The sequence below is a fragment of the Urbifossiella limnaea genome (assembly GCF_007747215.1).
Classification (GTDB): domain Bacteria; phylum Planctomycetota; class Planctomycetia; order Gemmatales; family Gemmataceae; genus Urbifossiella; species Urbifossiella limnaea.
The window spans coordinates 4290786-4402665 of sequence record NZ_CP036273.1 but is presented as its reverse complement, the minus strand read 5'-3'; the positions used below and the strand labels follow the sequence as shown (position 1 = coordinate 4402665).

The window sequence follows — 111880 nt, the reverse complement described above, 5'->3', positions numbered from 1 at the left end:
TGGTGGTGGATTCGCCATCTTGCCATCCTCGACTCCGCCACCGAAGGCGGTTGACGATGCCAGCCGTCCGTTCGGGTGTTGTCTGCGGAGTGCAAGTATCCTACGAGTAGCGGCGGCGTGATCCGACGACCGGCACCGCCTGCGAGGGAGCGATGTTGTACCGCGGCGGCAGGGCTGTGACGGCACCGAGCGGTTCGGGCAGGCCGAACTCGTTGGCGACCTCGCCCCACCCGGCTGTCAGTGTGTACCGCCCGCACATGCCCCACCCCCTCACCCCATCGTGCGGGGGTGCGCCGCCGGCCACAAGCGACCGGCGGGTGCGGCGTCATGCACAGGCCGTGAGCTGTCGGCACAACCCGCGGAACCAGATGCCGGCGGCGTGAGCTCACCACCGCGAGCGGTGTCTGGGTGTGGACCGCCGGCGATCGACCTGGGCCGGTTCGCGGAGGATGTGGCGGGGCCGGACGCCGCCGAGGTACAGCAGACGGTGGCGTGGCCGCAGGTCGATTTGGTTGCTCCGCGGTCTCGGGTTTGAGCCACCGACTTCACACTGACCCACACCCCAGGCCGGAAACATGAGCGTTACCGATCACGTCCGTGCCTACCACGACCGCCTCGCCGGCGACGAGCACCACCGGCTGCGCTCGTGGGAGCACTGCTTCCGGTACTTCCGGCGGGTCGGGCCGACCGGCCTCGCGGACGACCGCGACACCGCGGCGTTGCAGCTCGGCTTCTACCTGGCGAGCTGGGGCATGTACCGGGGATCGACCTTCCTGTTGCAGCGAGCGTACACAGTTCACCGGCCCGTCATCGACTGCCTCGCGGAGCCGCGGTTCCAGCACCTGTGGCAGCGTGAGTTCGGGGCGGGCCAACACGACGACGAACTTCGACAGCTGGTGTTCGACGCCGTGGCGGCCGTCCGCCGTGCGTACGCCCCGTTCGGGGAGGCGACCGACACCCTGGTCACCAAAGTCCTGCTCGGGACAATCGGGTGCCTGCCGGCCACCGACCGTTACTTCTTGATCGGCTTCAAGGGCGACGGGAACAGCTACTCCGTACTGAACGCGGCGTTCGTCGATCGGCTACTGCTGTTCTCCCGTGACAACGCGGCCGACCTTCAATGCGAACAGGATCGAATCGAAATGCAAGGCGGGCTCCGGTATCCGGTCATGAAGCTGGTCGACATGTACTTCTGGCAGCGCGGGCGCGAACTCGACTCAAGCCCGGAGCCGGGATCGGAGTGAGCGAGTCCGTCGTACCGGACCGGCGTAGTCGTGGTGGCGGGATGACGTCGACCGACGCGGCCATCCGGGGACCGTCGGTGTGGTCCGAGAGAGGCACAACCCAAAAAGTGGATTTGAGAATCGGACGGCGGTCCGTCGTCGAGACGCGCATTGCGCGCGGTCGGTCACCGGGGTCGGCGTCCGGTTCGATCCCGTCGGCATCGAGTATGACACTGTCGGGCAGCAGGTGTAGGTCCAGTACTCGGTAGCGCCCCGTCGTGGAAGTTCGAGCGCGCGCAACCGAGTCGTGGTAGTCGGACGACGCTGCGCTCATCCCGTCGTGGTCGAACAGGCCGGGACCAACCGCCCCGCCACTTCTACTTCCTCTCTGCGGCGTCGCCCCCCGCGACCGAGCCCCGCCGAGGGAGCGGGGGAGGAGCGGAGCGACGCCGCCGCAGAGAGGAGTCGTAGGCTCGCTTACGCTCGCTACTCCTCCCTACTCTGTTGCGACAGGTCTGTCGTCCTCGACAGACCCCTGTGTCGCCCCCGACAGACCCGTCTGTCGACCTCAGCAGACGTCGTCTGCTGACCCGGACAGACGGGTCTGTTGAAGTCGGCAAACGTACGGTTGTACACCAGGCGTCCGACTTCCACCTCGACACCGACCAGTTTCGGTTGCTCCGACGCGTAGGATGACGCACGCCGGCCGATCCACTTTCCAAATCCACTTTTTGGGTCACCCCGACATCACCTCCTTCACGAGCGGGTCGAGTGCCCCGGTGTTCACCCGCAGGAAGACGGTGTTCGGGCCATAGTTCACGCCCCCGGCCTCGGTCCCGACGTTCGCCCCCTTCGCCGCCAGCGTCTCGACCAGCCTGTGTTCCTTGAGCACCTTGACCGCCTGCCGGGCCTGGCTCCTGCTGACCGGGGTCTGCTTCTCCATCTGCCCGTACCCGAGCACGACCCACCACTTGCCGTTGATGACCCTCGCCCGCCTCGCCCGGGGCCGCCCGGTCCCGTCCGTCGGCTCCGTCCAGTACGCGAGCTGTGCGAGTACGAACGCCATGGCCGGGATGTAGCGGGCCTGCTTCCGGGCGACGACCATCCGCAGCACACGGCCGACCCATTCCGGGTACGCCCGGACCTTTCCCCGGTACTCGTCCTGGTAAATCAGCGGGACCGGGACTGCCTCGGTTGTCGGTGCCGCGGAGCCGGACCTGCCCGCCCCGGTCCGGTACGTCCGGTCCAGCTCGGCGAGCCGGGCCTTCGCGGCGGCCCGGTCCTCTTTCGACCCGGCCAGCCCGTCGAGCAGCCCGTCGTCGGCCAGCTCCGGGCGGTGCGCGGTCGTCCACGCGTCGTACGCGGCGATCTTCTGCCGCCCCCGGGTCACCACCGCCCAGGCGTCCTTGAGCCGGGCCTGGCGAACCTCGCGCGGCTCGTCGAGCGGAGAGTGGTAGAGTTCGGCGTGTGCGTCCGCCTTCGCCTCGACGGCGCACCGCAGCCCCGCCCCGTAGCACACGACGGTGGTGGCAGTCTCGCCCGCCAGGGCGGCCGGGTCGGCGATCCCGCGCAACCGCTCCCGGTCGGCTGCCCGCATCCGTTTCACGATCCGTCCGTCCCGCTTGATCCGACTGCGCATTTCCTCGGAAGTGATGGGCACGGTGATCGCTTCGTCGGAAGTGTGGGCGGACGAACCGTTCCCGTCCGCGGTCCCGGTGATTGCATCAGCGGGAACCGAGGTGCCCTCGCGTTCGGCCCGGGTAGAGGTCTTCACGGGACTCACCGGATTCGCCTTCGCGGCGATCGCGGTCGGCCTCACCGTCGGCTCGTCGTCCTCGTCCTCGGCGAGGAACTCGCTCAGTACCGTTCGGGGGGTGCCGGCGTGTTCCCACTCGGCGGGGTCGAAGTCGGGGCCGGTCCGGTCGTACTCGTCGACCGGAAGGACGACGGGCTCGCGGGGCTGGAGGTTGCGACTGCCGACGGGCGTGCTCGCGCCCCGCCGCGGGCCGGCGTTGCCGGGTAGCATTCGTGCTCCGGTTGGTCGGCCGGTCGGGGGCTTTTTGGCGGGAGGCCCCGACCGGCCATTCACGTATTCCGGGCGTGATCAGCGGCTCATGACTGTACCCCAACTCGTCCCGAATGGGCCAGAGCACCACACGCCGACACGCACCCCGGCGGCATTCCCCAACCGCTACGGTTCAGGACGTCGAACAGACCCGAGGTCTTGCGGAACACCACCCCGGGCCGCGGCCCGAACGTGTCGTTGCCCGTGGCCGGGTCCGCCTCCGACGGGGTGTCGTACCAAGCGGGGCGGGGTCGTCCAGGTCGTGTGTCGGCTTCACCAGCCTTGGCGGGTCGTCGGCCAGGACGCGGGCGGCGTTCACCACCTATCAGCCGGGCGAGCAGGACAGCAGGTCGGGCGGCGGGGTGGGGAACGGGATCACGTCCGGGGCGGGCACGAGGGTCTCCGGCTGATCGTCACGCGGCCGGGGCGACGCACGCGGGGGTGTCGTTGGTCACCTTGTTCACCGCCGGGCCGACCCGAACGACCTCCAGTTGCTCGGCAGGCAGAGGGGCGAGCGCCCCCAGGAGGTCACGCGCCGGGGTGTCGAACCCCATCCACAGGTCGAACTTCTCCGGCGTGATGACTGCCGGCATCCGGTCGTGGAAGGGCTTGACCAGCTCGTTCGCGGCCACGGTGATGATGGCGCACGTCGCCAACGTGGGTCGTCCCTCGGCCTTCCACACGTCCCAGACGCCGGCGAACGCCATCACGCCGCCGGCTTTCAACCGGAGGTGGTGCCCGACCTTCTTCGTGCCGACCTTGGCCCACTCGAAGAACCCGTCGGCCGGGATGAGACATCGGCGTTCGCGGAAGGCGTGGTCGAAGGGCGGCTTGTACGCGACCGTCTCGGCCCTGGCGTTGATGGGCCTCGGCCCGGAGTTCGGGTCGTTCGCCCAGTACGGCACGAACCCCCACCTGAGTTGCGCCAGGCCGCGTGTCTTGCCGTCCCCCTTGAGGGCGACGACGGCGACCAGTTGGGCGGGGGCGACGTTGTACCGGGGCAGGAGGTCAGGTTGCTGGTACAGGTCAAACGTCCGGGCGATGTCCTCGGGCCTGGACGACAACGTGTACCGGCCGCACATGACGGGGTCCGCCGTCGAGGAGGTGGCCCAATCGCCAGACTAATCTCCTCTCCTGCTAACCAGCGGTGAAGACGCGCGCCCACGGCAGAACGTGCTGCGTCCCGTGCATGACAGTCGGTAAGACCGGCACGACCGACCGCCGATACTCGTCGATGCTGGGGATGGTTGCTGCTGGGGTCGGGGAGGTGGGCGTCCTCAACCCGACTCCGGCAGGGCTCCGAGGGCGACACGGAACCGGTGACTTGAGCCCCGGCTGTTGGGCGTACAGCCGGGGCGGGGTCGCTGGGCGAAGCCGCGGGCGATGCTGGGCGATGGGCGAGCGGTTGGCGACGTGAAAGGATTAAGTAGGAGAAGTGCCACTTGGGAAGCCGACTTCCCAGTTTGTCGCAACCTGATGAGGCGACACGGTCTCCGGCTGGTTTATTGTTTGGCGGCAATCACCGACATGGTCTGTCGCTGTCGGGAAGCCCGACACCGCGGCCCTGGAAACTCGACATCCTCGGTTTGATTTCCGCGGTGGGCAGGTTGTATAGTTCCGTCAGACCGGCCGCGACTTCTCGACTGAATGGGCGACAGTCGAGTAGCGCGGCCGGTCCTTTTTTGCGCGAAGCGCCGCTACACCATTCGCGTACCGCCGGCTCACGAGTCCGGCGCTCGACCGCCGAGTAGCTCGGCCGCGGTCGGCGTGACCAGGTTCAGCGGCAGGGCGTAGTATCGAGTCCGACCGAGCCGCGCGAACCCCATCCGGCGAAAGTAGCGGCGCAAGGACACCACCGCCTCCCGGCGTTCATCCGAGGTATCGTTTCGTGGGAGCCACGACCCCGGCACCCCGACGTGATGGGCTGCGCGGTGTCTGACCGGGGCGATGCGGCTGACCGCCAGCCCGCACCCGGCCCCGACCATGTCCACCATCCGTCGGGCCGCGAGCAGGCCGAGCCGGAGCTGACGCCACCGGGGGTGGATGACGACGTAGTCGAGCACCAGAAGGTCCGATTGGGTGGCCTCGAACCGGGCCATCAGCCGCCGCCGGAAGTGGTATTGGCCGGGGACGTAAAGAAGGGTGTGCAAGGCGGCCAACTCCGAGCTGTGGGCGTCGCACACGTCGGAGAGGTCGAAGCCGGCGTTCAGGGCGAGTCCGGCGTTGACCCGCAGGGCCGACACCTTCCCCACTCGTGTGACCTCACGAGTCTCCTCGTCGGTGGACGTGATGGTGCCGGTGTAGGCCGAGACGAACTCGTCCGGCTCCGAGGCCGGGAGAAGGCTTTCGGTGGTCCGAACGGTGACATTGAAGACGGCCAAGGGGGGCTCCGGTCGCGGGTCGGTAGTGGATGGATTTCAACAGGTCCAGGGGCGAGATTCCACCTCGGTTGACCTCCCTGCTCATCCCACGTCGGGTCAGAACAGCGGCGGGGTGACTGACCGAGGAAACAGGCGCACGTGCGGCACCACAGCCGCGCCTACGCTCACGCCTTTTCCCTGGGGAAGGAATCGAGCGTCGTATCCGCCCGCTGCCAACCCCGTGATTTCGCTCGCACGCTTCGGTCATCCCGAATAGGCTTCACTCAAACGCGATCTGTACGTGTGGTGAGGGATGCCTGTGTTTACGTTCTTCAGCTGCGTGGCTGAAGCAGTCGTTGAGAACGGGGTGAAAGGGCTGGCCACGATGGTCCCTGGCGGCTCGTTCGCCTTAGCCGTCGCGGGCGGCGCACTCGCCAAGTATCGAGAGCGGATTCGTGACGCCGCACTCCGCGATGAGATCGCGCGGATGGCGGCTGTTACCGCTACGGAGGCCCGGAAGGCAGCTGCCGAAGCCGTCCAAGCAGCCGCTGGCGGGGCGAGTGTCGAAGAAAGGCTGGTGCTTGAATCGTACCTCGCGCAAATCCCCGCGGCTGTGACCCAGTCCCTCAAGCGGCCCAGCGATCCCACCGGCAAGACGGTCCCGGCCGCGTTTACTCTGACCACACCGGACGACGTGTTGCGGTTACTCCCTCCCCGCCCGCCGCGGTTTCATCCGGGAGACGCCCTGGTTGGACGCCCGGAGTGGCACCTCGACCGCGTCCTCGGGGTCGGGGGGTTCGGTGAGGTGTGGCTGGCCCGGCACACCGACATGGGCGTGGAGGCGGCGGTCAAGTTCTGCCACGGCCCCCAGGCGGCGGATCTGCGGCACGAGAGCCGGGTCATCGCGCAGGTGATGCGGGCGGGCGACCACCCGTCGGTCGTCCCCCTCCGCGACGCGGTGCTGACCGGCGACACCCCCTGGCTGCGGTTCGACTACGTGGACGGCGGCGACGTGGGCGACTGGATTCGCCACCTGCACCGGCGGCCCGCGGGGGAGCGGCTGAAGTACGTCGTTCAAGCTCTGCGGCAGATCGCCACGGCGGTCGGGGCGTTTCACCGCCTCACCCCGGCCGTCGTCCACAGGGACTTGAAGCCGAGCAACATCCTCTACGACCGGGCCGGGAAGCGGCTGCGAGTGACGGACTTCGGCATCGGGGCGGTGACGGCGAAAGCGACTCTTGCAGAGGACGGAAGCGGAGGGGCAACTCAGGGCGGGCGGATGCTCTCGTCGCACCGCGGGTCACACACCCCGCTATACGCCAGCCCCCAGCAACGCGCCGGGGCCGACCCCGACCCGCGCGACGACGTTCACGCCCTGGGGGTGATCGCATACCAGATGCTGACCGGCCACCTCTCCCAGGGGCCGGGGCCGGACTACGCGCACGACCTCGCCGATGTCGGGACGCCGCCCCCGCTGGTCGACCTCATCGGCCGGTGCGTCGCGCAGAACCCCGCCCGCCGCCCCGCGACCGCGGCGGACCTGGCTGCCGAATTGGCGCCTCTCGCGTCCGGCGCTGTGACGGTTCCGCCAACGGCCCCGCCTGTTGCCACACCTGTCGCTCCCTTCCCACTGCCACCGATCTCGGCGATTGACGCGAAGCCCACTCCGAAAGTGGAACCCACCGTCAATCGCGAGAACGAGAGCGAGCCCGTCTCAACAGATACCCCAGCCGTAGCACATCAATCTTCAATGCTCCCGGTGGACGACGAGGAGTTCGGAACCACCGACGACTACCTGCGGGCGTTTGAAGCAGTACTTGCCGAGGGCATCCCCGATATACATCTCGACCTGCTTCGGAAGCACTACGCGGCCCCGGACCACACGGCGACGTGGGCGCGACTCGCGGCGGAAGTCGGGTACGCTAACGGTAGCGCTGTCAACCTCCAGTACGGCAAACTGGCAGCACGGATTGCGGCACGACTTGGGGTCAAGCAGCCTCCGCGCGGTTTTTGGTTGTATGTCCTCGCCGGGTGGGCAGCCGAGCGCGATCCAGATAGCGGCCACACTGCGTTCACCCTGCGGCGTCCGGTAAATGAGGCACTCCGACGGCTCGGACTTCTCACAGGGACGGCGGTCAAGCTTCTCCCAGACGAACTCTCTGCGGTCGTCGAGCGGGAGTTGCACGTAGCCGTTTCAGGGAACTGGCGGATGAACCGGGAGGTAAAGCCATTCGCCCGATGGAAGCTCGTCACCAAATTGCCTGCAAAGGTCAAGGTGCGAGCCGGCGAGGTGTACAAACTCGACATCATGCGAAGTGCGAAAGACGCAAACGTTCAGGGCCTGGCAACCTTGGTTGATGTCGAAGCACTGAACGAACTCGACCTGACCGGATGCAAGCGGCTAACAAACGATGGGTTCGCGCTCGCGGCAAAGTTAACGCAGGTACGGACGCTGCTGCTCCCGCAATCTTCCGCGACGGACGCCACCCTGAAGCTGTTCACCATGCTGCCGCAGCTCGAAACACTAGACATCGAAGAGACCACGGTTACCGATGCCGGCCTCGCGCATGTGCGGGCAATGCGAACTCTGGTTGACCTCCGGCTGGGAGGCAGTGACATCGGCGATGCCGGACTCGTTTGGCTCTCACCGTTGCCTCACTTGCAAACGCTCGGACTCGACCAACTGCCGATCACCGATGCCGGCCTGTCTACCCTCACCGGGCTGTCACGACTGGAGGCGCTCGGGCTCCCCGGCACGAACATCAGCGACGACGGGATGATTCACCTCCTGAAGTTATCCGAGCTCTGGTTTCTCGACCTCGGGGGCACACAGATCACGGAGACTGGCCTGGCGCAGTTGGCCAAGATGCAGAAGTTACGGGATCTCCGGCTAACGGGCTGTAAGCATGTCTCGGACAGTGGGTTATCCTGGATGGCAAGGATGACGAGTTTGGAATTGCTGGACCTGTCGGACACGATGGTGACGGACCTCGGAATAGTTGCACTTAAATCCGCGCCAGTGTTGGAATCTCTCAATTTGGAGAACTGCCTCGGAGTGACCGACGCGAGCGTCGATCACTTGATAGCGATGAAGCCCCTGGAACTCCTGAATTTGACTGGAACCAGCGTTACTCCAGCCGGTGCTTCCCGCCTCAGCGACGCACGGCCGGACTGTACTATCTATCACCCATCGTTCGGTGAACAATCGGCGCCAGTTGCCGATGCGACATCCTCCTCGGAAGTACAGCGCATATCGAAATCCAGCTCGCGTGTTGCTGCTCAAGGCACGGGGACACCTAACCCCAACCCGACAAGGACGGTTTACTTCTTCCTCTGGAATCCCAAGCTCGACCCAAATTCATTCGCGGACTACGATGAAGTGCAGCGAAATGCTCTATTGGGACAGCCATATTCCAGTCAGTGGATTTGCCCATCGACAAGGCCGCGGCCCGGCGACGTCGCCATTATGCAGCGCACCGGTAACGCGCATAATGGCGTCTTTGCTAAAGGCATCGTGACGAGTGAGCCCTTCGACGACGACGGCACCCGTGTTGTCGAGCTGAGTCTGGACTCTTTCCTACCAATCGGGAAGGAGATCCCGCGGGAAGAAATCGTAAGAGAGGCGAAGTTCACCAAGAACTGGGCACCGATGTCATCAGGGAACGTAGTCCCCGAACCTATCACACAAGCGATCCTATCTCTCTGGGGTAACCGCGTCCAGGAAGAGGCAACGCCTCCGTAGACACCCCTCTCCACCAACCGGCGGTCTTGTTGATTTCTGATGGTAGTCGCGTTGTAGAGTCCGACAGGCGGCCGCGACTTCCCGACTGAATGGGCGACAGTCGCACAACCCGCGGAACCGGGTGCCGACGGCGTGAGCTCACCACCGCGAGCGGTGTCTGGGTGTGGACCGCCGGCGATCGGGCGGCGAACATCGAACCAGCCCTCGGAGCCGCCGCCGTGACCGCCGACCCGGTTGTCATCTTCTGCTACGTCCCCGACGAACACGAGCCGCTGGACTGCTCGCCGGACGAGTGGGTGAGAGACGACGAGCGGCTCCCGGCCCTCAGCGGGATGGTGCAGGCGTTACTGGTCAAGGCGGTGGTGCCGCACGCCGACGCGGAGGTGATCGCCTGGTGCAGGCACTGCCCGCCGACCACACCGGAATTCCGGGCGTGGCTCGCGGGCCGGCTCGTCGCATTCCTGGGCTGACGCCACCATCTCACGTTGAGGACCGAAGTGCGTGCAGGGGGAAGAAGCCCAGAGCTCGATTCCCCGCCGCGGTGACTGACCAACCGGATCTGCTGCTGCCGCGGAGCCGTGCCAAGATCAAGCAGCCTTCTGGTCGACGCGGGTGAGCCACCGCCGCACCCTCTCCAGCTCTCCCGCCCAGTCGGCCGACAACCGGACGGCCAGGAACCGGCCGTATAGCAGGTCGAGCGTCTCCACCAGTTCCCGCAGCTGACTCGCCCGCTCGTCCAGCTTCCCACGGGCGTCGGTCACGTCTTCGGGGAGGTCCGGCATCTTGCAGGAGCCCACGCCCAGCGTCTCGGCGTGGAGGGTCAGCTCGTACTGCTGGTCGTGCCGCACCAGGGTCAGCCCCATCTTCCGCGGCAGCTTCCCGGCCTGGGCCGCCCGCCGGGCTTCCGGCAGTCGCGTCGGGCCGTCGCTCGCCAGCGTCCCCGTCCCCGTCACCCCCCGCGGGCACTGGAGGGTGAGCGTCCGGGCGGGCATCAGCGTCACTTCACTGCCGTCGGCCAGCTGGACCGAGTCGGCGTCGCGGTCGGTGAGGAACCACAGCCACAGCAGGAACTCGTTGCCGAGGAAGTCGGGCGGCCCGCCCCCGGGCACCCAGGCGACCTCGTCCCCGGCCCCGGCCACGAACCCGGACGGCGCGTCGGCCGCCCCCGTGAGTCCGAGCTGGGCGGCGAGCAGCTCGGCCCGGCGGCCGGCGGTGACGAGTTCCAGCCCAGCCCCGAACGTCGCACCAAATAAGTGGCCCAGGCGGTCCGCCAGGGACGAGGAGGTCGCGCCGAACAGCACTTCGTTCGAGTGCCGGTCCCACAGGACCGGGGTGCACTTCCGACGCTTGAACCGGCCGTCCTTCGCCTCGTGCTCCAGCCGCTCGCGGGCGCTCTCCTTCGCCTCCTTCTTCTGCTTGGCCGACGCGAACCCGCTCGGGATCTCGCGGGCGAGGGCGGCGAGGTCGGCCTCGTAGTACGCCTTGAGCAGGTCGCCCGGGAGCTTCTCCGTGTCGACCCGCAGGTCGAACGTCAGGCAGTCGTTGACGACGTTCTTGGTGAGGTCGAAGGCGACGTCGAGGACCGACTTGCCGGCCGCCCACCCGGCCTCCACCCCGTCGGCCGCGGCCACCGCCTGCTTGCCGGCGGCGTGCTCGCGGAGCTTCTCCACGTGCTCGTCGTCGAACAGCCGGGGAGCGTCCCCCTGGACGGCGAACCGGAGGAAGGAGACCCGGCCGGTGAAGAACCCCATGCCCTCTGCCCTCGTGGTGAAGCGGTGCCCGCGTGCGGCCGTCGTCCATCGGCCGCCGGTGGTGTACGACCGTACTCCGGGTGGCCCAAGCCGGCACGCCCGCCCGTCTGCGACGCCTTCCCGACCGGCACAACCCGCGGGGCCGGTGCGAACGTCCCGAATGACGCGCAACAGTCTGCCTCGATCAACGAGATGGAATGCCGGCTGACGTCACTGGTGTTTCCCCGAGCGGGCCGCGGGCCAAAAGCGAAATCCGTTGCGTCTGTCCGCGCCGGCTCACGGTCCGGCGTGTCCGCAAATGTGGAAATGTCGTCGCGGTCGTCCGCCAGGTCATCGTGTCCAGGGCTCGGCCGGCGGGCCACCCACACCCAACGCGAACACCCCGGGGTTTCGCCCGGGGCGTCGGTGTCAACAGGCGGGTCAGTTCCCACCCGTCCGGCGGAGTGCCGGGCGGGCGGCTCAGCGGAACAGGTTGAACCCGAACGACAGGCCGGGGCGGGCGACGCCGAGGGAGAACCCCGGCTGGTAGCCGTACCCGTATCCCCCGCCGTAGCGGTACGGGCTCCCGTAGCCGTACCCCGGGGAGCCGTATGCCCGGTACGGGGCGGCGTAGGGGTACGCGGCCCGGTAGCCGCCGCCGTACCCCTGGCCGTACCCGAACCCGCCGCGGTTGTACCCGCCGTGGTTGTGCCCGCCGCGGTAGCTGCGGCCGGGGTCGGCCGAGGCGGTGGCCGAGGTGGCGAACAGGGCGGCGGCGACGCCGAGGGCCAGTATGGTGCGCTTCATGGTGGTGCTCGCTGGTGGTGCGGGCGACTGCTCGGGCGACGCGGGACGGGCCATCCCCCTCGGTGTTTGGACGCCCGTACCCGTCCGAGTTGCGCGGCCCGCGCTCGCTCTCATCCGCCGCTCACGGGGCGGGATCGCGGCGACCGGCTTCGGGCGGGCCGGGGACGGGGTTTGTCTAAACGAGCACGGCCGGATGCGAGCCGGCCGACGGCGGACGTCCACGGGGGGAAGCGGGCACCGGCAGCCGGTGGGTCACCAACGCCGTCGAACCGATCCCGAACGCCGACGCGATCGGGCGGGTCCGCATCCCCGGCTGGTGGGTGGTCGCCGAGAGGGGCGGGCACACGCCGGGCGACGAGGCCGCGGACCGCGAGACCGATGCCCTCCTATCCTGACTCCGGCGTTCCTCCCGCGCCACGATCGCCCACTCCCGTGAGCCGCCCCCCAGGAGCCCACCCGATGGCCGATCACGCCGCCGCCCGCCCGCCCACGGCTGTCCGTCCGGGTCCGACCACGACCGGGAGGTGCCCGAGGTCGATCTGCTCAGCCCGCTCACGATCCGCGGCGTCCGGTTCCGCAACCGCATCGTGATGTCCCCGATGTGCCAGTACGTCGCCAAAGAGGGCCTGGCCGACGACTGGCACCTGGTCCACCTCGGGAGTCGCGCCGCCGGCGGGGTGGCGCTCGTGGTCGTCGAGGCCACCGCCGTCACACGGGACGGCCGGATCACGAACAGCGACCTGGGCATCTGGACCGACGACCACGTCGGGCCGCTGGCTCGGATCGCCCGGTTCGTCGAGTCGCAGGGCGCGGTCGCCGGGATTCAACTCGCCCACGCCGGCCGGAAGGCGAGCTGCGACCTGCCGTGGAAGGGCGGGGCCGGGCTGACGACCCCCGCGGCCGGCGGGTGGCCGGTGGTCGGCCCCAGCGCGATCGCCTTCGACGACGGCCACCCGGTCCCCGCCGCCCTGGACGCGGCCGGGATCGACGGGGTCGTGGCCGCGTTCGAGGTCGCCACGCGGCGGGCGTTGGCGGCCGGGTTCCGGGTGATCGAGGTCCACGCCGCGCACGGCTACCTGCTCCACGAGTTCCTCTCCCCGCTCAGCAACACGCGGACGGACGACTACGGCGGCAGCCTGGAGAACCGGATGCGGCTCCTCCTCCGCGTGGCGGGGTCGGTGCGCGGGCTGGTTCCGGCCAAACTCCCCGTCTTCGTCCGCATCTCCGCGACCGACTGGGCGGACGGCGGGTGGGACGCGGACCAGTCGGTGGTGCTGGCGCGCCGCCTGAAGGAGGTGGGGATCGACCTGGTCGACGTGTCGTCCGGCGGGCTGGTGCCGAAGGCCCGCATCCCGGTCGGCAGGGGGTATCAGGTGCCGTTCGCCCGCAGGCTCCGGGACGAGGCCGGGGTGATGACCGGGGCGGTCGGCCTGATCACCGACGCCCGGCAGGCCGACGGGATCGTGACTGGGGGCGACGCCGACCTGGTGTTCGTCGCCCGGGAGTTGCTCCGGGAGCCGTACTGGGCACTGAAGGCCCAGCAGGAACTCGGGGAGGAGCCGACGTGGCCGATCTCCTACGGGTACGCGGTCAAGCGGCGGGCGAAGTAGCAGGGGCTCAGGACGGCAGGGCGGCGAGGGCGTCCATCAGGTCGTCCAGCCCGACGGCCGCGTCGATCCCGCCGATGGTCAGCCAGACCTCGTTCCGGCGGACCTCGATCGCCAACACGCGAACGGCACCGGCGGTATCGCCCGTGATAGCCGTCGGTCCCTCCGGCTGATCGGAGAGGACGGTAATCAAGTCGTCCGCAGGGGCGGTAACATACGTCAGGACGGTCCCCTTCCGGCCGTCCCGGATCGTGACCCGCACGCCTTCCGGGGCGGCCGTCACCTCGACCTTCCGCTCGACCCCGGTGGACTGCGACACCGCCTCGATCATCGTCATGGCCGCTCCTGGCTGGAAGGCCGGTGACGATAGCCGTCGCAGCCCGCCCGGTACATCCCGGATTTACGCGGGTCACTCCGCCTCTTCCTCTTCCTCCTCATCGTCGAGGTCGTCGTCGTCGTCGTCGTCGAGGTCGTCGAGGTCGTCGTCGAGGTCGTCGTCGTCGTCGTCGTCGAGGTCGTCATCCTCGTCCTCGGCCTCCTCGTCTTCTGCCTCCTCATCGGCCGCGGCGACCACGGCCGGCGGCTCTTCCTCGTACAGCTTGAGCAGCGGGTTCTCGGGCATCTCGGCCTCCAGGAAGGGAACGGGGGGCAGCCCGGGAGCAATTCGGGGGCCGGGTTACCAGGCGGCGGTCAGGGGTTGCGGCTCGTCGGCTGTCGGTGCCTCCGGCGGAGTTGCCGCGCCACCGGCCGTCGCCTGCTCGAACCGCGCCCGGTAGTCCGGGTGGTTGGTCCCCATGAGCCGGTCCCAGACGTTGAAGTACAGCCCGTAGTTGGCCCGGAACGCCTCGTGGTGCTGGGCGTGGTGGGTCACCGAGTTGAGCACCCACCCGAGCGGGGTCCGCAGGAACCACCGGGGGAAGATCTCGTACCCGCAGTGGCCGAGCACGTTGAACCCGATCTGCCAGGCCATGAACGCGGCGAACGCGGCTCCGTGCGTCGGGATGGTGAACACGACGAGCGGGCCGATCCCGGCCTGGACGACCGCCTCGACCGGGCCGAACGCGTAGGCGGCCCACGGGGTCGGGCTGGTCGACCGGTGGTGGGCGCGGTGGACGAGGCGGAACACCCGGGGGTGGTGCATCAACCGGTGGGTCCAGTAGAAGTATGCGTCGTGGACGACGACCATCACCGCGATGCTGGCGAAGAACCACGGCCACCCGTACTGCTCGACCCGGCCGTAGAGGCGGGTCCACCCGGCCCGGGCGGCGAGCAGCACGAAGAGGGTGACGACCCCGAAGACGAGGATGCTGCGGAGGGAGTGGGCGACCTCCCGGCGGATCTGGCCCGCGTGCGGGTCGCGGGGCGACGCCCGGCGGTGGCGGAGGCGGGTGCGGAAGGCGACGTAGAAGAACAGGTAGGCGGCGGACGCCGCGAGCGTGTACCAGACCAACTCGGAGAGCGTGGACCCGACGGCCCCCTGAGCGGCACGGGTCAGGCTGTCGATCCCCACGCGCGTCTCTCCTGGTCGGGCGACGGTGCGACCCGCCCGGAGTCGGTGGGTTCGTCTTACCGGCGGGGCGGCGGCCCGTCCGCAGGGGGGGCGGCGGGGAACGAGAAGAGCCCGGCAACCGGGGGAGGTTGCCGGGCTTCTGGATCTGGGAACCCGTCGGGGAAGACGGGACAGGGGGGAGCAGGCCCGGGGGAAGGCCCTGTCGATTCCAGGGGGATGGCTCGACGGGAGGGTGTAAAGCAGCGGCCGTGCCGTTCGCGGGATTTGCCCGGCCGGTCGGCGCAACCACTTACCGGATAAAGCCCCGGCCGTCGGGGTGAAAAGGAGGCCACCCGCAGCACGTGTAAGACTTACCGGTCGACGCTGCCAGACGGTAAAAGGGCCAGCCGAATCAGCCGGTCGGCGTCGAGGGTGGCGGCAGGAGCCGGGGGCCGCCGGGCCGCCGGCGAGTACGGTCACGATGGACGCGGACACGGCCTGGCGGCTGGTGACGAAACGCCGCACGCCCGACGAGGCCCGGCGGCTGTTCCCCGACATCCGGGTCGAGGGGGACGAGCGGCTCGGGACGCCCGTCCTCGGCACGGTGTCGGTGATGGCCTGACACCTCGACCGCGGGAAGGGCGGGAACCGTCCGCGATCACCCCCGGTACGCGCGGATCACCGGATTTCAGTTCACCCGCTCAACCACCTTGTGCGCGGTGTCCTGTAAGAAGCGGGCGAACTCCTCGCCCACGCCCGACGGGCGGAACGTGTTGCCGACCGCACTCCGGCCGTACAGGAACTCGTAGAAGACCAACCCCCCGAGGTACTCGCCGGCGGGGCTGGCGTGGTGGCCGTCCATCTTCAGGGCCGACTTGTCGTTCTCCCACCGCCAGCCGATGTGGAGCGAGTGCTTTTGCTCGGGCAAGGTCGGGTGCGTCGCCGTCTTCACGTCGAACATCGCGTCCGGCTTGTACCCCCAGTTCGGGTCGGTGTCCGCGGCGTAGAACGCATCCCCGACCGGGATGTAGTGGACGCCGAGTTCCTTGGCGATCGTGCGGTAGGCGTCCGACAGCCCGTCGTACATCGCCTTCTGGGTCTTCGGCTCGGCCCTCCCGCTGAACCGCGGGTCGTCCACGCGGTACGCCCACGTCTGGTGGATCACCACCTCGCTGGCCGGGGCGTGCTTCTTGATAAAGGCGTACAGCTCCCGCATGCCCGGCCGGTACGTCGAGGCGTCGTGGCTGCGGATGCTCGCCTGCTGGACGGTGATCACGTCCCACTTCTCGGCGGCGAGTTCCTGCTTGAGGCTCTTCCCGGTGCCGTACAGCCCGGCCTTGTCCGTCGGGTTCTTCTCGTGCGCGGCGACCTTCGCCAGGTGCTGGTCCGGCCCGCTGCCGCCGATCACGCAGCGGTGGTGAATCAGCTTGTTCCCGTCGGCCCCGACGATCTTGTCGAGGTACTTGGTCGCGTTCTCGGAGAAGCTGTTGCCGACGGTAAGGAGCCGGACGGTCTTCGGCTGCCCCTGCGCGGTCACGACCGGCGGCAGCAGCGCGAGTCCGAGCAGCAGCAGCGCGGCGAAGCGGCGGGTGAGCATCGGTGGAACTCCGGCGGCGTGGAGATGTCGAGGATTACCCTATCGCGGACGGGCGGGTCGTACCAACCGTCCGCCGTTGCTCCCGGTTCCCGCGGTCGCTACAAAGCGCGCGGCTCCGGCCGGGGCGGCACACCACGGGGACGAGACTGATGCGCCGACTTGCCCTACTCGTGGTGGTCCTCGCGCCGTCGACGGCTCCCGCGGCGACTCACTCGCCCGCCCAGCCGAAGCCCGGCGAGCCCGTCCTGGTCACCGCGCGCCTGGCGCCGGGCACGGCCAAGGCGGTCCTGCGGCTCCAGGCCGTCGCCCCCGGGAAGTACGTCCGCAAGACGGACCCCGCGTACGAGAAGGACTGGGTCGATCTGCCGATGCGCGACGACGGCACGGACGGGGACGCCAAGGCCGGCGACGGCGAGTTCAGCGTCCGCGTCCCGGCGTCGTTCCAGCAGCACCGCTGGCTCGTCCGCTACCGCGTCGTGGCGACCGACCGGGCCGGCGCGAAGACGCAGCTGCCCGCGACCGACGACGCCTGCCCGAACTTCGCCTGGTGGTGCGACGCCGGCCCGGCCGCGTGGACCGGCACCCGCGACCCGGGCAAGACCCCGCCGCTGACGTTCCCCGCCGACTTCCTCGGCACCCTGCAACCCCTCCACCTGCTGGCCCGCGCCGAGGACGTGGCCCGGAGCCAGTGGGACGGCAGCGCCCACCAACAACCGCAGCTGGGCACGATCGTCTACCGCGGCGTCGTCTACGACCACGTCCAGTACCGCAGCCGCGGGCAGGGGAGTGCCCACATCGCCGGCAAGAACAAGTGGGGGCTGAAGTTCAACCCGGGCCGCCTCCTGCCGTTCGCCGACCACGCCGGGGTGCCGTTCCCGGCCCCGGTGGGGAGCCTGGACCTCAATCCCGGCGGGTCGACGCCGTACCTGCCGGTCCTCCGCGGCATCGCCGGGCTGGACGAGGTGCTGTCGATGCGGGCGTACCGCCTCGCGGGGGTGCCCAGCCCCCCGGCGACGTGGGTCCAGTGGCGCGTGGTCGATCGGGCCGAAGAAGTGAAAGCCGGGGACCAGTACACCGGCGACCTGTGGGGCGTGTACGTGGCCCTCGGCAACATGAACCCGGCCCTGCTCGCCGACCGCCGGCTCCCGGACGGGCTGACCGTCAGCACCCAGAGCGGGATCAAGCACACGCCGAAGGGGATGGCCGACGCCGACAAGACGTGGGAGGCGTTCCGGGCCGGGATGCGGGCGAACCCGGCGGAAGCCTGGTGGCGGGCGAACCTCGACCTGCCGGCGTACTACAGCTTCCACGCGCTGAACCGGCTGCTCGGGAACGTGGACCTGCGGCCGGACGGCAACCACGGGTACTACCGCCGCCCCGACGGCCGGTGGGCACCGATCCCGTGGGACAACGACATGATGTTCGTCCCGCGGCACCACCAGCCCGGGCACGTCGACGCGGTCGGCTGCCTCCGCCACCCGCGGATCGCCGTCGAGTACCGCAACCGGGGCCGCGAAATCCTCGACCTGTTTGCGGCGGACGCCGGCGACCGGGGTGGGCAGGTCGGGCAACTCGCGGCCGACCTCGCGGCAGCGTTGACGCCCGCCGGGCACGCGGTCGACTGGCCCCGGCTCGACGAGGCGGTGTGGAACCGGCACCCGCGGATGAACCAGAAGGGGTCGTACTACGTCAACCCGGCGGCGGCCGAGCACTTCGGCGGGCGGTGGACGCGGACCCTGGCGACGAACGACTTCGCGGGGTTCCGGCGGTACGTGGTCGAGTTCTGCACGGACAGCCGGCCGGCGAAGACCTACGCCCCGAACGACGGCGACCAGCGGGGGTACGGGTGGGGGTATCTGGCCCACGAGGCGAAGGACGACCGCATCCCCGGGACGCCGGCGGTGGCCCGGGTGGAGGGCGGGCCGCAGCGGTTCCGGGCGTCGGCCTTCGCGTCGCCCGCCGGGGCCGGGGCGGCGGCCCTGGAGTGGCGGGTCGGCCGAGTCGGGAAGCGGGGCTGGTACGAACTCGCCGAGCACTGGCGGGCGGACGCCGCGACGGGGGCGGACATCGACATCCCCGCCGACGTGTTCAAGGAACCGGGCGAGTACCGCGTCCGCGCCCGTTGGCGGGACCAGACGGGCCGCTGCGGGCACTGGAGCCCGCCGGCCGCCGTGGTCGTCCGGTGACGGCGGCTCCGTCATCCCGTCCGAGTGCCGGATCGGGCGAACAGGTTGTGCAGACGCAGTCGCGGCGTGAACCTGTGCGGGGGCGACTTCGAGGTGAACGCCGAGGGCCTGCCGGGGTGCCGGCTACCAAGGCCTTTCTGGACCTGTGGGTTTCGGCAAGATCATTGGCCGAACTGAGAAGGACAAGGAGCCAAGTTAGTCGTCGCAGTTCGGGAACTGCCTCACGAGGTACTTCAGCGTTTTCGGCCAGAGGACCTTGTCCGGGTGGGTGACGATGTTCCGGTTAGAGTACAGACCCTTCCTCCGGTACGCCGTCGAGATCGGCCGCGTGTCGAGCCACCGCACCGCAACGAAGTGTTCTGCCTCATTCGGGTCATCATTCTTGTCGTTCGCGTAGGGGCCGAGCACGTTGTCGAGCGATTCGGTCTTTCCTCCCGGCAGACTGACTTGAAAGTCCTTCGCCAGTTTCGGACTGCCCGCAACCCGCCCCACGCCGACGTACCCGTACCTCGGGGCGTACACCCAAATCCGGTCTCCGAGGTTCAACCCGAAGAGCGGGGCCGAGAACACGTTGCCCCCGCCGGCGCAGACGAAGCCGTACTGCCGCGCGTCCTCCCACTCCCGCCAGCCGGGTTCGTGGCCGAAGTTGACGTAGAGGTCGCCGCCCGAAGGCGGGATGGACTTCGCGCGCCTCGTCAGCGGGGCAGGAGGGTTGTGGAGGGGTGGCGAAATCGCGGGCGGTGGCGTTTCCACGACTACGGGTTGGGTCGGAAGCGAGTTGGCGAAACGGACGATCCGGCGCATCTGCTCCTTGTCGAGGGGAGGAGCCTGCTTCCAGGTGGCGTCGAACCATTCGATCAGTTCCTCCACTTCGGGTTCGCTGGTGAACAGGATGGACACCTCGACCCGCTGCCTGATCCCGGCGTCGGTCAGGTTCGCCGAACCGAGCATGGCTGAGGACGAGCCGATCACGACCTTCGCGTGCAACCGGGGGTAGTGCCGGACGCGGGGGCGATTCGCCCGCAAGAAGGCGACGATGCGTTCCCGCTGCAAACTGCTTTGGGTCCGTAGCCACTCCTCGACATCGGTAAGCAACTGCCAGTCCGGCGTCCGCAGCATCCCCTGCAAGTATCCGAGAGAAAGGTACGGGCAGGTGATCCGCAGCGGCGTCTGCGCAGAGATCGACTCGACGGCCTTGTCGAAGGGGGAGACCGCCCCGTCTAGTTTGTGGTACAGCAGCTTGACGGGCATGGTTGCGCCGCCGGTGGGGTTGCAAGAGATTATCCGCTGATCGCGCGGTCGGACGAACTGACTTAGCGTGGCTTCGAGGTAAGGGTGTCGCCCGGGTCTCGCTTGATGTCGAACGCCTTGACCACGACGGAGCCTCCGCCGGACAGAGCGATGACAACCGGATCGGTCAGAGCGAGCCGGTTCCAGATGGCACATCCCGCCAGGCCGTCGGCCCACTCGGTCGGCACGTCGCTCCGGCTCGCTCCACCACGACCAGCAGGGCCGCGGACCGCTTCCACCCCAGCCGCTTCAGCTTGTCCGCGTTCGCCTCGATCTTCCACAGCCGCTTCCCGCCGGCGCGGTTGCCGTCGTGCAGCAGCGCGAACTCGGCGAACACCCAGCAGTGATCGGCCCCATCCTCGGGGCCGCCGACCCGCAGGTCGCCGAAGATCTGGTCGGCGTCGCCGCCGTCGTCCGCCACGTTCTCGCTGGCGTACGTAGGCTTGGCCGCGACCTCGCAGAACGGGTAGTCCGCCTGCCGGAGCTTGCAGGCCAGGAACGCCTCCCAGGTGAGCCACTCCTCGAACGACGAGCCGGTCTCGACCATCAACCGCAGGTCGGCAGCCTTCGCCGAGAGCCGGTCACAAACGGTTCGGAACACGTCGACCGCGAAGGTGTACGAGTCGACCACTGCCGTGTTCCCTTGTCTGTGTGCCGGGGCCGTCATTCTAGTCCTTAAACAAGCGAGACCTGGGCCGTCTGTTGCGGAGTCGATCGCGCTTCGATGAAGCGACACCCTCACCGTGCGGAGCCCTCTTGGTTCCGCCTCGCCACGCGATTCTCACGTCATCCGCCCGCTTCTCCTTCCTGCGTGTCGCTCTCGGCGTGCGCACGGATCGGGACATCCGGATCCCGACTTCGATGACGAACCTTCACTGACGCAGCCGTGTCACCAGGCGGAAGAACGTCATCAGGTACGGGTTCCAGCCCAGCAGTCGCAACACCACGCGACGGCTGGTCTGGAGCACCTGACACGGGATCGTCACGAAGGCGTTCACGAACGTCCTGAACTCCATCCGCAGCACGCGCATCTTCTCCGCCCGGTGGTGCTCCTGCCACCGGCCCGGCGACTCCGGCAGCAGCAACGCCCACCACGCCTTCAACGTCCACGCCAGGGCCGTCATCACCATCCACGCCCCGTTGCTGACCAGGGCGTCCACCGGCGCGGCGAGGGCGTGCGTGCCGCCGTGCAACTGGGCCAGCAGGTTCTCCTGGTCGCACCGGGCGTTGGCCTCGAACACCACCTCCGCGGCGGTGAGGTCCCGGTCGTTGGTGAGGTAGAAGAAGTACCGCACCTCGGGGAACAGCACCTGCTCCCCCTTCTCACGCGAGATGTGCTTGCGGACCACGACCATGCGGAAGGTGTTGGCACACGCGGTCGGCTGGTAGTCGAACTCGGCGACCTCCTCGGACTTGAGCCGTAAGACCTCGAAGCCACGCTCGCGGACGATGCGATCCTTCACGGCCTCGGGCCGTGTGCGGGGCCGCGTCTTCACGTCGTAGCACGGCGGGCGACGCAACGGTTTCCACTGGGAAGCCGGCACGTCCTCGGCTTCCGCACGGAGGTTGGGCCGGGCGTCGTAGCCGAAGACGAAGCGGACCCACGGGAGGGCGTGCCAGCGGTCGAGGTGCTCGGTCTGCGAGAAGTCGGTGTCGCCGCGGAGGACGATGCGGCGGAAGCCGGCCCGCAGGCAGAGCAGAATGGCTCGATCGACCTGGCCGGCGGCCCCCTCGTGCGAGGGCCGGTTGCCGGGCCGGTTCACCAGCCGCAGCACCTCGCCGGTCTCGGCCAGGGTCACGACGAGGGGGTGGTAGCCCCACGTGCCGTCGTAGGCGATGTCCATGCCGGCCTTGCAGGCCCCGGTGGTCGCGACGAGCGTGCCGTCCATGTCGAGCGTGGCCCGGTCGAAGAACGACGCGGGCTGCTCGGCCCAGACGTTCCGTCGGGCTACGTCGATGGCGTCCTGGAGCGTGTCGAGGTCCGCGGCCGTGAAGCGTCGGCAGAAGTCGCCGGCGGTGGTCGGGTCCGGGATGCGTCGCGCCCCGAGGGCGTCGAGGAAGGCGTCGTCGTTGCGCCGCAGGTCGATGTCCTGGAGGCAGGTCCCGTGGCACAGCGCGTTGTAGGCGATGTTGAGGACGTGGTCGGACTCGTGGTAGGGGAGGTGCACCTTGAGCAGGTGCAGGCGGTCGTCGATGGCCCGGGGTAGCCCGACCTCCCGGGCGAGGGTGTGGATGAGCCCGATGCCGCCGTGGGCGATGGCCCGGTCGCGGCGCGACACGTCGTAGTCGAGGGGGCGAGCCGAGAGCACGGGGCGGTGGGTGGCGGTGTCGCGTGTCGTGTCGAGTCGGCGCTCGATCCGGGACTTGCGGGAGCGGAACCACGAGCGGAAGATGGGCTTCACTTGAACTCCTCGGTGGATTCCGGGCGAAGGGGAAGCAGCTACTCCCACAAACCCTGGAAACGGCCGAGGATTTCAAGCATTTTGAGAAGCAGACCAATCAACGCGGCTGAGATCACGCTTCGTTAAGGTCTAGTCCGTGAGATCCCGTACACCGGCGACCGCCACCCCCGGATCGCGGATCGACCGGGGGCTGCTCCGCCGTCGACGCGGGGATGGTCCGGCCCGTACCACGCCCCGGGGTCAAGGGCCGGGGCCGGAAAGGTGGGGGGCACCCCGGGACGGACGGGTGCGAACGGCGGCCGGATCGGGTATCTTGCCGGCCGTCACCCGCGGACGTTTCGGCCTCTCGGAGTAACTGATCATGCGAACGACGATGTGGGCGGTCGTGTGCGGCGTCACCCTGCTCGGCGACGCCCCGGCCCGTGCGGACCATTACGAGGTGTTCCTCGTCGCCGGGCAGTCGAACTGTGACGGTCGCGGCAAGGCGTCCGAGTTGGCCGGGCCGCTGGCTAGGTGGGCGAATCCCCAGAACGACGTGCTGACCGCCTACTCGTGCTCGACGCTCCGCGGGCCGGTGCTGACGAGCGACGGGTTCAAGCCGCTGCGACCCGGCTGGAGCGTCGCCCCCGGTAAGGCCCGGCCGACGAAGCTGCCGAGCGGCACGTTCGGGCCGGAGGTGTCCTTCGGCCGCGGCATGGCCGACCACCTCAAGGGTAAGAAGGTCGCGCTCATCAAGTTCGCCGAGGGCGGCACGAGTCTGGCGAAGGACTGGAGCCCGGAGGTGAAGGGCCGGCTGTACCCGGCGTTCCTCGACTTCACGAAGAAGTCACTTCAGGAACTCAAGGAGAAGGGCCACACGTACACCCTGCGAGGCATGATCTGGCACCAGGGCGAGAGCGACGCGGGCCTGCCCGCCGCGGAGTACGAAAAGCTGCTCACCGCGTTCGTCGCCCGGGTGCGGACCGACTTCGGGGCGGCGGACCTGCCGTTCGGCGTCGGCGAGGTGTTCGACAACGGCAAGCGGGACGCCGTGCGGGCGGCGCAGAAGTCTACCGCGGAGAAGGTCAAGGGCGTGTTCTTCGTGCCAGCCGACATGCTGAGGACGTTCGACGGCGGGACGCACTTCGACGCCGCCAGCCAGATCGAGCTGGGCGAGCGGTTCGCCGCCGGCATGGCGAAGGCGATCGGCCCCGCTGGTGTCCCACCCGCCGCGGGCGTCTCGCCCCGAGGTTATTCCGTACCGCTCCTCGACCTGAGCGGTCAGACCGGCCGGCAGGTGGTGGTGGACCGGGAGCCCGGCCAGTACCTCGGACACCCGACGACGGTGCTGCTGGAGGACGGCAAGACGATCCTCTGCGTCTACCCGAAGGGGCACGGCAGGGGGGCGATCGTCTACAAGAAGAGCACCGACGGCGGGAAGACGTGGTCCGACCGGCTGCCGGTCCCGGCGTCGTGGGTCACCAGCAAAGAGGTGCCGACCATCCACCGGGTCGTGGACGCGGCGGGGACGAAGCGGTTGATCGTGTGGTCCGGGCTGCACCCGGCCCGGCTGGCAGTGAGCGAGGACGACGGCCGGACGTGGGGCGACCTCAAGCCAGCGGGGGAGTGGGGCGGGATCGTGGTCATGGGGTTCGTCGAGGGGCTGAAGACGCCCGGCCACTACCTGGCCATGTTCCACGACGACGGCCGGTTCTTCGCCGCCGAGCCGGCCCCGAAGAAGCCGGCCGAGTTCACCCTGTACAAGACGTTCTCCACCGACGGCGGGCTGACGTGGTCGACGCCGGAGCCGGTGTTCCGGTCGTCGGCGGTCCACCTGTGCGAGCCCGGATGCGTCCGCTCGCCCGGCGGCAAGCAACTGGCGGTGCTGCTGCGGGAGAACAGCCGGCGGAAGAACTCGCACGTGATCTTTTCGGACGACGAGGGGAAGACGTGGACGGAGCCGCGGGAGTTACCGGGGTCGCTGACCGGGGACCGGCACACCGCGAAGTACGCCCCGGACGGCCGGCTGTTCGTGTCGTTCCGGGACACTACCCTGGACAGCCCGACGAAGGGCGACTGGGTGGCGTGGGTCGGCACGTACGACGACATTGCCAAGGGCCGGGAGGGGCAGTACCGGGTGCGGCTGATGGACAACCACAAGGGGGCGGACTGCGCGTACCCGGGGGTCGAGGTGCTGCCGGACGGGACGATCGTGACCACCACCTACGGGCACTGGGCGAAGGACGAGCCGCCGTACGTCGTCAGCGTCCGGCTGAAGCTCGACGAACTCGACCGGATGGCCCGAGACCGGAAGTAGCGGCGGGTGGTGCGTCTGTCGGGGTCGTGGTACTCTGGCCCCCGTCCCACCGCGGCACCGGAGCGATCATGCCCCCACGCCCCCGCCACTCACTCGCGGCCGTCTGCCTCCTCGTCCTCGTCTCGGTCGGCCGTGCGGCCGAGGACCGCCCGGCCGTGGTCGCTGCGTCGCCGAAGGCCGGCGGACACGTCCACCCGTCCGTCTGCCGCACCCCGGACGGCACCCTGGTCGTCGTGTACAAGGGACAGAATGTGCTCATGCGGACCCGCTCGACCGACGGCGGCACGACCTGGGAGACGCCCGAGCCGATCCCGACCACGGCAAAGCGGCCGGACTCGATCCGCGAGGTGAAGAAGTTCGAGGTGTACCCGGGGACGGCCGACACGCTCCCGGACGGGCGGGTGCTGGTCACCTGGAACTACATCGCCGCCGACCAGGCGAAGGACGGGTACTACGAGCGGGCCTTGCTCTACACCCTGAGCGACGACGGCGGGAAGACCTGGTCCGACCAGCGGGTGATCGGGCCGGCGGACGGCAAGCACCTGGGGGCGGTGCGGCACAACGTCCTGCCGCTGGACGGTCGGTGGCTGCTGCCCCTGCGGACCGGCCCGCCACGGGCGTACGACCCGAAGGCGGGCAAACTCGACGCCTTCCCGGTGGTCGGCCCGGACGGGAAGGCTCACGCGTTCCAGCAGATCGCCCGGACGGTGAAGGGGACGCTGCTGGCGATGGGGCCGGTGTTCCTGCGTTCGTCGGACGGCGGGAAGACGTGGGAGGAGGTGAAGGGCTTCCCGGTCCCGCCGGACGGGGACAACGCCGAGGGCCGCTACCTGACGCCGCTGCCCGACGGGCGGGTGCTGGTCACCTGGGGGGTCGGCACGGCGAACAAGGGGCTGCGGTACACCGCCTCGGCCGACGACGGCAGGACGTGGGCCGCGGAGCCCGTGACGCTGCTGCCGGACACGCCGGTGGCGGCCCGGTACTACTCGGCTCGCACCGTCCCGCTCGACGACCGGCACGTCGGGACGGTCTACCTGAGCGGCTCGACCGTCCACTTCCTGAAGGTCGAACGGGACCGCGTGGCGAAGTAGGGATGGCCCCGGCCCACCTCGGGCTGTTCGTTGCTCGCCGCGGGCGAGCCGCCGCCGGACTCGGGCCGGCTCCTCCGCCCGATCGGCCGACCGCCGAGGGCGAGGAACCGGGCGTACAGAACGTCTGCAAATTCCCGCAGCCGGTTGCCCGCTCGTCCACCTACCCGCGGGCGTCAGTCACCTCCTTCCGGCCCGTCCGGCAACTCGCCCACACGCCCACGTCGGCCGCAGCTGGGAGGTTCCGGCGGCTACCGACATGGCGGCCGTTCGCATGACCGGGTAACACCCACCACTTCCGACCAAGGGGAGCCCATGCCCATCGCCGTCGAGAGCCGAAGGGTCAGTCCGGCGACAATTGAGAAGCGGTGGCCGGGTGCCGTGGTCGTCGACGTGACCTCGAAGGGGCCGGAGCCGTGGGTCCGGTTCAGCCCGTTCTACCCGCACGGCGGCATCCCCATCCCGAACACCCAGGACCAGACGGCCGCGTCGGTCGAGGGGCTGTGGCAGGGGCTCAAGGTGTTCGAGCGGGAGGACATCGACCTGTCGAAGTGGCGGATCACCACCATGCGGGGGATCAAGCGGTCGGGCCGGAGCCGCGGAGCGGTTCGGGGCCACCGGCACGGGGTCGGGAGCGACGTGCTGCTCGGCTACCGGGACGCCCGGTACGCGATCTACCTGCCGGCGTATCGGTGGGTGCTGGAGAACCGACTGGTGGCCGAGGTCGGGCAGCTTCGGGAGTCCGCGAGGGACCGGACGGTCGTGCTGCTGGACTACGAGACGAACGGGGACGTGGACGACCTGTCGTCGCCGCTGTCGCACGCCGCCCTTGTGAAGTGCTTCGCGGAGGGGAGTTGGCCGACCGTCGGCGAGCCGTAATGGGCTGGGCTCCGGCGAGACCGTCGACTCCCCACCATTCGCAACACCCCGACGGCCGATAATCCAAAAACCACTTTTTGTGATGGACCCTGGCCGAGCCCCCGGAGTTGTCCACCACCGCGTCGGGATCGAGCGGCTCGCGGGTCGCGCCGGTCAGTCCGGCTGATGGTCGTTCCGTTCCCGGCCCATCCGCTCGACGAACTCGCCCGGCGTGAGGACTACGAGCCCGCTGTGCGGTCGGCTGTCCAGGAGGTGGCGGTCGCTGGTGATCAGAACCGCCCCGGAGGCCGCGGCCAGGGCGGCGAACTTGCGGTCGGCCGGGTCGGGGATGTGTCCGAACTGGTGGGGGTCGGTCGGCCCGTCGTGCCGAGCGTCGGGGTAGAAGAACGCAGACAGGTCGGTGCCTCGGAGCGGCGGGATCTTGCCGACGATGTACTCCGTCTCCCGCCGGGTGGCCTCGTCCCACACCAGCCGCACGGTGCCTGCCCGGATTGCGTTCAGGATGCGGGCCGAGTGGCTATTCGGGTTGAATCCGGCGGCGACGAACAGGTTCGTGTCCACCACGACCAACAGCACGGGGGCCTCCGACATCTTCGATGCGGATCGAGTCGACGGGAGGTGACCGTGGGCCGGGCGAAACTCTCGCCCGGCCCACGACCAGACGATTTCACACCGGGCCGAGGCGTTCCAGAGCGTAGGCCAGCGACCCCGACCACCGCCGGAGTGCCCGTTCGACCTGCTCCTTGCGGGTCTCCGGCCGGGTGTGGGTGTAATTCGCGGTCATGCCCAGGCCGCCGTTGAGCGTCGGCTTGTGGCCCATCACCTGCTGGCGGATCAGCGGGTCCACGTTCCCGTCCTGGAGCAGGGTAGCGAACGTGTGACGCCACGACTTCGGACAGGTCGAGTCCGGGTGCCCGATCGCGGCCGTGACCCGGCCGAACACCTGCCGGATCTTGTCCGCCTTCACCGCCCCGGCGTCCCACCACAGCTTCTTCGCCAGCCCGGCCTCCTCGGTCCTGGTGAGCGGCCGGGCCTCGCCCGCCCGCCGGTTGCGGAGCACCTTCTCCAGTTCGCGCCGGTCGCCGACAACAACCGGCTTCCGGTCGCGCAGCCGCTCGCGCAAGAACACCGGGCCGCAGGTTCGCTTGCCGATCACCGCCCGGATCACCGCCACCATCTCGGCCAAGAGCGGGACTGTGCGCTCCTGGCCGGTCTTCACCCGCCACCCCAGCTCGACCTTGTTGTGGACGTGCAACCATCCGCCGGCCAAGTCCACATCCTCGATCAGCAGGTGGACCAGTTCGCCGACCCGCAGCCCCGTCTTGGCGAGCGTGAAGTTGATCGGGAACGCCCACGCCGAACACGCCGCCAAGAACTTCATCTCGGTGTCGGCGGTGAAGACGAAGATCGGCTTGGCGTCCTCGATCCGCATTTTGTCGAGGGGCAGCTCGGAGAACGGATTTCCGGCGTAGGGCGGTAGGTGGCGGCGTTTCACCGCGTACGTGAACATCGTCCGGCACGTCTCCAGGACGTATTGCACGCCCTTCGTGAGCAGCTTTCGCTTCGCAGTGTTCTGGTGGCCGTTCGGGGCGACCTCGACCCGCCGCAGGTAGGCGGCGAACGCCTCCACCTTGAGGTCGTGGGCGTGCGGCGGCTTAGGCAGGGTGCGGACGAAGTCGTCGAGATGCTGGGTGGCGGAACGGTAACGCTTGAGCGTGCCGACCGAGGAGTGCAGGACGTGTTCGTGGTAGTCGAGGAACTGCTTGCGCAGCTCGGCCACAGCGATCGGCGTGAACGTCAGCAGGGTCGGTTCGTTGCTGGCGAGCTGCGAGTTGACCCGGGCGGCCACCTGTTCGGCCTGGTCGCGGGTGGCGGCGACCTTCTTGCGGTGCGGCCCGGTGTCGTCGCGGTAGTACACCCACCACGCCCCGTGGTGCTCGTACACACTGACCTTGCCGACGCGGAACCGCGGAGAGGGTTGGGACTTTTTCGGCGGCACGGAACTCCCCCCGGTGCACGCTTTGTGCACCAAACGTGCACCAGGCGGGGGAGATCGTCGGGGGAGCCGTGACGCAGGATGTTGCTTATAAAGCCTTTGCGTCACGAGCCCGTCAGCACACGGACATGAAAGCGGAGAGGGAGGGATTCGAACCCTCGTTACCCTTGCGGGTAAATCAGTTTTCGAGACTGACGCATTCAACCACTCTGCCACCTCTCCGTGGCACCACTAGTTTAGCACCCGCAGCGCGGGCCGTACAGTCGCCACGGGCGGGTTCCTGCCGATGACCCTAGCCGACCTCCTCGTCGGCCTTGCCGACCCGGCAGCCTACCCCGAGCCGCCCGACTGCGTCGAGGTGCGGCAGACGCACATTTCCGCCGTATTCCTTGCGGGTGAATTCGTCTATAAGGTGAAGAAGCCGGTGAACTTCGGCTTCCTCGACTTTTCCACCCCGGACCGGCGGCGGCACTTCTGCGAGGAGGAGGTCCGCCTCAACCGCCGGCTCGCGCCGCACGTCTACCTCGGTGTGGTGCCTGTGACCGCGGCCGGCGGCCGGCTCCGCGTCGAAGGCGACGGCGAACCCGTCGAGTGGGCGGTGAAGATGGTCCGGCTGCCGGAGGGAACATCGCTCCTCGACCGACTGCGCCGCGACGAAGTCGGGCCGGCGGACGTGGAACGCCTGGCCGCGTTCCTGGCCGACTTCCACCGCACCGCCGCGGGCGGGCCGGAGGTCGCGGTCGGCGGCCGGTTCGAGGTCGTCGCCGCGAACGCCCGCGACAACTTCGCCCAAACTGTGGCCCACGTCGGAGGCACGGTCAGCCCGGCAGTCTTTACCCGCCTCCGCGAGCAGACCGACGGGTGGCTCGACCGGCTGCGTCCGCTGATCGACGCGCGGGCTGCCCGCGGTATACCGCGGGACACGCACGGCGACCTGCACCTCGATCACGTCTACTCCCACCCCGACGGCCGGCCGTTCGCCATCGACTGTATCGAGTTCAGTTCCCGCTTCCGCCACGCCGACCCGGCCGCCGACCTGGCGTTTCTTCTCATGGACTTCCGCTTCCACCACCGGCCCGACCTGGCGGCCGACCTGGAGCGCGCCTACGTCCGCGCGTCGGGCGACCGCGAGCTTGCGGCCGTGCTGCCGTTCTACGTCGCGTACCGGGCGGTCGTACGGGCGAAAGTGGAGGGCATGGAGTGGGCCGAGCCGGAGGTTCCGGCCGCCGACCGGGTCGCGGCGGCGGCGCGGGCGCGCGGCCACTGGCTCCTCGCGCTCGGCGTGCTGGACGAACCCGCCAGCCGCCCGGCCCTGCTCTTCGTCGGCGGGCTGTCGGGAACGGGCAAGAGCCACCTCGCAAGGCGGGTCGCGGCGGCAGCCGGGTTCGAGGTGATTCGCGCGGACGTGGTCCGGAAGGAACTCTCGGGCCTGCGCGAGACCGAACGCGGCGGCGCAGGACTGTACGACCCCGCGCACACGGAGCGGACTTATGCCGAGTGTCTGAAGCGGGCCGACGCGCTGCTCTTCGAGGGGAAGCGGGTACTGCTGGACGCCACGTTCCGCGCCGCGGCCCGCCGGCGGGCGGTGGTCGAACTCGCGCGCACGTGGCGGGTGCCGGTACTGGGCGTTGTGTGTGAGGCGCGGCCGGAGACGGTGCGGGAACGACTCGCGGCCCGGACGGGAGACGCATCTGACGCGACGTGGCAGACGTACTTGAAGCAACTCGGTGAGTGGGAAATCGGGGGGGCGGACACCCTGGCCGTGACGACCGACGGCGACGCGGACGCCGTCGGTGCGGTAACGGCGGCGTTACGCGCGAGCGGACTCCTGTCGTGATCCCGGACGCGTCACCCCACCCGGCTCACCTTACGGTACAGCGCCTCGTACTCGGCCGCACTGCGGTCCCAGCCCCAGTCCTGAGCCATCGCCGTCCGCACCACCTGCGCGAAGTCCGCCGGCCGCGTCCGGTACAGCGACAGCGCCCACTTCACCGTTTCGTACAGTGCCCGTGCGGAGAACTCGCCGAACGAGAAGCCCGTCGCCGTGCCGGCTTTCAGGTGCTCCTCCGTGGCGTTGACGACGGTGTCGGCCAGGCCCCCGGTCGCGCGGACCACCGGCGCCGTGCCGTAGCGGAGGCTGTACAGCTGGTTCAGCCCGCACGGCTCGTAGCGGCTCGGCATGAGGAACAAGTCGGAGCCCGCCTCCACCGCGTGCGCCAGCCCCTCGTTGAAGCCGAGGAAGACGCCGACCTTGTCCGGGTGGCGTGCCTTGAAGTCGTTCAACTCGTCGTGGTACTCCGGGTCGCCGTCGCCGAGGAATACGAGCTGGCAGCCCAGGTCGAGGAACCCGGGCGCGGCACTCAGCACCAAATCGACGCCCTTCTGACTCACGAGTCGGGCGACCATGCCGAGTACCGGCACGTCGGGTTTCTGCGGCAAGTTGAACCGCTTCTGCAGGTCCGCCTTGCAGGCCGCCTTCCCGGCGGTCACCGTGTCGGCGGTGTACTTCGCCGCGATGTGCCGGTCGTTGGCCGGGTCCCAGTCGGCGTAGTCGCAGCCGTTAACGATGCCGCTCAACTTGCCACTCACGCCGCGGAGAAGCCCGTCGAGCCCGCAGCCGAAGTCGGGCGTGGTGATCTCGCGGGCGTAGGTCGGGCTCACGGTGTTCACCGCGTCGGCGAACACAATGCCGGCCTTGAGGAAGTTCAGGTAGCCGTGGAACTCCAACTGTCCGGGGTTGAGCAGCCACCCGGGCAGGCCCGTGAGCTTCATCACCTCGGGCCCGAACGTGCCCTGATAGGCGATGTTGTGGATCGTGAACAGCGAGCGGACGTGCTTGTAGGCGGGCTTCGTGCGGTAGGCCTCGTTGAGGAACACGGGCACGAGGCCGGTCTGCCAGTCGTTGGCGTGGATGACGTCGGGTGTGAACCCGAGGAACGGCACGGCTTCGAGGACGGCCCGGCTGAAGAACGTGAACCGCTCGGCGTTGTCCGGGTAGTCGGCCTTGTAGCCGCCGGGCATCCCTTGCTGGTACAGGCCGCGGCCGGGCCCGTCGTCGCGCTCGAAGAACGGGGGGTGCTCGACCAGGTAGACGGGTACGTCCGAGTTCGGCAGCCGGGTGCGCAGCAGCCGGCAGGCCAGGGTGCGACCGCCGAGGGGGACGGGGAGGGCGATGCCGGTCTTTTCGACCGGCGTGCCGGTGCGGCGGACGGCCGCGTAGTACGGCATGACGACGGCGACCTGATGCCCGCGGCCCGCCAGTGCCCGTGGAAGGGACGCAGCCACGTCGGCGAGGCCGCCCGTTTTGGCGAGCCCGGCCACCTCGGACGACGCGACGAGAATCCGCAACCCACCCACGGCTGTCTCCCCGCTGGAGCGAACCACCCGAACTATACGTAGGATGGAGCAAAACGGTAGCCCAACCGCGGCGTCGGAGTGTGACTTGGAGCGTGTGATTGTGGTCGGCGGCGGGCTGGCGGGGCTGGCGGCGGCGGTCGGGCTTGCGCCCCGCGGCTTCCGCGTCACGGTCCTCGAAGCGCGACCGCGGCTCGGCGGCCGCGCCGGGTCGTTCACCGACCCCGCCACGGGCCAACTCGTCGACGCCTGCCAGCACGTCAGCATGGGCTGCTGCACCAACTTCACGCACTTCTGCCGCACGATCGGCGTCGAACACCTCCTCGCCCCGCAGCCGCGGCTCACGTTCGTCACGCCGGACAGGCGGCGGAGCGTGTTCAAGGCCGACCCGTGGCCGGCGCCGTTCCACCTCGGGCGGGCTCTGCTCGGGGCGCACTACCTCACGCCGGTCGAGAAGCTGCGCGTGGCGTGGGGGCTGCTGGCGCTGCTGAGCGAACGGCCGGACGCCGACCCGCCACTGCGCGAGTGGCTCCTGGCGCACCGGCAGACGGATCGCACCATCGACCGCTTCTGGGGCGTGGTGCTGGTCAGCGCCCTGAACGAGACTGTGGACCGCGTCGGCCTGCGGTACGCCCGCAAGGTGTTCCGCGACGGGTTCGTCCGCCACCGCGACGGCTTCACCGTCCACGTCCCGGCGGTGCCGCTCGGCCGGTTCTACGACGCGGAACTGCGGGCGTGGCTCGACCGATACGGCGTCGAGGTGGTGGAGAACTGTGGCGTGAAGCGGCTGACAGGGGCCGTGTCGGGCGTCGAGCTGCGCGACGGCTCGCGCCGCGAAGCCGACTGGTTCGTGCTCGCCGCCCCGTTCGACCGCGTGCCCGACCTGCTGCCGCCGGAACTGGCCGCCGACCCGTTCTTCGCCGGGGCGAAGGAACTGGCCCCGTCGCCGATCACGAGCGTGCACCTGTGGTACGACCGGCCGCCGCTCGACTTACCGCACGCGGTGCTGGTCGATTGCCTCGGCCAGTGGGTGTTTTCCCGCGGCGAAGTGGCTCCCGGCGAGTTCTACCTGCAAGTCGTGGTGAGCGCCGCCCGGCCTCTCAAGGGGCTCGGCCGCGACGAGATTCAGACGCGAATCGGCGAGGAACTCGCCCGCGTGTTCCCCTCGGTGGCCCGGGCGACGCTGCTGCGCTCGAAGGTGGTGACGGAGCACACCGCGACGTTCAGCGCCGTGCCCGGCGTGGATCGGTTGCGCCCGCCGCAGGCGACACCGGTGCCGAACCTCGCCCTGGCCGGCGACTGGACCGACACCGGCTGGCCGGCCACGATGGAGGGTGCCGTCCGCAGCGGGTATCTCGCCGCGGAGGCGATTCTGGCGCGGGCCGGGCGCCCCGAGCGGCTGCTACGGCCCGATCTCGGCGGCTGACGCAAGTTTTTCCCACGCCCGCGCCGATGACGACGACAGGACACTGGAACTCCGCGGGCCGGCGCGTCACAATAGGTACGACCGGTACGCCTCCCCCGGGGCTCCACTCATGCTCGGGCTCGTCCTCACCGCAGCCATCGCACCCGCCGCCCCGCCGGTCGATCCGGACCCCAAGCACCTCGCGGTGCCGCCGGCCGAGCAGGCCCGGGCCGCGGCTCTCGTCGAAAAGCTCGGCAGCCCGCGGTTCGACGACCGCGAGAAGGCACAAGAAGAACTGTCGGCGATGGGCCGCCGGGCCGTGCCGGCGCTGGCCGAGGGGATCACAAAGCACGCCAGCGCCGAGGTCCGCGCCCGCTGCCAGGCGCTCTACCCGCGCGCCCGCGCCGACGACGTTCAGGCCCGGCTCGCGGTGTTCGTCGCCGACGAGGCCGGAAAGTTTGAGCACGACTTGCCGGGCTGGGGCGAGTTCCTGCAGGTCACCGCCGGGTGCGGCCCCGCGGCGCGGACGGTGTTCGCCGAGATCGTCAGCAATCCCGTGGGCCGCGAGTTGGTGATGACCGACCTGGCGCCGCAAGACCTCGGCGCCCGCATCGCCGCCCGGAAGCAGGAGATTTACCAGCGGCGACTCACCGGCACGCGCACCGGCCAGGTGCAGGAGCCGCCCGTGGTCGAACTGCTGGCGCTGATGCTGGCCGAGTCGCGGATCCCCTCGAAGCACATCCCGCGGACCACGAGCAGCGTGATCGTGTTCACCATGCCCGGGTTCGCCACGGCGGTGAACGGCGGCGGCCGCGAGGCCCGGGTGTACCGCACCATCGCCGGCAAGTGGGTCGCCAGCCGCGACGACGCAACGGTCATGATGCAGGCGCTGTCGGTGGGTACGGCGCTGGAACTGCCAGAGGTCGCCGACCTGGGCGCCCGGATGCTGCAGACGGCAGGCGTCACCGCGCTCAACAAGGCGCAGGCGGCCATGCACGTCGCCAAGTCCGGCAACCCGAAGTTCCTGCCGGCGCTGGAAGCGACGTTCAAGGACGAGTCGGTCGTGCGCTCGGTCGGGGTCGTGGTAGCGGCGCCGCTCGCCGCCCCGGTCCCACCCCAGGCAGCCACGAAGGTGGTTCAACTGCGCGACATCGCCCTCGCCTCAGCCATCCTGCTGACGGAGCAAGACCCGACCGAGTACGGGTACGAGCTGTCGAACAACCCGCAGCGGACGGCCCGCTACAATTACACGCTGTGGACGCTCCCCGCGGACCGGCGGGCGGCGGCGTTCGCGAAGTGGACGACGTGGCGGGCGGCGAACCCCGACTTCGGTCAGCTTCGGTAGCACTCCCGGAGTTTCCCATGCCTCGGCTGTGGGCGGTGCTGGTGGTGGCGGGCGCGGCGGTCGTGGGGACCGGCCGCGCCGACGAGCCCGCGCCCGCGGTCGACATTCCGGCCGAGCAACTGGCGAAGGCCCGGCTGCTGGTCCGGCAACTCGGCAGCCCGTCGTACCAGGCCCGCGAGGAGGCTTCGGCCGAACTCGCCAAGCTCGGACGCGCCGCCCGCCCGGCGCTACTAGAAGCCGTGGCCGGGTCGCCGGACTACGAAGTCCGCGCCCGCGCCGCGCGCCTCTTGCCGCGGGCCGAAGCCGCCGACCTGCAGCTCCGCATCGACGCCTTCGTCGCCGACGCCGACGGCAAGAAAACTCACGACCTGCCGGGCTGGGACCAGTTCCGCGAGCAGGTCGGTAATGACCGCCCGAGCCGGGCGCTCTTCGCCGAGCTGATGAAGGCGCCCGAAAACCGCGAAGTGCTGACGGCCGTCGCCGGGTCGAAGCGGGAGGGCGGCATCGCCGTCGGCAACCGGCGGCTGGCGGTGTACCTGGCGGAGCAGCCGAACGCCTTCGGCCGCGTTGGGTTCGGCCCCATCCCGCAGCCGAAGCAGCCGACGCTCGCCGACATCGCCACCGTGCTGTTCGGCGAGACGGTGATCCCCTCGGCGGACATCCCGCGGGCGGGGCCGTTCACGTTCATCAACGGAGCCATGCTGGCGCAGAAGCCTCAGTCGTTGCAGGTCGCTACGAACCCGACCGGCCACGCGCACGGCGAGGCCTACAAGAAGCTGTTGCTGCGGTGGGTCGACACCCGCAGCAGCCCGGAGGATTTGAGTCAGTTGGTGAACACGTACCCGAACCTCAGTCAGGTGAGGGACATGACCCCGATCCTGCGGCGGGCGGCGACGGCCGACGGCGTGCAGGGCATGTCCCGCGGGCAGTCGTTGACGTTCCTGGTGCAGCGGAACAAGAAGGCCGAGCACCCGTTCCTGAAGGCCCAGTTGAAGAACGAGACGCTGGTCGGGGCGGTGTATCTGGGGCAGAACCCCAACGGCCAACCGATCCAGGCGAACTGCCAGCTGCGCGACGTGGCACTGGCGCTGCTGATCGCCGAGACGGGTCAGAACCTGCACGAGTACGGGTTCCAGACGGCCCCCGGGGCGAACCTGAACCCGGTCCAGAACCCGTACCCGACGTACGCATTCATGGCCGATGAGGACCGCGACCGGGCGCAGCGGAAGTGGGCCGAGTGGGAGGCGAAGCACCCGATCCCGGCGTACGACCCTGGGCCTCCGGCGAAGAAGTGACTGAACGCCGCTCGCGACACCGCGGGCGGCGAAACCGGCTCAGCCCATCAGCGTGCGGAACTCCTCGAAGAGGTAACTGCTGTCGTGCGGGCCGGCCGCGGCTTCAGGGTGGTACTGTACGCTGAATGCCCGTAGCCCCGTGTGCCGAAGCCCCTCGAGCGTCTGGTCATTCAGGTTCACGTGCGTCGGCTCGGCACCCGCCGGCAGCGTCGAAGGGTCCACCGAGAAGCCGTGGTTCTGCGTCGTGATCTCCACCTTGCCCGTCCGCCGGTCCAGCACCGGCTGGTTCGCCCCGCGGTGGCCGAACTTCAACTTGAACGTCTTCGCCCCCAGCGCCAGTCCGAGCAGTTGATGACCCAGGCAGATGCCGAACACCGGCTTCTTGCCGAGTACGCCCTTCACCGCGTCGATGGCGTAGCCGACCGCGGCCGGGTCGCCGGGGCCGTTCGACAGAAAGATGCCGTCCGGGTCGTAACTCAGGATTTCGTCGGCCGTCGCGGTGCCGGGCACGACGGTCACCTTGCACCCGACCTGCGTCAGGCAGCGGAGGATGTTCCACTTCATGCCGTAATCAACGGCGACGACGTGCCGGTCGGCGGGCCGCGCCGGCAGCACGTGCTCGGCGAACCGGCCGAATCCCTCGGTCCAGGTGAACGGCTTTGGCGGCACCACCTCGCGAACCAGGTCGCGGCCGGCCATCCCGGGAAAGGCCTTCGCCTTCGCCACCAGCTTGGCGTCGTCCGACTCCGTCGCCGACAGCACGCCGTTCATCGCCCCACGGACGCGGAGCCGGCGGACGAGTGCCCGCGTGTCGATCCCCTCGATGCCGGTGACGCCGGCCGCGCGAAGGTAGCCGTCGAGGTCGCGGGTGCTGCGGAAGTTGCTCGGCACCTGCGTGAGCTCGCGGACGACGAACCCGGCCACCCTCACTCGGTCGGACTCGGCGTCGAGGGCGGTGGTGCCGTAGTTGCCCATCAGCGGGTACGTCATGGTGACGATTTGGCCCGTGTAGCTGGGGTCGGTGAGGATTTCCTGGTAGCCGGTCATGCTGGTGTTAAACACGACTTCGCCGGCCGATTCGGCGGCGGCGCCGAACGCCCGGCCGGTGTACACGGTGCCGTCTTCCAGGGCCAGTTTCGCTTGCATTTCCGGGTGGGGTTCGGGGTGCGGGGCGCAAACCAGACCAATCTTAGTGGTTTGGCGCACGGCGGCGAGCCGTCGGTTCGAGTAAGATGGGAACTACTCCGGGGCGTGCGTTGTCAGAACCGGTAGGCCAACAGGTTGCGCCGCCCGGCGTGAAGCTGCGAGCGGCAACCGAACTCGAGTACCTGACCGCATGGCACCCCCGCTCGACCGTCGCAAGTTCCTCGGCACTGCCGCCACCCTGTCGCTCCCCGCGAGCAGCTACGCCGCCGTCGCCGGTAGCAACGACCGGCTGCGCGTCGGCTTCGTCGGGTGCGGCGGCCGCGCCCAGGCCCACATCGACCTCGTGGCCCGCTTCGCGCGCGAAGGGAAGGGCGTCGTCCCCGTCGCCGTGTGCGACGTGTGGGACGGCCTCGACGACGAGTACGACGTGGTCTTCGGCGGCAAGACGACGCGCCGCAAGTACTCGCAAGGGCTTTACCCCTCAGCCCGCAAGTTCGGCCTCGACCCCGCCGACGCCGGCCGCGTCACCAAGGATTACCGCCGCGTCCTGGACCGCGCCGATGTCGATGTGGTGGTGATCGCCACGCCCGACCACTGGCACGGCAAGATGACCGTCGACGCCGTCCGCGCCGGCAAGGACGTGCTGGTCGAAGCGCCGTTCGTGCGCCGCGCCGAGGAAGCCGTGGCAGTCGTGGACGCCTGGCGGCACACCGGCCGCGTCGTCACCGTCGGCGTTCAGGGGATGGCCGACGCGGTGTGGGTCCGGGCCTTCGACGCGATCCGTACCGGCACCCTCGGCCACGTCGGCCACGCCCAGACCGGTGCCTTCCGCAACGACGCCCGCGGCCAGTGGCGCTACTACCGCCTGGCGCGCGAGATGACGCCGCGGACGGTCGACTGGGACCGGTTTCTCGGGCACCGCGTGGAGTTCGCCGGGAAGCCGCTCGGCCCGTCGCCGAAGGAACTGCCGTTCGACCGCGCCGCGTTCGCGCAGTGGCGCTGCGTTCGCGAGCTGAGCGGCGGCCCGCTCTCCGACTTACTGTGCCATCCCGTTACGCACATGGTCGCGGCGCTCGGCGTGCGCGAGCCGGCACGCGTGACCGCCGGCGGCGGCATCGTGCTCGAAGCCGACGGCCGCAGCGTCCCGGACGTGGCGACGGTCGTCGCCGACTACGACGAGGGCCTGCAACTCGTGGCGACGGCCGCGACCGTGAGCGGTTTCCCGACGGACGAGCTCGTTCGCGGCCGGCTCGGGGCGCTGCGGTTCGTCCGCGGCGGTTTCCAGTTGTTCCGTGACGACCCGCACCGCGGCGCCAGCTACCCGGCCCGCTCTCCGCGGTCGCCGGAGCCGACGAGTGTGGTGACGGTCGAGCCGCCGCGGAACGAGACGGAAGCGCTGTGGGAGAATTTCCTGGAGTGCGTGGGTGCGCGACGGCAATCGACGTTCTGCCCGCCGGACCTGGCCGCGGTCGGGGCGACGGTGTGCGCGATGGCCGAGGCAAGCGTCTGGGCCGGTAACGCGCCCGTGTACTGGGACCGTGAGCGCCGGGAGGTGGCGGCAGCGAGCGGCGACTGGGCCGAGCGCTGGGTCAAGCGCAGCGCGGGTCGGACGCCGCCGGGGACGATCGCCGGATGGTCCGGTTCAGACTCCGGCCGCACACTGTTCCCGCCTGCCGATCAGAAGCTGGCCGGGTCGTGGAAGAACGGCCGCGATCCTGCGGGATGATGCGGGCTGCCGCAAGGCTTATTCCCGTCGAGAGTTGCTACGAGTCGGGCGGTTGCTCTCGCGGATGCACTTGTTTCCGCGACCCGGCCCACGCTCCGCGGAAACAAAAATCCGGATGAGAATCATCGCGGTTGCAGGTCTGCGGTCCGCCACAGCAGCACCGCCGGCCCGTGCTCCATTGCCGCCGCCAGGAACGCCCCGTCGGCGGAGACGGCGAGCGATCGGATGCTGAGCGTCTGAATCCAGCCGCGCTCGCGGCGCGTCTCCGTGTCGTAAAGTCGCAGGCCGTCCGCGGCGCCGACGGCGAGCGTCTTTCCGTCGGCGAAGAAGACCAAGGCGGTCGCCGGCGCCGGCCGCGGCCGCCACAGCAAGTGATGCATCCCTCCAGTCACATCACTGAGCGTCAGCGACTTGCTATCGGACATGGCCTGTAGACGGCCGTCCACAGTCTCGGCCGTCACCCACGGCTCGGCCGAGCCGATCTCCTGCACCATCGCCCGGTCGCCCGTCAGGTCGCGGAAATACCTCTTGCCCTCGCGATCCTCGCTGAGCGTCCGGTCGCTCATGAACCGTAGGCCTGTCACCTTTCCGCCCGGCTCGGTAAGCGTGGCGAGCAGCTTCCCCGTGTCGGCCTCCCAAAGCGTCACCGCCGCCGCCTGCACGTTAGCCGCGGCGACAGTCTTGCCGTCCGGCGACACTGCCGCCTTGAACCCCCAGCGCTTGCGGCCGTCGGTCGGCGCCGGCGGCTCGATTGCGGTACGGACCGTACCCTTGTCCACGTCCCACACGCGGATCACGCCGTCGCCGTGGGCCGTCACCAGGACGCGGCCGGCCCGCGACCAGACGGCCGAGAGCGAGTCGCGCGGCGCGTCCGAGGGATTCTTGATGTCCCACATCAACTCCATGGGCGTGGCGTCGAGCGGCTGTGGCTGGAAACGGTGTTGCGCGACCGGCCGGCCGCCGATCAGAAGCGGGCCGTCGAGGTTCCAGCGCACGGTCTGGCCGTCCGTGGGCGACGGGAAGGCGGTGCCGTTCACGAACGGTATTCGGTGGCGTAACTCGAACCGGTCGCTGCCGCGACGCACGGTAAGCCCGTCCGCCCCGTGCGACGCCTGGAACGGCTCGCTCCCAGGCCGGTGCTCGATCTCGACTGGCACCTCGTCGAGTCGTTCTTTCCAGACAGCCACCTCCGGGGCGGCCGGTCCGGTGACGGGTACCTGGAAGAGCTGCCACAGGGTCGCCGCGACGATGCCGCAGACGAGCATCGCGGGGACGAGCATCAGGCTAACGCGACGCACGGCGGTCCTCCCGTTCACCGGCTAGGATATGCGTGGAGGGCACCATGTTCCCGGTGACGCTTGACCTGGCTGGCCGGACGGTGGTCGTCGTCGGATACGGGGCCGTTGGCCGGCGTAAGGCGGCGACCGCGGCGGCGGCGGGGGCGCACGTCGTCGTCGTGGATCCCGCCGTCAGCTCGGTCACGGGAGTACCCGGCCTCGCAATACGGTGTGAGAATTATGCTCCGCACCAGCTCAGCGGTGCGGCGCTGGTGTTCGCCTGCGCAACTCCCGAGGTCAACGCCCGGGTCGTCGCCGACGGTCGAACCCGCGGCATCTGGGTGAACTCCGCCACAAACCCGACCGACGGCGACTTCACGCTCCCCGCCGTCCACGCGGCCGGTCGGCTGACGCTCGCCGTCGCCACCGGCGGCGCCTCACCCGCACTCGCCCGGCGCGTCCGCGACCAACTCGCCGATCAGTTCGACGCCACTTTTGAGGCGTGGGTTGAACTCCTCAACGAGGTCCGTGGCCAGGTGTTTGTGACGGTCAGCGACCCGGCCCGGCGTCGCGTTCTGCTCGACGGCTTCGCCGACTGGCCGTGGCTCGATCGACTTCGCTCCGAGGGCGCCGAGGCGGTCCGGGCCGCGATGATAGAGGTAGTGCGGGGCGGATGAGCGGGTTACGCCGGTCGTAACGGCAGTCGGCGCACCGCTCCGCGTGTTCGTAAGTGGTACCGCTTCTCTCAGCCGCTACAATGTCCCCAGTCTCCCCAGCCCTCAATCCTTCTCTACCCCTACGAGGCGGTATGACTGCGCGGCTCCTGTTCGCGGCGGTCGTGGCGGCGATGACGGCATTGCTCCCGGCGGCTTACTCGCAAGAGAAAAAGGGTGGCCCCCCCACCGACGGGCCGCCGAAGGGCAAGACGCCGTTCACCCCGCCCAAGTCCGGCGACCTCAAGAAGTACGACGAGGTCGTCACCAAGGAAACGAAGACGCAGGCGGGCGTTTTCGCCGTCCACCAGATCGGCGAGAAGGTGATGTTTGAGATCCCACAGGACGCCTTCGGCAAGCTGATGCTCTGGCAGGCCGAGGTGGCCAAAGGTCCGGGCGGCAGCAGCTGGGGCGGCGCCGGCCTCGGCGACGAGGTGCTGAAGTGGGAGCGCCGCGGCAACAAGGTCTACCTCTGGAAGGTCGGCTTTAAAAAGCGGGCCACCGGCAAGGCCGTCCAGGCCGCCGTCGAGGCCAGCAGCACCGACAGCATCATCGCCATGTTCAACGTCGAGGCCGAGGGGAAGGACCGGTCGGCCGTCATCACGGTCACGAACCTCTTCCTCAGCGGCCTGGCTGACCTTTCGCTGTCGCGTGCCGGCGGCGGCGGCAGCGGGATCGACGAACTCCGGTCGTACATCAGTGACGTGAAGGCGTTCCCGATGAATATCGAGGCCCGGTCGCTGCTGACGTTCCGCGGCGGCGGTGGCGGTGGGCTCGGCAGCCCGCTGGGCGGTGGCGGTGGCGGCAAGAGCACCACGGCGCTCGTCCACCAGAGCCTCGTGATGCTGCCGGAGACGCCGATGATGGGGCGCTACTTCGACCCGCGCGTCGGCTACTTCACCGAGTCGTTCACCGACTACTCGCACCCGCGCGGGTGGGCCGAAGGCCGCGAGTTCATCACCCGCTACCGGCTGGAGAAGAAGGACCCCGCGGCCGAGGTCAGCGAGCCGGTCAAGCCGATCACGTTTTACCTCAGCCGAGAAGTGCCGGAGCAGTGGCGGCCGTACCTGAAGAAGGGCGTCGAGGACTGGAAGCCGGTGTTCGAGAAGGCCGGGTTCAAGAATGCCATCGTCTGCAAGGACGCCCCGACCCCGGCCGAGGACCCGAACTGGGACCCCGAGGACGCCCGGCACTCCGTCATCCGGTGGGTGGCTGAGCCGGTCGCCAACGCGATGGGGCCGCACGTCCACGACCCGCGGAGCGGCGAGATCATCTCGTCGCACATCGTCTTCTGGCACGACATCGCCAAGCTCACGCAGATGTGGTACTTCGTGCAGTGCAGCGGGGTGGACGCGAAGGCCCGCCAGCTGCCGCTGCCGCAAGACCTGACCGGCGAGCTGATCCGGTACGTCGCCGCGCACGAGGTCGGGCACACGCTCGGGCTGCGGCACAACCACCGGGCGAGCCAGGCGTACAGCATCGCGCAGCTGCGCGACCCGGCGTTCACCGCGAAGAACGGCAGCGTGGCGTCGATCATGTCCTACGGCCGCTACAACTACGTGGCCCAGCCCGAGGACGGCGTCAAGTCGCTGATCCCGGTGATGGCGCCGTACGACTTCTTCGCCATCAACTGGGGCTACCGGCCGATCCCCGAGGCGTCGTCGCCCGAGGCCGAGCGGGCCAAGCTCGACGAGTGGGCCGCGAAGCAGATCGAAGACCCGTTCCTCCGCTTTGGCGGCGAAGACGGCCCGAGCCAGGTGGACCCCACGGTGCTGACCGAGAACATCGGCAGCGACCCGATCGGGGCCACGGCGATGGGGCTGAAGAACCTCGACCGGGTGATGGACCACCTCGTGAAGGCGACCACCACGAAGGGCGAGGACTACAAGCTACTGGAGGATACGTACAAGGAAGTGCTCGGGCACCGCAGCCGGTGGCTGAGCGCCGTCGCCAAGCAGGTCGGCGGCGTGGTCGAGAACCGCACGCTGGCCGGCCGCGGCGACATCACGTTCGTCCGCGTCCCGGCCGACAAGCAGGCCGCGGCGGTGAAATTCCTGCTCGACAACGCCTTCACCACGCCGACGAAGATCATCGACCCGAAGGTGGTGAACCAGTTCCGCTACACGGGCGTGGCCTCGGACGTGGCCTCCCAGCAGCGGGCGCTGCTGGGATCGCTGCTGGCCTCGACCCGCTTGGCCCGGCTGTTCGACGCCGAACTCCAGGACGGGGACAAGGCGTACACCGCGAGCCGGCTGGTGAACGAGTTGCAGGACGGCATCTTCAGCGAGCTGAAGGCGGCCGACCCGAAGATCGACCCGCTCCGACGGCAGCTGCAGCGGGGGTACATCGAAGTGCTGAAGAAGGAGTTCGTGGACGCCCCGGCTGCCGGCCCAGCGACGACGGGACCGGCCCCGAAGTTGCCGCTGATCGGCGACACTGCGCCCCGGGCGAGCGAGTTGCGGGCTGTGGGTCGGGTCGCTCTCCGGCGGCTGGAGACGCAGCTGGCCGCGGCCGCGCCAAAAGCGAAGGACGCCTCGACGGCCGCCCACCTTGAGGACGCGCTGGCCGAGGTCCGCGACATCCTGAAGGGCAAACAGTAAGCGCGTGACCACGGGCGAAGCCCGGGGACAGCCGTCCCCGGGCTTTCGTCATTTGGTGCCCCACACCACAACATTACCGGCGAGCCCTTGTGTGCCGGGTAGCGTGAGCAGAGCGTTGTCCATACGGGCTAATCCGCGCAGCAGCGGTAGGCCCGCACCCATGCGGTCGGCTCGCGCCAGGATGCGGAAGTAACGCCGCTTCAGATCCGGAAAGCGCTGCCGGATCACATCGAACTCCGCGTCGCGGAGTGGCTGCTCGTCGTCGGTCGCGTCCACCGCCACGGGCACCAGCCCGCGCAGTGCTTTCAGCCAGCCGGCGTATGCGACGGGTTCGCGGGCGATGAAGACGCCGCCGGGCCTGAGCCAGCGCCACACGCCGTCCATGACCGCGCCGAGTGAATCGGTTAAGTGGTGGAGGATAAGGTCGCACCACACCACGTCATAGGTGCCGGGATCGGCCAAGTCCTCGCGCGTGACGTCGGCTACGCGGAAGGTCACGTCCTGAGCGTTTGTGTCGGCCCGGCGGCGGGCCACGTCGATTGACACGGGCGAGATGTCGACGGCGTCCACGGCGGCCCCGCAGTACGCGAGCTGCACGGACGCCACGCCCTCGCCGCAGCCGACTTCGAGGACGCGCTTGCCGCGGAGGTCGCCGGCCAGGCGGAACATCAGTTCCTTGGCGAACAGGTGCGGGTGCCGCGGGGCCGCGTACCTCTCCAGGACGTCGCGGCTCATCGGCGTCACGGTGGTGGCCGACGCCACCCGGTCGAAGAAAGCCCGCTCCTGAGCGTAGTCCGTCGCCATCGTGCTCCCCCTCCGGTGACCACGGAGCGTACCCGCTTGACGACTACCCCGGCAACCCGAAGTGCGAATCGCGTCGCACCCCACGCCGCGGTAAACTGGCGGCGAGACGCCACACCCGGAGCCCGCCATGCGCAGCCTGTTCGCGCTCGTCCTCGCCCTCGCCCCGGTCCGCGCCGCGGCGGCCGAGCCGGTGCTCGAGGCCAAGGACGTCGACGCCGTCGTCGAGTCGGCACTCAAGGAGTTCCAGGCACCCGGTGCCGCGGTCGTGGTGGTGAAGGACGACAAGGTGATCCACCTGAAGGGCTACGGCGTCCGCCGGCTCGGCGGGGACGCGGCCGTCACGCCCGACACCGTCTTCCCGATCGCGTCGTGCTCGAAGCCGTTCACCGCGGCGCTGCTGGCGCAGCTCGTGGACGCCGGCAAGCTGAAGTGGGACGACCGCGTCTCCGACCACCTCGACCTGTTCCGCCTCTCCGACCCGCTGGCCGACCGTGAGGTCACGTTTCGCGACCTCCTCTCGCACCGCACCGGGATGCCGCGGCACGACATGCTGTGGGTCGCGTATACCGCCGACACGTCGGACCTGATCCGCCGCTGGGGCCGGGCCAAGTCGTCGACGTCGTTCCGCTCGACGTGGGAGTACGCGAACGTACCATTCACCACGGCCGGGGTCGTGGCCGGGAAGCTGAACGGCTCCGACTGGGCGGCCGCCGCGAAAGCCCGACTGTTCGACCCGCTCGGCATGGCGTCCACGAGCGGGACGGCGAAGGCCGGGCAGGCCGCGGCCGATCACGCCACGCCGCACTACCGCGGGTTCGACAGGTCGATCACGCCGATCATCTGGGACGACATCGACCACGCCGGCGGGGCCGGCTGCATCAACTCGACCGCCCGCGACATGGGCAACTGGCTACGGGCACAGCTCGCCGGCGGGAAGCTCGGCGACAAGGACGTCATCCCTGCCCGGCAGTTGAAGGAGATGCACAGCCCGCAGATGGTGGTGAAGACGGACGGGGCGTTCGCGCCGTTCTTCCCGGCCAAGAGCACGGCGTACGCCAGCTACGGCCTCGGCTGGTTCGTTCACGACTACCGCGGGCACAAGTGCGTGTCGCACGGCGGCACGCTGACCGGCTTCCGGGCGCAGTGCATGATGATCCCGGAAAAGAAGCTCGGCGTGTTCGTGGCGTGTAACCTCCGCCCATCGGCCCTGCCCGAGGTCGTAACGAAGTCCGTGCTCGACCGGGCGCTGGGCCTGCCCTTGGAGGACTGGGTGAAGTTCCACAAGGAGGGCTTCGCCCTCGCGGAACTGAACGTCATTAACGCCCGGGTGAAGCGCGACAAAGAACAGAAGAAGGACACAAAGCCGTCGCTTGCCCCGGAGAAATACGCGGGCCGGTACGAAGACCGCGCCTACGGCACTGCGGTGGTGGCGGAGGCCGACGGCAAACTGATGCTCCGCTGGGGCCGACTGGCGTTGCGGCTCGACCACTACCACTTCGACACGTTCACCGCGGTGCCAGTGGAGCCGCGCGATGAAGTGGTGTCGTTCGACCGGACGACACTGGACGTGCGGTTTCGCCTGGGCACGAACGGCGACGTGGAGGGGCTGACCTTTCTGGAGCAGGACTTCCGCCGCGAGGCGGGTAAGAAGTGACCCGCCTACGGTCGGTGACTCGCGGATCTCAGGATGGTCGCACCTGCCATCGTTTTTGGGCCGCCATTACGCTCGTTCCGAACGCGGTAGAATGGCGGTTCCCGCCGAGGACCATGCATGGCCTTGTCTGCCCGCCCAATCGGGTATTGTACCAACGTTCACCCCGGTCGCTCCGTAGCCGACGTGCTCGCCGGACTCGATCAGTACACGCTTCCGGTGCGCGAGGCGCTCGGCCGGCCGGTCGCCGCGGGGTTGTGGCTTGCCCGGCCGGTCGTCGATGAACTGCTCGCGTCGCCTGATCGGTTGCTGGAATTCGCCGCGCAACTCGCCGCCCGCCGACTGCCGTGTTACACCCTCAACGCGTTCCCCTACGGCGACTTCCACGCCGCCCGCGTCAAAGAACAGGTCTACCGCCCCGACTGGGGAGCGCCCGAGCGCGCCGACTACACGCGGAAGTGTGCCGCGGTGCTGGCCGTGCTCCTGCCGCCGGGTGAGGACGGCAGTATTTCGACGCTGCCGCTCGGCTTCAAAGGCTTCGACCACACCGCGGATTTTCGTTCCGCTTGCGCTCGCAACCTCGTCGGCGTTGCGCGTCACCTTCGCGAGTTGCGCGAGCGCACCGGGCGCACAATCCGCGTGGCGATCGAACCCGAGCCGTTTTGCCTGCTAGAAACTACGGCCGAAACGATCGAGTTCTTTGAGACGCTGTGGGCCGCGGCCGACTCGGACGAGAAACTCGTGCGCGAGCACGTCGGCGTCTGTTACGACGTGTGTCATCAGGCCGTCGAGTTCGAGGACGCGGGGGAGGCGGTCCGTACGCTCGCGCGGGCCGGCGTGCGTGTGAACAAGGTCCAGGTCAGCTGCGCGATCGAGCTGAAGAACCCCGGAACGAACGTCGCCGGCCGCGAGGTGCTTCGCACCTACGCCGAGCCTCGCTACCTGCACCAGGTGTTCGCCGGCGGCCCCGGCGGTGTCGTAGCGGCGGCCGCCGACCTGACCGACGCCCTCTGCACCGACCCGCCGCCGGCCTTCCGTGACGCAGCCGCATGGCGAGTCCACTTCCACGTCCCCGTCGACGCCGACCAACTCGGCCCACTCTGCACTACCAAGCCCGCCGTCCGCGAGTGCCTCGCCGCCGTGGCCGAACTACCGGAGGCGCCGCACGTCGAGGTCGAGACGTACACGTGGGAGGTGCTGCCGGGCGGGGCGATCGATTTGGTGGCCGGACTCGTCCGCGAGTTGACGGCGGTCGAGGATTGGAGCCGGGCGGACTAAGCAGGTCCGCAGAAGTTCTTTCGCAAGCGGCCCTATCGTGGTAGCCTCCCGGGTAGGGGAGGATGGCCGTGGACGCCTTGACGCTGACGTACTGGCAACGACGGCACCTGGGACAGCAACTCCGCTCCACCCGCGATGCCCGCGTGTACCGCCGCACCCTCGCGGTCCTGGGGGTCGCCGATGGGGAACCGGTCGCCTCCGTCGCCGGCCGGCTCCGGGTCACACTCCGGGCGGTCTACCACTGGGTCGCGACCTACGGCCGTGACCACGCCCCGGCGGCCCTCGCCGACCGCGACCGGTCCGGGCGGCCCCGCCTGCTGACCCCGTCGGACCGGGAGTTGCTCCGCGAACTCCTGGGCCGCTCTCCCCAGGAGGTGGGCTACTTCGCCGCCCAGTGGACCGTCCCGTTGCTCCGCGAGCACCTGACCCGCCGCACCGGCCGGCCGTTCTCCGACGACGCCCTCCGGCGGGAGTTGCAGCGGATGAGGTACAGCTGGAAGCGGTCCCGCTACACCCTCGACCCGGACCCCGAGTTCGGGGGGAAAAATAGAGGCGCATCCTGCGGCACATCCGGCGACTGCCGGCACGTAGCGTCGTCCTGGCGGAGGACGAGACCGACCTGCTGCTGTTCCCGCCGCTGCGGTCCGCCTGGTCGCCCCGGGGCCGGCCACGGTCAGCGCGTATCAGACTGCTGGTAATGTCAGGACTTCGTCGAGGAACTGTGTATTCATCAGGCAGCGAATCATCTTCCCCCGGATGCTGTCCTTGATGGGATGCCGCTTCAGTAGCGTGACGGCGAACCGCCGGAGCCAACTCAAGTTGTTCGCCAGCACCCGCTCGCGCGTCCGGCTCTCGTCCTCGCGGAACGTCACGTCCAAGACCCAGTGCATCGACTCGATGCCCCAGTGCGCCCGAACCGCCTCCCCGAAGCGTTTGCCGCTCAGGAACCGGCTCAGCATGTCGTACCGCACCTCGTCGCTCTGGGTCCCGTCGGCGTGCGTGGTGACCCGCACCGCCGTGCCGACGGCCTTGACCCACGGCCACTCCGCTCGGGCCGCAAAATCCGGCGGCACCTGGGCCACGAAGTAGAACCGCTCGTCACGCCGGCCGTGCCCGCGCTCGTCGGTCTCGTGGCGCCGGCGCTTGCGTGCCTCCAGTTCGCCGTCCAGGTGCTTCTCGACGACCGACCCGATGGCCTCGGCGAGCTTCGGCTGGTTGTCCTTCACGGCGATCACGAAGTCCCCGCCGCCGGCCACGACGTCCCGCGCGACGTCCTTCTGGCACCCCATCGCGTCGATCGTGACCACGGCCCTGGCGAGCTCGATCTGCTTCAGCAGGACGGGGATGGCAGTGATCTCGTTCGACTTCTCCTCGGTCGCGACCTGGCCCAACGCGACCCCGTGCTCGCTCGCCCAGGCGCTGACGACGTGCAGCGGACCCAGCCCGTTGGCCGCATCGTGGGACCGCCGGAGCGTCTTGCCGTCGATGGCGACCAGGCGGCCGGGGCCGCCCCCGGCGGGTGCCAGGGCGTCGGCGATCCACTCCTGGAAGCAGCGCTGGAAAGCCTCGGGCTGGAGGGCGATCAGCACCCGGCGGATGCAATCCCGTGAGGGGACGCCGTTGGGCAGCGTGAGGAACTCGTCGGGCCAATCCCGGCGGTTGGCGGCCCACCGGTGGATGGCGGTCGGGCCGTCGCACCCGCACACCAGGCCGCACACGGCGATCACCACGACGTCAACCAGGAGGTGCTTCCGGTTGCGGACGTGCCGGGGGTCGGACAACGACTCGAAGTAGGAGCCGATGGCTTCGACGTTGACCCTCGTGGTCGCCATGCCGGTGGCCCCTCGGTGAGCGGGGCGGTGCCGGGATGCCCCCGACGGTCGTGTGGCCCGACGGCCCCGGCCCCAGGCCCTGGTGTACGCCGATGCGGCCCCTCGCGCAATGCCCCCCAGATTGCCCAGTTATGCGCGCTGGCCGTGGGGGCCAGCCCAAGGAGGTTCTCCTCTGCGGGCGGAACGGCCGGCGGGTGGTCTTCGGGGCGATGAACCTGCGGACCGGCCACCGCCTGTTGGTGCCCCGGGAGCACCAGCGGGCGGCCGACTTCCAGGCGTTCCTGCGGGTGGTGCGCAGCTCCTACCGGGGCTGGCACGTGGCGATGCTGCTGGACGAGGACCCGAGCCATACGGCCAAGGGGTCGGTCCGGCTGGCCGACGAGTTCGGGTTCGAGTTGCTGTGGCTGCCCAAGCGGGCACTCCAGCTCAACCCGATGGACACGTTGTGGGGCCAGGCCAAGGACGTGGTGAGTGCCGACAAGCAGTACGCCACCCTGGAGGAGCAGGTCGAGCGATTCATCGGCTACCTGGAGACCCAGTCACCCGCGTGGGCCTTGAAGACCGCCGGCGTCTTCTCTGACGACTTCTGGTTGGGGAACGTCTTGTGAAAGAACTTCTGCGGACCTGCTTAGTCGTCGCTCCAGCGTGCCCGCTGCTCGAATGCGAACAAGGCGTCGATCAGTTGCTGCGGGGCGACCGGTTTCACGAAGTGCAGATCGAATCCGGCGACCTCAGTTCGGGCCACGGCTTCCTCGTCGCCCAGCGCCGTCACCGCGACGAGGTAGAGCCCGGCGTCGCGCGCCCGCATCAGTGCGGCCAACTCACAACCGTCCATCCCCGGCATGGTGATGTCCAGTACGCAGGCCTCGGGCGAGAACGCCGCAGCGACCGTGAGCGCCGTTGCGGCATCGTGGCACACGCGCGCGTCGAATCCGACCAGCCGCAGCAACGCTCCGAGTGAGTCTGCGGCGTCCTGGTTGTCGTCTACGCACAACACGCGGAGTGGCACGTGGGATGTGGGGGGCGCGAGAACCAACCCGCCGGTGTCGGCCAGCGCGGCAGGTGTAGGTGAAGTCGTCGTCACAAAGTCATCCGCGTTCTTCAGGTCGGGCCCGGAGAATGATACTCGGGCGCGATTGGTGGGGGTATCCCGGCTCCAGCTGGGGGGCAAGCCGCGTACCACCCGTGCGCTCAGTGGGGATGAATTCTCGTCTTGGCGCGCGGGTTGCATGTGATGTGAGCGGCAACTGGGACTTTAAGAAATCTGCCGATTCTGTCGGAATTTCGACCCGGTTGTGGCGTAATATCAGTCAGACGGAGCGCCGAAGGACTGGCGGCCCGCGGTTCGCGGTCAGCCCACCCCGCCGCACCGGCTACATCAGGGAGGATCACATGCTCGTTCTCACACGTCGCGCCGGCGAACAGATCGTAATCGCCGGGAACATCCGCCTCACCGTCGTCAACATCGGCCCCGGCCGCGTTAAGATCGGCATCGAGGCACCGGACAACGTCCGCGTCGACCGCCAGGAAATCTTCGAGAAAATCCAACAGGAGCAAGCCACCGACGTGCTCCACGCTGTGGCGCAGGGGGTCACGACCGACGGGGTCAGTCCGACGATCGTTGCGGCGGGCGAGACTTCGTCGAAGCTGCACAACCGCATCGCCGAGCACGTCCCCGCCCCGACCGCAGCCGAGGCGGTGCCGATCGGCCAACCGCGCGTCCGCAAGCCCCGCTAACGGAGAACGCGGTTGTACACGCCTCTTCGGCCCGTTTGGGCACTGTAAACCCACCCGCACGGTGGGTTTACGGCTTTGTGCCGGGCACCGGTTCGATCTTCACGTTGAAATCACACCCGTCGTGCGTCGTTCTGGCTGAGACTGAAACGGACTCACCGTGGCCCGTCGGACTGGGTTAAGTCATGCGCATCTGGTCTGTCCTAATAACTGCCATTCTGGCGATTTCTGCACAGCCACCGGCGCCGATGTTGAGCGCACGTGAGGGTTTACAGCCGTTGAACGTCCTGGTCGGAACCTGGAAGGGGACCGGCTATCCGGAGGGTGTGTCGAAAGAGGAGCGCGCTGCTGGCATATGGACAGAAGGCGTCACCTGGGGGTGGTCCTTCTCGAGGCAAGATGCTTGGCTGGGTATCACTTTCAGCAAGAGCAAGTACTTCGAGAGCGGGGAAGTGCGATTCTCAAACGAAACCCCGTGGCCGTACCGCCTCACCCTCACAACGACCGACAAGGCCACGATCCGATTCGGCGGCAAGCTCACCGACAAGACACTGACCTTTCACCGGCTCGACGGTGACGCGAAAGAGGAGCAGCAACTGGTGTTCAGCCTGCTGCACCACAACCGCCACCTGTATCGATTCGAGACACGGCCCGTCGGTTCGACGCTGGCCTACGGGAAGAAGTACCAGGTCGGGGCCACCAAGGAGGGAGTTCCGTTCGCAGCCGTGCCGACAGGGCCGGAATGTGTCGTCAGCGGCGGACTTGGCACGTCGAGGGTGACGTTCATGGGCAAGGACTACTTCGTCTGCTGCTCCGGCTGCCGGGACGAGTTCAAGGCTAACCCGGAGAAGTACGTCAAGGAGGCGGAGCAGAAGGCGAAGGCCGGGAAATAGCCGTCGCACCTTGAACCGATCTGCGGTTGCGGGGTATGCGGCACTCGCGGTTCCCACCCCGGTGAGGCACCATGCCCGCCCCGCTGCCGGCTGAACTGGCGAAGGTCGATCCCGCCGACGCCTCGCAGCCGTGGGCGCCGTAGGCCGCCGAGGCGAGGTACCTCAAGGCCGTCGCCCACCTCGCCGCCGCGCCGCGTTCGGCCCCGCCCCCACCAACACCGCCCGCGCCCTCGCCGACGGTTTCTCGCGCACCCTCGACCGCCTGTTAGTCGGCGAGCCGGACGCCGCCGAGCGGCTGGCCATGTGTGAGGACGCCGGCCGCTACCGCCTCGACGGCACCCGCATCCGCCTCGGCTCCGACTTCAACAACACCCCCGTCGATCCGGCGGTCCCGGTCCGCGCCTGGTGCCTATGTACACCATCCTCGAAGGCGGCCACCCGCTGCGCGAGAGGTTGACGCTGTTCTGGCACAACCACTTCGCCACGAGCTACGCCAAGGTCGGCTCCATCCGCCTGATGTTCGACCAGAACCCCACCCTGCGGCGGTTCGCGCTCGGCCGGTTCCGGCCGTTCCTGCTGGAGATGAGCCGCGACCCGGCGATGCTCATCTGGCTCGACTCGAACCAGAATGTGAAAGGCGCCCCGAACGAGAACTACGCCCGAGAGGTGATGGAACTCTTCAGCCTCGGCGTCGGCAACTACACCGAGAAGGACGTGCAGGAGGCCGCCCGCGCGTTCACCGGCTGGCACCACACCACGGACCAGACGGCGTTCGAGTTCAACCGCGACCTTCACGACGACGGCTCGAGGACGAACTTCGGCTGCGCCGGCAACTGAGGTGGCGACGACGTGCTCCGGCTGCTTGGCGACCACCCGGCGTGCGCCCGCTTCCTGGTCGGCAACCTGTACGCCTTCCTCGTCAGCGAGACGCCGGCGCCGCGGGCGCTGCTCGCGCCGCTTGAGGACCGCTTCCGCCGCGGCGACTACGACGTCGCGGAGTTGGTGCGGACGATGCTCGGATCGCGGCTGTTCTTCTCGGCGCACGCCTACCGCCGGCGGGTGATTTGGCCGGTGGAGTACGCGGTGGGGGCGGTGCGGGCGGTGACGCCGGACCGGGTGCCACTCGGTGAGTTGATCGACCCCCTGGCAAAGATGGGGCAGGTGCTGTTCGCCCCGCCGAGCGTGAAGGGCTGGCGGACCGGCACCGACTGGCCGACCAGCGCCATGTTGCTCGCGCGGAACAACTTCGCCGAGACGGTAGCGCTTGGTGCGTGGCCCCGCCGCTCGGTCCGGCAGCAGGTCGAACCAGAGGGGTTGCCGCTTACGCCGAAAGACGCGGCGGTCGCCGAAGCAGTGGCGGTCGAGGTTATCGCCCAACCGGCGGCAGCGGCGCTCGGTGCGGCAGCGGTGTACGGTTCGAAGATCGCCACCGACCCGGGTGGGGTCGATCACCTCACGATCTTCGGCGCCGTCGTGCCGCCGGGCGGCGCCGTCGGCTTGCTGATCCCCGGCGCGTCGGGTCGTGCCGATGGACCCGCGGCTCGACCCGACGCTGACGCTGTTCGAGCCGAAGCCGACGAGCGTCGCCGAGGTAGTGACGCGGATGGGTGACGCCCTGTTCGGCAAGCCGCCGCCAGCCACGGCGCGGCGGAAGGTCGAGACGTTCCTTAGCGGCACCGCGATCGAGGACGCGCCGGCGTTCCGATCGCGTGTTCGCGAGGCGCTGCACGCGGTGATGTGCCTGCCCGAATTCCAACTGAACTACCTCTTCCGCCGCTCGCGGCGTCACTCGGAGCCCCCGCCATGCATCACCGCCGCGACTTCCTTGGCCGCACCCTCGGCGGCTCCGCGCTCCTGGCCGCCGGCCCCGTCGTCCCCGAATTCCTGGCGCGGGCCGCCGCGCAACCCCGGCCGCGGACAAGGACACCATCCTCGTCGTGGTCGAGCTGGCCGGCGGGAACGACGGGCTGAACACGATCGCCCCCTACGGCGACGACCTGTACCACCGCGCCTGCACGATGCTCGGCCTGACCCGCCGAGAGGTGCTGCGGATCGACGACTACCACGGCTTCCACCCACGGCTCACCGAACTGAAGAACTTCTACGACCAGAAGCAACTCGCGGTCGTGCAGGGCGTCGGCTACCCGAACCCGGACCGGTCGCACTTCGAGAGCATGGACATCTGGCAGCTCGCCGACCCCGGCCGCGTCCCGAACACCGGCTGGTTCGGCCGCAGGATCCCGGCCATGCGCGCCCGCGAGGCCGGCGTCCCCGGCATGTTCGTCGGCCAGGACCGGCTGCCGGTCGCGCTCAGCGGCGCCGACGGCGGCGTCATCAGCCTGGCCGACCGGGCGAGCTTCCGGCTGCAACTCACCGGCAACGCGGCCCCGCGCCGCCGACTCATCGAAGACCTGAACGGCGGCAACGACGGCGGCGACCTGACCGCGTTCGTCCGCCGCCGGCAGCTGCAAACCTACACGAGCATTCAGAAGATCGAAGAGGCACTGCGCGACATCCAGCCGAACACCAACACCCAGCCGCGCCGCTTTGACCAGCCGACCCCGAACGAACTCACCACACTGAGCGGCAAATTGAACCTGATCGCCCGGCTGATCCAGAAGGGGCTCGGCACCCGCATCTACTACGCCTCGATCGCTGGGTTGGACACGCACTCGTCGCAGGCCGACATGCACACCGAGCTGTTGCAGGAGGTGTCGGGCGCGGTCGACCAGTTCTTCGGCCTGCTCGGCACCGAGGCCGGGCGGGTGGTGCTGATGACGTACTCCGAGTTCGGCCGGCGGGTGAAGCAGAACGGCAGCCGCGGCACCGACCACGGCAGCGGCCCGAACCTATTCGTGGCCGGGCCGAAGGTGGCCGCCGGGCTCGTCGGCCGTCACCCGAAGCTCGACGACCTGGTGGACGGCAACGTCCGCTTCCACACAGACTTCCGACGGGGTGTACGCCACGCTGTTGGACCAGTGGCTTGGCGTCGAGAGCCGGCTGGTGTTGGGCCAAGTGTTCGAGCCGCTGCCGCTAATCGACAAGGCGAAGCCGGCCGCCCCGGCTGGCGCGGCGCCACCCCCGCGGCCGGGCACCGCGGCGCGGACCCGGACGGCCGAGGTGTTCGACGCGCCGGCGGTCCCCGACGCACCCACCGCCGCCCGCGCCAAAGAAGTAGCGCTCCACCAGGCCCGGGGGGCCACCGTCCCCGGGCAATCGCCTCCCCACATCTGGAGCCCGCACCATGCCCCGCCTGGCCCCCGCGGTCGCCCTACTCCTGTTTGCCTACGCTGGTGCGGCCCGCGCCCAGGAGCCTGGAAAGCTCCGCTCGCCGATCACGCAGTTGTTCGTCCGCTGGGACGGCGTCACCGCCCACAAGGCCGCTTACGACGGCTCCGCCCTCGGCTCCGCGCTCCGCGGCCCGACCGGCGACTCGGCCCGCGCCCTGCTCGCACACCTCCCCATGATGCTCGGCAACGACCTGCTCGCGGGGCCGCTACTGGAAGGGAAATCGCCCGACGAGTTGAAGGCCGTCCACGCCGACCTGAAGGCCGCGGAACAGATTCTCGCCCTGCTCCTCGACAAGGGCGTGATCGTCGCCGCGCCCGTGACGCTTGCCCACCTTCCGCCGCTGCCGACGGACGTGAGCCGCTTCCGCCTCCTGCGGCTCGACTCCGCCGCCACCTACGACTCGGCCCTCACCTCGTTCGACGTGATCGACGCCCCCGACGACCGTAGCGACGAAACTAAAGTCCTCGCTGCCGCGCGACAGCGTCGTCGTCAGGAACTGGATCGCGAACTGACGAACACGCTCGGCCTAAACCTCGGCACCGACCTGATGCCGTACCTCGGTGACAGGCTGTGCCTGTACCAGTCGCCGACGGAGGGGCTGAGCGTGTTCGGGCAGGTGGTATGCGTGTCGGTCAAGGACGCGGCGAAGGTGCGGGCCGCGGCCGACCAACTGACCCGCGGCGTCGAGAATTTGGCCGGCGGCCGAACCAAGATTCGCAAGCGGGTCGTGGCCGAAGTCGACACCCGCGAGATTTACAACCGCGAGTTCGGCGTGGTGACGCCGACCTGCGCCGTGAGCGGCGACTTGTTCGTCATCGGTGGTACGCCGCAGTGCGTGCAGGGCTTCGCCCTCCGCCACGCCGGTCGCCTACCGATGTGGTCACCCGACTCCGAGACGGGCGCGCGGCTGACCACGATGCCGTCGGACGCGGTGGGGTTGCAGTTCTGCCGGCCGGAGTCGGTGGTGAAGAACATCTGCACGGTCGCGCCGCTGTTCCTCAGCCAGACCGGGCAGTTCAGCGAGCGCAACAGCTCAGAGTTCAACCCGACCGAGGTGGGACTCGTGCCGAACGCCCACGAACTGTGTAGCCACTTCTTCCCGAACCTGACCTACACTCGCGACGCCGGCCGGACGGTCCGCATCGACGTGCATGACTCGTTCAGCCTTCCGTTGGAGTTCATCCGGTTCGAGCCGTTCCTGTTCGCGGCGCTGACGGGCCTGCGCTAGCGAAGCTCCGCCACGCGCAGCCGGCGGAACAGCAGGTCCGTCGTCGGGTCGTGCCCTTGGATCGACAGGTGACCCGCGGCGGTCCGCAGCCCCTGCCGCGGGTTGTCGTTCGACTTGCGGTCGTCGGTCCAGTCCACCGTCTGGTAGCCGTTCACCCACGTCGCGATGTGCGCCCCGTCAGCGAGCACGGTGAGAGTGAACCACTGGTGGTCGTTGCTCACCACCTTCCGCGCCGCGACCCGCCGATAGATCGCCCCGGTGCCGAAGTCGAGCGGCTTGGTGCGGTCGTCGCCGAGGTAGGCGTTCTGAATCTGGGCCTCGTAGCCGTTCTGGTACTGGTCCGGGACGCAGCGGAAGAACACCCCGCTGTTGAGCCACTTGCCGTTACTCTTGCACTCCATCTGGAACAAGAAGTCGCCGAACACCCGGTCCGTCTTCAGGTCGCCCGGCCCGTTCTTGACCCCCAACTCCCCGTCCTTCGGCACCTCGAACTTCGACGCGGCCCGCTTGGGGTCGGCGGTATTTACTGTCCACCCGGCGAGGTCCTTGCCGTTGAAGAGAGATGTCGTCCCGCCCGGCTTTAGCTTCGCGGCGCGGACCCGAACGGGCGTTGTCCCGTCAGTCTCGATCACGAACGGGGCGGCAGCGAGTTCAGGGCGGTCCGTTTTCTGGCTCATGCCGCGCACCGAACCCGGGCCGCTGGAGCCCATGCCGACGCCGGTGTCCGTGCGGCGATACGTCACCGTGCGCCACCCCGTGACCGGGTCGGACTCGAACTCGACCCGCTCTTTCGGGCTACTCACTGAACCGGTGCCGGCCGCTTGTATCTCGTACTCGAACGCGTTCCCGAATCGGCTGGTCGGGTACGCGACCGTCTTCTTCCCCTTCCCGAGAATCAGGGTGCCATCCTGAACCTCGGCGGCGCCGTCGATCTTCCAACCGAACGTCGATTCGCCGTCGAACAGCATCAGCCAGCCGTCGGCGATCTCCTGCGGGGTGAGGCTCGCGGCCTTCGGCTGGGCTGCAACCGGGCCGGCGAACGCGAGCAACAGGGCGACGGAGAGCGTGGTACGCATGGCGGCTCCGGTTACGGGCGGGACTCGCGGACGGCGGCGGGGAGGCCTTCGCGAAAGCTCGGGAAGCGTGGCGCCCAGCCGATCTCAGCTCGCGCCCGCTTGTTAAGGATGCGGCGGTTCGGCACGTCGGGTTCGGGCCGCTCGTCGAACGCGGCCGGCGGGGCGTTTAGCAACTCGGCAAGGAGCGTGTAGAACGTCCGCCGCCGGGTCGGTCCGTCGTCGGCGATCGTGTACGTCGCCCCCAGATCGGCTCGGTCCACGGCCGCGACCACGGCGTCGGCGGCGTCCTCGACGTGGACGAGATTCAGCCACCGGTCCGCGTCGCCGACCAGCGGTTCGCCCCTGAGGATGGGCTGCTTCCGCAACAGCCGGTCGGGGCCGTACAGCCCCGCGAGCCGAAGCACGATCGCGTCGCGTTGGCGCGCGTGCAGCAGTCGCTCGGCGTCGAGGACGACGCGGCCGGCTTCCTCGGTCGGCTCCGTCGGGCTAGCTTCGTCCACGAATCCGCCGTCGGTTTGGCCGTAGACGCTGGTGCTGGACACGTACACGAACCGGCTGGCGGCCGGCAGCGCCGCCAGGACGTTCCGCAGGCCGCCGACGTACACGTCGCGCATGGTGTGGCCGGCGGCGCGGTCCATTCCGACGGCGTAGAGCACGACCGCGGCGCGGGGCACGGCGGTGAGGCTGGCCGGGTCGGTCACGTCGGCGATCACGGGCTCGACGCCCAACGCACGCAGCTCGGCGGTGTTGCGTCGGGTGACGGCGGCGACGCGCCGACCGGCCGCGACCCACCGGGCGGCAACGCGGCGGCCCAGATAGCCGCAGCCAACGACGAGGGCGTCGGCGGCGGGGGGTGCCGGGGCGGGTAGGGTCACGTATCTCTTTCGGTGAGTCCGGGCGGGGCGGGTCGTCGTACCCCCGTGCCCGCTGCCAACAGGGTATCCCGACCGATGGGCGAGTCCACCCCGGCCGACCCTCCCGCCCCGGCCGAACGGATACCGCTCCCGTCCCGCCGCGTCCGCGTCGGCTGGTACGTTCTGGCCGCCGTCGCCTCCACCGTCCTCATCGCCGCCGGCTACCGAGTCGACCGGCTCAATCTGCGCGAGCCGCTCGACTACGACCTAGACGTGCTCCTCATCCTGCCGATGGTGAAGGCCACGGTCGAGAACGGGCACCACTGGGAAATCAGCCGGATGGGCTTCCCCGGCCGGTACGAGCTGTACGACTTTCCCGTCGTCGACCACCTCCACTTCGCGGTCGTGTGGCTCATCGGCCGGTTCACGTCCGACGCGGTGCTGGTGTTCAACCTCTACCACCTGCTGACGTGGCCGCTGACGGCAGTGACGGCCATGTGGGCGTTCCGGCGGCTGGGCCTGACGCACCCCTTCGCGTGCGCGGGCGGCATCCTCTACGCCTTCCAGCCGTACCACTACCTCCGCGGCGAGTTCCACTACTTCCTCGCGGCGTACTGGGTCATCCCGCTGACGTGGCTGCCGGCGCTGGCCCTGTGCAAGGGCGAGTTGCCGTTCTTCACCCGCCGGCCGGACGGTTCCTACGCGCTGGCGCTGAAGACCCGCGCGACCGGGTGGCAGGTACTGCTGGCCGCGGCCACGGCGTCGGCCGGGGCGTACTACGCCTTCTTCGCCTGTGCCCTCTACTGCGCCGCAGGTTGCTACGGGTGGATCGTCCACCGCACGTGGCGTACTGCGGCGTCCGCCGCGCTACTGACCGGGCTCGTCGTCGTGTTCGGCGTGTTGAACCATGCCCCGGCCATCGCCCACGTCCTTCGCCACGACCGGACCGCGGTGACCGAGCGGTTCCCGCAGGACAGTGAACTCTACGGGATGAAGATCGCGCACCTGATCCTGCCGATCGACGCCCACCACGTCTTCGCGTTCCGCCGGGCGAAGGCGGCGTACACCGGCACCTTCGAGCTGAACAATGAGAACGCCTGCGCCTCGCTCGGTGCGGTCGCCTCCGTCGGCTTCCTCGGGTTGCTTGGCGTGCTGGTGGTCCCGAACCGGCTCGGCTGGCCGTACCGCCCGCTCGCGGTCCTCACGCTGTTCATGCTCCTCTACGCCACGATCGGCGGGTTCTCGGCGGTGTTCAACCTCCTCGTCTTCGACCAAATTCGCTGCCCGAATCGGTTCAGCATCTACATGGCGTTCCTGTGCCTGCTGGCGCCGCTGTGGTGGCTCGACGGCCGGCTCCTCGACCGGCCCGGCGCCCGCCGCTACCGCGTGGCCGCGGCCGTGGGGCTGGTCGCGCTCGGCGTCGCCGACCAGACGCCGGCGCCGTGGTTCTCGCAGTACGTGGTCGAGCAGGTCGAGAAGCAGGCTGGTCGGTTCCGCAACGACCGCGAGTTCTTCGCCCGGGTCGAGGAGGCGGCGCCTGGGGCGCGGGTGTTCTGTCTCCCGTACATGCCGTTCCCCGAGGTGCCGCGACTGCACGAACTGCGGGCTTACGAGCACGCCCGCTTCTACGTCCACACCGCGACGCTCGTGTCGAGCTACGGGGCGATCAAGTTCCGCGAGACGGACGAGTGGCTGCGGAGCGTCGCGGCCGACGATCCGCAGCGGCGGGTGGTTCGGGTGGTGGCCGGCGGCTTCGACGGCCTGTTCGTGGACGGCCGCGGGTACGGGTCGCAGGCCGAGGCGAACGGCGTGGTGCAGGAGGTCCGCAAGGCGGTCCCGCAGGGGGTGCAACTGCCCCAAATCGTTCACAAGGACGGCCGGCAGGTGTTCCTCGACCTGCGGCCGTTCCGCGATTGGCTGCGGGCGAAAGACCCGGCGTACCTCGACCGCGAGGCGGAGCGGGAGCGCGACTACGTGGCGCTGTGCTTCATCCGCGGCTTCCCGTCGAGCCTGCCGTGGGGGCAGGAGAACTTGCACCGCCAGGGCTACCGCTCGGCGGCGTTCCAGATCGTGAACCCGTCCGACCGCACCCGGACGTTCGAGCTGACCGCCACGTTTTCGTCCATCCACCCCGGCCCCTTCCGGGTCACACTGGCGGGCGCCCCGGCGCTAACGTGGCAGAACCGGCCCGACGGCCCCGGCCCACTGGACGACGTGTTCACCTTCCACGGCGAACAGAAGGACCGGCCTTCGGAGCAACTCCGCCGCACGTTCCGCCTGGAAATCCCGCCCGGCCGGCACACCGTGCGCGTTCGGTCGGAGGGGCCGCCCGACCTGATCACGGGCACCACGCAGCCGATCCACTACGACCTGACGGATGTCACCTTCACCGAGGTTCCGGGTCGCTGACCGGCGGCGAGCCACCGGCCCGCCGCCGGGCGTAGGCCTCGACGGCCCGCTCCTGGTCGGCCGTTTCCACCGAACCAGGCCGGAGTTCCCGCACCCGTGCCAGTGCCGACCGCGGCTCCTCGCCGCCGGCGACGAGGTACGCCGCGAGTACGGTGCCGGTGCGGCCGAGGCCAGCGGCGCAGTGGACGGCCACGCCCATCCCGGTGCGGTGGGCTTTTAGAATGGCGTCGAGGATGTGGTCGAGCTGACGGTCGGTTGGGGCCTCGAAGTCGGGGACGGGTACGCTGACGGCGAGTAGCCCGGCTTCGTTCACCCAGCGCCGCGGCAGGGGCTCCTCGGTGAGCGAGATGAGCACTTCGACGCCGTTGCGGCGGAGCCAGCGGAGGTCCTCGGCCGTGTCCGGCCGGGCGAGAGCGGCGAGGCGGGGCCGGTCGACCCACGAAAACCCGGGTGGGGGCATCAGCACGTCGTGGACGGTGGACGGAGGACAGTCCGGCAGAGGGCATGATACCCACCCGCGACTCCCGCGTACGCTGTTCCGACTTACTGTCCTCTGTCAACTGCCCCCTGTCCACTACTTCAGCGGTTTCCGCCCCGCCGCCGCCCGGAGTTGGTTCGCCACCTGCCACACCTTCGGATCGGTCTGCAAGAAGTCAATCAGGTTTCCGGTCGAGACGCCGAGCAGCGATGCCGTCTCGGCGACGCGCGCCCCCGTCGCCGCGAGTAGGTCGAGAACGACACCGACCGCCGGCCAGAACCGCGGGTCTTTGCGGCCCAGTGACAGGCGGCCGGTGCGGTCGCGGGCGGCAGCGTAGTCGCGCAGTTCGGCCACGGTCTCGGGCGTAAGGTCGGGCGGCATCCCATCGCGGAGGTGGAGGTAAAGGGCCTGGCCGAGGCGGTCGAGGGCGCGGGCCTTGTTTTCGTGCTGCGACCTCGATTCTTCGGCGATAACGAGCAGCCCGGTCGGCGGGTGACGAAGGCGGACGGCGGAGCTAGTCTTGTTCCGTTTCTGCCCCCCGGGCCCGCTGGCGCGGTACGTGTCGACCTCGCACTGCGCGAGGAGTTGATCGGGCGTCAGGGCGGCCCAGGTGGAGCGGGGGGGGCGTGGCATGGCGAGCCGGGGGCGTCGCCCCCGGATTCAGATCGTACGCGCCGCATGAAGCCGGGGGTGTCTGACACCCCCAGCTCGCCCGGCGGATTACTTTCCTGCGGCGTAGGCCTGCTGGAAGGCGGCGACGCCGGAGCCGATCTGCAGATTGAACCCGCCTTCGGCCAGAACCAGTTCAAGTGCGCTGATCGCGCCGAGCACTTCGAAGGCGTCGGTGTAGCCCATGTGACTCAGCCGCCAAATCTTCCCCTTCATCGCGTCCTGGCCGTCCGCCAGCTTGTAGCCGTACTGCTTCTCCAGCTTCTTCAGGGTCCCGCTGCCGTCGACACCGGCCGGGACGGAAATCACCGTCAGGGCGCTGTTCGGCCGCTCGGCGAAGTTTTGCAGCCCCATCGCCCTCACCGCCGCGCGGGCGGCCTTGGCGATCCGCTCGTGCCGCGCCCACAGGTTTTCGATCCCCTCGGTGCGGATCCGCTTCAGGCTCGCCCGCTGGGCGCGGATCAACGTGTTGGCCGGTGTGAACGGCGTGTCGCTCTCCAGCTGGCTCTTGCGGTAGCGGCGCAGGTCGAAGTAGAAGTTCCGCACCGGCGTGGCGTCCATCTTCTTCCACGCCTTGTCGCTGACGCTGACGAACGCCAGCCCCGGCGGCAGCATCAGCGCCTTCTGCGAGCCGGTCACGCACACGTCGATGTTCCACTCGTCCACCCGGCACTCCATCGCACCGAGACCGCTGATGCCGTCCACGATCAGCAGCGCCTCGGTCGGGGCGACGATCTTTCCGAACGCCGCGACGTCGTGGCCGACGCCGGTGCTCGTTTCGCTGAGCGTGGCGAAGACGGCCTTTGCGTCCGGGTTGGCCTTCACCGCCGCCTCGGCCATTTCAGGCGTCACGGCCTTGCCGTAGGGCACCTCGACGGCGACGATGTTCGCCCCGTGCGCCTTCAGGACGCCGCGCCACCGCTCGCCCCACCGGCCGGCCGTGAGGAGGATGACCTTCTCGCCCGCAGCGAGGCAACTCGAGACGGCCGCCTCCATCCCGCCGGTGCCGGAACTGGTGAGGGTGAACACCGGGTTGGCCGTGCGGAAGACGTACTTCAGGTCTTCGGTGACCTCGGCGAGGATGGCCTTGGCCTCGGCGGATCGGTGGTAGGTGACCGGTCGTGCCAGTTCTAACAGCGTCTCCTCGGGAACCGGGGTCGGGCCGGGGGTGAACAGGCGGGGCTTCATCAGCGATTGCGTCCTAATGTGGGGAGGCGAACGGACTCATTCTAAGGACGCGCGCATCGACCGGCCGGGTTCGCACCCTTCCCAGGACTGGGAAACTGGAGTGACCGGGCGGGCGGTGCCGATAACGCCCGATGACCCGTCCCCGCGAGGCCGCATGACCGACTCCGCCCGCATCGCCGTGCTTTTCGGGCTGTCGCTGCCGGCGGTCGGGTGCGCACTCTTCGCCGTCCAGCCGCCGACGCCCGCGTCTCACATCAGCCCGGCCGAACTCGCCGCTCTCGAGCCACAGCCCGGGGTGCGGCACTACCTCATCGTTTTCGGCTCCGACAAGCCGAGCCGCAACCCGGCGTACACCCACACCTGGGCGACGCTGGTCACCACGACCGACGTTCCCGGCGGCCCGCCGCGCGTCGGCGAGGAGACCATCAGTTGGCTCCCCGTCGAGATGCCGATTCAGGCGCTGAGCCGGAAGACCGTGCCGGGGCGCAACTACGGCCTGCACGAGACGATGCGGGCCATGCTCGACACGAAACAAGACGTGGCCCTCTGGGGCCCGTACGAGGTGTGGCACCGGTTCGCTTACCGGTTTCGGGTGCAGAAGTCGTTCATGGAGTCCGGCGCGGTCGGGTACCAGTGCATCGACTCGTGGGGCGAAGCCGGGCGGACCGGAGCCGGCTGCGACTGCATCCACTCCATCACGGACATGGACCCCGAGATCTCGCGCGTGGGGTACCCGCTGTTCCTCTACGGGCAGCCGGCGTCCGCCCGGCTCGTGCGCCGCGTCATGAACTCGCCCGCGCCCATCGACCCGCTGACGACGCACGACTGGCTGCTCCCGCAACTGGCGCTCAAACAGTACCCCATCGACGTTTGCACATACCGCGGCCCGGTTGCCGGCCACTGCCGCCGCTAGTTCGACCGCCTCACCACGATTCTTCGGCAACCGGCGCGAACCCGCGCTGCGGGAGGTTCGTCGTTCTCTGATCTCATACCCGGAAGGAGGTGACCCGTGCGACCGAGTGCAACGGAACCCGTGTCGCGGCGTCAATTCACACACCTTGTTCCAGGAAGCAAGACCGATGAGTCGCGGATTCGGTCCGCCCGTAGAGTGGGCGGACGTGACGGATGAGCTTGGCCCCGAGGACGGGACCGACCCGAAGGACTGGCACCGAAAGCCGTGGAACGCCCCGAGAGGGGCCGGCCGCAAGGCCCACCAGTTGTGTAGGCAGGTGGCGGAGGTATTGCACGCAGCGGTCGGCGGGTGCGCCGACCCGGTCGTGCAGCCACTGACCGTGGCGTACGTGACCCCGGCCCCTCACACGGGTCGACTGCGGGTTACGACGATGCTGCCAGCTGACGGCAGCATCAGTCGAACGGCGGCGGAAGCCGGGTTGGCCCGCGCCGCGGGCCGGCTACGGGGTGAAGTCGCGGCGGTGGTGAACCGCCGGCACGCCCCAGAACTGGTGTTCGAAGTCGTGTGACCTCAGCCGGCCGCCGGGGCACTCCCGGCGGCCGGCTTGTTCCGGCGGCCCGGGCTCGCGTCCAGCGATTAGAGCGGCAGCCTCACCAGGGTGAGGTTGGCTCGCGGGGAGGACCGGCTGGCGGATTGGCTCGGCCTGGAGGCGCCCGGCCTGCGGGTCCGGGGGTTCTCGTAACCCGTCTGAGTTCCGTTGCCGCGTGCGGCGTTGCACTGCGGCGCATCGCCGCACGCGGTGAAACGATCACCGCCCCTGATTCCAGTAAATCCGCACGTTCTTGGTGGCCCGGCCACAGGCGACGATGTCCACCTTCCCGTCGCCGTCCAGGTCGGCCGTCGTCAGGTCTTCGACCGCCACGCCGCCCTCGTCCACGAGTTGCCGCGACCACCCGCCCGCGCCGTGCGTGTAGACCCGAACGCCCGCCTTCTCGGTGAACGCCTCGCCGGCCTTGGGGTTGTCACGGACGCCGATGACGAGTTCGTCGCCGGGCACGCCGTCCAGGTCGGCGAAGGCGACCCCATGGCCCCACTTCAGCTTCTCGTCCACGACGTGCCGGTCCCACAGTTCGCCACGACCCTTCGTGTACGTCACGACCTGGTTCCCGTGCCACGGCTCGATCGTACCGATGACGGGGCCACTGCCGAGCTTGCCGAGCTTGATCTCGCTCGCCCCGCGGTTACCCGCAGGCGTCGCCTGGTTCCCCGCGCCCACCTTCGCGGCGAGCCACTTCGGCTGGCCGCGCGTCAGGCGGTACACGCCCTCGTAGCTGGTCACCAGGATGTCGTTGCCGCCGCGGGCCGGCACCGGGGCGAAGTTGTGCATCACGTGTAACTCGTCGAACAGTACCTCGGCCTTCCACCGCTCAGCCTTCTCCGGCTCGGCCGGCACCTTGTACGCCATCACCCGCACCGGCCGGCCGTCGAGCCAGTTCCCCTTCTGCGTCGCGTCTCGGCCCATCAGTGGCACGTGAACGATTTCGGGTTTTCCGTCGCCATCGATGTCGAAGGCGCGCACGCGGTGCACGGTCGGCTCGTCGCACGGGATGGGGAACATCGTCCACTCGTCGTCGAGGCTCTTGCCGCGCTTCAGCCACTGTAGCGTGCCGGGGTTCGCGGTGTCGAACGGCCGCCACGCTGCCCCAAGCACCACGTCAAGGTGCCCGTCGCCGTCGATGTCGAGCACCGCGGCCGAGACGTTGTCCGGGCGGCTCTTGCCGTCGAGGATCACGCGCTTCTTCCACGTCGGGTTCTCATACCAGACCACCTTCTCCTTGTCGACGACGAGGATGTCGGGCTTCGCGTCACCGTTCAGGTCGGCGGTGAGGACGCAGTAGCCGATGGCGAGTTTGGCGTCGATCTCCTGCGTGCGGAAGCGGAGCGGGGCGGGGGCGGCCGCGCCGGCGTTACAGATTGCCGCGGCGACCAGCCCGGGGAGGAGAATACCAGCGGCCCGCATGCGAACACCCTGGGGTGTGAACTAGGGTTGACAGGATTCAGGCGTGCCCCCCAGTTTACCCATGAGGCACTCGCCGTCACCCCGGGCGGCGTCCGAGACGGCTCGGGGCGGTCGCCCGGGTTGACCGGGCCGCACGGATCGGGACAATGGTGGGGTTGGCACCGGCCCCGCCGCGGAAGGACGACGCATGACCATTCCGGCCTCGCACCGCCCGGCCCGCGAGTGGCTGCTGCTGGTGCTGGCGCTGGCCGTCGTCGGCGGCGCGGTGGTGCCGCTGTGGCACCTCGCCGGCGGCGAGACCCGCGAGGACTTCGCCGCGAAGTGGACGCCGGAGCGGCTGCGGGCGCTGTTCCTCGGCCCCGAGCAGGTGCTCTGTTACGTGGCGTTCGTGTGGGCGGCGCTGATCCTCCAGAGCCGCTACCGCGAGGTGTGGCGGCAGCGGTCGGCGTTCGGCTTCGGCCTCCTCCCCGACGAGGAAGGCGCCCGCATCCTGCCGGAGGACGCCCGCCCTCTGGCCCGCAAGGTCGAGCACGTGACCGGCCGCCGGCCGTTCATCCTGGCGAACATGATCCGCCTCGGGCTCGGTAAGTACGCCATCTCGAAGTCGGCACCGGACGTGGCGGAGGTAGTCCGCAGTCAGGCCGACGTTGAGACGAGCCGGCTCGTCAGCACGATGGGGACCGTCCACTACCTGGCGTGGGCGATCCCGGCGATCGGCTTCGTGGGTACGGTCCGCGGGCTGGCAGGGGCGTTCGGCATGGCCGGCGTCACCGACGTGGGCATGGCCGACTTCACCCGCCAGGCGACCGACCAGCTGAAGATCGCGTTCGACTGCACACTTGTGGCGCTGCTGCTGAGCCTGGTGCTGATGTACATCGTCCACACCGTCCAGCGGGCGGAGGAAACGCTCGTCGTGGACGCTCAAGAGTACTGCCAGGAACACCTGTTACTCCGGCTCTACGACCCGGGTTGAGCCCCGGAGGGGCGACGGCGTGTAGCCCGGGGTGGAACCCCGCGCGGCGTAGGCGGCCTGCGTTGGACGTTGACCCACGGGCGACCCCCGATGCTCTGGTCCCGAAAGCCGGCTCCTGTTCACGACAAGTCCCGCGTCGTCGGGATCGACCTGACGGCGTCGCGCGCCCGCGCCGTGTCCGTCGGCGGCGGCAAGGTCCGCGTCCTGGTCCTCGACGACCCCGGCGAAGAACTCGTGCTCGCCGTCGCCGGCGACCGCCGCACGCCCGAAGTCGGCCACGCCGGTGCGGCGCTGCGGCGCGCGGCCGCGCACGCGGTCGCCACCGGGTTCCTCCCCGCCATCGGGCAGCCGCGCGAGTTCCCCGCCGGGCGGCACTCCCTCACCGCCGACACGCTCGTCGAACTCGCCCTGGCCAAGGTCGGCGCGACGGTCGCCGCCGAGACCGAGGCCGCCGGGCTCGTCCTGCCGTCGTACCTGACGGCGCCGCAGGCGGTGAAGTTGGCCGCGCTTGCAGCCAAGGCCAAATTGCCGCTGAAGGGGACCGCCGCCGCCGCGCTCGCGGTCGCCGTTCATCGGGCCGGTTCCGTCCTGAGCGGCCGCCCCGGCACCACCGCCGACGGCAACGTCATCCCGCTCCGCCCCGGCGCCACCGGCCCGGGGGCCGCGGTCGTCATCGACGCCGACGAGTTCGCCCTCACGGCGACGGTGGTGCAGGTGGACCGGGCTGCGGCGAAGGTGGCGGCCGCGGCGCACTGGCCGCAGGCCGGACTCAAGCCGTGGATGGACCGACTCATCGACGGCGTCTCTGACCGCTGCGTCCGCCTGTGCCGCCGCGACCCGCGCGACTCCGCCGAGGCCGAGCAGGCGCTGTACGAACAACTCGACGTCACGCTGGACAGCTACCGCACCGCCGGCACGGCGACGCTGTCGGCCCGCATCGGCCACTGGTACCAGGACCTGGCCGAGCCGGCCGAGGACTTCGAGCAGCACACCGCGGCGCTGGCACGTTCCGCCGCCGAGACGGTCCGCGAGTTCGTCACGGCGTCTGGGGTGCCGTCGCCGCCGCGGGTCGTGTGGCTGACGCACGCCGCCGGCCGGTTGCCGGGCTTCGGCCGTGCTCTCCACCTGCACACGCCCGAGGGGACGGCCGTGGAAGTGCTGCCGCCGGGGGCGGTGGCGCACGCGGCGGCCGCGCTCGTGCCGCGCTGGGCGGCCGGCGAGCTGCCGCGCTCCCACCTCGACGGCTCGCTCCCACTTCCCGCCGATGTCGCGGCCGCCGCCCCGCGGTCGTCCACGAACCGCTAGCCGCCCCGCGGAGCCACCCCGATGCGCGTCCGGCACAAGCAGCCCACCCTCGTCAGCATGTGGATGCTCGACGTGTTCTGCTGCGCCCTCGGCTGCGTCACCCTGCTGTGGCTCCTCAACACGCGCCAGGCGACGGAGCAGACCACCGCCGCGCAGGCCGCCTTCGCCGACCTTTCGCGCGTCCGCGACGACCTGAAGCTGGCGCTCACCAACCTCGACTCCACGAAGCTTCGGCTGAACTCCGAGGTGAAGACGCTTACCAAGGAACTCGGGGCTGTCCGCGTCGAGAAGGCGGACCTTGCCCGCAACCTCGGCATCGCGCGCGACGAGGCGAAGTCCGCGCAAGAGTTGCTCGACGCCACGAAGCTGGCGCTGAACGCCACCGAGAAGAAGCTCGACGCCACCGCCAACGACCTGATCCTTGCCCGCAAGGAGGCCGACGACGCCGACCTGCAGCTGCGCCGCAAGCAGAAAGAGGCCGAGGGGCTCGCCCGCAAGGCCGCCGCGTCTGCCGCCGTCGCCGAAGATTTGGCCCGCCTCGTCCGCACCACGGAGGAGGAGCGCGTCGCCCTCGAACGTCGCGCGGCCGAGTTGAAGGTGACGCTCGCCGACCTGGACGCGCGGCTGGCGTCGTCCGCGGCGGACGCGAAGGCGATGGCGTCGAAGTCGGCCGCGGACCTGAGTTCGACCCGCACTGCGGCCGAGAAAGCCGCCACCGACGCGGCCGCGGCGAAGGCGGCGGCCAGCAAGGCGGACACCGACCTGCTCGCCGCCCGCGGGCAGATCCGCGACATGCGGAAGCAACTCGACGAGGCGAACGCCACCATCATCGACCTGCAAGGGGAGAAGGCCAAGCTCGCGGACAAGACGAACAAGCTCGACCCGAACGACGAGAAGCGGTTCGCCGGCATCTCGATGACCGGTCGGAACGTGGTGTTCCTGGTGGACACGTCCGGGAGCATGGAGAAGACCGACAGCAACACCGCGGCGCCGATGAAGTGGCCGAACGTGTGCGACACCATCGCCCGCGTCATGCGGAGCGTGCCGACCATCCAGCAGTACCAGGTCATCGTCTTCTCGAAGGACGCTCGCTGGCTGCTGGGGAGCGGCGAGTGGCGGCGGTACGACGGCGAGAAGAGCGTGGCCGAGGTGCGCGAGGCGCTCGGCCGCATCAGGCCGGCCGACGGCACGAACATGCACGCCGGGTTCGACCTGGCGTTCGGGCTGCGGCCGCGCGGCCTCGACACCATTTACCTGTTCTCGGACGGCCTGCCGAACATCGGCCCCGGCCTGACGCCTGCACAGGTGGCTGCGGTGCCGCCGCTGGAGGAGACGCGGCAGGCCGAGATCATGGGCCGGTTCATCCGCGACAAGTTGCGCTCGACGTGGAACCCGTCCGCGGCGAGCCGCATCCGCATCCACTCGATCGGCTTCTACTACGAGAGCCCCGACCTGGGGGCGTTCCTGTGGGCGCTGGCCCGCGAGAACGACGGCAGCTTCGTGGGCATGAGCCGGCCGTAGGGGCTCGGGGCTTCGCCGCGTGCGGCGTTGCACCATCGACGCTGCAACGCCGCACGCGGCGAAGCCATTCACCCTTACCCACCCTATCCTGACGGGGTTAGCGCCCCGCGCACGGAGGCACCCCGCATGGCCGCGGTTCAGCCGGTGACAGTCGGCCCCTACACCGTCGGCGCCGGCAGCCCGCTACTGTGGGTCTGCGGCCCGTGTGTCATCGAGAGCCGCGACTTCACCCTCGGCGTCGCCGCCCGCCTCAAACAGCTAGCCGACCGGCTCGGGCTGCAACTCGTCTTCAAGGCGTCGTTCGACAAGGCCAACCGTTCGTCCGGCAAGTCCTTCCGCGGCGTCGGCCTTCACGACGGCCTCGCGATCCTTGACGCCGTTCGGAAGGAAACCGGCCTCCCCGTCACCACCGACATCCACGAAGCCGCCCAGGCCGAGCCCGCGGCCGAGGTGTGCGAAATCCTGCAAGTCCCCGCGTTCCTCGCCCGGCAGACCGACCTGCTGGAAGCGTGCGGCAAGACCGGCCGGGTCGTTAACGTGAAGAAGGGGCAGTTCATGGCCCCGTGGGACATGAAGAACGTCGTCGCCAAGCTGGCCGAGGTCGGCAACCGCCGCGTGCTCCTCACCGAGCGCGGCACCACGTTCGGCTACGGGCTGCTGGTGAACGACATGCGCAGCGTGCCGTGGATGCAGCAAACCGGCGCCCCGGTGATCTTCGACGCCACCCACAGCGTACAGACTCCGGGCGCACTCGGTGACCGCACCGGCGGCGACCGCACGATGGTGCCGGTCCTCGCCCGCGCCGCCGTCGCCGCCGGGTGCGACGGGGTGTTCGTGGAGACGCACCCGACGCCCGACACCGCCCCCAGCGACGGGCCGAACATGGTCCCGCTCGCCGACCTGGAAACGCTGGTCCGCTCCTGCCTCCGCATCCGGGCCGCACTCGCCGACGCCCCCACGGGTCCGCCTTCATGAACCGGTCCGGCCGCTTCTACGCTCTCCTGTCGTCGGGGGCACTCGTCGCCCTGGCGATGTCCGCGGTGGTGCTCACCGGATGCCCGAAGCCCGGGCCGAGCTCCGACAAGGACGCGAAAGGTTCCGCGGCGGCGAAGTCCGACCCGTGGGAGACGGCGGCCAAGCGGCTGGCGAAGGAGCCCGACCCGGCCGGCGTTCGCGCGGCGCTCAACAAGCTCGCCGAGGAACTGGCCGCTCGGCCTGACGTGCCCGGGGCCCCCGCGCTCTCCGCCGAAGCCGAAAAGGAACTGACCGCACTGGTCAGGCTGACGCCCGACGACATTACGGTCGTCCGCCCGTCGGGGTACACCGGCGGCGACGCTGCCTACGTCGCCGAGTGCATGTACTTCCGCGACGCGGCCCGCGCCATCGACCCCGTCGGCCTGCCACCTGCCGAGCAGGCGAAGGCCGCTTTCAGCTGGGTGTGCCGGCAGGTGTACGTCCGCCCTTGGGTCACCGACGACGGCCGGTTCGTCAACGCCGTGCCGCCGTCCTACGTCCTCCGCCGAGGCTGGGGCACCGCGCTGGAACGGGCCACTGTCGCGCTGGCCGTGTTCCAGCAACTCGGCCTCGACGCGGGGCTCGTCGGCCCGCCCGACGCCGCGACTAAGTCGATCGGCACCTCACCGCCGTGGGCCGACGCCAAGGAACTCCCCGCCGGCCCGTTCTGGGCCGTGGCCGTGCGCGCGGGGGCCGAAGTGCTCTTGTTCGACCCGACCGCCGGCCGCACGTTCCCCGCCACACTTGCGCAGCTGAAGGCCAACCCGGACTTGCTCAAACCGTGGGCCGAGGCCAAAGATTCGACGTGGAAGGTGCCCGCGGACGCGGTCAAGCAAGCGATCGTGTACCTGACCGCGCCGCTGCCGGCGCTCGCCCCACGGATGGCGACGCTGGAAGAGCGTGTGAAGGCGGACACCGGCGTCCACCTGGCGGTGGATTTGAAGGCCGTCCGCGACCGGTTCGCGGCCGCGCCGCCTGCCGGGCCCGGAGTTCCCGATGTGAAAGTCTGGAACCCGCCGGGCGAGGGGCCGGCTTACCCGCGTGTGCTCGCGTGGTTCCTCCCCACCGACGACGGTGGCACCGACACCCGCCCGCCGCAACAGCAGATCTTGCAGCTGTACAAGAACTCACGCCTGCCGATCCGCGAGCTGATCCAGGGCCGCGACCTGCTGCCGCCCGGCATCATGTACCCCGGCATCACCGACCGATTGATCAACGGCGCCGGGTACGGCTACGAGCAGGCGTTCGTGGCGCCGCCGAGCCCGCTCGAGCGCATCCAGCGCGGCCAACTCCAGGACGCGGCCAAGCTGCTGACCGACCGGCAGGACGGTTACGGCCGCGCGCAGGAGCAAGTCAAGAACGTGACCGCCGAGTTGCTGGAGGAGTGGGTCAAGGAGGCAAACCGGGTCTACGGCGAGTTGCGGCGGGCCGAGTACCCCGACCCGAACCAGGTGCGCCCGGTGCCGCCCACGGACCCGGCCGTGGTGTCGGCCCGCGCGGCGGTGGAAGAGTTCTGGCGGGTGACGGCCCCGGTGGCGTCGGCGTTGGTCGCGCGGATCACGGCGCGGCTGGGGTTCGCGGAGGCGTCGTACCTGTTGGCGCTCGCCAAGCACGAAGAGGCGGAGCGGAAGCAACTGCGAGCCGACAAGGTGACGGGGGCGGACGCCGGCCGCGCGAAGTCGACGGCCGCGGACGCCTGGGCGGAGGCGGCGAACACGTGGCGTTCGTTCCTGGACCAGTCCGCGAATCTGCCGGGGTTGGAAGCACGAACCACGCACGCCCGCACCCTGGCAGCGCGGGCCGACGCTCTGGCTCCCAAGCCCCGCTGACCACGGCGCTTCAACCCTTGTGCGGCGACCGCCGTGCGGGAACAATCGTGTATCCCCGACCGCCGTGCGAGCGGACCCCGATGCGTGCCCGACTGGTTCCTGCCGACGGCGGCCCGCCGATCGACCTGACCAAAGACCTTTCCGTCGTCGGCCGCGGCGCGGACTGCGACGTCCGCGTCGAGCACAAGAGTGTCTCGAAGTACCACTGCGTGGTGGTGAAGACCGACGGGCTGCTGCTCCTGCGCGACCTCGGCAGCACGAACGGCACCCGGGTGAACGGTCAGCGGGTGCGGCGGGCGGCGCTACTGCCGAACGACTCCGTCGGGTTTGCCAACTTGAAGTACCGCGTGCTGTTCGGCGCCGACCTCGACGCGGCCCTGGCCGCGGAGGCCGCCGCCGGGAGCAGCGCCGCCCCGGTCCGCCGAAACGCGCTGCCGGACGTGTACGAGGAGCAGCACACGCCGACGGACTAGCCGCCCGTTTTGGCCCTCAACCGGCGGACCTCCATCGACCCGAACTCGGCCCGAAACTCCAACGTGCTCTTCGCGGTCTTTGCTTTGTCCGATCGCGCCGTTTCGCCGTTGATTTTGAACGTCGTCGTGCCGCCCGAGGCGGTGATGTCCATCGCGTTCCACTCGCCGACCTTCACCATCTTCAGTTGCGTCGGGTTGATGTCGAACTTGCTCCCGAGAAAGAACAGGTCGTTGTTGCAGCCGGCACCCGGGAGGAAGTCGAAGCGGATGACCGTCTCCTTCGTGAACTCCTGAACCGTCTCGATCCGCACGTCGCCCTTCACGGCCGGGTCGATGACGAGTCCGCCGTCCTTGTTGAACTTGAATCGCCCCTTAAAGGCTTCGGCCTTCCCCTCGAGCGGCTCGCCGCCCTTCGCCGCCTTCGCCTTCCATCCGGCGAAGTCCTTGCCGCTCAGGAGCATCTTGAATCCCGGCTCGGGGGCGAAGTCGTCGGCACCAGCGGGTGCTGCGACCAGTACGGTTGCGACAGCGGCACAGAGGATGAGGCGCATGGGGCGGGCTCACGGAGGGCGGGACGGGAGAAGCGTACCATGGCGGCGCGGGCGGGAGAAGGGGTTGGCCCTTTCCCCGGCCGTCGGCGGCAGGTAGGCTATCCCCACCCTACCAGGTGGCCGCCCCGCGATGTTCACCCGCCCCCGGCTCGACGGCCTCCAGGACGCACTCGGCGACGACCTCGTCCGGTTCATCCCGGAACTCCTCGTCGCCGCCGGCGTGGTCGCGTTGCTGCTCGCCCGCCTCGTACGCCTCCTCGACCGCAGCCACCTCGGCGGCCTGGCGGTCGCAGTGCTGGCGGTTGCTCTATTCGCCGCAGTCGCCGGCTTCCCGGAGGCCACCGGCTCGGCGCGACAGGGCGCCTACTTCGCCGGAATGTTGGTGGCCGACCCGTTCGCCGGGTACGTGCGTATCGTCGTCCTCGCGGCGGCGACTCTCACCGTGCTGCTGACCCGCGTCACCGGCCTGCCCGACGCGGAAGATTCGGCCGACTTCTACGCTCTGGTGCTCGGCGGTGCTCTCGGCATGATGCTGATGGCAGCGTCGAACCACCTACTGATGGCGTTCATCGCCGTGGAGATGGCCAGCCTGCCGAGCTACGCCCTGGCCGGGTTCCTGAAGGGGCGCCGCACCGGCGGTGAGGCGGCGCTCAAGTACGTGGTGTTCGGCGCGGGGGCGAGTGGCGTCATGCTGTACGGCATCAGCTTGACGGCCGGAACGTTCGGCACCGGCTACCTGCCGGACGTGGCGGCCGGTGCCGGGGCCCGCCTCGCGGGGGAGGGCGGATTCGACCCGGTGCTACTGGCCGGCGTGGCGCTGACGCTCGTCGGCCTGGGCTTCAAGCTGGCCGCGGTCCCGTTCCACTTCTGGTGCCCGGACGTGTTCGCCGGTGCGGCCGCCGAAGTTGCCGGGTTCCTGTCGGTGGCGTCGAAGGCGGCCGCGGTGGCGTTGACGGCCCGGCTCGTATACTCGTTCCACGCGAGTTGCCCCGACCCGTGGCTGGTGCCGCGAACGCTCGGCGTCGGCCTGGGTGTCGTCGGCGCGATGACGGTGACGTTCGGCAACCTGGCCGCGTTCGCGCAGACCGACCTGAAGCGGTTGCTCGCGTACAGCACGATCGCCCACGCCGGGTACATGCTGCTCGGGCTGGCGGCGCTGACCGCCGGGGCGGCGTCGGCGGTGCTGTACTACCTGGTGGCGTACCTGCTGATGAACCTGGGGGCGTTCGCCGTGGTGGCCGTTGTGAGGAACGCGACCGGTTCCGAGGACGTGGCGGCAGTCCGCGGGTTGGCGTGGCGGTCGCCGGTCGCGGCGGTGGCGATGGCGGTATTCCTGTTCTCGCTGCTGGGCTTCCCGCCGCTCGCGGGCTTTGCCGGAAAGTTCCAGGTGTTCGCGGCCGTGTACGACGCCGCCCGCAGCGCCCCCGGCTGGCTCGGCACCGCGTTCGGCGTGTTCCTGGCGGTCGGCGCCGTGAACACGGCAGTGAGCGCCGTCTACTACTTGAAGGTGGTCCGCGCGATGGTGCTGGACGACGCTCCCGAAAGCCCACCCGTCGCAACGGGTTGGCCGGCGTCACTTCTGCTTGTGGCACTGGCGGCGGGCGTAATCGCCCTCGGCGTCGTGTGGAACCCGCTGACCACCGCGGCCGACGGTGCCGCGACGGCGATCGCCAGGCCGGCCACGCCGGGGGTGCCGACGCGATGACCCCGACCGACGCCGCCCGCCTTCAGGACGTCTACCGCCGCGAAGGCGTGTCGCTGCTCCGCTACGCCCGCTCTGCCGCGCCGCACGCCGCAGGCCCAGCCCGCAAACTACGTGAAGACCTGTTTCGGGCAGCGGACGAAGCCGCCGCCGCGCGGGACGTGTTGGGTGCGGTTCTGGAAGCGAACCGAATCGCGGTGCCGCAGTCGTACGCGTTCCCGGCCGTTTTCACCGACTTGAACTGCGTTGCAGTTCGCTACCTGCTCTCAAAGGTTGTCGCCGACCGGGCCGCGGCCGTGACCGCACTCGAAACGGACCTGTCCGCACTGAGCGATCCCTCGCCCCGGGCCGCCCTTCAACCGCTTCTCGACCTCGCCCGCCGGCACCGGGACCGGTTGGTCGGCTGAACTCACTCACCCGCAATTCATCGGTCGCCTACCAGAATCAATTACGTTTCAAGCTGTACGGGGCCGCACTCCGGCCCCGACGAACTGGAGGCGATGATGACGCGAATCCTCTCCCTGGTGTGCGGGCTGGCGCTGGCCGCGACCGCCGCTGCTCAGGACCGCCCGGCGCAGCCGCGGCCGACGCCGCCGGACCGGCCGAAGGCCGACGCCGGCCGTGACCTGCAAGCGGAGGTCGAGCGGCTGCGGGCGCAGGTCCGCGAGTTGGAAGCCCGGCTGAACCGCGACGGCGACCGTCGGCCCGAGGCCGGTGCGAAGAAGGAAGGTCGTGAGGTGGCCCCGATGCCGCGGCCGAAGGGCGAAGACCGTGGCCCGGCCCCGAAGGACCTCGGGCGTGGCCCGGGTCCGAAGGATGGCGACCGGGGTCCGGCCCCGAAGGACGGTGGGCGTGGTCCCGGTCCCATGGGTGGCGGGTTCGGCGGGCCGGGCTTCGGCGGTCCCGGGTTTGGCGGTCAGGGCTTCGGCGGCCCCGGCTTCGGCAAGGGCGGGCCGAACCCGCCGTTCGGCGGCCCGGGCGGCATGGGTAAGGGGCCGGCGTTCGGCGGGTTCGGTCCGCCTGCCACTCAGGGGCGCGGGCCGGACAACGCCGCCCCCGCCGACCTGGAGCAGCGCCTCAACCGCATCATCGACGAACTCGAACGCCTCCGCGACGACCTGCACCGCGGCCCGCGCCGCTGAGCCGCTACGGGTGAACGGCGGGGGTCAGTGCCCCGCCGTCCGCCGTCCGCGGACACTGTGCGGGAACAGCTCCTCCTGCCGCAAGTTGCCCGCGGCGTCGAACGGCAGCGGGCGCGGGCTCCCCACCAGTTCCAGGTGCGGGTGGCCCGCCGCCTCGGCCGCGAGCGCCGGAGACGCCCACAACTCCACCACCTCCAGCGTGTTCGGGATCACCGCGAACTTCACCTGCTCCTGCACCGGCTGCCAGCACGTCTCCACGGATGCGGCGATCACTTCGCGGTCGGTCGGGAACGCGATCGGCAGCTTGCTCCGCCACAGGAACCGCGCCGTCAGGTTGTTCATGCGGAACGGCACCTGGTCGATCGACGCCAGGGCGCGGTCCGTCGTCAGGTCGGCGATGCCGATGCCGGTGCCGTTGCCGTGGCTCTCCGGCGACACGTCCAGCACCGCCATCCGCGTCACCCGCGGGTTGTTCGTCTCGGCCTCCGGGCTCGCCTCGATCAGCATCCGGCCCACCACGTTCGGGTCCATCCCGGCGCCGCTGTAGTTCTTCCCGCACTCGCCGACCACCAGCACGTCGAACGCCGGGAACGGCAGCCGGCCCATGATCCGCCGCGCCTCCTCCAGCAGCACCGGCTCGCGGTCGAACAGGTCGGCGCGGTCGATCACCTCGACCTTCGCCGTCTCCTCGTTCGCGTTCTCCAGGATCGCCAGCCCGCCGACGAACGGCGTCTTGTCGAGGATCACTTTGCACGACTCCGGCATCATGTCGCGCAGGCCGCGGGTGCCAAAGCTGTGGACCTGGTCGGCCCCGTGCCGCTTGCCGAAGCCGATCACCAGCATCTTCACCACGCCGCTCTCGAACGCCCCGCGGAAGTCCGTGTGCGGCTTCACCCGCGACACCGTCACCACGGCGTCGCACGCCAGCGCGTTCTTGTCCCACCACACCGGCTGGCCCCAGCTGTTGGTGCCGATATTCGCCGCGTCCATGTCGGTGAGCACGGGCACGCCGAGGTGGGCCTCGTCAATGTCGTAGCCGGCGAGGAGTTCGCGCTGGCCGGCGGCGTTGGCCCCGCCGTGCGAGCCCATCGCGGCGATGACCACAGGCTTCGCCCCCAGTTCCTTCAGGGCGTCGATCGTGGCTTTGGCGATGAGCAGGTAGTTGCGGATGCCGCGGCTGCCGCAGCCGACGCCGACGCGCATGCCGGGCTTGATGCGGGCGGCGGTCGTGCTGTCGAGCCACGCCCGGCGGACGGCGGCGGCCACGTCGGCGAGTTGCGGTTGCGGGGCGGTCTGACGAACGAGCTGAACCAGCGGAATGTCCACGGCCGGGCCTCGGGGGAGCGGGTGACGGCAGTTTAGCCCGCGTGACGGAGGCGGGGTAGGGCGGCACATTCTGGCGTGGCGCATTGTGTGTACGGCACCCCCCCCGGGGGGGTCGAGGCACGAATTGAGTCGATGCCACAAAAGAGTGTTGGGGCGAGGGCGCGGTCAGGAGTTGCTCACTTCTCGCCAGCGGGCACGGACTTGCGCCGGCGTGGCGGTCCCGGTGACGCCGATTTGTTGGATGGTGATCGAAGCGACGAGGTTGCCGAACGCCGCCGCCTGCTCGTGCGTCAGCCCGCTGACCACCGCCGACGTGATCCCCGCCGAACAACTGTCCCCGGCCCCGCAGATGTCGATCGGGCCGGTCACCGGGTAGGCTGACACGATGTAACCGCCGCCGCCGTCGGCACTGGTGCGCCGGGTGAAGAAAATGCCGTGGTCCCCGACAGTACCGAACACGATCCGGTGCGTGTGGAGCATAGCGAGTTCGATGCATCGGCTCTGAAACAGTCCCATCTCATCGTCGTCGGGGAAAAGAGTGTCTGGCTCCGGGACTGCTTTTCGAGCTTCGTCTGAGTTCGGCTTCACGCAGACGTTGCGGAACTTCCCGATCTGCTCGCGGCTGTCGGCCAGGACGAACTTCGACGGGTCGCGCTCGCCCAACTCCGCGAGGCGGTCGCGGACGCGGGCGGTCACCACACCGCAATCGGCCTCGCTCACCTGATCCAGCACGATCAGCGCGTCCACCGTCGGCCACACGGCGTCGAGGCGGGCGAGAATGTCGGTTTCGACCGCGGCCGGGGTTGCCGTGCGGTTCTTGATGTCGAGGCGGTTCAACTCCTTCTCGCCATACATCGGCTTCGTGTATGTCGGTGTGCGGCGGGCGGGGGCGGCGAAGACGTGCGTCGCGTCCACGGCCGGGACGCGGGCCAGCGCCTGACGCAGCTCGTAGCCCTCGCCGTCGTCGCCGATCGCGGCCACGGGGACGATTTGGCCGACGCCCAGCGCGGCGAGGTTGTTCAGCACCGTGCCGAGCGCCCCGGGGTAGCTGCGGACGCCGACCACCTGGTACGCCGTCAGGCCGGTCTCGACCGACGGCTCGTCGCGGGCCGGGTCGATGTCGAGGTAGCGGTCGAGGAACAGGTCGCCGAGCAGGCCGACGGTCTTGCCGGGGATCGTGCGGAGAACCTGTTCGACGAGTTCGGTGGTGAGCATGGTTGAGCCGCGAAGAAGAGGATGGCCGCAAAAAAGGCACAAAAGACACAAAAATGAACGGTCTTATTTTGTGTCTTTTGTGCCTTTTTGCGGCCAATTAATCGGTCAGACGTTGTTCACCGGGTAGGGCAGTGGGTCACCGCAGAGGCCGGCCAGCAGGTTGTCCGCACAGCGGTTCGCCATCGCGTCGCGGGTGCCGACGGTGGCGCTGGCGACGTGGGGGGCGATCACGCAGTTCGGCAGCGCGTACAACTCGTGGTCCGGCGGCAGCGGTTCGGGGTCGGTCACGTCCAGGCCGGCGGCGAAGATGGTGCCGGCCCGCAGCGCCGCCGCGAGCGCGGGCTGGTCCACCAGCGGCCCGCGCGACGTGTTCACGAACACGGCCGTGCGCTTCATCTTCCCGAAGGCGTCGGCGCCGAACAGCCCCTTCGTCGTCGGGTTCAGGTCGGCGTGGAGCGACACGTAATCGCTGTCGCGGAGCAACTCGTCGAGTTCGACGCGGCGGGCGGCCAACTCGCGGTCGGCGTCCGGCTTCGCGGAGCGAGCCGTGTACAGCACCTTCATGCCCCAGCCGTGGTGCAGCCGCTTCGCGGTGGCGAAGCCGATGCGGCCCATGCCGACGATGCCGAGCGTCTTTCCCGCCAAATCCTGCCCCAGCCAGCCGAGCGGCTCCCACGTCAGCCAGCGGCCCTCCTTCGCGTCGGTGGCGCTCTCGCCGAGCCGGCGTGCGGCCGCGAGCATCAGCGTCACGGCGATGTCGGCGGTGGCATCGGTCAGCACGCCGGGCGTGTTGCCGACGCGAACCCCGCGGGCGGTGCAGGCCGGCACGTCCACGTTGTTGAAGCCGACGGCGAAGTTGCTGACGACCTTCAGCGTCGGGGCCGCGTCCAGCAGCGCGGCGTCCACGCGGTCGGTGAGGAGTGACACCAGGCCGTCACAGCCGCGGACGCGCTCGCGGAGTTGGTCCGGGGAAGGGGGGAGGCGGTCGGGCCAGACGTCCACGTCGGCGGCGGCGGCGATGCGGTCGAGCCCGGCGGCGGGGATGCGGCGGGCGACGAAGACTCTGGGCATGGCGTGCGGCGACCGGAGTTTTTGACAGGATAACAGGATGAAGCAGGATGCCGAACCAAGACCGAGTATTTATTCGGCATCCTGCTTCATCCTGTTATCCTGTCAAAACTCTTCTCGGCGTCCACGTCTTGCACCGACCCGCCACCTGCCTACCGTAACCCCGCCCCCCGCGAGGAGCCGCCGTGCCAGCCGCCGATGTTCGCGTCCCCGTTACCGTCCTCACCGGGTTCCTCGGCGCGGGAAAGACCACGCTGCTGAACCACATCCTCACCGCCCACCACGGCAAGCGGATCGCCGTCATCGAGAACGAGTTCGGCGAGGTCGGCGTCGATCAGGACATCGTCGTTCGCTCGGAGGAGGAAATCTTCGAGATGAACAACGGGTGCATCTGCTGCACCGTCCGCGGCGACCTGATCCGCATCCTCGGCAACCTGATGAAGCGGCGCGACAAGTTCGACTACATCCTCGTCGAAACCACCGGCATGGCCGACCCCGGCCCGGTCGCCCAGACGTTCTTCATGGACGACGAGATCCAGCGCAGCACCCGCCTCGACGGCATCGTGACGCTGGTGGACAGCAAGCACGTCCACCAGCACTGGGACGCCCACGAGGTGCAGGAGCAGGTGGCGTTCGCCGACGTGATTCTGCTGAACAAACTCGACCTGGTCGCGGCCGACGAGGTGGACGAGCTGGAGAGCCGCATCCGCCAGATGAACCCGACCGCCCGCATCGAGCGGACGACGAACGCGGTCGTGGACATGGACCGCATCCTGAACGTGAACGGGTTCAACCTGTCGCGGGCGCTGGAGATCGAGCCCGAGTTCCTGGAGCCCGAGTACCCGTTCAGCTGGGGGGCGCTGTACGAACTCCCCGCCGGCACGCACGACCTGTTGATTCCGGAGCGGACCAAGACGAATATCGCGGTCGCGGTCGTGGCAGCAACGGAACTGGTGGCGGCGGCGAACGCGGCGGTGCCGGTGTTCTCGGGCGACCCGCAGGCCGTGCAGCCGGGTGGGGTACTGTCGCCGGCCGCCGACACGTTCACGCTACAACTTCCGCCCGGGCCGCAGCGGTTCGCGCTGGCCGTGACCGGCCCCGTGGCGCTGTTCAGCGGCTCGAACCTCGGCAAGATCGGCGTCGAGGTCCGCGTCGGCGGCGCGGCGGTGGCGCCGACCGCGACGCGCGGCTTCCACCACCGGCACACGCACTCGGACGTGAACGCCGTGGCGCTGACTCTGCCCGGCGACCTGGACATGAAGCGGCTGAACGCCTGGCTCGGCGAGTTCCTCCAGACGCGCGGCCCCGACGTGTACCGGATGAAGGGCGTGCTCAGCATCAAGGGTGACCCGCGGCGGTTCGTGTTCCAGGGCGTCCACATGCTGTTCGACGGCCAGCCGGGTGCGACGTGGGGCAGCGCCCGCCGCGAAAACAAGCTCGTGTTCATCGGCCGCAAGCTCGACCGCGCCGAGCTAGAGGCCGGCTTCCGACGGTGCCTGTAGGTTTCGGGTAATCGCCGCTTGCGGCGTCGCGCGACGCCGCAAGCGGCGGCAGGAGACATCGATGGCCAAGCAGCACGCCCCGGGGTTCCTGGCACTCGTGACGGACGCCAAGGCGCGCGTCCGCGAGTGTACCGTGGACGACGTGAAGCGCCGCCTCGACGCCGGTGAGCGGTTCACGCTCGTGGACGTGCGCGAGGAGAGCGAGTTCGCGAAGGGCCACCTGCCGGGGGCCGTTCACCTCGGCAAGGGCGTCATCGAGCGCGACATCGAGAAGACGGTTCCCGACGCGGCGGCGCCGCTGGTGCTGTACTGCGGCGGCGGGTTCCGCTCGGCGCTGGCCGCGGACGCGATCCAGAAGATGGGCTATACGAACGTCATCAGCATGGACGGCGGGTGGTCCGGGTGGACGGGGAAGGGCTACCCGACGGAGGCGTAAGAAACGAAAAAGCCCACCCGCCGCGGCGGGTGGGCTTTACCCGTCGCCTCACTTGTTCATCAGGAACGTCGCCCCGAAGTACACGGCGACCATCACCAGCACGGCGACCATCACCAGCCCTAACGGGCCGACGCCGCTGCGGCTGTTCGTATCCTCCTCGGCCCAGCGGAGGTTCTCGGCCCGCGTCTGCGGGACCGGCGCCTCGTACACCGGCTCCTCGACCTCGGCCGCCGGCGGAATCTGGAACGCGGCGCGGCTCGGAACCCGGTTCGCCGGCGGTGGCGGCGCAGCTATCCCGCGGACGCCCGGGTTCGATTTCGGCGCCCCGCGCCCCACGTCGGCCCGGCCCGGCGGCATCGGGTTGATCTTCACCCCCGGGAGCGACTGCGGCGGCGGCGGCGTCCGCACCGGGGCGGACGCCCCAGCGGTGCGTCCGCCGTAGTTCGACGACGGATTCGACAGCCCCGGCCGCGACCCCGACGACCCGGGCCGCCGCAGGCCCGACCCCGGTCCTCGGCTGTCCCCCGGCTTCGGGCTCGCGCTCAGGTCGCCCAGGAACGGCTCCAGCGCCTCGACCACCTCTTCGCACCCGGAGTAGCGATCCTCCGGCGTCTTCGCCATGAGCTTCGCCACCACCTTGCACAGCCCGTCCGGCACTTCGGGGGCCAGCTCGCGGATCGGCGTCGGCTCCTTCGCCTGGTGGGCCATCATCTTCTCGACCGCACTCCCCTCGGGGAACGGCACGCGGCCCGTGAGGGCGTAGTACAGCACGCAGCCGAGGCTGTACTGGTCGCCGGCGGGCGTGCGGTTCGTCGGCTCCATGATCGACTCGGGGCTGGCGCAGTCCAGGCCGCTCGTCAGCGTGTTTGCGGTGGACATCGTGTCCACGAGGCTCTCGCCCTCGTTCTCGACGAGCAGCGAGCCGATGCCGAAGTCGAGGATGCGGGCCTGGCCGTCGGATCCGACGAGGATGTTCGACGGCTTCACGAGGCCGTGGAACAGGCTGTTCTGGTGGGCGATGGTGAGCCCCTGCGCGACCTGGACGCCGTACACGGCGGCGAGCGCGGGCGCGAGCCGGCCGGTGCGCTGCACCACGGCTTCGAGCGTCTGCCCCTCGGCGAGCGGCCACGACAGGTAGTGGAGGCCGCCGGCGGTGCCCACGTCCATGAACGGGACGACGGCCGGGTGCGAGAAGTTGGCGAACGACCGCACCTGCCGGCGGGCCAGGCGGACGTTCCACATGCTCCGCCGCGGCAGCACCTTCACCGCGAACAGGTTCTGGTCGTTCTTCGAGCTGGCCTTGTAGACCTGCCCCATGCTGCCGGTGCCGATCGCGTCCAGCAGGACGTACGGCCCGAGCACGAGCCCCTGCGTCTTGCCGTTGAGGATGCGCTCGGCCTGGAACGGCGTGATCGTCCCCTGGTGGACGAGGTGGTCGGCCAGGGCGGGCGCCTCGGCCCGCGGGTTCCGCTTCAGGAACTCGCCGACGATGGCGTCGAGCTGGCCGCGGTCGATGAGGCCGGAGCGGCGGAGGTCCCAGACGAACCACTCACACGCGCCGAGGTCGCTCGTCACCATAGTAGGATGTCCTTCGTGGGTGTCTCGCGGCGGGCGGGGGGGCGTGAACGGCCCCGGGCGGCATCGCGGCGGCACCGAAAATTAGGACGGGTTCGCGGCCTGTCAAACTCTGAGGGCGGCGATTTCGGCCCCGACCCGATTCCTCTCCTTCCGTAGAACAACCGAATGAGGCCCGCCCCCGGGCCTCGCAAACCCTCCCAGGAACTGCGGAATGCCGTTGGACCCCTACGCCTCCTGCCCGTGCGGCAGCGGCAAGAAGTTCAAGTGGTGCTGCGTCGCGTACTTCGCGCAGGTCGAGAAGGCGTTCGAGCAGGAGCGCCTCGGCCAGCACGACGCCGCCCTCACGACCATCAAAGCCCTCACCACCGGTCACGCCGACCAGCCCGCGGTGTGGGGGTACTACGCCCAGTTCCTGTACAACGCCGCCGGGAACGCCCCCACGCCCGCCGAATCCGAGAAGCTCGTCGAGCAGGCCGAGGAGGCGCTGTCGGAGGCGCTGAAGCGGAACCCGAACTTCGGGATGGCCCACTTCCTCCGCGGCATGTTCCGGCAGAACGAGGGCGAGCTCATCGGGGCGCTGCTCCTGTTCCGGAAGGCCGCGGAGACCTACGACCCCGAGGCGACGGACCAACTGGCCCACGTCTACGAACTGATCTTCCGCAACGAGCTCCTGCTGAACCGGCCGGTGGCCGCGCGGGCGGCGCTGGAGCGGTCGGTGCGGTACCAGCCGGACGACCCCGAGGCGAAGCAGCACTTCGAGGCGCTGTTCGGGGCCGAGTCGCGGCTGCCGGAGTGTGCCCGCAAGGCGTACACCCTGCGGCCGACGGCGAAGAAGGTGCCCGACTCGGCGGCGACCGGCCGGTTCTCCGACGCCCGCGCCGCGTTCGAGGAACTGACCCGCGTCACGGCCGGCGACCCCGCGGCGTGGTTCAACCTCGGACTGGTCTACGCCTGGACCGGCGAGCAGCCGAAGGCCGCCGAGGCGCTCGGCAAGTCGATCGAGCTCGAGACCGACGACCACCGGGCGGAGGAGGCCGCGGCCCTGCTCGAAGTCCTCCGCTGCGGGCAGGGGATGGAGAACGACGCCGACTACCTCGAACACGGCTTCTTCCTGCAGATTCGCGACCCGCAGCCGGTCATGCAGTGGCTGCAAGGCATGGAACAGGCCCGCCGGCTGCTCGGCGTCCAGGTCGATCAGGAGCAGGGCGTCGTCAGCGCGATGGTGGTCGAGGAGCTGCCGAGCCTGCTGGCGGTGGGGAGCACCACGCTCGCGAAGGTGGTGGCGAAGCTGACCATCGGGCAGGGCGTGATCCGCGTGTGGCACCCGAACCGCGACAACTCGGCCCGCGTGGTCGAGGAACTGCGGACCCGCGTCAACCTCGCGGTGCAGGAGCCGGCGGCGACCACGACGCCGATCAACTTCGGCGACGTCGTCATCGACGCGCTGGTGTACCCGACGCAGACGCAGGACGTGCAGCAGGCCGAGGAGAAGCTCCGCGGCCACGCTAAACACTACTTCGAGGAGGAGTGGCTGCACCGCCCGCTGAAGTCGCTCGCCGGCAACACCCCGCTGGACGCCGTCGGCAGCTCGCTGCTGCGGAAGCGGGTGTTCGGCGTGGTCAAGTTCGTGGCCGACTGCTTCGCCGGCGTCGTGCCGCAGAAGCGCGTCGGCAACCAGACCGTGCCGATCGACGTGTACGACTTCGCCGAGCTGCGGCACAAGCTGGGGCTTGAGTACGTCAGCGCCGCGCCGCCACACGTCGACGTGCCGGTCGAAGCGCCGAAGCCCGTCGCCCCGGTGGTCCCGGCGGCCCCGGCCAAGCGCTCGATCACCGACATGAATGCCGGCGAACTCGCGGCCATCGACGTGGCGGCGCTGAGCGTCGGGGAGTTGGACCAGGCGATGCGGGCGGCGCTCAAGCTGGACGCGCGGGACCTGGCGGTGGCGTTCGCGCAGGCGGGCGTGACCAAGCCGCACGACCCGGCCCACGCCGACCGCTACCCGCTGTACGCCGCCGCCGTCACCGGCGCGACCGCGGCCGGGGAGTTCGACAAGGCCCAGGAACTGCTGTCGCAGGGCGAGCGGTTCGACGCCGAGCACAACGGCGGCTCGCGGGCCGTCGAGTTCGGGCTGAAGAAGGCCCAGCTGTACGTGAAGGCGAAGGACGCCGACAAGGCCGCGGCCGCGTTCGAGGCGCTGATCGCGGGGCACCCGGCGGAAGGGAAGTTCTACACGACCGCCGCCGAGGAGATGCTGCGGCTCAAGGCCGGGGCGAAGGCGCTGGGCTTCGCCGAGCGCGGGCTCGCGGCGGCTCGCACGAGCGGCAACCGCGACCTGGAAGGGCACTGCCAGGAGTTGGTGGCCGCGGCGAAGAAGGTGGGGTGAGTTCCGTTGCCGCTTGCGGCCTGGCGGCCGCTACGCCGCAAGCGGCAACTCAAGTTTGCGGTGCCGACCAGTAGCTGTAGTAGGCCCGCTTCTTCAGCCGGTCGTACACCACGAGCACGGTGTCCGGCGCGGCCGGGTCGCGGTGGTTGCGGAAGCCGTACCCGTCGGTCACGACGACCCTCGACTGGCTGTCGCCGAAGCCGAGCCGCGGCGTGAGCGTGACGCCGGACCGCAGCGGCTCCGGCGCCCAGCCGTGCATTGACGCCCAGATCAGGAAGTTGAACTCCTCGACGGCGAAGTCCAGCACCAGCACCTTGTCCGGCTGCGTGTGCAGGTAGTAGCGCACGTCGCTCGCCCCGGTCGGAAGCGCCAGGGGGAAGTGCTTACGGGCTTCTTCGGCGGTGAGGTGTTCGCCGCGGTCGCGGGTCCACCAGCGGGCGGCGGGGCGATAAGCGGCGGCCGCAACCAGCCCGCACGCGGCGAGACCGACCAGGACCGCGATCTTGCCGCGGCGCGACAACCGCGGCTTCGGCAACTTCATAACCGCTACCCTTTCGGTCACGGCTGCGGCGGCGCCGGCGGGGGCGTCACCGGCCGCGCGGGACGACCCGGTATCGGGACCGGTGCGTCTTCGACGACCGGCGCCGGCCGGATGCGGACCGTCGAGGGCACCCCACCACCCGCAGGGGCGAAGTCCGTCGTGAACACCGGCGCCGCGAACTGACCCGCGCCAGCGGTCGTTTCCACGAACACCGCGTCGTCCTTGAACATCGCCCGGATGGCGTCCGGCAGCGGGCCGGTGTGCAGCACCACGCCCTTGCCGTCGCCGAGGCGCAGCTCCAGGTTCAGCGGCTGAATCTTCTTCCCGGCCGCGTCCTTCACCTTGAGCCCGTCCAGCGGCAGCGTCACGTCCTTTGTGGTCTGCTGCATCATCGTCACGGTCTGCTTCCGGGTCACCGGCTGCCCGTTCTCCAGCACCGTCACGTCGAGCTGGCGCTGGACCGGACCCATGGTGTTGGACTTGTACACCAGCGCCCCGTCCACCACCTTGGCGACCACGACCCGCGGCTCGCCACCACCGCCGCCGTTCGGCATCCAGGGCGCCGGCTGGGCGGGGAACGTGAACGCCTGCGGCGGCAGCGGCTGAGCCGGTACTGCCTGCGGCGGGAGCGCCTGACCGGGTAGCGTCTGCGGTGGCAATCGCTGGACGGGGATCGGTCGCGCCGGGGGCGCGGGCTGTGGGGCCGGCGGCTGGGCCGCGGCCGGGGCGGCGAGCAGGCACAGGAGCCCGGGTACGACGGCACGGATCATCGTCAGCCTCCGGTGGGGTGGGTACAGGTTATTGCCGCGGCGGGGCGGCAGGACCGGGTAATTCGATGAGAATCGTCTCGTCGCGGAACGCCCGGCGGAAGGCGTCTGGCAGACGGCCGACGTGAAGGACGACCGTCGCCTCCTCGCGCAACCGCTCCGCCAGCCGCTCGGCGTTGATCGCCCGGCCGGCGCCGTCGGCGGCCTTCAGGTTTTTCACCGCCTCGGACCGCTCCGACGTGACGCGGGTGAGTTCCGTCACCGTCCGCGTCTCGGCCGTCGGCCGGCCGTTCACCACGACGGTAACGACCACCGGCTTCTGCACCGGCAGCAGTTGCGTCGTCGCCCACACGAGCGAGCCGTTCTCGATCCGCGCCGTCACGACCTGTGGGTTGATGGCTCCGACCGGCTGCGCGGCGGCGGAGCCGGCGACGGCGAGGAGTGCGACGACGGAGACGACGCGTGTCATGGTGCGGCCTCGGGCCGGTCGGGGTGACAGCGCTGAGGCTAACCGATCCGCGCGGGTGGGGCAACCCATCGGGCCGCGGCGGCCGGGGCCAGGGTGAGGTTGACACGCTGGGGGATGTGGGCAGAATGCCCCGAACGCCCGGCCGCCGGCCGGCCCCGGAGACGCCCATGAACGTGCCCCTGCCGAAGTACGCCGAGCGCGGCCCGATCCACGACGTGGTGTGGGTGCCGCTCAAATTCTACCACGACCAGCGCGGCTGGCTCGTCGAGCTGTTCCGCAACGACCTCATCGACCCCAAGTACCACCCGGTCATGGCCTACGTGTCGCAGACGAAGCCGGGCGTGGCCCGTGGCCCGCACGAGCACGTCGACCAGTCCGACTACTTCTGCTTCACCGGCCCCTCGACGTTCCGCGTGTACCTGTGGGACGCCCGCAAGGACTCGCCGACCTACGGCAAGAAGGAGGTCCGCGACGTGGGCGAGGACGCGGCCTACGCGCTGATCGTGCCGCCGGGGGTGGTCCACGCCTACAAGAACGTCGGCGGGAAGGACGGGCTCGTCTTCAACGGGGCGAACCGGCTGTACGCCGGGTGGCTAAAGCAGGAGCCCGTGGACGAGATCCGCCACGAGCACGACGCGAACTCGCCGTACCAGCTGGACTGAGGCCGGGTTCAGCCCGCGGGGTCGGGCTTCTTCGACTTCGACTTCCGCGGCTTCACCGGCGTCGCGTCGGTGGACAACTTCGCCATCTCGCGGAGCTTCTTCCGCGCCCGCGACAGCACGGCCCCGATCGTGTTGACCGGCACGTCGGTGTCCGTGCTGATCTCCTCGTAGGTGCGGCCCTCCAGGTAGTAGAGCCGCACGATCTCGCGCTCGCGGCCCTTCAGCCGCCGCAGCAGCGCGTCCACCTCCTCGAGCCGCTCGACCCCCTTTGCCGCGGCGGGGGCGTCGTCGGCCTCCGGCTCCGGCAGCCGCGACTCGCCGCGGTTGATGGCGCTGAGCACCTGTTGCCGGCGGGCCAGTTCCTTCACGCAGATGCGGCGGGCGATCACCGTCAGGTAGGTCGCCAGGCTCGACTCGCCGCGGAACTCGCGGAGGACGCGGAAGTCGTTGGCCACGAGCTTCAGCATCACCTCGGCGGCGATGTCCTCCAGGTCCTCGGGGCCGACGCGGGCGCTCCGAAGGTGGGCGGTGTACTGGATGGCGTGGTAGACGAGGCTGATGAACCGGTCGACGAAGTCGTTCCATGAGCCGGGTGCGTTCGCCAGGCACCGCTTGAGGAGGTCGCGGTCGACCGGGGTGAACGGGTTCTTCTGGCTGCTCACGGCCGGGACCCCGGGGGTGAAGGGGCGCACTCCGCGGAGTCCCTCCCGGTCGAGCGTACCCCGGCGGGGTCGGCCGCTCAAGCGCCGCGGCCGCGGCCCCCACCCGCCCCATCTTACCCGCGGCGGCAACACCGGCACAACCGGCCCTGTCAGTTGGGGTTTGCCGGTGGATCAGAGCCGGTGCGCGTTAGGCCGGGGCGCGAGCCCCGTCGGGCTCCTGATCCCCGACGGGGCTCGCGCCCCGGCCTAACGGCTCTCCCGATGCCCGTGGGCGCACCCCGTCAGTTCACCACGTTCCGCAGCGGCTCGCCGAGTAGCGCCCGGCGGCACGCCTGGGCGCCCTTCACGCGCATGTCGAGCAACCCCTCCTCGGAGTAGAACGCCGAGTGCGGGTTGACGATGACGCGGTCGTGGCACGGGTCGGCGGGGTCGCGCCACGCAGCCAGCAGCGGGTGGTCGTCCGGCGGCGGTTCGAACGGCAGCACGTCGATCGCCGCCCCGGCCAGCTTCCCGCTGCGGACGGCGGCGGGGATCGCGGCCGCGTCGACGGTCGCGCCGCGGGCGGTGTTCACGAGGTACGAGCCGTCCGGCATCAGGCTGAGGGCGCGGGCGTCGACGATGTTCTTGGTGTCGGGCGTGAGCGGGCAGTGGACGCTGAGGACGAAGCTCTGCCGCAGCAGGTCGTCGAGCTTCTCCACGCGGCGGACGCCGATCGCCTTGTCGTACCCGTCCGGCTTCAGCGGGTCGTAGAAGGCCACGTCCATGCCGAGCGCCTTGGCCCGCAGCGCCGCGGCGGCGCCGATGCGCCCGAGGCCGATGACGCCGAACACGCGGCCGCGCAGCCGCCGCAGCGGTGCGACCGGCGTGTACATCCACGTTCCGACCTTGCGCTGGAGGCGGTTGTTCAGGAAGTTGATGCCGCGCGTCATCGCCAGCATCAGGCCGATGGCCGAGTCGGCGACCTCCTCGGTGCCGTAGTCGGGGACGTTGCCGACGGGGATGCCGCGCTCCCGGGCGTACCGGTGGTCCACGTTGTCGAAGCCGACGCCGCAGCGGACGATGAGCTTGCAGTTCGTCAGCCGGCCGATCGTGGTGCGGGTCAGTTCGAGGTTGTGGTAGATCATCACCGCGTCGGCGGCGTCGATCTTCCCGGCCAGGTCGGCCTCGGTGTAGGCGTCGTAGGCGGTGATGTCGGCGATGTCGCCGAGGACGTCGCGCTCGGTGGACAGGTCGTCGTTGATGAAGTCGGTGACGGCGACGCGGAAGCGGGGCATGGGTCGTCCGGGGAGGGTGTGGGGTCGTGCCGGCGTTGTACCGCCTCGGGGCCGGAAATCCACTACGATAGCCGGATGCTGACCCGCCGCTCCCGCGCCCGCGAAGTCGCCCTTCAACTCCTGTTCCTGAAGGACCAGAACCCCGCGGGGATGCCGCGCAAGGCGGTCGAGCGCTTCGCCCACGACCGGCTCGCCAACGAGGAGCGGCTGAAGGGGAGCGCCGAACTCACCAAATTCGCGCTGGCCCTGTACGACGGCGTGCTCGGCAATCAGCCCGCGATCGACCCCGTCATTTCGTCCGTGGCCGAGAACTGGCGGCTGTCGCGGATGAGCCCGGTTGACCGGAACGTGCTGCGGCTGGCGAGCTACGAGCTGCTGCACGACCCGGCCCGGCAGCCGGTCAACATCGTGCTCGACGAGGCGATCGAGCTGTCGCGGCGGTTCGGGACGAAGGAGTCGCCGGGGTTCGTCAACGGCGTCCTCGACCGCATCGCCAAGAAGCGGCCGGCGGCGTCGTGAGGCGGTCCCCGTTCACGGCCCTGTGCTCGCAACTCCACCGGCTCGCCAGCCCGCCGCGGGCCGACCTCCACGTCCACACCATCGCCAGTGACGGCGAGTACACGCCCTCCCAGGTCGCCGCGCTGGCGCGCGAGGCCGGGCTGAGCGCGGTCGCCGTCACGGACCACGACACGCTCGCGGGAGTGGCGGAGGCGTGCGACGCCGCGAGCAGCGTGCGGGGGAAGCCGCTCGAAGTCGTGCCTGGCGTCGAGATCAGCACCGACCTCGACGGCCGCGAGCTGCACCTGCTCGGCTACTTCGTCCGGCCCGACCACGCGGAACTGGCCGACGCCCTGCGCCGCGTCTGCGAGCGGCGGCGCGAGCGATTCTTCGACTTCGTGGCGAGACTGGCCGCGAACGGAACCGTGATTCCGCCCGACCGCGCCGAATTGATTGCGGCGCGCGCGGCGAGCCTGGGGCGGCGGCACGTCGCGGCGCTGCTCGTCGCCTGCGGCTTCAGCGGCAACGTGAACGGGGCGTTCTACCGCTACGTGCACCCGCTCCGCGCCGCGGTCGTGCCCAAGATCACGCTCCCCATCGAAGACGCGATCCGCCTCATTCGCGCGGCCGGCGGCGCGTCGAGTTTGGCGCACCCGCCGGACCTGTCGGATGAGCAGTTCGCCCGGCTCCGGGCCGCGGGGCTCGACGGCATCGAGTCCGAGTACCCCTTCGGCCGCTCGTCGCCGGGCGGGCGGCTGCGCTCCGTCGCGGCGAAGCTCGGCTTCGTCCGCACCGGCGGCAGCGACTGCCACGGCCCGAACCCCGCCCACCGCCGCGTCGGCAGCACGGCCGTTCCGCTGGACCACCTGGACGAGTTGCGCCGGCGGTGCGGCGCCACCCCCGCCCCTGCGTGAAGCCGTTCCGGTTGTGCCCGCCCCGCCGGTCGGCGCTGTTGCGCGCGATCCCGTCTCCGCAACCCCTCGCGCTTCCGACCGCTTCCCCTGGCACGGCGGCGATTCGGGGCAATGATGGTGGGCCTGGATCAGGGACGGGGCCAGGGCAAGGCCACGGGTCCGGGCGCACTCGCAAGGATGAGCCCCGATGAGACGGACCCTCGCGGCCGCGGCCCTCGCCGCCCCGCTGTTGTGCCTTTCGGCCGGTGTCGCCGGCGCCCACAACGGCCCCAACACCTTCGGCCTGAAGTGTGGCGGCTGGGCGCTCCACATGTTCCCGTACAAGCACCAGCACGGCCCGCTGTTCAACTACGGCCCGTACTCGGGGTACTACCCGTTCGAGCCGTACGGCCCGTGGGACGCGTACCTCCGCTACCAGGGCGGGTACGGCGGCGGCGGCGGCGGGAACACCTACGGGTGGATCCACGGCTGGCAGCCCGGGAGCCGCGTTCAGGGCCACGGCGTGGGCGGCCACGCCTGGGGCAACGGCGGGTGTAGCACCTGCGGCGGCGGGCACCAGCTGTTCCACCGCCACGGCTCGCACGGGTGCAACTCGTGCGGGGCGGCGGCGGCGGCGGTCGTCACCAGCGGCCCGGCCGAAGCCCGGTACACCGGGTTCGGACACGCCGGGGCGTCGGCAGCGTACTACGCCGAGACGCCCAGCCTGATCGTGCCGGTCGGCGGCACCACCGCCCCCTGATTCGCTTCGGAACTTCGCTCGGTGCGCTCACGGAGGTGCGCCGAGTCCCACGGAGGAGGACGACCGAGATGCTGAACCTGCGCAAGAGTGTGATCGCGGCCGCGGCCGCGCTGGCGGCCCTGCCCGCGTCGGCGATGGCCGACGGGCGGATCCACGGCAGCCCGTTCATGAGCCAGCCGCACACGCCGCGGCTGGGGCCGTACCTGTTCGCCAACCACCACAACCGCCAGCTGCCGGCCTTCCAGGCGGCCCCGTGGTACCTGTACTGGCCCTACGACGGCCACTTCCAAACGCCGGCCCCCGTCCACGCCCCGTTCTACGGGCCGCCGGCCGGCGGGAACTTCCCGGTGAACCCGTACTTCCCCGGCCCGGCCGGTTACTACGGCCCGATGCCCGGCGGCCCGGCTCCGGTGATGGCCCCGGCTCCCGCCATCCACCCGAACATCGTGCCGCCGAGCACCGGGGCGGTGCCCACGGCGCCGATCTCGATCCCGACGCCGGTCGCCCCGTAACGCAGCCCCTACACTTCGCACGCGACGCCCGGGGGAGCACCCCCCGGGCGTTTTCCGTTCGCGTCACCCGTTCCCAGCGCTGTCCGAACCGGCTAACATGGGTGCCACGGTCGGGCGCGGTGCCGGCCGATTTCATTCCCCCGATTGCGGGCGAGGTTCTTCCCATGTCAACCACGCGACGCGGCGAGCTGGTGCCGGTCGGCGGCGGCGACGCCATCCCCCTCATCGCCGACGTGATGACGCTCGGCCGCCGCGAGTCGTGCGACATCTGCCTGAAGTTCCAGAACGTGTCGAGCGTTCACGCCGAGCTGGCGTTCAAGAGCGGCGTGTGGTTCCTCCGCGACATGGGGAGCACCAACGGCGTGAAGGTGAACGGCGAGCGGACCCAGCGGCGGCCGCTGCGCCCCGGCGACGAGATCGGCATCGCCGGCCACAACTACGTCATCCACTACGAGTTCGCCGAGGGGACCGCGATCGACGACGTGTTCGCCGAGGAGGAGAACGTGTTCGGCCAGTCGCTGCTGGAGAAGGCGGGGCTGGCGAAGCCGAAGAAGCCCGGCGACCGCGGCTGATTCTGCCGCCGCGCCGCACACCGGGTCGCGGCAACATGTCACGCCGTTAGTGGAACATCAGCTCGGGCGTCCGCGAGCAGGACCGGCTGGCGGACGCCGACACTTCCAAACCGCCCCCGATCCTCGGATTCCTGCTCGACACCGGCCCGCGTCAGGTGTAGGGTTCAAGTGCATGTTTCGGGGCTGCGGGCCCCTCTCCGACCAGTCCGGGGTCCGACCCGCGGCCCGCCCCCACACCGGGGGCACGGCGGCGCACGCCGCCCAAGGAGGCCCGGCTCATGAGTCGCGCGACCAAGCACGCCCGGCACGACGCGGAACGACGGCAGCACCGCAAGGAGGTACGCTCCAACGCCCTCGCCGCCGCCAAGCGGCCGAAGGAGCACGTGGCGCTCTGGTTCCTGGCCGTCGGCCTCGTCGCGATGCTGATCCTCGTCGTCGCGGCGTCGGCGATCCGCTGACGAGGTCACACCCCGAGCCGGCGTTCCATCCAGTTCGTGACGTCGCCCACCCACGGGTGGCCCGGCGGCTCGAACTCCAGGGTGTGGTGCGCCCCGGGGTAGTCGAGCAACTCGACCGGCCGCCCGAAGCGGCCGGCGTAGAGCCGCGTTTGCGCGTTGTCGATGATGCGGTCGTGCTCGCCGAGCACGAGCAGCGTCGGCACCGTCACGCGCTTCACGGCACGCCGCAGGTAGATGTCGAGGCCGAAGCTGGCGAACAGGAAGCGGGCCGTGGCCGCGCGGAGGCCGTGCGGCTCGCGGTCGAGGAACGCACGCCACTCGGCGTCGGCGGTGAACAGCTCCGGCTCGTTCAGCGGGATCGGGAAGAACTTCCCCGGCCGGAACACCCGCGCCAGCGCGATCCGGGCGCGAGTCGGCAGCGGCGGCGCCACCCTCGGCACGAGCCCCGGGCAGAGCAGCACCATCCCGTCGATCAGCCCCGGCCGGCGGTACGGCAGCGCGGCCGCGAGCTTGCCGCCCCACGAGATGCCGGCGAGCACGACCGGTAGCCACGCCTTCTCCGCTCGCAGGTGCTGCACGTACTCGGCCGCGTCGTCGATCAGTCGGCGAAAGGACGGGGCATCACTGCGACCCACGGTGTTGAGGCCCGCCCCGCGGCGGTCGAGGAAGTGAACGTCGAACCCGGCCGCGGCGAAGTCGGAACACGACCGCGTGTACCAGCCGCCGTGGCTGCGGATGCCGTGGACGAAGACGAGCCGCCCGCGCGGCTCGCCGGCTGCGGGGTAGAAGCGGGTGTAAAAGCAGTAGCCGTCGGAGGCGCGAAACTGCGAGAGCAGCGGGGCGGTCATGGGGTGAGAATATCGGAAGGCGAGCCGGGGGCGTCAGCCCCCGGATTCTCGCGGCGGGTGGAACGAGAATCCGGGGGCTGACGCCCCCCGGCTCGCCAGGCATTTTCGTCACCCGATCAGCGACACCCGCTTCACCGTCACCCAGTCCACCTTCGCGGGCTCGACGCTCACGCCCAGCCCGGCGCCGACGAGCATCGGCGCGGTGCCGTTGCGGGCGAACGTCAGGTCTTCGGCGGTCAGGTCTTCCCACACCAGGTGCCGGTCGTAGGAGCCTTCCAGGTAGCGGATGCCGCAGACGCTCGTGGCGAAGTGCCGCCCCGCGGCCGACAGGATGCCCGTCTCGCCGACCTGACAGCCGAGCTGATAGCCGAGGCCGGCCCGCTTCGCCATCTGCGCCAGCCGCAGGGTCGGGATGAACCCGCCGCACTTCGACAGCCGCAGGTTGAACAGGTCGCACCAGCCACCGGCGACCGCCCGCTCGCCGTCCACGGCTCCGCACAGCGACTCGTCGAGCATCAGCAGCGTGCTCACCGCCTTCCGCACCGCGGCCAGCCCGGCGACCTCCTCGTGCGGCACCGGCTGCTCGACGCTCGTGATGCCGAACGGCTCCAGCGCCCGAATCTTGTCCGCGGCCTCGGCGGCGCTCCATGCCTCGTTGGCGTCGATGCGCAGGTCCATCTTCGAGCCGAGCCAGCGGCGGGTGCGCCTGGTCCGCTTCACGTCGTCGGTGTCGGGGATGCCGACCTTCAACTTCACCTGCTCGAACCCGGCGAGGCGGTAGACGAGCGGGTAGGCGCGGCCCTTCCACCCCTTCGGGTTGCCGATGACGCCGCTGTAGCGGACGCGCTCGCGCGGCTCGTACAGGTCCGGGGCGACGGCCCGGGTGACGTTCATCAGCGGCTCGCCGAACGCCCGCCCATAGGCGTCGAGGACGGCGAGTTCGAGGGCGCAGCGGGCTGCGTTCCCCTGGATGAGCCGGTCGTCGCCGGGCTCGGGGGCGAGCTTCAACCGCTCGGCGAGGTGGACGGCCGCGACGAAGTCGTCGCAGGGGGTGAGTTGCGCGGGAAGGTCGCTCGCGGCGAGCCGGTCGAGGCAGGAGTCGATGGTCTCGCCGGTGACGTAGTCGCGCGGCACGCCCTCGCCGTGGCCGACGGTGCCGTCGGCGAGGACGCAGCGGACGACGACGTTGTCGGTGTCGGTGCGGGAGTGGCTGGCGTGGGTGACCTTCCGCCGCAGGGCGATCCGGACGTGCCGGGCTTCGAGTTCGACGACGCGCATCGTGTCCGGGGTGTGAGGAGCGTGTTTGGATGGCGGGTGCTGGTGACTGTAACCGGGTTGTTTCCGCGACAACTCGCCGTTAATTGCTGTCGCCTTCACGTCCATTGGCAAACCGTGCTACCAGCCCCGCGCCAGCCGATTCCGGATGCCGGGCAGCCAGGAAGCCTGGTACTTGGCCCCACTTGGTCGGTAGTGGTCCATTTCCGCCACAACCGCAGTCCATGTGCCCATACCCCAGCCGACGGACGTGCTCGATGACGGCCCACTGTTCGGTGTCGTCGTGGGGAGGAGTTTTGAAGTCCAGTCCCATCTCGGTCATCCAGTCCCCGCATGCCGGGCACGGTGCGGGGTCGGCCTCAGAGGCTGCCCGATCCGCAACCGGAGGTCGTTTGAATCCCTTTCGGCACTTGAAGCAGGCGAAGTGTCGTTTGTACGGCCCCACAAACGCGTACCGGCACACGGCGACCTCCCCCAGTGTTGGCCTTCGTCACCGAGCTACGATCGTCTTAGCTGGGCTCTTCCAAAAGTACGGCCCGGAACCCGGCTTGGCGGAAGTGGTCGTCGGCCGTCAACGCGTCGGTCAGCCCGATGTCGGCCATGACGACGAACGACAGGCAGTCAGTTAGCCCCCACCCTTTGTCCGGTCGCCGCCGATACAAGTCCCATGCCCGGCCCCACAGGTCCGCACCGGCCCGCACGACCTCCACGTCGGCCCGCCCGAGTAAATGGTCGATCAGAGCCACCGCCTGACTCCGCCAGTCAGGTCGGGCCAGCGTGTTGGCAGTCTCCGTGAGTACTGCGTCGGTCGTGACGATCCGGCCCGTCACCCGCTGGGACCACACCTGCGCCCGGGCGTGGTACTGGTCGGCCCGAACGACCAGGGCGACCCAGAAGACGGTGTCGGCGAACACGTCGCCCAGGGGCGTTGTCACCGCTTGGGCGTCCCGGTCAGGTAGTGGTCGTGTTGGGCCGCAAGGTCGGGCGGTGCGTCCGGAAGGTCGGCTGCGAAGCCGAGTAGAGCGGCGAATCGCGGCTCGGGGTTGTCAGCCAACTCGACGCGGATGCGAAGCGGGAGGCCGGTCGGCAACTCGACCGGGCCGTCCGGGACGATCACACGCCCGTCGAAATGCGCCGCGATGGTCTGTGTCATGATCCCCCCGGAGTCAGTACTCGATCATGTATTTTAACGGTACCGACCCCGGCGCGCCTTGCTACTTCGCCTTCAGCCGGTCGATCAGGTAGTCGGCGCTGCTCTTGTACTTCGGGTGCGGCATCCCGGGGTGGACGAAGATGCCCTCCACGCCCTCGGCCTGGAGTTTCTCCATCAGGATCGCGCCGAGCAGCGGGGAGTGCGTCGGGTCGGGCTTCGACTCGCCTTTCACCGTCGCCGACGGCACGGTCACGTCCTTCCCGTCCTTGTCCTTCTGCTTCGTCATGCCGCTGTAAAAGAGGAACACCGGCGGATCGCCCTTCGACACATGCGCCATCGGCGAGTACGTGTTGATCTTCGGCAGCAACTCGTCCCGCTTCGCGTGGTACGTGTTGAACCCGGCGTCGCGCTTGCCGTCCGGGCCGACGATGGCGAAGGCGTGGCCGCCGTAGGTGTAGTTCGGCATCCACTCCCGCAGCACCTTCGGGTCGAGCGTCGTCTGCGCGCCGTCCACCGCGGCGCAGTAGAGGCGCGTGCTCTCGCGGGCCACGGGGTCCGAACTCTTCGGGTCGGCCATGTCGTCGTGGTACAGCAGGTACAGCGACGAGCACCCGCCGGCCGAGCCGCCGGTGGCGCCGATGCGCACCTTGTCGATGTTCCAATCCGTCGCCTTCGACCGCACGAACTGCAGCGCCCGCGCCGCGTCCTCCAGCGGCCACTTCACCGGCGGGTCGATCTTCTTCTCCGCGGCCTCGGGCACCATCCGGTAGTTGATGGCGACCAGCGAGATGCCGGCGTCGTTGTACCGCTTGGCAGCGCCGCGGTAGCCGTCCTTGCTGCCGTTCACCCAGCCGCCGCCGTGGATGGCGAACACGACCGGCGTCGGCGTCGCGCTGTTGGCCTTGTAGAAGTCGAGCACCTGGCGCTCGTGCGGGCCGTAGTGGACGTTCTCGGCCGTCGGTGCGGGGCCGCTGACCTTCGGGGCGTCCTTCTTGGTGGGCTGGGCGGCCTTGGTGGCCGGCGCGGCCTTCTTGGCGGGCGTGTCCTGGCGGGCGGTGGCGGTGAGAGCCACGCCGAGCGCCGTGGCGAGTGCGAGGAGGCGGAACATGGGGAGGGCTCCGGCGGGAAGGGGACAGGGAACAGGAGACAGGGGACAATCAGAGTTGTCGCGTTCGGTCTGCCTCCTGTCCACCGTCTCCTGGCCACCGGTTACACCGACACGCCCTTCTTCCCCATAATGCGGCGCCACGCCGACAGCTGGCCGAGGTGCGTCGCCTCGTGCGTCGTCAGCAGGTGCGCCACCAGATCACCGAGCGTTGGGAAGCGCGCTTTCAGGCTCGCCACGGGGTTCGGCTTCGCGGCGCGGGCGTCGTCGAGGGCCGCAACGGCCGCGGACAGGCCGGCGTGCGCCGCCTCGTAGGCGTTCAGGTACTCGGCCTTCGTGGGGTAGTTGCCGCGGTTCGGGTCGGGGACGGAGCCGGGCGAAAACATGGCGCCCCAACCCTCCGGGGCCACCGGCTTCTCGCCGAGCAGGTGGAGGCCGAAGTCGGCGGTGACGGTGAGGTGGCCGAGGATCCACGCCGGGTGGTTCATCCCCGGCACCGGCTCCTCGGCGAACTCCTCGTCCGGGATGTCGGCGGTCAGCTGCCGGGCGTAACCGTACTGGTCTGCGTAAAGCCGCCGCTCGCGGTCGAACATCGGGCGTCCTCGGCGTTCAGGATCGTAATAATCGCGTGAGAGATTTCATCGCCGCGTCCGCCACCTGGGCGGGGGGCAGCTGCCACAGCACCGGGTTGTTCAGTTCCAGCGACACGTACCCGGCGTAGCCGATCTCGCGCAACCGGCGGACGATCGGCTCCAGCCGGAAGTCGCCCTCGCCGGGCAGCACGCGGTCGGCGTCGGTCATCACCTCCCGGGGAACGCCGGCCACGTCGCAGACTTGCACGTGAACCACGTTCTTCGCCGTGAGCCGCTCCAGGTCTTCGGGCTTGCTCGGCCCCTTGTAGTAGTGGAACACGTCGAGGCAGACGCCGACGTTCGGCTCGCCGCAGCGCTCGACCAGGGTGAGTGCGGTGTCCAGGTTGTTCAGGAAGGCGTCGCCGCCGCGGAACTCCAGGCCGAGCGTCACCCCAAAGCCCGCGGCCCACTTGGCGGCTTCCGTCAGCGACACGAGCGCCCGGCCGAGGCTGGGGCCGTCCGGCTTCTGGGCGAAGTCGGCGGCGACGAGCAGCGTCGGGATGGCGAAGCGCTGGCACAGCTCGAGCCGCCGGCGGAAGTGCTCGAAGTGCGCCCGCCGGGCCTCACCCTGCGACAGGAGCAGCCCGCCCTGGTAGGCCGCGGCCGCGAGTGTTATCCCCTGTTCGGCCAGGAACGCGGCCGTGGACTCGGCCGACACCGCTTCGAGGTGTTTTTCCAGCTTCGTCAGCCACACCTCGGCGGCGGGGAGGCCGGCGGCGGCGAACGCGGCCAGGTCGTCGGCGACGGCCGCGGGCATCGTGCAGGCCTGACTGACGCACGGCTTCATCACGCCTTCCTGACGTTCTTCTTGTTCTCCTTCTGCTTCTCGTTCTTCGGCGGCACCGGCGTCGGCTCCGGGCTCGGCTCGAACCACCCGAAAATCCAGGCCGCCAGCAGCAGCATGGCACTCGTGTGCAGGCAGAGGCCGAGGATGATCAGGAGCCGCGTCCGCTTCTGGTCGGCGGGCTTGCGCTCCTTGTACACCGGCCCCGCGGCGGCGTGCGACGTGGTGAAGGCGTCGGTGTCCGGCGCCCCCCACTCCGCGCCCGCGGCCGGGAACGACTCGGCCGACTCCGGCACGGCCGCCGCTTCCGGCACCGGCGTCGGGTGCGCGGGAACGGGCACCGCCGGCGCGACCGTGCCCGGCCGGCAGTACGGGATCAGTGCCATCTCCACGTCGGCGAAGCGGGCGAACCGCTGCTCGGGCCGCTTCGCCATCAGCCGCTCGACGACGGCGATCAACGGCGCCGGCAGGTCCGGCCGCAGCGAGCCGAGCGGCAGCGGCTCCGCGGTGCGCACCTGCTGGAGGAGTTCGTCAGGGTTCGACGCGGCGAACGGCGGCTTGCCGGTCAGCAGGTAGTACAGGCTGGCCCCGAGGCCGTACTGGTCGCCGCGGGCGTCGTACCAGGCGTGATCGACGCGCTCCGGCGGGAGGTACGCGATCGCCCCCAGGGCCGGTGGTGCGGCCGACGCCGCGGGGCGGAGCGGCACCAGCCCGAGCTCCGCGACCTTCACCGCGGCGTTCGGCGCGGGGCGGCGCTTCGCGTGGCCGTCGTCGGTCGACTTCACCGTCATCGGGCCCGCGAGGAGGCTCGCGGGGCGGACGTCGCCGTGCCAGAGGCCGCGCTCGTCCACGGTGCGTAGGGCCGACGCCGCCTGCCGGCCGAACTCCGCGGCCAGGAACGCCGGCATCGGGCCGATCTCGACGACCAGCTGTTCGAGCGTGTCCATGTCGGCCGGCTCTTCGACGGCGGCGTAGAACTCGTCGCCGCTCGCCCCCGCGTCCAGCGGCGCCAGCAGGTTCGGGTGGTACGTCGGGAACGACCGCGCCCGCTGCACCAGGGCCGCCGGGTTGTCCGCCGGCAGGAGCGCGGCGGGGCGCAGGCGGCGGAGCACGACCGGGGTGCGGAGCGACGGGTGGAGTGCCCGGTAGGCGGTGCCGCCGGGGCAGGGGCCGATCTCGTCGAGGACGGGGTAGCCGGCGAACGTGAGGTCGCCCCCGCGGCCGGCGCGGAGGGCGTCGGCCTGGAAGCGGGTCAGCGCCCCGCGGTCTTCCAGGTACGCGCACAGGGCGTCGAGGTTTTCCTGAGGCACGTCGGGCTGGCGGATCAGCTGCTCGACCTGCTCGGGGATCAGGACGCGATTCGCCTTCGCTTCGTCGAGGAAGCCGGCGATCGATTCGGAGGGCATCGGCGGGGCTCGGTCCGGGGTCGGCGGGTGAGGGGATTGTATCACCCGGCGGGGCGGTGGGGCGGACACGTGTTGCCCCCGCACCGCAGTGCGGGTATGGTCCGCCGGTCGCGCAGGGGGGGTGCCATGGTGAAGGCGGAGCCGCCGCGGGTGGCGGTGATCGGGGCCGGACCGGTCGGCGTCGAGGCGGCGCTGGCCGCGAAGGCCGCCGGCTGCCGCGTCAGCGTCTACGACCGCGGCCAGGTCGGCGAGCACCTCGCCCGCTGGGGCCACGCGCGCATGTTCACGCCGTTCGGCATGAATACGACGAGTCTGGGCCTGCAAACGCTTCGCCAGGAGCGCCGCGCCAAGGACGTACCCGCGGACACTGACCTACTCACGGGCCGGCAGTTCCGCGAAGCGTACCTCGTGCCGCTGGCCGAGTCCGAGGCGCTGCTTGAGTGCATGAACCCGCAGCACGCCGTGCTGGCGATCGGCCGGGCCGGGTCGCTCAAGAAATCGGAGCCGGACGACGGCCGCCGCCCGTTCCGGCTGCTACTCCGCGGCGCGAACGGCGCCGAGCGGATCGACACCGCCGACGCCGTACTCGACTGCACCGGCACGTTCAACACGCCGAACTGGCTCGGCGACGGCAACCTCCCCGCGGTCGGCGAGCTGGCCGCCCGGCCGCACATCGCCGCCGGCTTCGAGGACGTTCTCGGCGACCGCCGCGGCCACTACGCCGGCAAGAGTATCGCCGTGATCGGCGACGGGTACACGGCCGCGGCGACGGTGCTGCAACTGGCCGCGCTCGCCGAGGAGCACGCCGAGACGTGGGTGTTCTGGCTCACGAACGGCCCGCGCGGCGCCCCGCTGCCGCGGCTGGCGAACGACCCGCTGAAGGAGCGCGACCGCCTCGCGGTGAAGGCCAACTCGCTGGCCACCCGCTGCGACGGTAACCTCGAATTCCACGCACAAACACTGTTGGACGAGGTGGTGTGTCACGGCCCGGAGCAGGGCTTCCGCGTTGGCGGCCGCGGGGCCGGGAAGCCGGTGACGTGGGAGGTCGAGCGGGTGATCGCGTGCGTCGGCTACCGCGCCGACCTGCGGCTGAGCACGGGCCTGAAGGTGGACGAGCCGACGGGCCGGCCCGAGACTCGCGAGCCGGGGTACTTCTTGCTGGGCGCAAAGAGTTTCGGCCGCGATTCGGGCTTCCTGCTGCGCGACGGCCACGAGCAGGTGCGCCGCGTGGTGGCGCTGCTGACGGGGCAGGGGGTCGCGCTCCGGCGCGCGGCGTGAAGCGGGCCGCCCGTTACCGCCACGCCCCCAGGCTCGTTGCCATCACGCCGACGAAGAACACTACCACGACCAGGATGCCGACCGCCGCCGTCGTGAGCCAGCGGGCCGTGGGGTTCTCCGCGGGCGCCAGGTCGGCGACGGCCGGCCGGAGGTGGCGGGTCACTTCCTCGAACAGCCGGTCGTCGTTGCTCACCCAGCGGAGCGAGACGCTCTTCCCGGCCGCGAACGGCTCCAGCTCGAACAGCGGGTCGGGGCCGGACCACAGGTTGCCGGTGCGCGTCACGGCCTTGCCCATGTGGTCGAACACCTCGGCGACCGCCGCCTCGACCGCCCCCGGCTCGACGTTGTAAATCACCAGCGACCGCCGCCGCAGCACGAGCGTGAACAGCCCGCCGCCGACGACGACGAACAGGTAGCCCGCGGCGACGGCGAGCCACGCCATCTGCTCCTCCGCCCAGGCGGCGCGGAGGGCTTCGAGGTTGCGGCGGAACAGGTAGCGGGCGTTCGACTGGAGCAGCGTCAGGACCAGGCCGCCGCCGAACAGGATGAACCCGGACAGGCCGCCGCAGAGGGCGGCGAAGTCCCACCCGCCGGGGACGACGGTGGGGCGGCGCTTCTTGTTGAGGACGGCGAGCCAGAGAAGGTACAGCGCGAGCGGCGCGAGGCAGAAGATGCCGGCCAGGCAGACCACGAGGGCGAACGCGAACACGGGTCGGTCCTGGAGGCGGCGAGAGCGATTCGGGCAGGATACGGCGCGGGGCGCCGACGGCGAGCGGCCGGCGTCAGGCGACGGGTGTGCCCGGAGCCCCGAAGGGGCGGCAGTCAATAGCCCAGGGCGTCAGCCCTGGGAGGCCTGCCGCCCCTTCGGGGCTCCGGACGTTCCGCGCCCGTCGCGCTACTCCTTACCGAGCACGAGGTCCACGACCCAGCACCCGCGGACGTGCGGCCCGTCGCCGCGGCAGTGGGTGAGGATGGCGGCATCGGCGCAGCCGGCGTCCTCGAGCGCGTCCGCGAGGACCGGCATGGGGCCGAAGCCCCGCGACTCGTACATCCCGCGCGCGAGCCCGACCACGGCCTCGGTGCGCCATGTCGGTGAGAACGGTGACGGGTGGAATGGATTGCCGGACACACACCGGACCAGTGGCACCAAGGTCCGCCGCTGTTCATCGAGATGCTGCGATCTCAAGGCCTCCCGATCATCCCGGCGTCGTGAATGGGCGACGAGATAGGAGGTGTCCTGAACGGCCTGCTCAAGACGGCCGCCGTAGCTACCTGCCCATGAGTTCGGTGGGGCGGGTATCCCAGCAAGGCAGTTCGCCGCGGCGTTCCCAGCATGGTACATGAGGTTGTTCTTCTTTTCTTGCCGGTAACCGTCGATCCAAAGGAACGCGCGTTCCGGCATATCACGGCGCAGGGTCATCGCTTCGATGGTCACCGGCCCTCCGTCGGCGATTCGTTCTGCGAGTACGACCGCACGCAGCGCCTGCGGAAAGTGCAGGATCAGTTCATCAATCCGGCGGCAACACGCGACTGCAAGCAAGCGGTGTTTCCGCTCGCTGAGATGAGTGCCGATCCAGTCCACCATTAGCCAGGCGTCATTGAAGCCGACCCACGCTATCGCCGCCTCCGTCATCGCTCACCCCCGCAGCTTCCGCAGCATCTCCCACAGCACGGCGGCGATGTTCCAGGCGTCGTCGTGGCCGCGGTGGTGGGTGCCCTCCAACTTCAGGCCGCTCAGGGCCATCGCCTGCGGCAGACCCAACTCCGACGGCAGCGCCCGGCCGGCCGCGAATAGCGTCTTGATGTTCAGGTGGCTCGGGCCGAACGGGTAGCGCACGCCCGTCTCACGGCACTGCTTGTCGAACTGCTTCCGGTCGTAGTCGCCGAAGCTCGCCCACAGCCGGGCCTGCGACAGGTACTCGTCCTCCAGCATCTTGCAGGCGTCCTTGAACGCCACGCCGCCGGCCACCTGGTCCTGCGTCAGCGTCGTCAGTTGCGTGCAGAACGGGCTCACCGTCGAGCGCTCCGGCCGCACCAGGATGCTCTTCTTCTCCAGCCGCCGGCCGGTGCTCAGCTCCAGCGGGCACAGGCCGATCTCGATGATGTCGTTGCTCTGCCCCTTCGGCGGGTAGCCGCCGTCCCAGCAGGTCGATTCGATGTCGATGACGAGAACCTGATCGAGCCGCTTGGCCATCGGCGCTCCACGGGTCGCGGACGACGGGCGAACCGCGATAAGTCTATTGGAAGGCGAACCGGCGGCGTCGGCCGCCGGGTGTGCGCGTGGGCAACCTGCCACCCTCACCCGGCGGCCGACGCCGCCGGTTCGCCGCTTGAAACTCGCGGCGCGAAACGGGACACTGAGCGGATGGACGTGCTCATCACCGCGGACGAGATCCGCGAGCGCATCGACCGCATGGCGGCGGAGATCGGGGCCGCGTACCACGACGGCCGGCCGGTCACCGTCGTCGGCATCCTCACCGGCTGCCTCGTCTTCATGGCCGACCTCATCCGCCGCATCGACCTTCCCGTGCGGGTCGCGTTCATCACCGCGTCGAGCTACCGCGGCGAGGCCACCACCCCCGGCAAGCTCCTCATCCGCGACGAACTCCTCCCCGACATCCGCGGCCGGCACGTCCTTCTCCTCGACGACATCCTCGACACCGGCAAGACGCTGACCCGGGTGGTGGCCCACCTGCTCGACCGGGGGGCCGAGACGGTCAAGGCCGGCGTGCTGCTGCGGAAGGTCGGGCGGCAGGAGGTGCCGTTCGACCCGGACTTCGTCGGGTTCACCATCCCCGACCGGTTCGTCGTCGGCTACGGGCTCGACTTCAACGACGAGCACCGCCACCTGCCGTACATCGGCGTCCTCGACGGGCCGGCCGCGTGACCGCCGCCCGCCTGCTGTTCCTGGCCTCCGACCTCGGCGCCACCGGCGCCGCGAAGCAACTCGCGCTCCTGCTGCCGCGGCTCGCGGCGGACGGGGTCACGCCCGCCGTCGCGGTTCTCGGGAATGACGACACGGATGCCGCCGTTCGCCTCCGCGCCGCCGGCGTGAGCGTGCAGGCGACACCGCTGCGGTCGGCGTTCGACCCGGCCGGTCGGCGGAAGCTGCGGACCCTGGCCGCCGCGTTCGCCCCCACGGCGGTCCACGCGTGGGGGCCGTCGGCCGTGCAGGCCGGCCGCGCCCTCAGTCGCTGGGGCGGGCCGCCGCTGGTCGCGTCCGCGGCGGCGCACCCCGGCACCGGCTTTGGCGGGTGGGCGGCAACGCGCGCGCTCCGCGCCGCGGACCGTGTCGTCGCCGCGTCGTGGGCCGAGGCCGACGCGTACCGCCGGCTCGGCGTTGTCGGGGACAACTTGACGCGCATCCCCCCCGCGGTCGAACCCGCCCCCCCGACCCCGGACCGCGCCGCGGTCCTGAACGACCTCGGGCTGCCGCCGACGGCTCGCCTCATCCTCACAGCCGGCAGGCTCGAACCGAGCGACGGCCTGAAGTCCGCCATCTGGGCGTTCGACATCCTGCGATACACCTTCCCCGACCTGCACCTCGTGGTCGTCGGGGATGGCCCCGGCCGGGCCGACCTCGACGCGTTCGTGCAGTCCCTTGCCTTCGACGACGTGCGCGTTCACTTCGCCGGCGCGCGGCCGGACCTGCCGGCGCTGCTGGGGCTGGCCGAGGCGGTGTGGGTGCTCCAGCCGCGCGGCGGCGTGAACCTTGCACTGGAGGCGATGGCCGCCGGCCGGCCGGTGGTCGCCTGGGGCAACCCGGACCTGACCGAGGTCGTCGAGGACGGCGAAACCGGCTTCCTGGTCGCCGTCGGCGACAAGGCGCAGGTGTCGGCCCGCACGCACGTCCTGCTGTCGGTCCCGGCCTCCGCGGCCCAGTTCGGGGCGGCGGGGAAGGCCCGCGCGGCCGAGCGGTTCGACGCGGGGCGGATGGCCGCCCCGTTCGCCCGGGTGTACGACGAACTCCCCCGCCGCTCCCGCGGCGGCTCTCCCTGACCGGACGGGCAAAGCGATGCGCGGCGTGCTGACGGTCATCCTCGCCGGCGGGAAGGGGTCGCGGCTCGAACCGCTGACCCGCGACCGGGCCAAGCCCGCCGTGCCGTTCGGCGGGCTGTACCGGATCATCGACTTCACCCTGTCCAACTGCATCAACAGCGGCCTCCGCCGCATCCTGGTGCTGACGCAGTTCAAGTCGCGGTCGCTGGACCGGCACATCCGGGCCGGGTGGAGCTTCATGAGTCCGGAACTCGGCGAGTCGGTCGAGGTGCTCCCCCCGCAACAGCGAATCGACGAGACGTGGTACAAGGGGACGGCCGACGCCATCTACCAGAACATCTATTCGATCGAGCGCGAGGACTGTGACCTGATCATGGTCCTGGCCGGCGACCACATCTACAAGATGGACTACGCCGGGATGATCCGCGCCCACCGCGAGCGCGGGGCCGACGTGACCATCGGCTGCATCCCCGTCCCGCTCCCGGAGACGCGGCACTTCGGCATCCTGGAAACGTCGCCGGACGACTGGGCCAAGAGCTTCCTGGAGAAGCCGGCGACCGCCCCGCCGATGCCCGGCGACCCGCACCACGCGCTCGGGTCGATGGGGATTTACGTGTTCCCGACGCGGCTGCTGTTCGAGTTGCTGTGCGAGGACGCGGCGACGCCGGGGAGCGACCACGACTTCGGCAAGAACGTGATCCCGCGGATGATCGAGAACGGGCAGCGGGTGTTCGCCTACCGGTTCCGCGACGAGAACCGCAAGTCGGTGCCCTACTGGCGCGACGTCGGCACCCTGGACGCCTACTACCAGGCGAACATGGACCTGATCGCCATCGACCCGGTACTGAACCTGTACGACGGCGACTGGCCGATCCGCACGTTCCACCCGCAGCTGCCGCCGCCGAAGTTCGTGTTCAGCGCCGACGGCCCGCCGGGCCAGTCCCGCCGCGGCGAGGCGCTCGACAGTCTGGTCTGCCCCGGGAGCATCGTGTCCGGCGGGCAGGTGCGGCGGAGCGTGCTGTCGCCGCGGGTGCGGGTGAACAGTTACGCCGTCGTGGAAGATTCGATCCTTCTCGACGGCGTGGACGTGGGCCGGTACTGCCGCGTCCGGCGGGCGATCATCGACAAGGAGGTGAAGCTGCCGCCGTACACGGTGCTCGGCTACGACACCGAGTTCGACCGCCGTCGCGGGTTCACGATCACCGACGGCGGCATCGTGGTCGTGCCGAAGACGGAGCCGGCGGACACGTTCCTCGCGCCGAACCCGCTACCCGGCTGACGCCGGGAACGACCACTTACCCATGACCCGCCAATGACCAAGGAAGACCAGCCTCGTTTACCCTGGTCATTGGTGGCTCATTGGTAATTGGTCATTTCGCGCGGCGCTCCCACAGCAGCAGCGACGTGATCGTCTTGGCGTCTTTCACCTCGCCGCTCAGGCACATCCGCACCGCCTCGGCCAGCGGCACCGTCACCGGCTCCAGTTGCTCGTCGGCCTCGAGCGCCATCGGGCCGGGCGTCAGGTCCTCGGCCACGAACAGGTGCAGCTGCTCGTTCATCACGCCGGGCGAAGCGTACAGGAAGCCCAGGTACGTCCACCTCGCCGCGGTGTAGCCGGTCTCCTCGGCCAGCTCGCGCCTCGCGCACGCCTCCAGCGGCTCGTTCGGCTCGCGGGTGCCGGCGGGAACCTCCCACAACGTTTCGCCCACCACCCAGCGATGATTCCGCAGCAGGACCACGGTTTCCGCATCCAACACCGGCAAGATCACCACCGCGCCGGGGTGCACGATGAAGTCGCGGCGGACGGTCGAGCCGTCCGCGGCGGTGAAGGTGTCGATGGCGACCGAGACGCGGCGGCCGGTGTAGACGATCTCGCGGGGCATCGGGGCGTCTGCCGGAAGTGCGGGAAGGGGGCCGAATTGCGGCACGCTCCCGGCGATGATAAGATGACCCGCGGGGGCAGGCAACCCGCCGGCCGGCCAGGGACGGGGTGGCTCGATGCGCGATCCGATGAGCTGGGCATTACCGCTCTTCCGGGCGTCCGGCATCCCGGTCAAGCTGCACGTCTTCTTCATCATCGTGACGCTCGGCCTGTTCGTCCGTCAGGTCACCGCCAAGGACAACCCCATCGAATGGGGCGACGTGTTCCTGTTCACCATCGTCCTGTTGTTCGTCGTCATCCTGCTGCACGAGTTCGGCCACGCCTTCGCCGCCCGCGCGCTCGGCGGCGAGGCCCGCGAAATCCTCATCTGGCCGCTCGGCGGGCTGGCGATGGTCGAGATCCCGAACACGCCGCGGGCGCACCTCCTGACCGCCGTCGCCGGGCCGGCCGTGAACGCGCTCATCTGCGTGGCCGTGGCGGTCCCCCTGCTCGTGTCCGGGTTCGTCCCGAACGCGAACCCGCTGGCCAACCCGTTCGTCTCGGAGATGTACAACTACCGCGACGGCCGCGACCACACCAGCGAGTACGGTCTGAAGGTGTACAAGGCCGGCACGAACGAGCAGCTGCCGCAGAGCGTGCTGTACGACGTGCTGACGAAGCGGCAGGAGACGGGCTTCCAGAGCCGCGTGGCGTGGAAGCCGGAGACGGCCGCGGAAGTGGCGGCGGGAATGCCCGGCGAGCGGGCCGTCGCCCCCGGCTGGGCGGTGTGGCTGAACCGCACCTTCTGGCTGTCGTGGGTGCTCCTCCTGTTCAACCTGGTGCCGGCGTACCCGCTCGACGGCGGGCAGGTGCTCCAGTCGGTGGTCTGGGGCCGGTCCGACCTCCGCCGGGGCGTGACCGTGGCGGCGTACACCGGGTTCGCGTTCGCGTTGATCTTCCTGATCGTGTCGGTGGCGGCGAACGAGACGCTGTTCATGGGGCTGTCGCTGTTCATGCTGTACTCGTGCTCGCAGCGGCTCCAGCAGCTGGACACCGACGAGGGGCCGTTCGGGTACGACTTCTCGGCCGGGTACACGAGCCTGGAGCGGGACGACGAGCCCCCGCCGCGGCCGAAGCGGAAGCAGGGGGCGCTCGCCCGCTGGTGGCAGGCCCGCAAGGCGCGGAAGATCGCCGCCGAGAACGCCCAGCGCGTCCGCGACGAGGAGCGGATGGAGGAGCTGCTGGGCAAGATCGCCGCGACCGGAATGGGCTCGCTGACCGACGAGGAGCGGCGCTTCCTGGAGCGCTTCAGCGCCCGCTACCGGCGGGAATGACCAACGACCAATGACCCACCAATGGCCAAGGAAAACCAGCATCGGCTTCCTTGGTCATTGGTGGGTCATTGGTCATTCGGGGAATCAAACCGCGGCTCAAGAGAATCGCTACACGTGATCGATCCGAAAACCTTGTCGGGCTTCCGCGACTACCTCCCCGCGACGATGATCCCGCGCGAGCGGATCGTGGGGTGCGTCCGCGACGTGTGCCGCTCCTACGGCTTCACCCCCATCGACACGCCGGCCGTCGAGTCGCTCGACGTGCTCCTCGGCAAGGGCGGCGACGAGTCGGACAAGCTCGTCTACCGCGTGCGCAGCGCCAAGGCCGAGAAGGAGGAAGCCGGCCTCCGCTTCGACCTCACGGTGCCGTTCGCGCGGTTCGCCGCGCAGTACGTCCCGCAGCTGGGCACGCCGTTCAAGCGGTACGCGACGGGGCCGGTGTGGCGCGGCGAGCGGCCGGGGAAGGGCCGGTTCCGCGAGTTCTGGCAGTGCGACTTCGACACCATCGGCACCACCTCGAACGCCGCCGACATCGAGACGGCGCTCGTCATCAACGACCTGTTCGCCGCCATCGGCATCGACCGCTTCGAGGTGCGGGTGAACAACCGGCTGCTGCTCAACGGTCTGCTCGATCTCTACGGCCTGAGTGACAGGGCGGTGCCACTGTTGCGCTCGCTCGACAAGCTGCCGAAGATCGGTCGCGACAAGGTGGCCGAGGAGATGCTGAAGGAAGCGGCCGTGACCGCCGACCAGGCCGCCCGCGTGCTCGACCTCGCCGAAACGACCGGCAGCAACGAGGAGGTGCTGGCGCGAGTCGAATCCTTCTTCGCGGGCGCGCCGAACGACAAGGCCGCGGAAGGGCTGCGGCGGCTGCGCGAGTTGCTGTCGGTGGCGAACGCGGCGGGCGTGCCGGACGGCCGGTTCCGCATCGACCTGAGCATCTGCCGTGGCCTCGACTACTACACCGGCACCATCTACGAGACCTTCCTGACCGACCTCCCCGGCATCGGCTCCGTCTGCTCCGGCGGCCGGTACGACAACCTCGCCAGCCTGTACACGAAGCAGGTGCTGCCGGGCGTCGGCGCGTCGCTCGGGCTCGACCGCCTCATCGCCGCGCTGGAGGAGATGAAGCACCCGCTGCTGGGCGGCGCGACCACGCCCGCCGACGTACTCGTGGTGCAGTTCGACGCGGCCCGGCTCGGCGACTACCAGCGCGTGGCGCGGCTGCTGCGGGCGGCGGGCGTCGCGGTCGAGGTGTACCCGGACGCGAAGAAGGTGGGCCAGCAGTTGCAGTACGCCGAGAAGCGCGGCTTCCGCGTGGCGCTGATCGCCGGCTCGGCCGAGTTCGAGCAAGGCGTGTGGAAGGTGAAAGACCTGGCGCGGCGCGAGGAAGTGGCGGTGCCGGAGGCGGAGGTGGTCGCGCGCATCAAGGCGAGCCGATGAACCGCGACAACCACTACGAGGCGGCATTCGAGGCGTTTCTCCGCGCCCGCGGCGTGGCCGTCGTCCCCGTGGTGGAAGCGCGCCGCAGCTACCTCGACGACGAGGACGCCAAGTCGCCCGACTTCCTCGTCATCGGCCCGGACGACGCCCGACTCGTCGTGGACGTGAAGGGCCGCAAGTTTCCCGGCGGTGCCGCCGACCGGCCGCGGAAGGTGTGGGAGCACTGGGCGACCCGCTCCGACGTGACCGACCTCGCGCGCTGGGCGGCGCGGCTCGGGCCCGGCTTTCGCGGCGTGCTGGCGTTTGTGTACCAGGTGCTGCCGACGGTCGCGCTCCCGGACGACACGCTCGACCTGTTCGCGCACGCCGGCCGCAGCTACCTCGCTCGCGGCGTCGCCGTCGAGGACTACGCCGGGCACATGCGGCCGCGTAGCCCGCGCTGGGGCACCGTGGACATCCCGACCGACACGTTCCGGCAGCTGGTGAAGCCGTTCACGGCGTTCCTGGAAGCGCCCGAGGAGTCCGTGGTATGACGCCGCTCCGCGTCGGAATCGTGGCCGAGGCGACCGGGCGGCCGATCCGACTCGCCGTCGCCGAATCGGCGCGGATGGGTGCGACCGCGATCCAGGCCGACGCCGTCGGCGACCTGCTTCCCGCCCAGCTTGGCGAGACGGGCCGCCGCGAGTTTCGCAACCTGCTGCGCTCGTACTCGCAGGACCTGGCCGCGCTGCACGTCC

104 protein-coding genes, 1 tRNA gene and 2 pseudogenes (2 of these 107 only partly in view) are annotated in these 111880 nt (G+C 69.9%); 56 read left to right on the top strand and 51 right to left on the bottom strand.

What is annotated here, in order from left to right:
- On the bottom strand, window positions 1–18 hold the start of the coding sequence (locus tag ETAA1_RS18055) for an ATP-binding protein (protein ID WP_145240864.1). The gene continues 2007 nt to the left of window position 1, outside the view; the window shows 18 of its 2025 coding nt (coding positions 1–18); the start codon lies at window positions 16–18; its stop codon lies beyond the left edge, outside the window.
- Between the two features lie 82 nt (window positions 19–100).
- Complete coding sequence (locus ETAA1_RS18050) at window positions 101–259, bottom strand: SOS response-associated peptidase family protein (RefSeq protein ID WP_145240862.1); 159 nt, start codon at window positions 257–259, stop codon at window positions 101–103.
- 316 nt (window positions 260–575) lie between these two features.
- Here ETAA1_RS18050 and ETAA1_RS18045 point away from each other — a divergent pair, with 316 nt between their 5' ends.
- A complete protein-coding gene (locus tag ETAA1_RS18045; protein WP_145240860.1) occupies window positions 576–1244 on the top strand; it encodes a hypothetical protein in 669 nt (222 codons plus the stop codon).
- Between the two features lie 715 nt (window positions 1245–1959).
- Here ETAA1_RS18045 and ETAA1_RS18040 read toward each other — a convergent pair.
- From ETAA1_RS18040 to ETAA1_RS18030, 3 genes are all read right to left on the bottom strand, one after another.
- Complete coding sequence (locus ETAA1_RS18040; protein ID WP_145240858.1) at window positions 1960–3249, bottom strand: hypothetical protein; 1290 nt, start codon at window positions 3247–3249, stop codon at window positions 1960–1962.
- 452 nt (window positions 3250–3701) lie between these two features.
- A complete protein-coding gene (locus ETAA1_RS18035) occupies window positions 3702–4370 on the bottom strand; it encodes an SOS response-associated peptidase (RefSeq protein ID WP_145240856.1) in 669 nt (222 codons plus the stop codon).
- A gap of 639 nt (window positions 4371–5009) precedes the next feature.
- Window positions 5010–5669 carry a hypothetical protein gene (locus ETAA1_RS18030; RefSeq protein ID WP_145240854.1) on the bottom strand — a complete coding sequence of 220 codons (660 nt, stop codon included), beginning with the start codon at window positions 5667–5669 and terminating at the stop codon, window positions 5010–5012.
- Window positions 5670–5961: 292 nt separating this feature from the next.
- Here ETAA1_RS18030 and ETAA1_RS33855 point away from each other — a divergent pair.
- Window positions 5962–7053 (top strand): annotated as a pseudogene (locus ETAA1_RS33855) (serine/threonine-protein kinase); the annotation flags it as partial.
- A 2555-nt stretch (window positions 7054–9608) separates the two neighbouring features.
- Window positions 9609–9860 (top strand): hypothetical protein, encoded by a 252-nt coding sequence (locus tag ETAA1_RS18020; RefSeq protein ID WP_145240850.1) that lies wholly within the window; start codon window positions 9609–9611, stop codon window positions 9858–9860.
- A gap of 117 nt (window positions 9861–9977) precedes the next feature.
- On the opposite strand, the gene ETAA1_RS18015 is transcribed toward ETAA1_RS18020, so the two are convergent.
- Window positions 9978–11141, bottom strand: coding sequence for a hypothetical protein (locus tag ETAA1_RS18015; protein ID WP_145240848.1), 1164 nt, complete (start codon window positions 11139–11141; stop codon window positions 9978–9980).
- Window positions 11142–11600: 459 nt separating this feature from the next.
- The gene (locus tag ETAA1_RS18010) at window positions 11601–11927 is read right to left on the bottom strand and encodes a hypothetical protein (protein ID WP_202920209.1); all 327 of its coding nucleotides are present in this window, start codon (window positions 11925–11927) and stop codon (window positions 11601–11603) included.
- Window positions 11928–12451: 524 nt separating this feature from the next.
- Here ETAA1_RS18010 and ETAA1_RS18005 point away from each other — a divergent pair.
- The gene (locus ETAA1_RS18005) at window positions 12452–13537 is read left to right on the top strand and encodes an NADH:flavin oxidoreductase/NADH oxidase (RefSeq protein WP_145240846.1); all 1086 of its coding nucleotides are present in this window, start codon (window positions 12452–12454) and stop codon (window positions 13535–13537) included.
- A 7-nt stretch (window positions 13538–13544) separates the two neighbouring features.
- Here ETAA1_RS18005 and ETAA1_RS18000 read toward each other — a convergent pair whose 3' ends face one another.
- From ETAA1_RS18000 to ETAA1_RS32940, 3 genes are all read right to left on the bottom strand, one after another.
- Window positions 13545–13871 carry a hypothetical protein gene (locus tag ETAA1_RS18000; protein ID WP_145240844.1) on the bottom strand — a complete coding sequence of 109 codons (327 nt, stop codon included), beginning with the start codon at window positions 13869–13871 and terminating at the stop codon, window positions 13545–13547.
- Window positions 13872–13943: 72 nt separating this feature from the next.
- Window positions 13944–14156 (bottom strand): hypothetical protein, encoded by a 213-nt coding sequence (locus ETAA1_RS32085; protein ID WP_202920208.1) that lies wholly within the window; start codon window positions 14154–14156, stop codon window positions 13944–13946.
- A gap of 54 nt (window positions 14157–14210) precedes the next feature.
- Window positions 14211–15044: a sterol desaturase family protein gene (locus tag ETAA1_RS32940; RefSeq protein ID WP_238389247.1), complete on the bottom strand. Its 834-nt coding sequence runs from the start codon at window positions 15042–15044 to the stop codon at window positions 14211–14213.
- A 460-nt stretch (window positions 15045–15504) separates the two neighbouring features.
- On the opposite strand from ETAA1_RS32940, the gene ETAA1_RS32935 reads away from it, so the two are divergent.
- Window positions 15505–15645 (top strand): hypothetical protein, encoded by a 141-nt coding sequence (locus tag ETAA1_RS32935; RefSeq protein ID WP_238389246.1) that lies wholly within the window; start codon window positions 15505–15507, stop codon window positions 15643–15645.
- A 66-nt stretch (window positions 15646–15711) separates the two neighbouring features.
- Here the strand turns inward: ETAA1_RS32935 and ETAA1_RS17985 are convergent, their stop codons facing one another.
- Window positions 15712–16620 carry a DUF4886 domain-containing protein gene (locus ETAA1_RS17985; RefSeq protein ID WP_145240840.1) on the bottom strand — a complete coding sequence of 303 codons (909 nt, stop codon included), beginning with the start codon at window positions 16618–16620 and terminating at the stop codon, window positions 15712–15714.
- A 149-nt stretch (window positions 16621–16769) separates the two neighbouring features.
- On the opposite strand from ETAA1_RS17985, the gene ETAA1_RS17980 reads away from it, so the two are divergent.
- Window positions 16770–18806, top strand: a complete 2037-nt coding sequence (locus ETAA1_RS17980) for a choice-of-anchor X domain-containing protein (protein ID WP_202920207.1) — start codon at window positions 16770–16772, stop codon at window positions 18804–18806.
- Between the two features lie 195 nt (window positions 18807–19001).
- On the opposite strand, the gene ETAA1_RS17975 is transcribed toward ETAA1_RS17980, so the two are convergent.
- From ETAA1_RS17975 to ETAA1_RS17965, 3 genes are all read right to left on the bottom strand, one after another.
- Complete coding sequence (locus tag ETAA1_RS17975; protein WP_202920206.1) at window positions 19002–20057, bottom strand: phospholipase D-like domain-containing protein; 1056 nt, start codon at window positions 20055–20057, stop codon at window positions 19002–19004.
- A 166-nt stretch (window positions 20058–20223) separates the two neighbouring features.
- Complete coding sequence (locus ETAA1_RS17970; RefSeq protein ID WP_145240837.1) at window positions 20224–20727, bottom strand: hypothetical protein; 504 nt, start codon at window positions 20725–20727, stop codon at window positions 20224–20226.
- 241 nt (window positions 20728–20968) lie between these two features.
- A complete protein-coding gene (locus ETAA1_RS17965) occupies window positions 20969–22498 on the bottom strand; it encodes an IS1380 family transposase (RefSeq protein WP_202920205.1) in 1530 nt (509 codons plus the stop codon).
- 361 nt (window positions 22499–22859) lie between these two features.
- Between ETAA1_RS17965 and ETAA1_RS32080 the strand changes: the two genes are divergently transcribed.
- From ETAA1_RS32080 to ETAA1_RS17950, 3 genes are all read left to right on the top strand, one after another.
- A complete protein-coding gene (locus tag ETAA1_RS32080) occupies window positions 22860–24794 on the top strand; it encodes a sialate O-acetylesterase (protein ID WP_202920204.1) in 1935 nt (644 codons plus the stop codon).
- Window positions 24795–24862: 68 nt separating this feature from the next.
- Entirely contained in the window at window positions 24863–25885 is a 1023-nt protein-coding gene (locus ETAA1_RS17955) for a sialidase family protein (protein ID WP_145240835.1), read from the top strand.
- A 312-nt stretch (window positions 25886–26197) separates the two neighbouring features.
- On the top strand, window positions 26198–26761 hold the full coding sequence (locus ETAA1_RS17950; protein ID WP_145240833.1) for a DUF6939 family protein: 564 nt from the start codon (window positions 26198–26200) through the stop codon (window positions 26759–26761).
- Window positions 26762–26914: 153 nt separating this feature from the next.
- On the opposite strand, the gene ETAA1_RS17945 is transcribed toward ETAA1_RS17950, so the two are convergent.
- The 3 genes from ETAA1_RS17945 to ETAA1_RS17935 all read right to left on the bottom strand — a co-directional run bounded on the left by ETAA1_RS17945 (window position 26915) and on the right by ETAA1_RS17935 (window position 28979).
- A complete protein-coding gene (locus tag ETAA1_RS17945) occupies window positions 26915–27337 on the bottom strand; it encodes a PIN domain-containing protein (RefSeq protein WP_202920203.1) in 423 nt (140 codons plus the stop codon).
- Between the two features lie 91 nt (window positions 27338–27428).
- On the bottom strand, window positions 27429–28760 hold the full coding sequence (locus ETAA1_RS17940; protein WP_145240829.1) for a tyrosine-type recombinase/integrase: 1332 nt from the start codon (window positions 28758–28760) through the stop codon (window positions 27429–27431).
- 132 nt (window positions 28761–28892) lie between these two features.
- Window positions 28893–28979, bottom strand: a tRNA-Ser gene (locus ETAA1_RS17935).
- A gap of 64 nt (window positions 28980–29043) precedes the next feature.
- Between ETAA1_RS17935 and ETAA1_RS17930 the strand changes: the two genes are divergently transcribed.
- A complete protein-coding gene (locus tag ETAA1_RS17930) occupies window positions 29044–30594 on the top strand; it encodes a bifunctional aminoglycoside phosphotransferase/ATP-binding protein (RefSeq protein ID WP_145240827.1) in 1551 nt (516 codons plus the stop codon).
- 11 nt (window positions 30595–30605) lie between these two features.
- Here the strand turns inward: ETAA1_RS17930 and glgA are convergent, their stop codons facing one another.
- On the bottom strand, window positions 30606–32105 hold the full coding sequence (gene glgA, locus ETAA1_RS17925) for a glycogen synthase GlgA (protein ID WP_145244700.1): 1500 nt from the start codon (window positions 32103–32105) through the stop codon (window positions 30606–30608).
- A gap of 103 nt (window positions 32106–32208) precedes the next feature.
- Between glgA and hpnE the strand changes: the two genes are divergently transcribed.
- From hpnE to ETAA1_RS17910, 3 genes are all read left to right on the top strand, one after another.
- A complete protein-coding gene (gene hpnE, locus ETAA1_RS17920) occupies window positions 32209–33537 on the top strand; it encodes a hydroxysqualene dehydroxylase HpnE (protein WP_315851296.1) in 1329 nt (442 codons plus the stop codon).
- A gap of 109 nt (window positions 33538–33646) precedes the next feature.
- A complete protein-coding gene (locus ETAA1_RS17915) occupies window positions 33647–34861 on the top strand; it encodes a hypothetical protein (RefSeq protein WP_145240823.1) in 1215 nt (404 codons plus the stop codon).
- Window positions 34862–34878: 17 nt separating this feature from the next.
- The gene (locus ETAA1_RS17910; protein ID WP_145240821.1) at window positions 34879–36156 is read left to right on the top strand and encodes a hypothetical protein; all 1278 of its coding nucleotides are present in this window, start codon (window positions 34879–34881) and stop codon (window positions 36154–36156) included.
- A gap of 39 nt (window positions 36157–36195) precedes the next feature.
- Here ETAA1_RS17910 and carA read toward each other — a convergent pair whose 3' ends face one another.
- The gene (carA, locus tag ETAA1_RS17905) at window positions 36196–37302 is read right to left on the bottom strand and encodes a glutamine-hydrolyzing carbamoyl-phosphate synthase small subunit (protein WP_145240819.1); all 1107 of its coding nucleotides are present in this window, start codon (window positions 37300–37302) and stop codon (window positions 36196–36198) included.
- 190 nt (window positions 37303–37492) lie between these two features.
- Between carA and ETAA1_RS17900 the strand changes: the two genes are divergently transcribed.
- Window positions 37493–39028 (top strand): Gfo/Idh/MocA family protein, encoded by a 1536-nt coding sequence (locus ETAA1_RS17900; protein ID WP_145240817.1) that lies wholly within the window; start codon window positions 37493–37495, stop codon window positions 39026–39028.
- A gap of 122 nt (window positions 39029–39150) precedes the next feature.
- Here the strand turns inward: ETAA1_RS17900 and ETAA1_RS17895 are convergent, their stop codons facing one another.
- The gene (locus ETAA1_RS17895) at window positions 39151–40326 is read right to left on the bottom strand and encodes a WD40 repeat domain-containing protein (RefSeq protein ID WP_145240815.1); all 1176 of its coding nucleotides are present in this window, start codon (window positions 40324–40326) and stop codon (window positions 39151–39153) included.
- A 44-nt stretch (window positions 40327–40370) separates the two neighbouring features.
- On the opposite strand from ETAA1_RS17895, the gene ETAA1_RS17890 reads away from it, so the two are divergent.
- The gene (locus tag ETAA1_RS17890) at window positions 40371–40982 is read left to right on the top strand and encodes a precorrin-2 dehydrogenase/sirohydrochlorin ferrochelatase family protein (RefSeq protein ID WP_145240813.1); all 612 of its coding nucleotides are present in this window, start codon (window positions 40371–40373) and stop codon (window positions 40980–40982) included.
- Between the two features lie 131 nt (window positions 40983–41113).
- Window positions 41114–43618 carry a zinc-dependent metalloprotease gene (locus ETAA1_RS17885; protein ID WP_202920201.1) on the top strand — a complete coding sequence of 835 codons (2505 nt, stop codon included), beginning with the start codon at window positions 41114–41116 and terminating at the stop codon, window positions 43616–43618.
- A 48-nt stretch (window positions 43619–43666) separates the two neighbouring features.
- Here ETAA1_RS17885 and ETAA1_RS17880 read toward each other — a convergent pair whose 3' ends face one another.
- Window positions 43667–44422, bottom strand: coding sequence for a class I SAM-dependent methyltransferase (locus ETAA1_RS17880; protein WP_202920200.1), 756 nt, complete (start codon window positions 44420–44422; stop codon window positions 43667–43669).
- Between the two features lie 127 nt (window positions 44423–44549).
- Here ETAA1_RS17880 and ETAA1_RS17875 point away from each other — a divergent pair, with 127 nt between their 5' ends.
- The 3 genes from ETAA1_RS17875 to ETAA1_RS17865 all read left to right on the top strand — a co-directional run bounded on the left by ETAA1_RS17875 (window position 44550) and on the right by ETAA1_RS17865 (window position 48049).
- On the top strand, window positions 44550–46076 hold the full coding sequence (locus ETAA1_RS17875; protein ID WP_145240807.1) for a serine hydrolase: 1527 nt from the start codon (window positions 44550–44552) through the stop codon (window positions 46074–46076).
- Between the two features lie 117 nt (window positions 46077–46193).
- The gene (gene eboE / locus ETAA1_RS17870) at window positions 46194–47351 is read left to right on the top strand and encodes a metabolite traffic protein EboE (RefSeq protein ID WP_145240805.1); all 1158 of its coding nucleotides are present in this window, start codon (window positions 46194–46196) and stop codon (window positions 47349–47351) included.
- Between the two features lie 62 nt (window positions 47352–47413).
- A complete protein-coding gene (locus ETAA1_RS17865) occupies window positions 47414–48049 on the top strand; it encodes a helix-turn-helix domain-containing protein (RefSeq protein ID WP_145240803.1) in 636 nt (211 codons plus the stop codon).
- Here the strand turns inward: ETAA1_RS17865 and ETAA1_RS17860 are convergent.
- Window positions 48035–49183 (bottom strand): ISAs1 family transposase, encoded by a 1149-nt coding sequence (locus ETAA1_RS17860; protein ID WP_145240801.1) that lies wholly within the window; start codon window positions 49181–49183, stop codon window positions 48035–48037. The two genes, ETAA1_RS17865 and ETAA1_RS17860, sit on opposite strands and share 15 nt — an antisense overlap.
- 131 nt (window positions 49184–49314) lie before the next feature.
- Here ETAA1_RS17860 and ETAA1_RS17855 point away from each other — a divergent pair, with 131 nt between their 5' ends.
- The gene (locus ETAA1_RS17855) at window positions 49315–49791 is read left to right on the top strand and encodes a transposase (RefSeq protein ID WP_202920199.1); all 477 of its coding nucleotides are present in this window, start codon (window positions 49315–49317) and stop codon (window positions 49789–49791) included.
- 20 nt (window positions 49792–49811) lie between these two features.
- Here the strand turns inward: ETAA1_RS17855 and ETAA1_RS17850 are convergent, their stop codons facing one another.
- Entirely contained in the window at window positions 49812–50267 is a 456-nt protein-coding gene (locus tag ETAA1_RS17850) for a response regulator (protein WP_238389244.1), read from the bottom strand.
- A gap of 308 nt (window positions 50268–50575) precedes the next feature.
- Between ETAA1_RS17850 and ETAA1_RS17845 the strand changes: the two genes are divergently transcribed.
- The 6 genes and pseudogenes from ETAA1_RS17845 to ETAA1_RS17825 all read left to right on the top strand — a co-directional run bounded on the left by ETAA1_RS17845 (window position 50576) and on the right by ETAA1_RS17825 (window position 55277).
- Complete coding sequence (locus ETAA1_RS17845; RefSeq protein WP_145240795.1) at window positions 50576–50920, top strand: carbon storage regulator; 345 nt, start codon at window positions 50576–50578, stop codon at window positions 50918–50920.
- A 449-nt stretch (window positions 50921–51369) separates the two neighbouring features.
- Window positions 51370–51810, top strand: coding sequence for a YHS domain-containing protein (locus tag ETAA1_RS32075; RefSeq protein WP_202920198.1), 441 nt, complete (start codon window positions 51370–51372; stop codon window positions 51808–51810).
- Window positions 51811–51940: 130 nt separating this feature from the next.
- A complete protein-coding gene (locus ETAA1_RS32070) occupies window positions 51941–52267 on the top strand; it encodes a hypothetical protein (RefSeq protein WP_202920197.1) in 327 nt (108 codons plus the stop codon).
- A pseudogene (locus ETAA1_RS32930) lies at window positions 52222–53421 on the top strand (DUF1800 domain-containing protein). The gene ETAA1_RS32070 and the pseudogene ETAA1_RS32930 overlap by 46 nt, the downstream one beginning before the upstream one ends.
- A gap of 192 nt (window positions 53422–53613) precedes the next feature.
- Window positions 53614–53781: a hypothetical protein gene (locus ETAA1_RS32065; RefSeq protein ID WP_202920195.1), complete on the top strand. Its 168-nt coding sequence runs from the start codon at window positions 53614–53616 to the stop codon at window positions 53779–53781.
- The gene (locus ETAA1_RS17825; protein WP_202920194.1) at window positions 53748–55277 is read left to right on the top strand and encodes a DUF1501 domain-containing protein; all 1530 of its coding nucleotides are present in this window, start codon (window positions 53748–53750) and stop codon (window positions 55275–55277) included. The genes ETAA1_RS32065 and ETAA1_RS17825 overlap by 34 nt, the downstream gene beginning before the upstream one ends.
- Window positions 55278–56325: 1048 nt before the next feature.
- On the opposite strand, the gene ETAA1_RS17820 is transcribed toward ETAA1_RS17825, so the two are convergent.
- Entirely contained in the window at window positions 56326–57405 is a 1080-nt protein-coding gene (locus ETAA1_RS17820) for a 3-keto-disaccharide hydrolase (RefSeq protein WP_145240789.1), read from the bottom strand.
- 11 nt (window positions 57406–57416) lie between these two features.
- The gene (locus ETAA1_RS17815) at window positions 57417–58280 is read right to left on the bottom strand and encodes an NAD-dependent epimerase/dehydratase family protein (protein ID WP_145240787.1); all 864 of its coding nucleotides are present in this window, start codon (window positions 58278–58280) and stop codon (window positions 57417–57419) included.
- Between the two features lie 75 nt (window positions 58281–58355).
- Between ETAA1_RS17815 and ETAA1_RS17810 the strand changes: the two genes are divergently transcribed.
- Window positions 58356–60668, top strand: a complete 2313-nt coding sequence (locus tag ETAA1_RS17810; protein WP_145240785.1) for a hypothetical protein — start codon at window positions 58356–58358, stop codon at window positions 60666–60668.
- Here ETAA1_RS17810 and ETAA1_RS17805 read toward each other — a convergent pair.
- The 3 genes from ETAA1_RS17805 to ETAA1_RS17795 form a co-directional block, all read right to left on the bottom strand.
- On the bottom strand, window positions 60646–61128 hold the full coding sequence (locus ETAA1_RS17805; protein ID WP_145240783.1) for a phosphatase domain-containing protein: 483 nt from the start codon (window positions 61126–61128) through the stop codon (window positions 60646–60648). The two genes, ETAA1_RS17810 and ETAA1_RS17805, sit on opposite strands and share 23 nt — an antisense overlap.
- Before the next feature lie 114 nt (window positions 61129–61242).
- On the bottom strand, window positions 61243–61779 hold the full coding sequence (locus tag ETAA1_RS17800; protein WP_145240781.1) for a peptide chain release factor family protein: 537 nt from the start codon (window positions 61777–61779) through the stop codon (window positions 61243–61245).
- Between the two features lie 87 nt (window positions 61780–61866).
- The gene (locus tag ETAA1_RS17795; RefSeq protein ID WP_202920193.1) at window positions 61867–63003 is read right to left on the bottom strand and encodes a pyridoxal-phosphate-dependent aminotransferase family protein; all 1137 of its coding nucleotides are present in this window, start codon (window positions 63001–63003) and stop codon (window positions 61867–61869) included.
- 154 nt (window positions 63004–63157) lie between these two features.
- Here ETAA1_RS17795 and ETAA1_RS17790 point away from each other — a divergent pair, with 154 nt between their 5' ends.
- Both ETAA1_RS17790 and ETAA1_RS17785 read left to right on the top strand, forming a co-directional pair.
- The gene (locus ETAA1_RS17790) at window positions 63158–63916 is read left to right on the top strand and encodes a hypothetical protein (protein WP_145240776.1); all 759 of its coding nucleotides are present in this window, start codon (window positions 63158–63160) and stop codon (window positions 63914–63916) included.
- 205 nt (window positions 63917–64121) lie between these two features.
- Window positions 64122–64484 carry a ribosome-binding factor A gene (locus ETAA1_RS17785; protein ID WP_145240774.1) on the top strand — a complete coding sequence of 121 codons (363 nt, stop codon included), beginning with the start codon at window positions 64122–64124 and terminating at the stop codon, window positions 64482–64484.
- Window positions 64485–64724: 240 nt separating this feature from the next.
- On the opposite strand, the gene ETAA1_RS17780 is transcribed toward ETAA1_RS17785, so the two are convergent.
- The gene (locus tag ETAA1_RS17780; protein WP_145240772.1) at window positions 64725–65936 is read right to left on the bottom strand and encodes an FG-GAP repeat domain-containing protein; all 1212 of its coding nucleotides are present in this window, start codon (window positions 65934–65936) and stop codon (window positions 64725–64727) included.
- Window positions 65937–66123: 187 nt separating this feature from the next.
- On the opposite strand from ETAA1_RS17780, the gene ETAA1_RS17775 reads away from it, so the two are divergent.
- The 6 genes from ETAA1_RS17775 to ETAA1_RS17750 all read left to right on the top strand — a co-directional run bounded on the left by ETAA1_RS17775 (window position 66124) and on the right by ETAA1_RS17750 (window position 73051).
- Window positions 66124–66909 (top strand): MotA/TolQ/ExbB proton channel family protein, encoded by a 786-nt coding sequence (locus ETAA1_RS17775; RefSeq protein WP_145240770.1) that lies wholly within the window; start codon window positions 66124–66126, stop codon window positions 66907–66909.
- Between the two features lie 90 nt (window positions 66910–66999).
- Window positions 67000–68214, top strand: coding sequence for a hypothetical protein (locus tag ETAA1_RS17770; RefSeq protein ID WP_145240767.1), 1215 nt, complete (start codon window positions 67000–67002; stop codon window positions 68212–68214).
- 21 nt (window positions 68215–68235) lie between these two features.
- A complete protein-coding gene (locus tag ETAA1_RS17765; RefSeq protein ID WP_145240765.1) occupies window positions 68236–69735 on the top strand; it encodes a vWA domain-containing protein in 1500 nt (499 codons plus the stop codon).
- 126 nt (window positions 69736–69861) lie between these two features.
- Window positions 69862–70710: a 3-deoxy-8-phosphooctulonate synthase gene (gene kdsA / locus ETAA1_RS17760; RefSeq protein WP_145240763.1), complete on the top strand. Its 849-nt coding sequence runs from the start codon at window positions 69862–69864 to the stop codon at window positions 70708–70710.
- Window positions 70707–72578: a hypothetical protein gene (locus ETAA1_RS17755; RefSeq protein ID WP_145240761.1), complete on the top strand. Its 1872-nt coding sequence runs from the start codon at window positions 70707–70709 to the stop codon at window positions 72576–72578. The genes kdsA and ETAA1_RS17755 overlap by 4 nt, the downstream gene beginning before the upstream one ends.
- 80 nt (window positions 72579–72658) lie before the next feature.
- The gene (locus tag ETAA1_RS17750; RefSeq protein ID WP_145240759.1) at window positions 72659–73051 is read left to right on the top strand and encodes an FHA domain-containing protein; all 393 of its coding nucleotides are present in this window, start codon (window positions 72659–72661) and stop codon (window positions 73049–73051) included.
- On the opposite strand, the gene ETAA1_RS17745 is transcribed toward ETAA1_RS17750, so the two are convergent.
- Entirely contained in the window at window positions 73048–73602 is a 555-nt protein-coding gene (locus ETAA1_RS17745) for a LamG domain-containing protein (RefSeq protein WP_145240757.1), read from the bottom strand. The two genes, ETAA1_RS17750 and ETAA1_RS17745, sit on opposite strands and share 4 nt — an antisense overlap.
- A 130-nt stretch (window positions 73603–73732) precedes the next feature.
- Between ETAA1_RS17745 and ETAA1_RS17740 the strand changes: the two genes are divergently transcribed.
- From ETAA1_RS17740 to ETAA1_RS17730, 3 genes are all read left to right on the top strand, one after another.
- A complete protein-coding gene (locus ETAA1_RS17740) occupies window positions 73733–75307 on the top strand; it encodes an NADH-quinone oxidoreductase subunit N (protein WP_145240756.1) in 1575 nt (524 codons plus the stop codon).
- Window positions 75304–75711, top strand: coding sequence for a hypothetical protein (locus tag ETAA1_RS17735; RefSeq protein ID WP_145240754.1), 408 nt, complete (start codon window positions 75304–75306; stop codon window positions 75709–75711). The genes ETAA1_RS17740 and ETAA1_RS17735 overlap by 4 nt, the downstream gene beginning before the upstream one ends.
- A gap of 96 nt (window positions 75712–75807) precedes the next feature.
- Complete coding sequence (locus ETAA1_RS17730; RefSeq protein WP_145240752.1) at window positions 75808–76446, top strand: hypothetical protein; 639 nt, start codon at window positions 75808–75810, stop codon at window positions 76444–76446.
- Window positions 76447–76470: 24 nt separating this feature from the next.
- Here the strand turns inward: ETAA1_RS17730 and ETAA1_RS17725 are convergent, their stop codons facing one another.
- From ETAA1_RS17725 to ETAA1_RS17715, 3 genes are all read right to left on the bottom strand, one after another.
- Window positions 76471–77772 carry a lactate racemase domain-containing protein gene (locus ETAA1_RS17725; protein ID WP_145240750.1) on the bottom strand — a complete coding sequence of 434 codons (1302 nt, stop codon included), beginning with the start codon at window positions 77770–77772 and terminating at the stop codon, window positions 76471–76473.
- 165 nt (window positions 77773–77937) lie between these two features.
- Window positions 77938–78987, bottom strand: a complete 1050-nt coding sequence (locus ETAA1_RS17720; RefSeq protein WP_145240748.1) for a bifunctional heptose 7-phosphate kinase/heptose 1-phosphate adenyltransferase — start codon at window positions 78985–78987, stop codon at window positions 77938–77940.
- A gap of 105 nt (window positions 78988–79092) precedes the next feature.
- The gene (locus ETAA1_RS17715) at window positions 79093–80058 is read right to left on the bottom strand and encodes a 2-hydroxyacid dehydrogenase (RefSeq protein ID WP_145240746.1); all 966 of its coding nucleotides are present in this window, start codon (window positions 80056–80058) and stop codon (window positions 79093–79095) included.
- Window positions 80059–80240: 182 nt separating this feature from the next.
- On the opposite strand from ETAA1_RS17715, the gene ETAA1_RS17710 reads away from it, so the two are divergent.
- Window positions 80241–81557, top strand: coding sequence for a CobW family GTP-binding protein (locus tag ETAA1_RS17710; RefSeq protein ID WP_145240744.1), 1317 nt, complete (start codon window positions 80241–80243; stop codon window positions 81555–81557).
- 61 nt (window positions 81558–81618) lie between these two features.
- Window positions 81619–81993, top strand: coding sequence for a rhodanese-like domain-containing protein (locus ETAA1_RS17705; protein ID WP_145240742.1), 375 nt, complete (start codon window positions 81619–81621; stop codon window positions 81991–81993).
- A 48-nt stretch (window positions 81994–82041) separates the two neighbouring features.
- Here ETAA1_RS17705 and ETAA1_RS17700 read toward each other — a convergent pair whose 3' ends face one another.
- A complete protein-coding gene (locus ETAA1_RS17700; protein WP_145240740.1) occupies window positions 82042–83571 on the bottom strand; it encodes a serine/threonine protein kinase in 1530 nt (509 codons plus the stop codon).
- A gap of 211 nt (window positions 83572–83782) precedes the next feature.
- On the opposite strand from ETAA1_RS17700, the gene ETAA1_RS17695 reads away from it, so the two are divergent.
- The gene (locus ETAA1_RS17695; RefSeq protein ID WP_145240738.1) at window positions 83783–85957 is read left to right on the top strand and encodes a tetratricopeptide repeat protein; all 2175 of its coding nucleotides are present in this window, start codon (window positions 83783–83785) and stop codon (window positions 85955–85957) included.
- Between the two features lie 49 nt (window positions 85958–86006).
- Here the strand turns inward: ETAA1_RS17695 and ETAA1_RS17690 are convergent, their stop codons facing one another.
- Genes ETAA1_RS17690 through ETAA1_RS17680 form a run of 3 tightly spaced genes read right to left on the bottom strand, consistent with a single transcriptional unit; the run spans window position 86007 to window position 87734 of the window.
- Window positions 86007–86498, bottom strand: a complete 492-nt coding sequence (locus tag ETAA1_RS17690) for a hypothetical protein (RefSeq protein ID WP_145240736.1) — start codon at window positions 86496–86498, stop codon at window positions 86007–86009.
- 17 nt (window positions 86499–86515) lie between these two features.
- Complete coding sequence (locus ETAA1_RS17685) at window positions 86516–87268, bottom strand: hypothetical protein (protein ID WP_145240735.1); 753 nt, start codon at window positions 87266–87268, stop codon at window positions 86516–86518.
- Between the two features lie 28 nt (window positions 87269–87296).
- Window positions 87297–87734, bottom strand: coding sequence for a hypothetical protein (locus ETAA1_RS17680; protein WP_145240733.1), 438 nt, complete (start codon window positions 87732–87734; stop codon window positions 87297–87299).
- A gap of 167 nt (window positions 87735–87901) precedes the next feature.
- Here ETAA1_RS17680 and ETAA1_RS17675 point away from each other — a divergent pair, with 167 nt between their 5' ends.
- A complete protein-coding gene (locus tag ETAA1_RS17675; RefSeq protein WP_145240730.1) occupies window positions 87902–88396 on the top strand; it encodes a dTDP-4-dehydrorhamnose 3,5-epimerase family protein in 495 nt (164 codons plus the stop codon).
- Between the two features lie 8 nt (window positions 88397–88404).
- Here the strand turns inward: ETAA1_RS17675 and ETAA1_RS17670 are convergent, their stop codons facing one another.
- Both ETAA1_RS17670 and ETAA1_RS17665 read right to left on the bottom strand, forming a co-directional pair.
- Window positions 88405–89058 carry an RNA polymerase sigma factor gene (locus tag ETAA1_RS17670; protein ID WP_145240728.1) on the bottom strand — a complete coding sequence of 218 codons (654 nt, stop codon included), beginning with the start codon at window positions 89056–89058 and terminating at the stop codon, window positions 88405–88407.
- Window positions 89059–89339: 281 nt separating this feature from the next.
- Window positions 89340–90332: a C-terminal binding protein gene (locus tag ETAA1_RS17665; protein ID WP_145240726.1), complete on the bottom strand. Its 993-nt coding sequence runs from the start codon at window positions 90330–90332 to the stop codon at window positions 89340–89342.
- A gap of 75 nt (window positions 90333–90407) precedes the next feature.
- Between ETAA1_RS17665 and nusB the strand changes: the two genes are divergently transcribed.
- The 6 genes from nusB to ETAA1_RS17635 all read left to right on the top strand — a co-directional run bounded on the left by nusB (window position 90408) and on the right by ETAA1_RS17635 (window position 94025).
- Window positions 90408–90851 (top strand): transcription antitermination factor NusB, encoded by a 444-nt coding sequence (nusB, locus tag ETAA1_RS17660; RefSeq protein WP_145240724.1) that lies wholly within the window; start codon window positions 90408–90410, stop codon window positions 90849–90851.
- On the top strand, window positions 90848–91744 hold the full coding sequence (locus ETAA1_RS17655) for a PHP domain-containing protein (RefSeq protein ID WP_145240722.1): 897 nt from the start codon (window positions 90848–90850) through the stop codon (window positions 91742–91744). The genes nusB and ETAA1_RS17655 overlap by 4 nt, the downstream gene beginning before the upstream one ends.
- 187 nt (window positions 91745–91931) lie before the next feature.
- Window positions 91932–92483, top strand: coding sequence for a hypothetical protein (locus ETAA1_RS17650; protein WP_145240720.1), 552 nt, complete (start codon window positions 91932–91934; stop codon window positions 92481–92483).
- 68 nt (window positions 92484–92551) lie between these two features.
- Window positions 92552–92995 carry a hypothetical protein gene (locus ETAA1_RS17645; protein WP_145240718.1) on the top strand — a complete coding sequence of 148 codons (444 nt, stop codon included), beginning with the start codon at window positions 92552–92554 and terminating at the stop codon, window positions 92993–92995.
- A gap of 164 nt (window positions 92996–93159) precedes the next feature.
- On the top strand, window positions 93160–93567 hold the full coding sequence (locus ETAA1_RS17640; RefSeq protein WP_145240716.1) for an FHA domain-containing protein: 408 nt from the start codon (window positions 93160–93162) through the stop codon (window positions 93565–93567).
- Window positions 93568–93845: 278 nt separating this feature from the next.
- Window positions 93846–94025: a hypothetical protein gene (locus ETAA1_RS17635; RefSeq protein WP_145240714.1), complete on the top strand. Its 180-nt coding sequence runs from the start codon at window positions 93846–93848 to the stop codon at window positions 94023–94025.
- A gap of 5 nt (window positions 94026–94030) precedes the next feature.
- Here ETAA1_RS17635 and ETAA1_RS17630 read toward each other — a convergent pair whose 3' ends face one another.
- The 8 genes from ETAA1_RS17630 to ETAA1_RS17595 form a co-directional block, all read right to left on the bottom strand.
- Complete coding sequence (locus tag ETAA1_RS17630; protein WP_145240712.1) at window positions 94031–94873, bottom strand: alpha/beta fold hydrolase; 843 nt, start codon at window positions 94871–94873, stop codon at window positions 94031–94033.
- A 108-nt stretch (window positions 94874–94981) separates the two neighbouring features.
- Window positions 94982–96151, bottom strand: a complete 1170-nt coding sequence (locus ETAA1_RS17625; RefSeq protein WP_145240710.1) for a dipeptide epimerase — start codon at window positions 96149–96151, stop codon at window positions 94982–94984.
- Window positions 96152–96657: 506 nt separating this feature from the next.
- Window positions 96658–97083, bottom strand: coding sequence for a type II toxin-antitoxin system VapC family toxin (locus tag ETAA1_RS17620; RefSeq protein ID WP_202920192.1), 426 nt, complete (start codon window positions 97081–97083; stop codon window positions 96658–96660).
- Complete coding sequence (locus ETAA1_RS17615) at window positions 97080–97301, bottom strand: hypothetical protein (RefSeq protein ID WP_145240708.1); 222 nt, start codon at window positions 97299–97301, stop codon at window positions 97080–97082. The genes ETAA1_RS17620 and ETAA1_RS17615 overlap by 4 nt, the downstream gene beginning before the upstream one ends.
- Before the next feature lie 61 nt (window positions 97302–97362).
- Window positions 97363–98409, bottom strand: a complete 1047-nt coding sequence (locus ETAA1_RS17610) for an alpha/beta hydrolase (RefSeq protein WP_145240706.1) — start codon at window positions 98407–98409, stop codon at window positions 97363–97365.
- Between the two features lie 101 nt (window positions 98410–98510).
- The gene (locus tag ETAA1_RS17605) at window positions 98511–98999 is read right to left on the bottom strand and encodes a DinB family protein (protein WP_145240704.1); all 489 of its coding nucleotides are present in this window, start codon (window positions 98997–98999) and stop codon (window positions 98511–98513) included.
- 16 nt (window positions 99000–99015) lie between these two features.
- Entirely contained in the window at window positions 99016–99825 is an 810-nt protein-coding gene (locus ETAA1_RS17600; RefSeq protein WP_145240702.1) for a sugar phosphate isomerase/epimerase family protein, read from the bottom strand.
- Window positions 99825–101228 carry a serine/threonine protein kinase gene (locus ETAA1_RS17595; protein WP_145240700.1) on the bottom strand — a complete coding sequence of 468 codons (1404 nt, stop codon included), beginning with the start codon at window positions 101226–101228 and terminating at the stop codon, window positions 99825–99827. The genes ETAA1_RS17600 and ETAA1_RS17595 overlap by 1 nt, the downstream gene beginning before the upstream one ends.
- Window positions 101229–101354: 126 nt before the next feature.
- Here ETAA1_RS17595 and ETAA1_RS17590 point away from each other — a divergent pair, with 126 nt between their 5' ends.
- Window positions 101355–102506 carry an NAD-binding protein gene (locus ETAA1_RS17590; protein WP_145240698.1) on the top strand — a complete coding sequence of 384 codons (1152 nt, stop codon included), beginning with the start codon at window positions 101355–101357 and terminating at the stop codon, window positions 102504–102506.
- A gap of 13 nt (window positions 102507–102519) precedes the next feature.
- Here the strand turns inward: ETAA1_RS17590 and ETAA1_RS17585 are convergent, their stop codons facing one another.
- The 3 genes from ETAA1_RS17585 to ETAA1_RS17575 form a co-directional block, all read right to left on the bottom strand.
- Window positions 102520–103215 (bottom strand): hypothetical protein, encoded by a 696-nt coding sequence (locus ETAA1_RS17585; RefSeq protein ID WP_145240696.1) that lies wholly within the window; start codon window positions 103213–103215, stop codon window positions 102520–102522.
- 186 nt (window positions 103216–103401) lie between these two features.
- Complete coding sequence (locus ETAA1_RS32925) at window positions 103402–104139, bottom strand: hypothetical protein (protein WP_238389243.1); 738 nt, start codon at window positions 104137–104139, stop codon at window positions 103402–103404.
- A 3-nt stretch (window positions 104140–104142) separates the two neighbouring features.
- Window positions 104143–104700, bottom strand: a complete 558-nt coding sequence (locus ETAA1_RS17575; RefSeq protein WP_145240694.1) for a 3'-5' exonuclease — start codon at window positions 104698–104700, stop codon at window positions 104143–104145.
- A 171-nt stretch (window positions 104701–104871) separates the two neighbouring features.
- Between ETAA1_RS17575 and hpt the strand changes: the two genes are divergently transcribed.
- Genes hpt through glgC form a run of 3 tightly spaced genes read left to right on the top strand, consistent with a single transcriptional unit; the run spans window position 104872 to window position 107784 of the window.
- Window positions 104872–105393, top strand: coding sequence for a hypoxanthine phosphoribosyltransferase (gene hpt, locus ETAA1_RS17570; RefSeq protein WP_145240692.1), 522 nt, complete (start codon window positions 104872–104874; stop codon window positions 105391–105393).
- Window positions 105390–106505 (top strand): glycosyltransferase, encoded by a 1116-nt coding sequence (locus ETAA1_RS17565; protein WP_145240690.1) that lies wholly within the window; start codon window positions 105390–105392, stop codon window positions 106503–106505. The genes hpt and ETAA1_RS17565 overlap by 4 nt, the downstream gene beginning before the upstream one ends.
- Before the next feature lie 16 nt (window positions 106506–106521).
- The gene (gene glgC, locus ETAA1_RS17560) at window positions 106522–107784 is read left to right on the top strand and encodes a glucose-1-phosphate adenylyltransferase (protein ID WP_145240688.1); all 1263 of its coding nucleotides are present in this window, start codon (window positions 106522–106524) and stop codon (window positions 107782–107784) included.
- Between the two features lie 91 nt (window positions 107785–107875).
- Here the strand turns inward: glgC and ETAA1_RS17555 are convergent, their stop codons facing one another.
- The gene (locus tag ETAA1_RS17555) at window positions 107876–108388 is read right to left on the bottom strand and encodes an NUDIX hydrolase (RefSeq protein WP_145240686.1); all 513 of its coding nucleotides are present in this window, start codon (window positions 108386–108388) and stop codon (window positions 107876–107878) included.
- Window positions 108389–108503: 115 nt separating this feature from the next.
- Between ETAA1_RS17555 and ETAA1_RS17550 the strand changes: the two genes are divergently transcribed.
- The 4 genes from ETAA1_RS17550 to ETAA1_RS17535 form a co-directional block, all read left to right on the top strand.
- Window positions 108504–109700, top strand: coding sequence for a M50 family metallopeptidase (locus tag ETAA1_RS17550; protein WP_145240684.1), 1197 nt, complete (start codon window positions 108504–108506; stop codon window positions 109698–109700).
- A gap of 114 nt (window positions 109701–109814) precedes the next feature.
- Entirely contained in the window at window positions 109815–111143 is a 1329-nt protein-coding gene (gene hisS / locus ETAA1_RS17545; RefSeq protein WP_238389242.1) for a histidine--tRNA ligase, read from the top strand.
- Window positions 111140–111676, top strand: coding sequence for an HYExAFE family protein (locus ETAA1_RS17540; RefSeq protein ID WP_145240681.1), 537 nt, complete (start codon window positions 111140–111142; stop codon window positions 111674–111676). The genes hisS and ETAA1_RS17540 overlap by 4 nt, the downstream gene beginning before the upstream one ends.
- On the top strand, window positions 111673–111880 hold the 5' portion of the coding sequence (locus tag ETAA1_RS17535) for a sugar phosphate isomerase/epimerase family protein (RefSeq protein WP_145240680.1). Its footprint extends 593 nt past the window's final position; only the first 208 of its 801 coding nucleotides appear in the window; its start codon is at window positions 111673–111675; its stop codon lies beyond the right edge, outside the window. Before ETAA1_RS17540 ends, ETAA1_RS17535 begins: the two co-directional genes overlap by 4 nt.

Bases quoted from the DNA above. Each gene is read 5' to 3' on its own strand.
- ETAA1_RS18050 (WP_145240862.1), bottom strand. From the start codon at position 259: ATGTGCGGGCGGTACACACTGACAGCCGGGTGGGGCGAGGTCGCCAAC.
- ETAA1_RS18045 (WP_145240860.1), top strand. From the start codon at position 576: ATGAGCGTTACCGATCACGTCCGTGCCTACCACGACCGCCTCGCCGGC.
- ETAA1_RS18040 (WP_145240858.1), bottom strand. From the start codon at position 3,249: ATGCTACCCGGCAACGCCGGCCCGCGGCGGGGCGCGAGCACGCCCGTC.
- ETAA1_RS18035 (WP_145240856.1), bottom strand. From the start codon at position 4,370: ATGTGCGGCCGGTACACGTTGTCGTCCAGGCCCGAGGACATCGCCCGG.
- ETAA1_RS18015 (WP_145240848.1), bottom strand. From the start codon at position 11,141: ATGGGGTTCTTCACCGGCCGGGTCTCCTTCCTCCGGTTCGCCGTCCAG.
- ETAA1_RS18010 (WP_202920209.1), bottom strand. From the start codon at position 11,927: ATGAAGCGCACCATACTGGCCCTCGGCGTCGCCGCCGCCCTGTTCGCC.
- ETAA1_RS18000 (WP_145240844.1), bottom strand. From the start codon at position 13,871: ATGACGATGATCGAGGCGGTGTCGCAGTCCACCGGGGTCGAGCGGAAG.
- ETAA1_RS32085 (WP_202920208.1), bottom strand. From the start codon at position 14,156: ATGCCCGAGAACCCGCTGCTCAAGCTGTACGAGGAAGAGCCGCCGGCC.
- ETAA1_RS32935 (WP_238389246.1), top strand. From the start codon at position 15,505: ATGGACGCGGACACGGCCTGGCGGCTGGTGACGAAACGCCGCACGCCC.
- ETAA1_RS17985 (WP_145240840.1), bottom strand. From the start codon at position 16,620: ATGCTCACCCGCCGCTTCGCCGCGCTGCTGCTGCTCGGACTCGCGCTG.
- ETAA1_RS17980 (WP_202920207.1), top strand. From the start codon at position 16,770: ATGCGCCGACTTGCCCTACTCGTGGTGGTCCTCGCGCCGTCGACGGCT.
- ETAA1_RS17975 (WP_202920206.1), bottom strand. From the start codon at position 20,057: ATGCCCGTCAAGCTGCTGTACCACAAACTAGACGGGGCGGTCTCCCCC.
- ETAA1_RS32080 (WP_202920204.1), top strand. From the start codon at position 22,860: ATGCGAACGACGATGTGGGCGGTCGTGTGCGGCGTCACCCTGCTCGGC.
- ETAA1_RS17955 (WP_145240835.1), top strand. From the start codon at position 24,863: ATGCCCCCACGCCCCCGCCACTCACTCGCGGCCGTCTGCCTCCTCGTC.
- ETAA1_RS17950 (WP_145240833.1), top strand. From the start codon at position 26,198: ATGCCCATCGCCGTCGAGAGCCGAAGGGTCAGTCCGGCGACAATTGAG.
- ETAA1_RS17930 (WP_145240827.1), top strand. From the start codon at position 29,044: ATGACCCTAGCCGACCTCCTCGTCGGCCTTGCCGACCCGGCAGCCTAC.
- ETAA1_RS17915 (WP_145240823.1), top strand. From the start codon at position 33,647: ATGCTCGGGCTCGTCCTCACCGCAGCCATCGCACCCGCCGCCCCGCCG.
- ETAA1_RS17910 (WP_145240821.1), top strand. From the start codon at position 34,879: ATGCCTCGGCTGTGGGCGGTGCTGGTGGTGGCGGGCGCGGCGGTCGTG.
- carA (WP_145240819.1), bottom strand. From the start codon at position 37,302: ATGCAAGCGAAACTGGCCCTGGAAGACGGCACCGTGTACACCGGCCGG.
- ETAA1_RS17900 (WP_145240817.1), top strand. From the start codon at position 37,493: ATGGCACCCCCGCTCGACCGTCGCAAGTTCCTCGGCACTGCCGCCACC.
- ETAA1_RS17890 (WP_145240813.1), top strand. From the start codon at position 40,371: ATGTTCCCGGTGACGCTTGACCTGGCTGGCCGGACGGTGGTCGTCGTC.
- ETAA1_RS17885 (WP_202920201.1), top strand. From the start codon at position 41,114: ATGACTGCGCGGCTCCTGTTCGCGGCGGTCGTGGCGGCGATGACGGCA.
- ETAA1_RS17880 (WP_202920200.1), bottom strand. From the start codon at position 44,422: ATGGCGACGGACTACGCTCAGGAGCGGGCTTTCTTCGACCGGGTGGCG.
- ETAA1_RS17875 (WP_145240807.1), top strand. From the start codon at position 44,550: ATGCGCAGCCTGTTCGCGCTCGTCCTCGCCCTCGCCCCGGTCCGCGCC.
- eboE (WP_145240805.1), top strand. From the start codon at position 46,194: ATGGCCTTGTCTGCCCGCCCAATCGGGTATTGTACCAACGTTCACCCC.
- ETAA1_RS17865 (WP_145240803.1), top strand. From the start codon at position 47,414: ATGGCCGTGGACGCCTTGACGCTGACGTACTGGCAACGACGGCACCTG.
- ETAA1_RS17860 (WP_145240801.1), bottom strand. From the start codon at position 49,183: ATGGCGACCACGAGGGTCAACGTCGAAGCCATCGGCTCCTACTTCGAG.
- ETAA1_RS17855 (WP_202920199.1), top strand. From the start codon at position 49,315: ATGCGCGCTGGCCGTGGGGGCCAGCCCAAGGAGGTTCTCCTCTGCGGG.
- ETAA1_RS17845 (WP_145240795.1), top strand. From the start codon at position 50,576: ATGCTCGTTCTCACACGTCGCGCCGGCGAACAGATCGTAATCGCCGGG.
- ETAA1_RS32065 (WP_202920195.1), top strand. From the start codon at position 53,614: ATGCATCACCGCCGCGACTTCCTTGGCCGCACCCTCGGCGGCTCCGCG.
- ETAA1_RS17820 (WP_145240789.1), bottom strand. From the start codon at position 57,405: ATGCGTACCACGCTCTCCGTCGCCCTGTTGCTCGCGTTCGCCGGCCCG.
- ETAA1_RS17810 (WP_145240785.1), top strand. From the start codon at position 58,356: ATGGGCGAGTCCACCCCGGCCGACCCTCCCGCCCCGGCCGAACGGATA.
- ETAA1_RS17805 (WP_145240783.1), bottom strand. From the start codon at position 61,128: ATGCCCCCACCCGGGTTTTCGTGGGTCGACCGGCCCCGCCTCGCCGCT.
- ETAA1_RS17800 (WP_145240781.1), bottom strand. From the start codon at position 61,779: ATGCCACGCCCCCCCCGCTCCACCTGGGCCGCCCTGACGCCCGATCAA.
- ETAA1_RS17795 (WP_202920193.1), bottom strand. From the start codon at position 63,003: ATGAAGCCCCGCCTGTTCACCCCCGGCCCGACCCCGGTTCCCGAGGAG.
- ETAA1_RS17790 (WP_145240776.1), top strand. From the start codon at position 63,158: ATGACCGACTCCGCCCGCATCGCCGTGCTTTTCGGGCTGTCGCTGCCG.
- ETAA1_RS17780 (WP_145240772.1), bottom strand. From the start codon at position 65,936: ATGCGGGCCGCTGGTATTCTCCTCCCCGGGCTGGTCGCCGCGGCAATC.
- ETAA1_RS17775 (WP_145240770.1), top strand. From the start codon at position 66,124: ATGACCATTCCGGCCTCGCACCGCCCGGCCCGCGAGTGGCTGCTGCTG.
- ETAA1_RS17770 (WP_145240767.1), top strand. From the start codon at position 67,000: ATGCTCTGGTCCCGAAAGCCGGCTCCTGTTCACGACAAGTCCCGCGTC.
- ETAA1_RS17765 (WP_145240765.1), top strand. From the start codon at position 68,236: ATGCGCGTCCGGCACAAGCAGCCCACCCTCGTCAGCATGTGGATGCTC.
- kdsA (WP_145240763.1), top strand. From the start codon at position 69,862: ATGGCCGCGGTTCAGCCGGTGACAGTCGGCCCCTACACCGTCGGCGCC.
- ETAA1_RS17755 (WP_145240761.1), top strand. From the start codon at position 70,707: ATGAACCGGTCCGGCCGCTTCTACGCTCTCCTGTCGTCGGGGGCACTC.
- ETAA1_RS17750 (WP_145240759.1), top strand. From the start codon at position 72,659: ATGCGTGCCCGACTGGTTCCTGCCGACGGCGGCCCGCCGATCGACCTG.
- ETAA1_RS17745 (WP_145240757.1), bottom strand. From the start codon at position 73,602: ATGCGCCTCATCCTCTGTGCCGCTGTCGCAACCGTACTGGTCGCAGCA.
- ETAA1_RS17740 (WP_145240756.1), top strand. From the start codon at position 73,733: ATGTTCACCCGCCCCCGGCTCGACGGCCTCCAGGACGCACTCGGCGAC.
- ETAA1_RS17735 (WP_145240754.1), top strand. From the start codon at position 75,304: ATGACCCCGACCGACGCCGCCCGCCTTCAGGACGTCTACCGCCGCGAA.
- ETAA1_RS17730 (WP_145240752.1), top strand. From the start codon at position 75,808: ATGACGCGAATCCTCTCCCTGGTGTGCGGGCTGGCGCTGGCCGCGACC.
- ETAA1_RS17720 (WP_145240748.1), bottom strand. From the start codon at position 78,987: ATGCTCACCACCGAACTCGTCGAACAGGTTCTCCGCACGATCCCCGGC.
- ETAA1_RS17715 (WP_145240746.1), bottom strand. From the start codon at position 80,058: ATGCCCAGAGTCTTCGTCGCCCGCCGCATCCCCGCCGCCGGGCTCGAC.
- ETAA1_RS17705 (WP_145240742.1), top strand. From the start codon at position 81,619: ATGGCCAAGCAGCACGCCCCGGGGTTCCTGGCACTCGTGACGGACGCC.
- ETAA1_RS17700 (WP_145240740.1), bottom strand. From the start codon at position 83,571: ATGGTGACGAGCGACCTCGGCGCGTGTGAGTGGTTCGTCTGGGACCTC.
- ETAA1_RS17695 (WP_145240738.1), top strand. From the start codon at position 83,783: ATGCCGTTGGACCCCTACGCCTCCTGCCCGTGCGGCAGCGGCAAGAAG.
- ETAA1_RS17690 (WP_145240736.1), bottom strand. From the start codon at position 86,498: ATGAAGTTGCCGAAGCCGCGGTTGTCGCGCCGCGGCAAGATCGCGGTC.
- ETAA1_RS17685 (WP_145240735.1), bottom strand. From the start codon at position 87,268: ATGATCCGTGCCGTCGTACCCGGGCTCCTGTGCCTGCTCGCCGCCCCG.
- ETAA1_RS17680 (WP_145240733.1), bottom strand. From the start codon at position 87,734: ATGACACGCGTCGTCTCCGTCGTCGCACTCCTCGCCGTCGCCGGCTCC.
- ETAA1_RS17675 (WP_145240730.1), top strand. From the start codon at position 87,902: ATGAACGTGCCCCTGCCGAAGTACGCCGAGCGCGGCCCGATCCACGAC.
- ETAA1_RS17665 (WP_145240726.1), bottom strand. From the start codon at position 90,332: ATGCCCCGCTTCCGCGTCGCCGTCACCGACTTCATCAACGACGACCTG.
- nusB (WP_145240724.1), top strand. From the start codon at position 90,408: ATGCTGACCCGCCGCTCCCGCGCCCGCGAAGTCGCCCTTCAACTCCTG.
- ETAA1_RS17650 (WP_145240720.1), top strand. From the start codon at position 91,932: ATGAGACGGACCCTCGCGGCCGCGGCCCTCGCCGCCCCGCTGTTGTGC.
- ETAA1_RS17645 (WP_145240718.1), top strand. From the start codon at position 92,552: ATGCTGAACCTGCGCAAGAGTGTGATCGCGGCCGCGGCCGCGCTGGCG.
- ETAA1_RS17640 (WP_145240716.1), top strand. From the start codon at position 93,160: ATGTCAACCACGCGACGCGGCGAGCTGGTGCCGGTCGGCGGCGGCGAC.
- ETAA1_RS17635 (WP_145240714.1), top strand. From the start codon at position 93,846: ATGAGTCGCGCGACCAAGCACGCCCGGCACGACGCGGAACGACGGCAG.
- ETAA1_RS17630 (WP_145240712.1), bottom strand. From the start codon at position 94,873: ATGACCGCCCCGCTGCTCTCGCAGTTTCGCGCCTCCGACGGCTACTGC.
- ETAA1_RS17625 (WP_145240710.1), bottom strand. From the start codon at position 96,151: ATGCGCGTCGTCGAACTCGAAGCCCGGCACGTCCGGATCGCCCTGCGG.
- ETAA1_RS17615 (WP_145240708.1), bottom strand. From the start codon at position 97,301: ATGACACAGACCATCGCGGCGCATTTCGACGGGCGTGTGATCGTCCCG.
- ETAA1_RS17610 (WP_145240706.1), bottom strand. From the start codon at position 98,409: ATGTTCCGCCTCCTCGCACTCGCCACGGCGCTCGGCGTGGCTCTCACC.
- ETAA1_RS17605 (WP_145240704.1), bottom strand. From the start codon at position 98,999: ATGTTCGACCGCGAGCGGCGGCTTTACGCAGACCAGTACGGTTACGCC.
- ETAA1_RS17600 (WP_145240702.1), bottom strand. From the start codon at position 99,825: ATGAAGCCGTGCGTCAGTCAGGCCTGCACGATGCCCGCGGCCGTCGCC.
- ETAA1_RS17595 (WP_145240700.1), bottom strand. From the start codon at position 101,228: ATGCCCTCCGAATCGATCGCCGGCTTCCTCGACGAAGCGAAGGCGAAT.
- ETAA1_RS17590 (WP_145240698.1), top strand. From the start codon at position 101,355: ATGGTGAAGGCGGAGCCGCCGCGGGTGGCGGTGATCGGGGCCGGACCG.
- ETAA1_RS32925 (WP_238389243.1), bottom strand. From the start codon at position 104,139: ATGACGGAGGCGGCGATAGCGTGGGTCGGCTTCAATGACGCCTGGCTA.
- ETAA1_RS17575 (WP_145240694.1), bottom strand. From the start codon at position 104,700: ATGGCCAAGCGGCTCGATCAGGTTCTCGTCATCGACATCGAATCGACC.
- hpt (WP_145240692.1), top strand. From the start codon at position 104,872: ATGGACGTGCTCATCACCGCGGACGAGATCCGCGAGCGCATCGACCGC.
- glgC (WP_145240688.1), top strand. From the start codon at position 106,522: ATGCGCGGCGTGCTGACGGTCATCCTCGCCGGCGGGAAGGGGTCGCGG.
- ETAA1_RS17555 (WP_145240686.1), bottom strand. From the start codon at position 108,388: ATGCCCCGCGAGATCGTCTACACCGGCCGCCGCGTCTCGGTCGCCATC.
- ETAA1_RS17550 (WP_145240684.1), top strand. From the start codon at position 108,504: ATGCGCGATCCGATGAGCTGGGCATTACCGCTCTTCCGGGCGTCCGGC.
- ETAA1_RS17540 (WP_145240681.1), top strand. From the start codon at position 111,140: ATGAACCGCGACAACCACTACGAGGCGGCATTCGAGGCGTTTCTCCGC.